123 protein-coding genes, 1 pseudogene and 1 riboswitch (2 of these 125 only partly in view) are annotated in these 115343 nt (G+C 39.4%); of the genes and pseudogenes, 105 read left to right on the forward strand and 19 right to left on the reverse strand.

Annotated features, from left to right (window positions below; translation table 11 throughout):
• From ACQKL5_RS02285 to ACQKL5_RS02325, 9 genes are all read left to right on the forward strand, one after another.
• A protein-coding gene (locus ACQKL5_RS02285) for a methylmalonyl-CoA mutase family protein (protein WP_427606400.1) crosses the window boundary here: on the forward strand, window positions 1-397 show its final stretch. The gene continues 1481 nt to the left of window position 1, outside the view; the window shows 397 of its 1878 coding nt (coding positions 1482-1878); its start codon lies beyond the left edge, outside the window; its stop codon occupies window positions 395-397.
• 2 nt (window positions 398-399) lie between these two features.
• Window positions 400-2592, forward strand: a complete 2193-nt coding sequence (gene scpA / locus ACQKL5_RS02290) for a methylmalonyl-CoA mutase (RefSeq protein WP_427606401.1) — start codon at window positions 400-402, stop codon at window positions 2590-2592.
• Window positions 2592-3719 (forward strand): methylmalonyl Co-A mutase-associated GTPase MeaB, encoded by a 1128-nt coding sequence (meaB, locus tag ACQKL5_RS02295; RefSeq protein WP_427606402.1) that lies wholly within the window; start codon window positions 2592-2594, stop codon window positions 3717-3719. The genes scpA and meaB overlap by 1 nt, the downstream gene beginning before the upstream one ends.
• A 162-nt stretch (window positions 3720-3881) precedes the next feature.
• Complete coding sequence (locus ACQKL5_RS02300) at window positions 3882-4319, forward strand: BrxA/BrxB family bacilliredoxin (protein WP_427606403.1); 438 nt, start codon at window positions 3882-3884, stop codon at window positions 4317-4319.
• 327 nt (window positions 4320-4646) lie between these two features.
• On the forward strand, window positions 4647-5450 hold the full coding sequence (locus ACQKL5_RS02305) for a transporter substrate-binding domain-containing protein (RefSeq protein WP_427606601.1): 804 nt from the start codon (window positions 4647-4649) through the stop codon (window positions 5448-5450).
• A gap of 125 nt (window positions 5451-5575) precedes the next feature.
• Complete coding sequence (locus ACQKL5_RS02310; RefSeq protein WP_427606602.1) at window positions 5576-6235, forward strand: amino acid ABC transporter permease; 660 nt, start codon at window positions 5576-5578, stop codon at window positions 6233-6235.
• Window positions 6228-6950, forward strand: coding sequence for an amino acid ABC transporter ATP-binding protein (locus tag ACQKL5_RS02315; RefSeq protein WP_427606404.1), 723 nt, complete (start codon window positions 6228-6230; stop codon window positions 6948-6950). Before ACQKL5_RS02310 ends, ACQKL5_RS02315 begins: the two co-directional genes overlap by 8 nt.
• A 189-nt stretch (window positions 6951-7139) precedes the next feature.
• On the forward strand, window positions 7140-8129 hold the full coding sequence (locus ACQKL5_RS02320; RefSeq protein WP_427606405.1) for an aromatic acid exporter family protein: 990 nt from the start codon (window positions 7140-7142) through the stop codon (window positions 8127-8129).
• Between the two features lie 31 nt (window positions 8130-8160).
• Window positions 8161-8676 carry a L,D-transpeptidase gene (locus ACQKL5_RS02325; RefSeq protein WP_427606603.1) on the forward strand — a complete coding sequence of 172 codons (516 nt, stop codon included), beginning with the start codon at window positions 8161-8163 and terminating at the stop codon, window positions 8674-8676.
• Window positions 8677-8713: 37 nt separating this feature from the next.
• Here ACQKL5_RS02325 and prli42 read toward each other — a convergent pair whose 3' ends face one another.
• Window positions 8714-8809, reverse strand: a complete 96-nt coding sequence (prli42, locus tag ACQKL5_RS02330; protein ID WP_427606406.1) for a stressosome-associated protein Prli42 — start codon at window positions 8807-8809, stop codon at window positions 8714-8716.
• A 168-nt stretch (window positions 8810-8977) separates the two neighbouring features.
• Between prli42 and mce the strand changes: the two genes are divergently transcribed.
• From mce to gndA, 5 genes are all read left to right on the forward strand, one after another.
• Window positions 8978-9400, forward strand: coding sequence for a methylmalonyl-CoA epimerase (mce, locus tag ACQKL5_RS02335; protein WP_427606407.1), 423 nt, complete (start codon window positions 8978-8980; stop codon window positions 9398-9400).
• Complete coding sequence (locus ACQKL5_RS02340; protein ID WP_427606408.1) at window positions 9400-10947, forward strand: acyl-CoA carboxylase subunit beta; 1548 nt, start codon at window positions 9400-9402, stop codon at window positions 10945-10947. The genes mce and ACQKL5_RS02340 overlap by 1 nt, the downstream gene beginning before the upstream one ends.
• A gap of 209 nt (window positions 10948-11156) precedes the next feature.
• On the forward strand, window positions 11157-12278 hold the full coding sequence (locus ACQKL5_RS02345; RefSeq protein ID WP_427606409.1) for a tripeptidase T: 1122 nt from the start codon (window positions 11157-11159) through the stop codon (window positions 12276-12278).
• 369 nt (window positions 12279-12647) lie between these two features.
• Window positions 12648-13904 (forward strand): DNA polymerase IV, encoded by a 1257-nt coding sequence (locus ACQKL5_RS02350; protein ID WP_427606410.1) that lies wholly within the window; start codon window positions 12648-12650, stop codon window positions 13902-13904.
• Window positions 13905-13932: 28 nt separating this feature from the next.
• Window positions 13933-15342 carry an NADP-dependent phosphogluconate dehydrogenase gene (gene gndA / locus ACQKL5_RS02355; RefSeq protein WP_427606411.1) on the forward strand — a complete coding sequence of 470 codons (1410 nt, stop codon included), beginning with the start codon at window positions 13933-13935 and terminating at the stop codon, window positions 15340-15342.
• Between the two features lie 85 nt (window positions 15343-15427).
• Here gndA and ACQKL5_RS02360 read toward each other — a convergent pair whose 3' ends face one another.
• Window positions 15428-15601, reverse strand: coding sequence for an asparagine synthase (locus tag ACQKL5_RS02360; protein ID WP_402956599.1), 174 nt, complete (start codon window positions 15599-15601; stop codon window positions 15428-15430).
• A 272-nt stretch (window positions 15602-15873) separates the two neighbouring features.
• On the opposite strand from ACQKL5_RS02360, the gene ACQKL5_RS02365 reads away from it, so the two are divergent.
• Entirely contained in the window at window positions 15874-16026 is a 153-nt protein-coding gene (locus tag ACQKL5_RS02365) for a hypothetical protein (protein WP_427606412.1), read from the forward strand.
• Window positions 16027-16066: 40 nt separating this feature from the next.
• On the opposite strand, the gene zwf is transcribed toward ACQKL5_RS02365, so the two are convergent.
• Entirely contained in the window at window positions 16067-17563 is a 1497-nt protein-coding gene (zwf, locus tag ACQKL5_RS02370; RefSeq protein ID WP_427606413.1) for a glucose-6-phosphate dehydrogenase, read from the reverse strand.
• Window positions 17564-17783: 220 nt separating this feature from the next.
• Here zwf and rnz point away from each other — a divergent pair, with 220 nt between their 5' ends.
• The 5 genes from rnz to ACQKL5_RS02395 all read left to right on the forward strand — a co-directional run bounded on the left by rnz (window position 17784) and on the right by ACQKL5_RS02395 (window position 22633).
• Window positions 17784-18716 carry a ribonuclease Z gene (gene rnz / locus ACQKL5_RS02375; protein WP_427606414.1) on the forward strand — a complete coding sequence of 311 codons (933 nt, stop codon included), beginning with the start codon at window positions 17784-17786 and terminating at the stop codon, window positions 18714-18716.
• A gap of 64 nt (window positions 18717-18780) precedes the next feature.
• Window positions 18781-19599 carry a squalene/phytoene synthase family protein gene (locus ACQKL5_RS02380; RefSeq protein ID WP_427606415.1) on the forward strand — a complete coding sequence of 273 codons (819 nt, stop codon included), beginning with the start codon at window positions 18781-18783 and terminating at the stop codon, window positions 19597-19599.
• 205 nt (window positions 19600-19804) lie between these two features.
• Entirely contained in the window at window positions 19805-20800 is a 996-nt protein-coding gene (locus tag ACQKL5_RS02385; protein ID WP_427606416.1) for an ABC transporter substrate-binding protein, read from the forward strand.
• Between the two features lie 32 nt (window positions 20801-20832).
• Complete coding sequence (locus ACQKL5_RS02390; RefSeq protein ID WP_427606417.1) at window positions 20833-21864, forward strand: ABC transporter permease; 1032 nt, start codon at window positions 20833-20835, stop codon at window positions 21862-21864.
• Window positions 21839-22633 carry an ABC transporter ATP-binding protein gene (locus ACQKL5_RS02395; protein ID WP_427606418.1) on the forward strand — a complete coding sequence of 265 codons (795 nt, stop codon included), beginning with the start codon at window positions 21839-21841 and terminating at the stop codon, window positions 22631-22633. Before ACQKL5_RS02390 ends, ACQKL5_RS02395 begins: the two co-directional genes overlap by 26 nt.
• Before the next feature lie 186 nt (window positions 22634-22819).
• Here ACQKL5_RS02395 and ACQKL5_RS02400 read toward each other — a convergent pair whose 3' ends face one another.
• Window positions 22820-23374 (reverse strand): MerR family transcriptional regulator, encoded by a 555-nt coding sequence (locus ACQKL5_RS02400; RefSeq protein ID WP_427606419.1) that lies wholly within the window; start codon window positions 23372-23374, stop codon window positions 22820-22822.
• Between the two features lie 264 nt (window positions 23375-23638).
• Here ACQKL5_RS02400 and ACQKL5_RS02405 point away from each other — a divergent pair, with 264 nt between their 5' ends.
• Window positions 23639-24070, forward strand: coding sequence for a VOC family protein (locus tag ACQKL5_RS02405; protein ID WP_427606420.1), 432 nt, complete (start codon window positions 23639-23641; stop codon window positions 24068-24070).
• Between the two features lie 159 nt (window positions 24071-24229).
• Here ACQKL5_RS02405 and proC read toward each other — a convergent pair whose 3' ends face one another.
• Window positions 24230-25075 carry a pyrroline-5-carboxylate reductase gene (gene proC, locus ACQKL5_RS02410; protein WP_427606421.1) on the reverse strand — a complete coding sequence of 282 codons (846 nt, stop codon included), beginning with the start codon at window positions 25073-25075 and terminating at the stop codon, window positions 24230-24232.
• A gap of 522 nt (window positions 25076-25597) precedes the next feature.
• On the opposite strand from proC, the gene ACQKL5_RS02415 reads away from it, so the two are divergent.
• The 3 genes from ACQKL5_RS02415 to ACQKL5_RS02425 all read left to right on the forward strand — a co-directional run bounded on the left by ACQKL5_RS02415 (window position 25598) and on the right by ACQKL5_RS02425 (window position 28088).
• Window positions 25598-26593 carry an MBL fold metallo-hydrolase gene (locus ACQKL5_RS02415; RefSeq protein ID WP_427606422.1) on the forward strand — a complete coding sequence of 332 codons (996 nt, stop codon included), beginning with the start codon at window positions 25598-25600 and terminating at the stop codon, window positions 26591-26593.
• Window positions 26590-27381 (forward strand): SDR family NAD(P)-dependent oxidoreductase, encoded by a 792-nt coding sequence (locus ACQKL5_RS02420; RefSeq protein WP_427606423.1) that lies wholly within the window; start codon window positions 26590-26592, stop codon window positions 27379-27381. Before ACQKL5_RS02415 ends, ACQKL5_RS02420 begins: the two co-directional genes overlap by 4 nt.
• A gap of 173 nt (window positions 27382-27554) precedes the next feature.
• Window positions 27555-28088 (forward strand): DUF3221 domain-containing protein, encoded by a 534-nt coding sequence (locus tag ACQKL5_RS02425; RefSeq protein WP_427606424.1) that lies wholly within the window; start codon window positions 27555-27557, stop codon window positions 28086-28088.
• 60 nt (window positions 28089-28148) lie between these two features.
• Here the strand turns inward: ACQKL5_RS02425 and ACQKL5_RS02430 are convergent, their stop codons facing one another.
• The gene (locus ACQKL5_RS02430) at window positions 28149-28808 is read right to left on the reverse strand and encodes a C40 family peptidase (protein ID WP_427606425.1); all 660 of its coding nucleotides are present in this window, start codon (window positions 28806-28808) and stop codon (window positions 28149-28151) included.
• Between the two features lie 401 nt (window positions 28809-29209).
• Here ACQKL5_RS02430 and ACQKL5_RS02435 point away from each other — a divergent pair, with 401 nt between their 5' ends.
• From ACQKL5_RS02435 to ACQKL5_RS02445, 3 genes are all read left to right on the forward strand, one after another.
• Window positions 29210-30469, forward strand: a complete 1260-nt coding sequence (locus ACQKL5_RS02435) for a DNA polymerase thumb domain-containing protein (protein WP_427606426.1) — start codon at window positions 29210-29212, stop codon at window positions 30467-30469.
• A gap of 25 nt (window positions 30470-30494) precedes the next feature.
• On the forward strand, window positions 30495-30824 hold the full coding sequence (locus ACQKL5_RS02440) for a YolD-like family protein (RefSeq protein ID WP_427606427.1): 330 nt from the start codon (window positions 30495-30497) through the stop codon (window positions 30822-30824).
• A gap of 107 nt (window positions 30825-30931) precedes the next feature.
• Window positions 30932-31255: an iron-sulfur cluster biosynthesis family protein gene (locus ACQKL5_RS02445; RefSeq protein WP_427606428.1), complete on the forward strand. Its 324-nt coding sequence runs from the start codon at window positions 30932-30934 to the stop codon at window positions 31253-31255.
• A 48-nt stretch (window positions 31256-31303) separates the two neighbouring features.
• Here the strand turns inward: ACQKL5_RS02445 and ACQKL5_RS02450 are convergent, their stop codons facing one another.
• On the reverse strand, window positions 31304-32215 hold the full coding sequence (locus ACQKL5_RS02450) for an alpha/beta hydrolase (protein WP_427606429.1): 912 nt from the start codon (window positions 32213-32215) through the stop codon (window positions 31304-31306).
• A 126-nt stretch (window positions 32216-32341) separates the two neighbouring features.
• On the opposite strand from ACQKL5_RS02450, the gene ACQKL5_RS02455 reads away from it, so the two are divergent.
• Entirely contained in the window at window positions 32342-32605 is a 264-nt protein-coding gene (locus tag ACQKL5_RS02455; RefSeq protein WP_427606430.1) for a YqkE family protein, read from the forward strand.
• A 237-nt stretch (window positions 32606-32842) separates the two neighbouring features.
• Complete coding sequence (locus ACQKL5_RS02460) at window positions 32843-33280, forward strand: MarR family winged helix-turn-helix transcriptional regulator (RefSeq protein ID WP_427606604.1); 438 nt, start codon at window positions 32843-32845, stop codon at window positions 33278-33280.
• Window positions 33281-33334: 54 nt separating this feature from the next.
• Here the strand turns inward: ACQKL5_RS02460 and ACQKL5_RS02465 are convergent, their stop codons facing one another.
• The 3 genes from ACQKL5_RS02465 to mciZ form a co-directional block, all read right to left on the reverse strand.
• A complete protein-coding gene (locus tag ACQKL5_RS02465) occupies window positions 33335-33760 on the reverse strand; it encodes an Ohr family peroxiredoxin (protein ID WP_427606431.1) in 426 nt (141 codons plus the stop codon).
• A 200-nt stretch (window positions 33761-33960) separates the two neighbouring features.
• The gene (locus ACQKL5_RS02470) at window positions 33961-34872 is read right to left on the reverse strand and encodes an aldo/keto reductase (RefSeq protein WP_427606432.1); all 912 of its coding nucleotides are present in this window, start codon (window positions 34870-34872) and stop codon (window positions 33961-33963) included.
• Between the two features lie 64 nt (window positions 34873-34936).
• Complete coding sequence (gene mciZ / locus ACQKL5_RS02475; RefSeq protein WP_427606433.1) at window positions 34937-35095, reverse strand: Z-ring formation inhibitor MciZ; 159 nt, start codon at window positions 35093-35095, stop codon at window positions 34937-34939.
• 75 nt (window positions 35096-35170) lie between these two features.
• Between mciZ and ACQKL5_RS02480 the strand changes: the two genes are divergently transcribed.
• The 23 genes from ACQKL5_RS02480 to lysA all read left to right on the forward strand — a co-directional run bounded on the left by ACQKL5_RS02480 (window position 35171) and on the right by lysA (window position 58299).
• Window positions 35171-35722 carry an NUDIX hydrolase gene (locus ACQKL5_RS02480; protein ID WP_427606434.1) on the forward strand — a complete coding sequence of 184 codons (552 nt, stop codon included), beginning with the start codon at window positions 35171-35173 and terminating at the stop codon, window positions 35720-35722.
• Complete coding sequence (locus tag ACQKL5_RS02485) at window positions 35723-36895, forward strand: endonuclease Q family protein (protein WP_427606435.1); 1173 nt, start codon at window positions 35723-35725, stop codon at window positions 36893-36895.
• A 324-nt stretch (window positions 36896-37219) separates the two neighbouring features.
• Complete coding sequence (locus ACQKL5_RS02490) at window positions 37220-38740, forward strand: CoA-acylating methylmalonate-semialdehyde dehydrogenase (RefSeq protein ID WP_427606436.1); 1521 nt, start codon at window positions 37220-37222, stop codon at window positions 38738-38740.
• A 118-nt stretch (window positions 38741-38858) separates the two neighbouring features.
• Complete coding sequence (locus tag ACQKL5_RS02495; RefSeq protein WP_427606437.1) at window positions 38859-40475, forward strand: amidohydrolase; 1617 nt, start codon at window positions 38859-38861, stop codon at window positions 40473-40475.
• Between the two features lie 63 nt (window positions 40476-40538).
• Window positions 40539-40751, forward strand: a complete 213-nt coding sequence (locus ACQKL5_RS02500) for a DUF3311 domain-containing protein (RefSeq protein ID WP_427606438.1) — start codon at window positions 40539-40541, stop codon at window positions 40749-40751.
• A complete protein-coding gene (locus ACQKL5_RS02505) occupies window positions 40748-42241 on the forward strand; it encodes a sodium:solute symporter family protein (RefSeq protein ID WP_427606439.1) in 1494 nt (497 codons plus the stop codon). The genes ACQKL5_RS02500 and ACQKL5_RS02505 overlap by 4 nt, the downstream gene beginning before the upstream one ends.
• A gap of 331 nt (window positions 42242-42572) precedes the next feature.
• Window positions 42573-43220, forward strand: coding sequence for a stage II sporulation protein M (spoIIM, locus tag ACQKL5_RS02510; RefSeq protein ID WP_427606440.1), 648 nt, complete (start codon window positions 42573-42575; stop codon window positions 43218-43220).
• A gap of 119 nt (window positions 43221-43339) precedes the next feature.
• Window positions 43340-43798: a Fur family transcriptional regulator gene (locus tag ACQKL5_RS02515; RefSeq protein ID WP_402869878.1), complete on the forward strand. Its 459-nt coding sequence runs from the start codon at window positions 43340-43342 to the stop codon at window positions 43796-43798.
• Between the two features lie 205 nt (window positions 43799-44003).
• Window positions 44004-44231 carry a YqzK family protein gene (locus ACQKL5_RS02520; RefSeq protein ID WP_427606441.1) on the forward strand — a complete coding sequence of 76 codons (228 nt, stop codon included), beginning with the start codon at window positions 44004-44006 and terminating at the stop codon, window positions 44229-44231.
• A 5-nt stretch (window positions 44232-44236) separates the two neighbouring features.
• On the forward strand, window positions 44237-45130 hold the full coding sequence (gene xerD, locus ACQKL5_RS02525; RefSeq protein ID WP_427606442.1) for a site-specific tyrosine recombinase XerD: 894 nt from the start codon (window positions 44237-44239) through the stop codon (window positions 45128-45130).
• A 275-nt stretch (window positions 45131-45405) separates the two neighbouring features.
• A complete protein-coding gene (gene deoB, locus ACQKL5_RS02530; protein WP_427606443.1) occupies window positions 45406-46593 on the forward strand; it encodes a phosphopentomutase in 1188 nt (395 codons plus the stop codon).
• 12 nt (window positions 46594-46605) lie between these two features.
• Window positions 46606-47418 (forward strand): purine-nucleoside phosphorylase, encoded by an 813-nt coding sequence (locus ACQKL5_RS02535; RefSeq protein WP_427606444.1) that lies wholly within the window; start codon window positions 46606-46608, stop codon window positions 47416-47418.
• A 61-nt stretch (window positions 47419-47479) separates the two neighbouring features.
• On the forward strand, window positions 47480-48784 hold the full coding sequence (locus ACQKL5_RS02540; protein ID WP_427606445.1) for a pyrimidine-nucleoside phosphorylase: 1305 nt from the start codon (window positions 47480-47482) through the stop codon (window positions 48782-48784).
• Between the two features lie 199 nt (window positions 48785-48983).
• On the forward strand, window positions 48984-50150 hold the full coding sequence (locus ACQKL5_RS02545) for a D-alanyl-D-alanine carboxypeptidase family protein (protein WP_427606446.1): 1167 nt from the start codon (window positions 48984-48986) through the stop codon (window positions 50148-50150).
• Window positions 50151-50280: 130 nt separating this feature from the next.
• Window positions 50281-50631, forward strand: coding sequence for an anti-sigma F factor antagonist (gene spoIIAA, locus ACQKL5_RS02550; RefSeq protein ID WP_427606447.1), 351 nt, complete (start codon window positions 50281-50283; stop codon window positions 50629-50631).
• Between the two features lies 1 nt (window position 50632).
• On the forward strand, window positions 50633-51073 hold the full coding sequence (gene spoIIAB / locus ACQKL5_RS02555) for an anti-sigma F factor (RefSeq protein ID WP_427606448.1): 441 nt from the start codon (window positions 50633-50635) through the stop codon (window positions 51071-51073).
• A 13-nt stretch (window positions 51074-51086) separates the two neighbouring features.
• On the forward strand, window positions 51087-51854 hold the full coding sequence (gene sigF, locus ACQKL5_RS02560; RefSeq protein WP_427606449.1) for an RNA polymerase sporulation sigma factor SigF: 768 nt from the start codon (window positions 51087-51089) through the stop codon (window positions 51852-51854).
• A 283-nt stretch (window positions 51855-52137) separates the two neighbouring features.
• A complete protein-coding gene (locus ACQKL5_RS02565; protein WP_427606450.1) occupies window positions 52138-53433 on the forward strand; it encodes an NCS2 family permease in 1296 nt (431 codons plus the stop codon).
• 162 nt (window positions 53434-53595) lie between these two features.
• Complete coding sequence (locus ACQKL5_RS02570; protein ID WP_427606605.1) at window positions 53596-54216, forward strand: stage V sporulation protein AA; 621 nt, start codon at window positions 53596-53598, stop codon at window positions 54214-54216.
• Window positions 54206-54628 (forward strand): stage V sporulation protein AB, encoded by a 423-nt coding sequence (locus tag ACQKL5_RS02575; protein WP_427606451.1) that lies wholly within the window; start codon window positions 54206-54208, stop codon window positions 54626-54628. The genes ACQKL5_RS02570 and ACQKL5_RS02575 overlap by 11 nt, the downstream gene beginning before the upstream one ends.
• 30 nt (window positions 54629-54658) lie before the next feature.
• The gene (locus ACQKL5_RS02580) at window positions 54659-55237 is read left to right on the forward strand and encodes a stage V sporulation protein AE (RefSeq protein WP_427606452.1); all 579 of its coding nucleotides are present in this window, start codon (window positions 54659-54661) and stop codon (window positions 55235-55237) included.
• Window positions 55221-56705 carry a spore germination protein gene (locus tag ACQKL5_RS02585; protein WP_427606453.1) on the forward strand — a complete coding sequence of 495 codons (1485 nt, stop codon included), beginning with the start codon at window positions 55221-55223 and terminating at the stop codon, window positions 56703-56705. Before ACQKL5_RS02580 ends, ACQKL5_RS02585 begins: the two co-directional genes overlap by 17 nt.
• Window positions 56706-56970: 265 nt before the next feature.
• On the forward strand, window positions 56971-58299 hold the full coding sequence (lysA, locus tag ACQKL5_RS02590; protein ID WP_427606454.1) for a diaminopimelate decarboxylase: 1329 nt from the start codon (window positions 56971-56973) through the stop codon (window positions 58297-58299).
• An 87-nt stretch (window positions 58300-58386) separates the two neighbouring features.
• On the opposite strand, the gene ACQKL5_RS02595 is transcribed toward lysA, so the two are convergent.
• Window positions 58387-59256 (reverse strand): DUF1002 domain-containing protein, encoded by an 870-nt coding sequence (locus ACQKL5_RS02595; RefSeq protein WP_427606455.1) that lies wholly within the window; start codon window positions 59254-59256, stop codon window positions 58387-58389.
• Window positions 59257-59821: 565 nt separating this feature from the next.
• Between ACQKL5_RS02595 and ACQKL5_RS02600 the strand changes: the two genes are divergently transcribed.
• Window positions 59822-60157, forward strand: coding sequence for a GNAT family N-acetyltransferase (locus ACQKL5_RS02600; RefSeq protein ID WP_427606456.1), 336 nt, complete (start codon window positions 59822-59824; stop codon window positions 60155-60157).
• A 41-nt stretch (window positions 60158-60198) separates the two neighbouring features.
• Here ACQKL5_RS02600 and ACQKL5_RS02605 read toward each other — a convergent pair whose 3' ends face one another.
• Together ACQKL5_RS02605 and ACQKL5_RS02610 are read right to left on the reverse strand one after the other, a co-directional pair.
• Complete coding sequence (locus ACQKL5_RS02605) at window positions 60199-60735, reverse strand: DUF309 domain-containing protein (RefSeq protein ID WP_427606457.1); 537 nt, start codon at window positions 60733-60735, stop codon at window positions 60199-60201.
• Between the two features lie 157 nt (window positions 60736-60892).
• Window positions 60893-60985 (reverse strand): YjcZ family sporulation protein, encoded by a 93-nt coding sequence (locus ACQKL5_RS02610; protein ID WP_402869262.1) that lies wholly within the window; start codon window positions 60983-60985, stop codon window positions 60893-60895.
• A 218-nt stretch (window positions 60986-61203) separates the two neighbouring features.
• Between ACQKL5_RS02610 and ACQKL5_RS02615 the strand changes: the two genes are divergently transcribed.
• The 16 genes from ACQKL5_RS02615 to ACQKL5_RS02690 all read left to right on the forward strand — a co-directional run bounded on the left by ACQKL5_RS02615 (window position 61204) and on the right by ACQKL5_RS02690 (window position 77189).
• The gene (locus ACQKL5_RS02615; RefSeq protein ID WP_427606458.1) at window positions 61204-61971 is read left to right on the forward strand and encodes a segregation/condensation protein A; all 768 of its coding nucleotides are present in this window, start codon (window positions 61204-61206) and stop codon (window positions 61969-61971) included.
• Entirely contained in the window at window positions 61958-62539 is a 582-nt protein-coding gene (scpB, locus tag ACQKL5_RS02620) for an SMC-Scp complex subunit ScpB (protein ID WP_427606459.1), read from the forward strand. Before ACQKL5_RS02615 ends, scpB begins: the two co-directional genes overlap by 14 nt.
• A 56-nt stretch (window positions 62540-62595) precedes the next feature.
• A complete protein-coding gene (locus ACQKL5_RS02625; protein WP_427606460.1) occupies window positions 62596-63009 on the forward strand; it encodes a hypothetical protein in 414 nt (137 codons plus the stop codon).
• A 22-nt stretch (window positions 63010-63031) separates the two neighbouring features.
• Window positions 63032-63520 (forward strand): YpuI family protein, encoded by a 489-nt coding sequence (locus tag ACQKL5_RS02630; RefSeq protein ID WP_427606461.1) that lies wholly within the window; start codon window positions 63032-63034, stop codon window positions 63518-63520.
• A gap of 113 nt (window positions 63521-63633) precedes the next feature.
• A complete protein-coding gene (locus ACQKL5_RS02635) occupies window positions 63634-64512 on the forward strand; it encodes a superoxide dismutase (RefSeq protein ID WP_427606462.1) in 879 nt (292 codons plus the stop codon).
• Window positions 64513-64907: 395 nt separating this feature from the next.
• The gene (gene ahpC / locus ACQKL5_RS02640) at window positions 64908-65471 is read left to right on the forward strand and encodes an alkyl hydroperoxide reductase subunit C (protein ID WP_427591728.1); all 564 of its coding nucleotides are present in this window, start codon (window positions 64908-64910) and stop codon (window positions 65469-65471) included.
• 179 nt (window positions 65472-65650) lie between these two features.
• Complete coding sequence (locus ACQKL5_RS02645; RefSeq protein ID WP_427606463.1) at window positions 65651-67300, forward strand: FAD-dependent oxidoreductase; 1650 nt, start codon at window positions 65651-65653, stop codon at window positions 67298-67300.
• Window positions 67301-67523: 223 nt separating this feature from the next.
• A complete protein-coding gene (locus ACQKL5_RS02650; RefSeq protein WP_427606464.1) occupies window positions 67524-68684 on the forward strand; it encodes a D-alanyl-D-alanine carboxypeptidase family protein in 1161 nt (386 codons plus the stop codon).
• A complete protein-coding gene (locus ACQKL5_RS02655; protein WP_427606465.1) occupies window positions 68677-69270 on the forward strand; it encodes a nucleoside recognition domain-containing protein in 594 nt (197 codons plus the stop codon). Before ACQKL5_RS02650 ends, ACQKL5_RS02655 begins: the two co-directional genes overlap by 8 nt.
• Window positions 69267-69812, forward strand: a complete 546-nt coding sequence (locus ACQKL5_RS02660) for a spore maturation protein (protein ID WP_427606606.1) — start codon at window positions 69267-69269, stop codon at window positions 69810-69812. Before ACQKL5_RS02655 ends, ACQKL5_RS02660 begins: the two co-directional genes overlap by 4 nt.
• 292 nt (window positions 69813-70104) lie before the next feature.
• A complete protein-coding gene (locus tag ACQKL5_RS02665; protein WP_427606466.1) occupies window positions 70105-70845 on the forward strand; it encodes a pseudouridine synthase in 741 nt (246 codons plus the stop codon).
• 200 nt (window positions 70846-71045) lie between these two features.
• On the forward strand, window positions 71046-71576 hold the full coding sequence (resA, locus tag ACQKL5_RS02670; RefSeq protein WP_427606467.1) for a thiol-disulfide oxidoreductase ResA: 531 nt from the start codon (window positions 71046-71048) through the stop codon (window positions 71574-71576).
• Between the two features lie 18 nt (window positions 71577-71594).
• The gene (gene resB / locus ACQKL5_RS02675) at window positions 71595-73244 is read left to right on the forward strand and encodes a cytochrome c biogenesis protein ResB (RefSeq protein ID WP_427606468.1); all 1650 of its coding nucleotides are present in this window, start codon (window positions 71595-71597) and stop codon (window positions 73242-73244) included.
• Window positions 73237-74415: a c-type cytochrome biogenesis protein CcsB gene (gene ccsB, locus ACQKL5_RS02680; RefSeq protein WP_427606469.1), complete on the forward strand. Its 1179-nt coding sequence runs from the start codon at window positions 73237-73239 to the stop codon at window positions 74413-74415. Before resB ends, ccsB begins: the two co-directional genes overlap by 8 nt.
• A 267-nt stretch (window positions 74416-74682) precedes the next feature.
• A complete protein-coding gene (locus ACQKL5_RS02685; RefSeq protein ID WP_427606470.1) occupies window positions 74683-75399 on the forward strand; it encodes a response regulator in 717 nt (238 codons plus the stop codon).
• Window positions 75396-77189: an ATP-binding protein gene (locus tag ACQKL5_RS02690; protein ID WP_427606607.1), complete on the forward strand. Its 1794-nt coding sequence runs from the start codon at window positions 75396-75398 to the stop codon at window positions 77187-77189. The genes ACQKL5_RS02685 and ACQKL5_RS02690 overlap by 4 nt, the downstream gene beginning before the upstream one ends.
• 196 nt (window positions 77190-77385) lie before the next feature.
• Here ACQKL5_RS02690 and ACQKL5_RS02695 read toward each other — a convergent pair whose 3' ends face one another.
• The 4 genes and pseudogenes from ACQKL5_RS02695 to serA form a co-directional block, all read right to left on the reverse strand.
• Window positions 77386-77610, reverse strand: coding sequence for a hypothetical protein (locus ACQKL5_RS02695; RefSeq protein WP_427606471.1), 225 nt, complete (start codon window positions 77608-77610; stop codon window positions 77386-77388).
• A 145-nt stretch (window positions 77611-77755) separates the two neighbouring features.
• Entirely contained in the window at window positions 77756-78223 is a 468-nt protein-coding gene (locus tag ACQKL5_RS02700; protein WP_427606472.1) for a hypothetical protein, read from the reverse strand.
• Between the two features lie 56 nt (window positions 78224-78279).
• Window positions 78280-79330, reverse strand: a pseudogene (locus ACQKL5_RS02705) (IS1595 family transposase).
• A 128-nt stretch (window positions 79331-79458) separates the two neighbouring features.
• Window positions 79459-81033 (reverse strand): phosphoglycerate dehydrogenase, encoded by a 1575-nt coding sequence (gene serA, locus ACQKL5_RS02710; RefSeq protein WP_427606473.1) that lies wholly within the window; start codon window positions 81031-81033, stop codon window positions 79459-79461.
• Window positions 81034-81372: 339 nt separating this feature from the next.
• Window positions 81373-81507: riboswitch (FMN riboswitch) on the forward strand.
• A 169-nt stretch (window positions 81508-81676) separates the two neighbouring features.
• On the opposite strand from serA, the gene ACQKL5_RS02715 reads away from it, so the two are divergent.
• On the forward strand, window positions 81677-82258 hold the full coding sequence (locus tag ACQKL5_RS02715; RefSeq protein WP_427606474.1) for an ECF transporter S component: 582 nt from the start codon (window positions 81677-81679) through the stop codon (window positions 82256-82258).
• Between the two features lie 107 nt (window positions 82259-82365).
• On the opposite strand, the gene ACQKL5_RS02720 is transcribed toward ACQKL5_RS02715, so the two are convergent.
• Window positions 82366-82614 carry a ferredoxin gene (locus tag ACQKL5_RS02720; RefSeq protein ID WP_402869232.1) on the reverse strand — a complete coding sequence of 83 codons (249 nt, stop codon included), beginning with the start codon at window positions 82612-82614 and terminating at the stop codon, window positions 82366-82368.
• 286 nt (window positions 82615-82900) lie between these two features.
• Between ACQKL5_RS02720 and ACQKL5_RS02725 the strand changes: the two genes are divergently transcribed.
• The 20 genes from ACQKL5_RS02725 (at window position 82901) to fni (ending at window position 101692) form a co-directional block, all read left to right on the forward strand.
• Window positions 82901-83968, forward strand: coding sequence for a helix-turn-helix domain-containing protein (locus tag ACQKL5_RS02725; protein ID WP_427606475.1), 1068 nt, complete (start codon window positions 82901-82903; stop codon window positions 83966-83968).
• Window positions 83965-85473, forward strand: coding sequence for a RecQ family ATP-dependent DNA helicase (locus ACQKL5_RS02730; RefSeq protein WP_427606476.1), 1509 nt, complete (start codon window positions 83965-83967; stop codon window positions 85471-85473). Before ACQKL5_RS02725 ends, ACQKL5_RS02730 begins: the two co-directional genes overlap by 4 nt.
• Window positions 85463-86047: a CPBP family intramembrane glutamic endopeptidase gene (locus tag ACQKL5_RS02735; protein WP_427606477.1), complete on the forward strand. Its 585-nt coding sequence runs from the start codon at window positions 85463-85465 to the stop codon at window positions 86045-86047. Before ACQKL5_RS02730 ends, ACQKL5_RS02735 begins: the two co-directional genes overlap by 11 nt.
• A gap of 21 nt (window positions 86048-86068) precedes the next feature.
• Window positions 86069-86872, forward strand: a complete 804-nt coding sequence (locus ACQKL5_RS02740) for a LysM peptidoglycan-binding domain-containing protein (RefSeq protein ID WP_427606478.1) — start codon at window positions 86069-86071, stop codon at window positions 86870-86872.
• A gap of 152 nt (window positions 86873-87024) precedes the next feature.
• Window positions 87025-87483 carry a YpbF family protein gene (locus tag ACQKL5_RS02745; RefSeq protein ID WP_427606479.1) on the forward strand — a complete coding sequence of 153 codons (459 nt, stop codon included), beginning with the start codon at window positions 87025-87027 and terminating at the stop codon, window positions 87481-87483.
• Window positions 87484-87618: 135 nt separating this feature from the next.
• A complete protein-coding gene (locus tag ACQKL5_RS02750) occupies window positions 87619-88383 on the forward strand; it encodes a metallophosphoesterase (protein WP_427606480.1) in 765 nt (254 codons plus the stop codon).
• Window positions 88384-88482: 99 nt separating this feature from the next.
• On the forward strand, window positions 88483-89376 hold the full coding sequence (locus tag ACQKL5_RS02755) for a MerR family transcriptional regulator (protein WP_427606481.1): 894 nt from the start codon (window positions 88483-88485) through the stop codon (window positions 89374-89376).
• 83 nt (window positions 89377-89459) lie between these two features.
• On the forward strand, window positions 89460-90032 hold the full coding sequence (locus ACQKL5_RS02760; protein WP_427606482.1) for a genetic competence negative regulator: 573 nt from the start codon (window positions 89460-89462) through the stop codon (window positions 90030-90032).
• Between the two features lie 263 nt (window positions 90033-90295).
• Window positions 90296-91573 carry a Glu/Leu/Phe/Val family dehydrogenase gene (locus ACQKL5_RS02765; RefSeq protein ID WP_427606483.1) on the forward strand — a complete coding sequence of 426 codons (1278 nt, stop codon included), beginning with the start codon at window positions 90296-90298 and terminating at the stop codon, window positions 91571-91573.
• A 152-nt stretch (window positions 91574-91725) separates the two neighbouring features.
• The gene (locus tag ACQKL5_RS02770; RefSeq protein WP_427606484.1) at window positions 91726-92694 is read left to right on the forward strand and encodes a YpdA family putative bacillithiol disulfide reductase; all 969 of its coding nucleotides are present in this window, start codon (window positions 91726-91728) and stop codon (window positions 92692-92694) included.
• A gap of 20 nt (window positions 92695-92714) precedes the next feature.
• On the forward strand, window positions 92715-93680 hold the full coding sequence (locus ACQKL5_RS02775) for an asparaginase (RefSeq protein ID WP_427606485.1): 966 nt from the start codon (window positions 92715-92717) through the stop codon (window positions 93678-93680).
• Between the two features lie 88 nt (window positions 93681-93768).
• Window positions 93769-94455, forward strand: coding sequence for a glutamic-type intramembrane protease PrsW (gene prsW / locus ACQKL5_RS02780; protein ID WP_427606486.1), 687 nt, complete (start codon window positions 93769-93771; stop codon window positions 94453-94455).
• A 123-nt stretch (window positions 94456-94578) separates the two neighbouring features.
• Window positions 94579-95424 (forward strand): spore cortex-lytic enzyme, encoded by an 846-nt coding sequence (sleB, locus tag ACQKL5_RS02785; protein WP_427606487.1) that lies wholly within the window; start codon window positions 94579-94581, stop codon window positions 95422-95424.
• Window positions 95425-95438: 14 nt separating this feature from the next.
• Entirely contained in the window at window positions 95439-96794 is a 1356-nt protein-coding gene (gene ypeB, locus ACQKL5_RS02790; RefSeq protein ID WP_427606488.1) for a germination protein YpeB, read from the forward strand.
• A 117-nt stretch (window positions 96795-96911) separates the two neighbouring features.
• Window positions 96912-97580, forward strand: a complete 669-nt coding sequence (locus ACQKL5_RS02795) for a flagellar brake protein (RefSeq protein WP_427606489.1) — start codon at window positions 96912-96914, stop codon at window positions 97578-97580.
• Window positions 97581-97644: 64 nt separating this feature from the next.
• Window positions 97645-97830 (forward strand): YpfB family protein, encoded by a 186-nt coding sequence (locus tag ACQKL5_RS02800; RefSeq protein ID WP_427606490.1) that lies wholly within the window; start codon window positions 97645-97647, stop codon window positions 97828-97830.
• A 192-nt stretch (window positions 97831-98022) separates the two neighbouring features.
• The gene (gene cmk / locus ACQKL5_RS02805) at window positions 98023-98697 is read left to right on the forward strand and encodes a (d)CMP kinase (protein WP_427606491.1); all 675 of its coding nucleotides are present in this window, start codon (window positions 98023-98025) and stop codon (window positions 98695-98697) included.
• Window positions 98694-99281 (forward strand): lysophospholipid acyltransferase family protein, encoded by a 588-nt coding sequence (locus ACQKL5_RS02810; RefSeq protein ID WP_427606492.1) that lies wholly within the window; start codon window positions 98694-98696, stop codon window positions 99279-99281. Before cmk ends, ACQKL5_RS02810 begins: the two co-directional genes overlap by 4 nt.
• A gap of 207 nt (window positions 99282-99488) precedes the next feature.
• Window positions 99489-100625 carry a 30S ribosomal protein S1 gene (gene rpsA / locus ACQKL5_RS02815; protein ID WP_427606493.1) on the forward strand — a complete coding sequence of 379 codons (1137 nt, stop codon included), beginning with the start codon at window positions 99489-99491 and terminating at the stop codon, window positions 100623-100625.
• 20 nt (window positions 100626-100645) lie between these two features.
• A complete protein-coding gene (gene fni / locus ACQKL5_RS02820; RefSeq protein ID WP_427606494.1) occupies window positions 100646-101692 on the forward strand; it encodes a type 2 isopentenyl-diphosphate Delta-isomerase in 1047 nt (348 codons plus the stop codon).
• Window positions 101693-101742: 50 nt separating this feature from the next.
• Here the strand turns inward: fni and ACQKL5_RS02825 are convergent, their stop codons facing one another.
• Entirely contained in the window at window positions 101743-101877 is a 135-nt protein-coding gene (locus ACQKL5_RS02825) for a YpzI family protein (RefSeq protein ID WP_427606495.1), read from the reverse strand.
• Window positions 101878-101994: 117 nt separating this feature from the next.
• On the opposite strand from ACQKL5_RS02825, the gene ACQKL5_RS02830 reads away from it, so the two are divergent.
• The 15 genes from ACQKL5_RS02830 to aroC all read left to right on the forward strand — a co-directional run.
• A complete protein-coding gene (locus ACQKL5_RS02830) occupies window positions 101995-102609 on the forward strand; it encodes a YphA family membrane protein (protein WP_427606496.1) in 615 nt (204 codons plus the stop codon).
• A gap of 475 nt (window positions 102610-103084) precedes the next feature.
• Window positions 103085-104395: a ribosome biogenesis GTPase Der gene (gene der / locus ACQKL5_RS02835; RefSeq protein ID WP_427606497.1), complete on the forward strand. Its 1311-nt coding sequence runs from the start codon at window positions 103085-103087 to the stop codon at window positions 104393-104395.
• A 16-nt stretch (window positions 104396-104411) separates the two neighbouring features.
• On the forward strand, window positions 104412-105458 hold the full coding sequence (locus tag ACQKL5_RS02840; RefSeq protein WP_427606498.1) for an NAD(P)H-dependent glycerol-3-phosphate dehydrogenase: 1047 nt from the start codon (window positions 104412-104414) through the stop codon (window positions 105456-105458).
• Between the two features lie 383 nt (window positions 105459-105841).
• On the forward strand, window positions 105842-106039 hold the full coding sequence (locus ACQKL5_RS02845; RefSeq protein WP_402869182.1) for a DUF2768 domain-containing protein: 198 nt from the start codon (window positions 105842-105844) through the stop codon (window positions 106037-106039).
• Window positions 106040-106055: 16 nt separating this feature from the next.
• A complete protein-coding gene (locus ACQKL5_RS02850; protein WP_427606499.1) occupies window positions 106056-106778 on the forward strand; it encodes a hypothetical protein in 723 nt (240 codons plus the stop codon).
• Window positions 106779-107011: 233 nt separating this feature from the next.
• Window positions 107012-108490, forward strand: a complete 1479-nt coding sequence (gene spoIVA / locus ACQKL5_RS02855; RefSeq protein WP_427606500.1) for a stage IV sporulation protein A — start codon at window positions 107012-107014, stop codon at window positions 108488-108490.
• A gap of 500 nt (window positions 108491-108990) precedes the next feature.
• Entirely contained in the window at window positions 108991-109263 is a 273-nt protein-coding gene (locus tag ACQKL5_RS02860) for an HU family DNA-binding protein (protein WP_318683240.1), read from the forward strand.
• Window positions 109264-109544: 281 nt separating this feature from the next.
• The gene (gene folE, locus ACQKL5_RS02865) at window positions 109545-110111 is read left to right on the forward strand and encodes a GTP cyclohydrolase I FolE (protein ID WP_402965312.1); all 567 of its coding nucleotides are present in this window, start codon (window positions 109545-109547) and stop codon (window positions 110109-110111) included.
• Window positions 110112-110131: 20 nt separating this feature from the next.
• A complete protein-coding gene (gene mtrB / locus ACQKL5_RS02870; RefSeq protein ID WP_427606501.1) occupies window positions 110132-110377 on the forward strand; it encodes a trp RNA-binding attenuation protein MtrB in 246 nt (81 codons plus the stop codon).
• A gap of 247 nt (window positions 110378-110624) precedes the next feature.
• Window positions 110625-111452: a heptaprenyl diphosphate synthase component 1 gene (locus ACQKL5_RS02875; protein WP_427606502.1), complete on the forward strand. Its 828-nt coding sequence runs from the start codon at window positions 110625-110627 to the stop codon at window positions 111450-111452.
• 3 nt (window positions 111453-111455) lie between these two features.
• Window positions 111456-112172 (forward strand): demethylmenaquinone methyltransferase, encoded by a 717-nt coding sequence (locus tag ACQKL5_RS02880; RefSeq protein ID WP_427606503.1) that lies wholly within the window; start codon window positions 111456-111458, stop codon window positions 112170-112172.
• 28 nt (window positions 112173-112200) lie between these two features.
• Window positions 112201-113163, forward strand: a complete 963-nt coding sequence (hepT, locus tag ACQKL5_RS02885) for a heptaprenyl diphosphate synthase component II (protein ID WP_427606504.1) — start codon at window positions 112201-112203, stop codon at window positions 113161-113163.
• A gap of 96 nt (window positions 113164-113259) precedes the next feature.
• On the forward strand, window positions 113260-113706 hold the full coding sequence (gene ndk / locus ACQKL5_RS02890; RefSeq protein WP_402869169.1) for a nucleoside-diphosphate kinase: 447 nt from the start codon (window positions 113260-113262) through the stop codon (window positions 113704-113706).
• A 189-nt stretch (window positions 113707-113895) separates the two neighbouring features.
• Window positions 113896-114666 carry a CheR family methyltransferase gene (locus ACQKL5_RS02895; RefSeq protein WP_427606505.1) on the forward strand — a complete coding sequence of 257 codons (771 nt, stop codon included), beginning with the start codon at window positions 113896-113898 and terminating at the stop codon, window positions 114664-114666.
• A 277-nt stretch (window positions 114667-114943) separates the two neighbouring features.
• Window positions 114944-115343, forward strand: partial view of a chorismate synthase gene (gene aroC / locus ACQKL5_RS02900; protein ID WP_427606506.1) — the 5' portion only. 773 nt of this gene lie beyond the right edge of the window; only the first 400 of its 1173 coding nucleotides appear in the window; the start codon lies at window positions 114944-114946; its stop codon lies beyond the right edge, outside the window.

The following is a 115343-nucleotide window of genomic DNA, read 5'->3' on the forward strand; positions in this document are numbered from 1 at the left end:
CGGGAATGCGCCAAAAATTGGTCTGATTAATTTAAATGAACTTAAATCTTATAAGCCTCGCGCTGACTTTATCAAAGGCCTTGTTGCAGCTGGCGGAATAGAAACGGTTGAAAGTAGGGGTTGCCAAACTAGTCAGGAAGCGGTCGATTACATAACTGATACCCAACTTTCCATCTATTGCATATGTGGAAGCGATTTAGATTATTCGGATAAGGCGGAAGCTACCATCAAGGAAATCAAACGGCAATTCCCACATCTCAAATTATATGTTGCAGGCAAGCAGCAAGAGGAATTAGAGAGCCTTTTGCTAGAAGCTGGAGTGGATAACTTTATCCATGTCAAAACGAATGTTGTGGAGATCTTGACTGATCTACTACAAGAGCTAGGGGTGAACTAACGATGAAAAAACCAAATTTCTCTACCATAAATCCTGCTAAGGCTGAGTCTAAAGGAACCTTTGAAGTGTGGAAAAAAGAAGCAGAAGCGGCAGTTGAACAAAATATTGATGACCTTCTATTTGAAACGAATGAACAAATAAAGGTTAAGCCGCTTTATTTGAAAGAAGACAATCAAAACCTGGAGCATATGGACAGTGTACCAGGAATTGCTCCGTATACAAGGGGACCTTATCCATCTATGTACGTTAACCGGCCGTGGACGGTCCGTCAATATGCAGGATTCTCTACTGCTGAAGAATCTAACGCGTTTTACCGTCGGAATTTGGCAATGGGTCAAAAGGGTCTCTCGGTGGCTTTCGATTTAGCGACACACCGTGGCTACGATTCAGATCACCCGCGTGTTGTGGGGGATGTTGGTAAAGCCGGGGTAGCGATAGACTCTATACTAGATATGAAAATCTTATTTGATGGAATCCCACTGGATCAAATGTCGGTATCGATGACTATGAATGGAGCGGTCTTGCCTATTCTAGCTTTTTATATCGTTACAGCCGAAGAGCAGGGGGTCACTCAGGATAAGCTTTCTGGAACCATTCAAAATGATATTTTAAAGGAATATATGGTTCGAAATACGTATATCTATCCGCCCGAGATGTCGATGAAGATCATAGCTGATATATTTGAGTATACGTCCAAGTATATGCCTAAATTCAATTCCATCTCCATTTCTGGTTATCACCTCCAGGAAGCAGGGGCGCCAGCTGACATTGAGCTTGCTTATACGTTGGCCGATGGTCTTGAGTATGCAAGAACAGGAATGAAAGCCGGGATTGATATTGATAAATTTGCCCCACGTTTGTCATTCTTCTGGGCTGTCGGCATGAATTACTTTATGGAAGTGGCAAAAATGAGAGCGGGTCGGTTCATCTGGTCAAAACTCATGAAACAATTCGAACCGAAGAATAAGAAAGCGATGGCCTTAAGAACTCACTCCCAAACATCGGGATGGAGCCTTTCTGAACAAGACCCCTTTAATAATGTGGCACGTACTTTGATCGAGGCCCATGCGGCTGCACTTGGCCATACACAATCGTTGCATACGAACGCCTTGGATGAGGCGATTGCCCTTCCAACAGATTTCTCCGCGCGTATTGCTCGCAATACACAGTTATATCTTCAGGAGGAGACGGGTATTACAAAGGTCATTGATCCATGGGCAGGTTCATATTACGTCGAATCGTTAACAAATGAACTGATTAATCGGGCTTGGGCTCATATTGAGGAGATTGAAGGGCTCGGAGGCATGGCGAAAGCGATTGAAACAGGCCTTCCAAAAATGAGAATCGAAGAAGCTGCAGCAAAACGTCAGGCAAAAATCGATTCTCAAGATGAAACAATCGTCGGCGTGAATAAATACCGTCTGAAAAAGGAAGATGCAATCGAAATCTTGGAAATTGATAACTCCGCCGTTCGTGAAAGTCAACTCAAGCGTCTGAGCGTCCTTAAAGAAAAAAGAGATCAAGAGAAAGTTGATGAAGCTCTCCAGACATTGACACAAGCTGCAAGATCGGGGGAAGGGAACTTGCTAGAATTGGCTGTACAGGCAGCTCGAGCCCGTGCATCACTGGGGGAAATTTCGGATGCCATTGAAGAGGTAGCTGGACGACATAAAGCCACAATTCGCTCTATCAGCGGTGTTTATAGTTCAGCTTACTCAAAAGAAGCGGAAATTGAGGAAGTTATCGCGATGACTGATGAATTCCTTGAAAATGAAGGCAGACGACCTCGTTTATTGATGGCTAAGATGGGTCAGGATGGCCATGACCGTGGATCTAAAGTGGTAGGTACCGGATTTGCTGACTTAGGCTATGATGTTGATATCGGACCGCTATTCCAAACACCAGAGGAAACCGCTCTTCAGGCAGTCGAAAACGATGTGCATGTAGTAGGTATGAGTTCGCTCGCTGCAGGTCACAAAACATTACTGCCCCAGTTGATGGCAGAACTGAAAAAATTGGGTAGGGAAGATATCATCGTCATTGTCGGTGGGGTTATCCCGGCACAAGATTATGATTATTTAATGGAAAATGGCGCGTCTGCGATTTTCGGACCCGGAACCGTTATTCCACAGGCAGCCAAAAAAGTACTTCAGGAAATATACCACCGCCTCGGTTATGAGGAAGTGGCGCAGTAATGACAGAAGATAAGAAGCCGGCATGGGTGGATCTTAATAATCAGGATGGTTTTGCTTCTTCGTTAAAACCAGGTGTGGAATTAGAGTCCGGCCACAATAAAGCTTCCAAAAGTAGATTTGTCAAAAAGCAAAATGTGAGTATTTCCATTCCTGAACTGAAAGATGGAATCTTAACAGGACAGAGGGCTAAGCTTGCTAAAGGAATTACATTAGTTGAAAGCAATGCCGAACATCATTTCGAATTGGCTCAAGAACTTTTGCATTCTATCCTTCCTCACACAGGATCTTCGCTCCGCATCGGCATCTCTGGTGTTCCTGGAGCGGGGAAAAGTACGTTTATTGAAACGTTTGGAACCTACTTGTGTAATAAGGGATATAAGGTAGCGGTCCTTGCAGTCGACCCTAGTTCCTCCATCAATGGAGGGAGCATACTCGGGGATAAGACAAGGATGGAGGAATTGGCACGGAATCCCCAAGCTTTTATCCGTCCTTCCCCATCGGAAGGAACTTTAGGTGGCGTGCATCGTAAAACGAGGGAAACGATGTTACTTTGTGAGGCTGCCGGTTTTGATGTGATCTTGATTGAAACGGTGGGTGTAGGTCAGAGTGAAGCAATTGTCCGAAGTATGGTCGATTTTTTCATGTTGCTGGTCCTTACAGGAGCCGGGGATGAATTGCAGGGGATGAAAAAAGGAATCATGGAACTTGTGGATAGTATAGTGGTCAATAAAGCAGACGGTGAAAACATCCCGCTTGCGATGAGGACCAGATCGGAATACAGTCGAATTCTTCATTTCCTTCAACCTGCGACCAAGGGTTGGGCTGGAAAAGCGTATACGTGTTCGTCTGTTACTGGAAAGGGAATCCCTGATATCTGGGATGTATTACAGGAGTTTTCTTCAACAACAAAGCAATCTGGAGTCTTTCAAGAACGGAGAAGGATGCAATCCATAGAATGGCTTCATTCTTTAATAGATCATCAGCTTAAAAAGATGTTCTATAAAAATGAAACGGTCAAAGGCTTACTTCCCAAGCTTGAAAATGAAGTGATGTCCGGTAATAAGACAGTCACAAAGGCTGTCCAACAAGCATTCCAATCTTTTTCGAATTCCTTTAAGCCGGATTGAAGATGGCACTGGAGAAAGTGAACACGCATAGAGCCTTCTTATTTATATCCGTTGATTGGAAGTTTGGTGGTTTCTGTTCATTGCCAGTTAAATTTATTGAATCAGGCTTCATGAATTGATATGATAGGTGTGAAGAGAAAAACCTGGAAGGAGCTCTATATTATGAATATGGATTTCAATTTTTTAATGAATGACGTGGTCAAACAAGCTCGCGATGAGATTAAGACTGCTGGATATACAGAACTGACGACTGCCGAGGAAGTGGAAAACGTACTTGCTCAAAAAGGTACGACACTTGTTATGGTCAATTCCGTTTGTGGATGTGCTGGGGGAATAGCAAGACCGGCTGCAGCACACGCCATTCATAATGATAAACGTCCTGATCAGCTTGTTACTGTTTTTGCTGGTCAAGATAAAGAAGCGACTGCGATGGCGCGTGATTATTTCGAAGGATATCCGCCTTCCTCTCCATCATTTGCACTTCTTAAAGATGGAAAGATCATCACCATGATCGAACGACATGAAATTGAGGGACATCATCCAATGTCTGTAGTTGAAAAACTGCAATCATACTTTGATGAATATTGTGAAGAAGTGTAACCCACTTTTATACATTAAGTTATATAGAAATACGAAAAAACCCGCCAAATGGCGGGTTTTTTTATTCGTGATTTTGCATAAAAGCCAAGTGGTAGGGGTGGTGGAATACTTTCTTAAGGAGAATTCCTTCATATAGACAGATTATTATATTTTAATTTGGTTAAAATAATATTCTAAAAAATAATTTGTTTGTTGAATAATTATAAGAATGTGTTAAAATACACTTGGGTGCATGAATATTAGTTCATTACACGAGTATATGTTTAACGTAATTAAGCTTTGGCTCATAAAAGATGGAAAAACTACCTTGGAGGAATAATGATGAAATTGAAAAAACGAGTAGCATTGTTGCTTACTTCTGTTTTACTAGTAGGTATTTTAGCAGCATGTGGAACCTCAGAGAAAAAAGAAGAGAATACATCAGGTAATGAAGATAAAAAAGTGCTAGTCATGGGAACATCTGCGGATTATCCACCGTTTGAATATGTTGAAACATCCAAAAGCGATGAAATCAAAGGTTTTGACGTGGATATTGCTAAGGCAATCGGTAAGAAATTAGGATATGAAGTCCAAGTGAAGGACATTGACTTTAACAGTCTTGTTCCATCCCTTGAAAATAAATCAGTTGATTTTGTTATCTCAGGAATGACTCCCACACCAAAACGTGAGAAATCAGTTGATTTTAGCGATATTTATTATACAGCTAAAAATATGATAATTACGACAAAAGGCAGTAACATTAAAACGGTTGAAGATTTAAAAGGGAAAACGGTTGGTGTACAGCTTGCTTCTATCCAAGAGACATTGGCGACTGACCTAAATAAAAGTAAGGATATCGGTATGAAGGTCGAAAAACGCAATCGTATTCCAGAAATCGTCCAGGAACTGGTTTCTAAACGTTTTGATGGGGTAATTATTGAAGGGAAAGTTGCTGAAGGATATCTAAAAGACAATCCGGATTTAGTGGGATATGAGATCGAAACTGGGGAAAAAGACGCTGGTCTCGCTATAGCATTCCAAAAGGGCAGTGATTTAAAGGAAGATTTCAATACTGAACTAAACAATATGATGGATAATGGTGAAATGGAAAAATTAATTCTAAAATGGTTAGGTAACGGTGAAACTAAATAATACAGAGAAAAGGGAAAACGTTCAGAAGAGTTAAATATGCCTTCTGAGCGTTTTTCCACGCTTTATTGAGTATAAAGTGAATAAGGAAGGCCTTTAATAGGTCTTTATAAGAGAGGATGAATGGAGTGAATTTGGATTTTGAAAGGATTATGCCTTCCCTTCCATATATCATGGAGGGAATACCGACTACATTAAAAGTTGTAGCGGTTGCGGCTGTAATCGGTTTTGTTTTGGGGATAATTTTATCCATACTGAAAATTAGCAGAATCAAGCCATTGAATTGGCTTGCTGACTTTTATACATCGATATTCCGTGGTACACCATTAGTTTTACAATTGATGCTTATTTATTTTGGATCTCCACAAATTTTAGGCATACAAATAGAAGCGTTTCAGGCAGCTTTCTTGGCTTTCGGTTTAAACTCTGCAGCATATATTTCGGAAATCATCAGGGGAGGTATATTAGCGGTCGATAAAGGTCAACGTGAAGCCGCGCTTGCTCTCGGTGTCCCTTATTCAAGTATGATGTTGAATATCATCTTGCCGCAGGCCATCAAGAATATTCTTCCATCTTTAGTGAATGAATTGATTTCCCTAACAAAGGAATCGGCTGTTGTAACAATTATTGGATTAGGCGACATCATGCGCCGTTCTTATATTGTCGGCGGTGAAACATATAAATTCTTCGAGCCGATATTATTTGCCGGTCTCATTTATTATGTGATGGTCATGATTCTCACCATCTTGGGCAAAGTGATTGAAAGGAGAATGAGACGCAGTGATTAAAATAGATAAACTTCAAAAAAATTATGGCAAACTTAAGGTCCTAAAAGGAATCAGTACTGAAATTGGGCAGGGTGAAGTTTTGGCAATAATCGGGCCTTCTGGCTCGGGTAAATCGACTTTTCTTCGTTGTATAAACATGCTTGAAACACCTACAGATGGTCAAATCTGGTTCAAGGATCAAAACATTACGGAAAAAAAGACTAATATTATGAAAGTGCGTGAGAATGTGGGGATGGTATTCCAGCATTTTCATTTATTTCCCCATAAAACAGTGCTGGAGAACTTGACGTATGCCCCTATGAAGGTGAAGAAGCTATCAAAAGCTGAAGCTGTAAAACAGGCACGTGAGCTTTTGAATAAAGTTGGACTGGCTGATAAGGAAACAACTTATCCTAACCGTCTTTCTGGTGGGCAAAAACAAAGGGTGGCTATCGCACGTGCATTGGCCATGAATCCGGAAGTCATCCTTTTTGATGAACCGACTTCAGCTCTTGACCCGGAAATGGTAAAAGAAGTATTGGATGTTATGAAGTCGCTTGCCAATACAGGTATGACTATGTTAATAGTGACGCATGAAATGGGATTTGCTAAAGAAGTGGCCGATCGAGTGCTATTCTTGGATGGCGGCTTACTTGTTGAAGAAAGCGCACCTGAAGAATTCTTTTCCAATCCGAAAAGCCAGCGTGCCAAAGATTTTCTTCAAAAAGTGCTATAGAACGAAATGATAGCAACCGTGGTTTGAAAAAGGTAACTTTTGTTACCTTTTTTATTTTATCCAAATAATGTATTATGGGTATAACGAATTATTAATTATTTAGAATTTTCCTTCATAAAGGACTGTGAAATTATCAGGATAGCTGATAGGATTATAAATAGAAGTGAAAGAAGCTAGGTGATACATAACATGTTCAAAATCGGGTACAGAACCATTAAAACGGCTTTGGGTACGTCCATAGCGATTATTATTGCACAACTACTTGGTTTGGATAATTTCTCTTCTGCAGGAATCATAACAATTTTATGTATACAGGTTACAAAAAAGAAATCGGTTTATGCCTCCTGGCATCGGTTTTTAGCGTGTATAATCGCTATGGTCTATTCTACTTTGCTGTTTCAGTTTATTGCTTTCCATCCTCTTGTGATCGGCCTTATCCTTCTTATATTCATACCCACTACGGTTGCCCTGAATGTTAACGAAGGAATAGTCACAAGCAGTGTCATCATCTTGCATCTTTATGGATCGGGGAAGATCACCCTTTCTCTACTGTTGAATGAAACGATTTTGATTGCGGTTGGAGTGGGAGTGGCACTTATCATGAATCTATACATGCCTAGTGTTGAAAAGAAATTATTCGCTTACCAAGATGAAATAGAGACTAATTTTAGTGCCATTTTAATGGCCGTCGTTCGCTACTTACGGAATAATGACCACTCATGGGATGGGAAGGAAATCACGAAAACGGCGAGCCTTCTTAATGAAGCCAAAAGTCTTGCTTTCAAGGATGTGGAAAATCATTTTCTTCGTGAAGAAGATCTCCATTATCATTATTTTAAAATGAGGGAAAAGCAATTTGAAATAATTGAAAGAATTCTTCCTTTAGTCACCAATATTCCTCTTGTTGTTAAGCAAAGTGGCATATTGGCAGATTTTATAGAGGATTTGGCAGAGAATGTTCACCCTCAAAATACGGCTATCCTTTATCTGAAGAAACTTGAAGAACTGGAGGAATTTTTTAAGGGGATGGAACTTCCGCAAACCCGGGAAGAGTTTGAATCAAGGGCGGCTTTATTACAACTTATGAAGGAAATGGAACGTTATTTATGGCTTAAGCATTCTTTCAAAGGATTGCCCAAGGAGAGTAATAATCGCATGAAAAAGCTACCGTTGGCTTAAACTAAGCAAAAAAGTAAAGGGAATGGTGGAAATGAAACGAGTCCTTTCTTTATTGTTATTGCTTATCTTGTCAATGTGGCCGTCTCAGGTCAATGGCCAAACTGTCAATTACGGAGATCCTTTTATTATCATTAATAAAGCCAATAATAAATTGGCTTTTATTGACGACAACGTGGTCCAAGAGATTTTACCGGTCGGAACAGGCAAGAGTCAGGATTTGACGCCTGAAGGGTTATTTACCGTCAAAGTAAAAGCGGTTAACCCTTACTACCGAAAAAAAAATATTCCTGGTGGAGATCCCAGAAATCCACTTGGGTCAAGATGGATTGGTATTGATGCCAGGAATACAGATGGCAGGATTTATGGGATTCATGGAACCAATCAACCATCCTCAATCGGGAAATACATTTCAAATGGCTGTGTGAGGATGCATAAACCGGATGTAGAGAGGCTATATGAAAAGGTCCCGATTGGAACAAAGGTTTTAATAACTCTATCGAATGAAAGTTTCAAAACCATAGCCAAAAATATAGGAGCTATTAAATAGAAAAGAGGGAAGCAGATAGCTCCCCTCCTAAAACCTATTACAATAAAAAGGCGATTCCCGATAGTAAGGTCATCAATAACATCGAGATAAGCATGAGATAGACAACAACTTTTCTTACTTTTTTATTTTTCATTATGCTCTCTCCTCAAAACAGTATGATTAATTTCATTTTAACTTGAATATATAGGAGAAACAAGCAAAAGTGAAATGTTCTCATTATCCAAAATTTAAATGGCTACGTGATAAATTGATAGAAAATTCAATAGAATGAAAATAGTACATAGTATGGGGGAAAAAATAAATGATTAAAAATATTGATCATATCGGCATAGCTGTTAAATCATTAGAGGAAGCCTTGCCACTTTATACCGAAACATTGAAATTGCAACTTGAAGGAATTGAAACGGTTGAAAGCCAAGGTGTTAAAGTGGCATTCATCCTTGCTGGAAATACTCGTTTAGAATTGTTGGAAGCGCTGTCTCCCGAAAGTGCCATCGCTAAATTCATCGAAAAAAGAGGAGAGGGCATTCACCATGTGGCTTTGGGTGTGGAGCAAATAGAAGATCGGATTAAGGAGATAAAAGAATCCGGTCTTCGGATGATTGATGAGAAATCAAGAAAGGGAGCACACCACGCGGATGTCGCTTTCATTCATCCAAAATCAACAGCTGGTGTACTATATGAACTTTGTGAAAGAACTGTATCAAAGGAGGAGGAAAACTAATGGATATCTATGAAACTATTAATGATTTATACGATCGACGTCGCAAGGTAGAAATGGGCGGTGGGGAAGATAGAATCGAAAAGCAACATGAAAAAGGAAAACTAACGGCGAGGGAAAGAATCGATCTTCTTGTGGATGAGGGTACATTCGTCGAACTGAATCCCTTTATCAAACACCGTAATACCAATTTTGGTATGGAAAAGGCAGAAGGACCAGGTGAAGGCGTAGTAACGGGTTATGGGAAGGTTAATGGCCGTGATATTTATTTGTTCTCACAGGATTTTACCGTTTTCGGTGGTGCACTCGGTGAAATGCATGCCCTGAAAATTGCGAATGTTATGGATTTAGCTGCAGAAAATGGTGCTCCATTCATCGGGTTGAATGATTCCGGCGGAGCGCGTATTCAGGAAGGAGTAGTGTCCCTTGATGGGTATGGACAAATTTTCTACCGTAATTCGATATACTCTGGTGTAATTCCACAAATTTCAGTCATTTTAGGACCTTGTGCGGGTGGCGCGGTTTATTCTCCAGCCATTACGGATTTTGTATTCATGGTCGAAAAATCTAGCCAAATGTTCATTACAGGACCGAAAGTCATTGAAACGGTGACAGGGGAAAAAATATCATCTGAAGGGCTAGGTGGAGCAAAGGTACATAATACAGTTAGCGGTAATGCCCATTTCATGGGAGCTTCTGAGGAAGAGGTTTTAGCCGATGTTAAACGTCTTCTAAGTTATCTGCCACAAAATAACCAAGAAAAGCCACCGGTTCTAGAAGCGACAGATGAGGATGACTATCGTCCGGACTTAACGGATATAGTTCCGTATGAAGGCATCCGGCCATACGATGTACGAAAAGTGGTCGATCAAATTGTTGATGAGAATTCTTTCATGGAAGTACAAGCAGGGTTCGCAAAGAATATAGTGGTCGGCTTAGCACGCATTAAAGGGAAATCAGTGGGTCTTATTTGTAACCAGCCAAAAGTGTTGGCTGGTGGACTGGATATTGATTCGTCTGATAAAGCTGCTCGTTTCATACGATTCTGTGACTCATTTAATATTCCATTGATTACATTTGAGGATGTTTCCGGATTCTTCCCGGGTGTTAAACAAGAACATGGAGGGATTATCCGTCATGGGGCCAAACTTCTATATGCATATTCCGAAGCCACCGTGCCAAAATTAACGGTCATTCTTCGTAAAGCCTATGGTGGTGCTTACGTGGCTCTCAATAGTAAATCGATTGGTGCGGATCTTACGTTTGCCTGGCCAAATGCGGAGATTGCGGTTATGGGTTCAGCGGGTGCTGCAAACATCATCTTTGCTCGCGAAATTGCAAATAGTGAAGATCCAGAAGCAACACGGGCAGAGAAAATAGAAGAATACCGTGAGAAGTTCGCAAATCCATATGTGGCCGCAAGTCTTGGAATGGTCGATGACGTTATTGACCCTCGTGAAACTAGGATCAAGATCATTCAATCGCTTGAAATGTTACGTAACAAAAAAGAAACACGCCCGTGGAAAAAACACGGAAATATTCCGTTGTAATAACCATTATTATGGAAGGAGTTTGGAATCTATCCGATTTCATGCTCCTTTTTTCGAGACGAGAAGTTTGATTCTTTAGGCTTTTCCATTTTGCAACCTCCCAAACTTATTGCCTTTTTTAAAATAAGAATCCTTTTCTTCAGATTATTTGCCGGGTAACAGCTTTAGAAGTATACTTATAGAGGAAAACTTTTTTGGAGGTTTTAATGATGATTAATGAAGAACGGTTAGTTAGTGAATTCTTTGAATTGGTGCAAATTGATTCAGAAACTAAAAATGAAGCAGCAATTGCAAAAGTGTTAAAAGAAAAATTCATGGCACTTGGCGTGAATGTTTTTGAAGATGATACAATGTCTGTTACGGGTCATGGGGCTGGTAATTTGATTTGTACGCTGAAAGGTACGAAACCAGGCGTAGATACCATTTATTTTACCTCCCATATGGATACGGTCGTACCTGGTAATGGTATCAAGCCGTCTATAAAAGATGGATACATAGTGTCAGATGGAACGACCATTCTAGGGGCAGATGACAAAGCAGGTTTATCGGTTATGCTAGAAACCCTTAAAGTAATTAAAGAACAGAATATTGAACACGGTACTATCGAATTCATTATTACCGTTGGTGAAGAGTCAGGGTTGGTAGGAGCAAAAGCTCTAGATCGTTCTCTTGTCACTGCAAAATTCGGTTTTGCTCTTGATAGCGACGGAAAAGTCGGCAATATCGTTGTTGCAGCCCCTACTCAGGCAAAGGTAGCTGCCACGATCATAGGCAAGACGGCTCATGCTGGAGTGGCTCCTGAAAAAGGTGTTTCTGCGATTACGATTGCTGCAAAAGCCATTTCAAGAATGCCTTTAGGTCGCATTGATGATGAAACGACAGCCAATATCGGACGTTTCCAAGGTGGACAACAAACGAATATCGTTTGTGATCATGTTGAAATTTTATCGGAAGCAAGATCATTGGTTCCTGAAAAAATGGAAAAACAAGTAGCAAGAATGAAAGAAGCTTTCGAGACTGCTGCCATTGAAATGGGCGGACGGGCTGAAGTGAAAGTCAATGTCATGTATCCAGGCTTTAAATATGGAGCAGGTGACCATGTGGTCGAAGTTGCTAGAAAAGCGGCAGAGAAAATTGGTCGTCCATGCGAATTAGTGAAAAGCGGTGGCGGTAGTGACGCAAATGTAATTGCTGGATTTGGCATTCCTACGGTTAATCTAGCAGTCGGCTATGAAGACATTCATACAACGAATGAAAGAATTCCAGTGGAAGAATTGACAAAGTTGGCTGAAATGGTTATTAGTATCATTCAGGAAGTTGCTGGAGAGTAATTAACGGAAAATCATTTCTGACCGATTGAAACTGTACTTTCCATCGTGAAACTTGTTGCGGTTACTGTCATTCCCCATAGTTTGTTTGCAGACTGGGTAAAAACAGGATATATGCAAGGTGTAGCGAAAATAGGAAAATATTTAAAAATAATCACTGATTCGAAAGTTCATTTTAACTTTATAAGGCATAATAGAGTTACAGGAATATATCTACAGTCATCAATAAAATGATGACTGTTTTCTTAGATTAGAATGGAAGCAATGCTCAATGGTTATCAAGGTTAGATTGGGGTACCTTAATAGGAGATTTAATTTTAATGGACCCACTTTCGTGAGAGTTGTACTAGTTAGCAAGGATGTGACAATCACATGAAGGATATGTACCCTAGAAATGGAAAGGTCATTCTCCATGTAGACATGAATAGTTTCTACGCCTCAGTGGAAATGTCCTATGATGAATCATTGAAGGGGAAGCCACTAGCCATTGCCGGTAATGTCGAGGAAAGAAGGGGAATCATCGTTACCTGTAGTTACGAAGCGAGAAAGTTTGGCGTGAAAACGACTATGCCCATTTGGCAGGCCAAAAAGCTTTGTCCCCAATTAATCATTCAAAAGCCAAATTTTGAGCGATACCGAAAAGCATCCTTGGCCATATTCGAAGTATTGCGTCAGTATACAGAAATAGTTGAGCCTGTTTCCATTGATGAAGGGTATATGGATATTAGTGAATGTGCAGAATTGGGATCCCCATTGGAAATCGCTAAAAGTATTCAAGAGCGTATCCACAATACGATGGATCTCCCTTGTAGCATCGGTATCGCTCCTAATAAGTTCTTGGCTAAAACGGCATCCGACATGAAAAAGCCGATGGGCATTACGGTTTTAAGAAAAAGAGATGTATCCAGGATCCTCTGGCCTCTACTGGTGGGTGAGATGCATGGGATTGGCGGTAAAACATCTGAAAAACTCCTGACGATCGGTATCAAGACGATTGGAGACCTGGCCAACGCTCACGAAATCCAATTAAAACAGTTATTAGGGATTAATGGCATCCGTTTGAAGGAACGGGCTAATGGAATAGACACGCGAGTCGTTGATCCAGAAGCCATATTCGATCATAAAAGCATAGGGAACTCGACAACCCTTCCACATGATTCAACCAATCAAAGAGAGCTGGTTGGAGTATTGGGGAAGCTTTCGGGAAAAGTTGCAGCACGTTTGAAAAATAAACGTTTGCTCGGCCAGAAAATAGGTATAACGATCCGCTATAAAGACAGAAGGACCATTACGAGAAGCAAAATGGTTTCTAATCCGTTTTTTGAAAAAGAGGATATTTTGAATTGGGCTACTGACCTGTTTTTGAAAAATTGGAATGGGGAGGCCATACGGCTACTAGGCGTGACGGCTTATGATGTTATTGAAAAAGAAGCGGCGTTCAAACAACTCGATATCTTTTCCTTTCAAAAAGACGCTGAAAAAGAACCTTTATATGATGCGATGGAACACTTGCAAAATAAGTATGGAGAAAATATTATTAAAAAGGGTCTTGCTTTGAAAGAACGTTCGATTGGAACGGATACGAGTTTCAGCAAAGATTTTTTTGAGCAATCCAGAAGTAAAAAATAGCATACACCCAAAAGAAGGGAAGGTAATCATGACAAAACAACAAATTGGCGTTATCGGACTTGCGGTAATGGGGAAGAACCTTGCATTTAATATCGAAAGCAGAGGGTATTCAATTTCCGTGTATAATCGTTCAGCTGCAAAAACGGACGAGATGATGGAAGAAGCGGAAGGCAAAAATGTAGTACCGGCATACACTCTTCCGGAATTCGTAAACTCGCTTCAAAAGCCTAGGAAAATTCTATTGATGGTTAAAGCGGGTGCGGCTACGGACGCAACCATTGAACAACTTAAGCCACTTCTTGAAAAAGGGGATATCGTCATAGATGGCGGAAATACGTTCTATAAGGACACTCAGCGCCGTAATGAGGAATTAAGCGAACTTGGTATTCATTTCATCGGCACAGGTGTTTCTGGTGGGGAAGAGGGAGCTCTTACTGGACCTTCCATCATGCCGAGCGGACAAAAAGAAGCATATGACTTAGTAGCTCCGATCTTGAAGGATATATCTGCTAAGGTTGATGGAGATGCATGTTGTACATATATTGGACCAGATGGTGCGGGACATTATGTGAAGATGGTGCATAATGGAATAGAATATGGTGATATGCAACTGATCTCCGAATCATATTTCCTTTTGAAAAATCTACTTGGCCTGTCTGCTGAAGAATTCCATGATGTATTCACAGATTGGAATAAGGGTGAGTTGGATAGCTACCTTATTGAAATCACTGCTGACATTTTCAAACGATATGATGAAGAAACAGGTAAGCCGATGGTCGATATCATTTTAGATAAAGCAGGCCAAAAAGGTACGGGTAAATGGACTAGCCAAAGTGCGCTCGACCTTGGTGTGCCGCTTCCAATCATAACGGAATCTGTTTTTGCACGATACATTTCAGCGATAAAAGAAGAGCGGGTAGAAGCAAGCAAAATCCTGCGTGGTCCTAAAGCCGAGTTTACGGGAGATAAAAAAGCCTTGATTGAAAGCATCCGTAAAGCATTGTATATGAGTAAGATTTGTTCATATGCACAAGGTTTCGCTCAAATGAAGGCTGCTTCTGAAGAAAATAACTGGAACCTGCAATACGGGGATATCGCAATGATATTCCGTGGAGGATGCATCATCCGTGCTCAGTTCCTACAAAAAATCAAAGATGCATATGACCGTGAGGCAAACTTGAATAACCTGCTTCTCGATCCTTATTTCCAAGGAATCGTCGAAAACTATCAAGGTGCTTTGCGTGAAGTGGTCTCTATCGCGGTGATGAACGGTATCCCGGTTCCTTGCCTATCTTCAGCGCTTGCTTATTTCGATAGCTATCGTACAGAAACACTTCCAGCTAATTTGATACAAGCACAACGTGATTACTTTGGTGCCCATACGTATGAACGTATTGATAAAGAAGGCACGTTCCATACGGAATGGATGGAAAAATAATAAAAAAACTGGTTGAAATCTTTCTATTTCAACCAGTTTTTTTTGTTGAAATTAAAAAGAAGGGAGCACTGGCCCCCTTCTCCTACTAACGTCGATGCTCAACAAGGTCTATGACCCCTAACACGACATGTGCCAAACCAAAACCGAAGACCGTATTAGCGACCATTTTGTTTGAGCCACGGTTCTGCTTCATCGCATAACCTGCTGCTGTTACGGCAGTTCCTAAAGCTGTTGGAATTAATCCTTCACGGACATCCATCGTAAATCCCTCCGCCTCCGTTAGTAGTGGTATCCAGATAAAGAACACCATTTGTATTGTTGCCTTGCCATGACTTTATCATTCGGTTTTCTAATAAAAAGAAGAGGGCAGGATAGTTAAATAGCTCATGATAAATGGGTACTTAGTACATTTCTTTTTTATCGTCGGAGTAGTAATATTATACCATCCATATTTTTTAGATGTTATAACTGCGTTAAAGAGGAATGGATTGCTTAACGTATAAGTGAAGCAAGAAAAGGAGTGGTTAAATGATGCACTTCATCTGGATGATCGTAGCATTGATTTTATTTTTTATTGTCTTTGAATCAAGTGTGACATTTTGGCTTAATTCAGGAACCAATTCAGAATCGAAGGATTTTATCCATGCTATACGAGAAAAAATCAACAAAAAGAGTGCTTCATAAAATAGAGAAGAGGATGCAGATCACTGCATCCTCTTATTAGTTACCCGTTATTTTTTTGTACTTTTTCGATTTGCCACCAAACATGCCCATCTTCGGCTAAAAGTTCATCGGATGCAACCGGTCCTGTTGAACCCGCTTCATAATTGGGGAAGGTAGCATCTTTTGTATTTTCCCATGCATTTGAAATGGTATCAACGAACTTCCATGAAAGTGCCACTTCGTCCCAGTGGGTAAAGTTCGTAGCATCGCCACGCATACTATCGAATAAAAGCTTTTCGTACGCTTCAGGTGAGTTGATATGTTCGATTCCTTTATTGGAGACCGTCAACTTAACTGGCTTCGTATTCATCGTTGTTCCAGATTTCTTCACATTTAGGTAGAGAGAAATACCCTCTTCAGGTTGGATATGGATGACTAGAAGGTTCGGTTGCAAAGTTTCTTCGGTTTTGTAATATAGATTCATCGGAATGTCCTTAAATTGAACAACAATCTTGGTTGATTTTACATCCATTCTTTTACCCGTACGGATGTAAAAAGGAACACCCGCCCAGCGGAAGTTATCAATCATCAATTTACCCGCAACATAGGTTTCTGTATTAGATTCAGGATCGACATTCAATTCATCACGGTAAGCAGGGAGTGTTTGTTCCCCTACCGTACCTGAGCCATATTGACCACGGACGAAATATTCTTTGACTTCATCCACTTTCATTGGCCGAAGTGAACGCAATGCCCGAACCTTTTCACTGCGGACTTCTTCTGTTGTTAAGGCAATTGGCGGTTCCATGGCAAGAAGGGCGACCATTTGTAATAAATGGTTTTGCACCATATCCCGAAGGGCACCACTTGTTTCGTAATAACGTCCCCGTTCCTCTACACCTAAAGTTTCACTTGAGGTAACTTGAATGTTGGAAATATAACGGTTATTCCAAAGTGGCTCGAAAAGGGCATTGGAAAAACGAATCACTTCTATATTTTGAACCATTTCTTTGCCTAGATAATGATCGATTCGGTAAATCTCATCTTCAGAAAAAGCCGTGCGTATCTGTTCATTCAAGATTTTTGCTGTTTCAAAACTGTGACCAAAAGGCTTTTCGATGACAAGGCGTTTGTACCCGTTTGTATCGGTCAATCCCTGTGCTTTCACCTGTTCGGCGATGGTTCCGAAGAATTCCGGTGCCATGGCTAAATAAAAGATGCGATTACCTTCTAAAACATACTGATTGTCTAACTTCTCAGCCATCTCTTTTAACTGCAAATATGACTCTGAACTAGTTACATCATGTGAATGATAGTGGAAGTGGGAAACGAATTCGTCCACCTTTTCTTTCGCATGCCCAAACGTAAGGATCGAGTCTTTGACACTTGCTTGGAACTCCGCATCGGTCAAAGCCCTTCTTGCAACTCCGACGACGGCGAATTTGTCAATTTTCTCTTTTTGAAATAGTCGATATATGGAAGGAAACAGTTTTCGTTTCGCTAAATCTCCGGTCGCGCCAAAAATCATGATTAATGCTGTAGGTTTATTTTCTGTCATGTTAGAGCCCTCAACTTTCCGTGAATTCTGTCTTGAAGTTGGATATGTACCAATTCTTAATTTTACGGTTAGCTTTCCCTCAAAGCAATCTATTTGCGCATTTTTTCGTAATTTCATTAAAATCTGTATGGTGAGCAACTTTTTAAAAAGTTGAAAAATGAAAGAGGGCCTCGGTTATGCTATAGTAATGATATAAAGTTTTTGCAACGGAGGTAGGAATGTGGATTTTGTTTTATTGGGAACGGGCGCGGGTGTTCCGGCAAAGGCTCGCAATGTGACGGCGATTGCTCTTCAATTATTGGAGGAGCGTGGAAAAGTGTGGCTTTTCGATTGCGGAGAGGCGACACAGCACCAAATTTTAAAAACAGCGGTTAAACCACGTAAAATAGAAAAGATTTTCATAACACACTTACATGGTGATCATATCTTCGGCCTTCCTGGTCTTTTAAGCAGCAGGTCTTTTCAGGGTGGTGTCGAAAAGTTAACGGTGTACGGCCCAAAAGGGATTGATGCTTTTATCACGACGAGTTTACAAGTGAGTGGTACACATCTGAAATATCCATTAGAAATCGTTGAAATCGAGGAAGGCGTGGTCTTTGAAGACGATCAGTTTACTGTGACCGCCCTGCAGCTGGATCATGGCATATATAGTGTCGGTTACCGAATTGTGGAGAAAGATCGTCCGGGAAGTTTACTTGTTGATCAGCTTCGTAAAGAAGGAATTCAACCCGGCCCTAGTTATAAAGCATTGAAAAATGGTGAATCGATCCTCCTTGATGATGGTCGAACCATTGATGGGAAAGACTATGTGAGTGCACCGCAAAAGGGCCGGATTATCACCATCCTTGGTGATACGAGAGTATGCAACAATGCACTAATTCTTGCAGATTCCGCAGATTATCTCATCCATGAAGCGACTTTTTCCGCCGAAGAAGCGGAGATGGCAACGGCCTATTTCCATTCAACCACTGTACAAGCTGCTGAAACAGCAAATAAAGCACGAGTTAAACATCTTGTTTTAACACATATCAGTTCTCGCTATACTCTCGAGGATGCAGAACGGTTAAAAGAGGAAAGCAGTGCGATATTCGCCAATACAATCATGGCAGAAGATCTACTGATGATTAAAATTCCTTTATATGTACAAGAATAGGGTAATCACTACGATTATTTGGTATAATAGTTCAATTGTTTATTGGATATAAGGAGGGTAAAAAATGACTGAGCAAAATAAATTACATAATAAGGCGATGGATTTCCTTTTAAAAACAAGCCGTACTTTTTTTATCCCTATAAGTTACCTGCCATCAGGACTACAGGAGGCCATTGGCTCTGCCTACCTTTGCATGCGTGCCATTGATGAAATTGAAGACCACCCGAATCTTGGGGCTAAGGATAAGATTGCGCTATTGCAGGCGGTTAGCAGGCTACTGAAAACTGATTACCGTAAGGAGGACATTCAGGAAGTATTTGAACCATTCAGTGATGTTCTCCCTGAAGTGACTTTACTTCTTTCAGATTGGATAGAGTATTGTCCTCCAGGTGCGACTGCTAAAGTCCTCGAGTCCACTAAGGAAATGGCTGAGGGCATGGCAAAGTGGGTTTCGAAGGATTGGCAAATTCACGATAAAGAAGAGCTTGATGAATATACGTATTATGTTGCCGGTTTGGTTGGGGTCATGTTATCGGACATCTGGAAATGGTATGACGGAACGGAAACAGATCGTGAGCTGGCCATTGCATTCGGACGGGGTCTTCAAACGGTCAACATCCTGAGAAATCGTGAGGAAGATGCAGAACGCGGTGTCAATTTTTATCCAGATGGATGGGGATTCAATGAAATGCTTATCCACACGGAACATAATCTCGCCTTAGCTGATACTTATATCGAAAACATTGAGACGAAGGATATTGTCCATTTCTGCAAAATTCCTCTAGAATTGGCAAAAGCCACATTGAACGCATTAAAAGAAGGCAAAGAAAAGATCAATCGTTCAACGGTTACTACTATTGTTAATCAAGTCGTTGAAAATTAAGAAGAGCCAACTACTGTTTAAAGTTTATACAACTTTAAACAGTAGTTTTTTTATTGCTTCATACATGAAATTTTAAAATTCTAAAAATTTAAAAAATATATTGGAATAACGGAAGTAAACGATTATAATTTAGTACATAAAAGCGGAAAAGTTGACTTCGTTGGAGAGACAGAATTTTAAAAAAAGAGAAAAGCGGAGGAACATTATGAAAAAGAGATTATATTCAACGGCAGCCTTGACTTTGATTACTGGAATTTTACTTGCAGGGTGTGGGAATGAAAACGAGAAAGACTCGGCAAAAAATGAAAGTGATAAGGATACTTTCAAAATCGGAGTGACACAAATCGTTCAGCACGATTCTTTGGATCAAGCATATGAAGGGTTTCAGGCTGCATTAAAGGATAGTGACATTAAAGCAAAGTATGATCTTCAAATTGCTCAGGGAGATCAAAACAACAGCCAGACGATAGCGAATAACTTTGTTGGGGATAAAGTGGATTTGATTTTTGCAAATTCGACGCCAAGCGCTTTAAGTTCATTGAATGCGACTAAAGATATTCCTATCGTCTTTACTTCTGTAACTGATCCAGTAGCTGCAGAACTTGTTACGTCCATGGAGAAACCAGGTGGAAATGTGACGGGTACGACCGATTCTCATCCGGATGCCATCAAAAACTCCATGAAGTTCCTGGCCGAAGAGCTTGGAGCGAAAACAATCGGGACGGTTTACAATACTGGCGAACAAAATTCAGTCGTTCAAATTAAAAATGTGAAAGCCGAGGCAAAAAAAGCGGGTTTGAAGGTCGTGGAAGCATCCGTCTCGACTTCAGCCGAAGTTAAGCAGGCAACTGAATCATTGATTGGTAAAGCGGATGCTTTCTATATCATTACAGATAATACAGTAGTTTCAGCGTTAGAATCGGTGATTTCGGTAGCGAATGACCAGGATATTCCCTTATTTGTCGGGGAGCTTGATTCCGTGAATGCAGGCGGTTTCGCAGCATATGGCTTCAGTTACTATGATATTGGCTACGAAGCAGGCCAGAAAGCAGTAGAAATTCTAAAAGATGATAAAAAACCAGGTGATATCGCGGTCCAATATCCTCAAAAACTAAAATTAGTGATTAATGAAACGGCCGCAAAGGAAATGGGTGTTGAAATAAAAGAGGAATGGAAAGCAAATGCTGAGTTTGTCAAATAAGCTTTGCGTTATTCCAGGGAAGGAAGATAAAAATGCCAACAGCCATATTTAACTCTTTTGAATCTGGAATGATCTATGCGATCATGGCACTGGGAGTCTATTTAACATTCAGAATTCTTGATTTCCCGGATATGACCGTTGAAGGCAGTTTCGTGACAGGGGCTTCTGTGGCAGCTATTATGATTGTCAACGGTTTCTCACCGGTTTTGGCCACATTCTGCGCCATGATTGCTGGATTTGTTGCAGGGATAATGACTGGACTGCTTCATACAAAAGGGAAAATCAATCCGCTACTTGCGGGTATTTTAATGATGATCGCGCTCTTTTCTATTAACTTACGGATCATGGGGGCATCGAATATCCCCATGCTTTCCCAAACCACGATTATCACCAATATTGAGGAAACTTGGTCACGTACTGGTTTGGATCATATGTTTAATGGGATTTTTTCAATCTTTGGTCTCGGTGATAGTTTGCCAAAAACGTGGGGCATTTTAATTGTCATGCTTATTGTAGTGTTGATGATTCAAGTGGGGATGTCGGCCTTTTTAAAAACGGAAGTGGGTCTTGCCCTACGTGCAACTGGTGACAATGAAGCCATGGTCAAGAGTTTTTCTGCACATACAGGTAATATGAAGGTTTTAGGACTTGCAATTGGTAATGCCCTTGTTGCTTTTTCTGGCGCCTTAGTTGCCCAATATAATGGTTTCAGCGATATAGGGATGGGAATAGGAATTATTGTAATCGGTTTAGCCTCTGTCATTATCGGGGAAGCGTTATTTGGAGCAAAAACGATTGCACGGGCCACGCTAGCTGTTATTGGAGGAGCAATCATATACCGCATTGTCGTTACGCTGGCGTTACGTGTGAAATTCTTTGATACGGGTGATGTGAAGGTAATAACTGCACTTATTGTTATTGGTGCTCTAGTCATTCCGCAAATTTCGGAAAAACAAAAAGAAAAAAGCCGTAAGAAAAAAAGACTTAAAGAATTACAGATGCGTCATATTGAGGCATCATCAAAGGGGGAAAAAGAATTTGCTGCAGTTAAATCACATTTATAAGGTCTTTAACGAGGGAACTCCGGATGAGAAGCTGGCCCTCGGTAATCTTGATTTACAGCTGTCAAAGGGTGAATTTGTAACGGTCATCGGTAGTAATGGGGCTGGGAAATCCACATTGATGAACATGATTTCCGGTAAAATCCTTCCTGATGCTGGCGAAGTTATCATCGATGGGGTAAACGTATCTTCAATTGAAGAACATGCTCGTGCCAAAAGAATCGGCCGAGTTTTCCAGGATCCCATGCTTGGCACGGCCCCCCATATGACCATCGAAGAAAATATGGCCATCGCTTATGGCAGAACGAATCGACGGGGACTTGGTTTTGGGGTGACAAAAAGACGGAAAGAGCTATTTAAAGAAAGTTTGAGTACGCTACATTTGGGGTTGGAGAATCGGATGAGTGCAAAAGTCGGCTTATTATCGGGAGGGGAGCGTCAGGCATTATCATTATTAATGGCGACTTTCACCAATCCGAAAATTTTGCTCCTTGATGAACATACAGCTGCCCTCGACCCATCAAGGGCAGAGCTTGTAACCAGTTTGACGAAGGAAATCGTTGAAACGAGTCAATTAACTACATTGATGGTGACGCATAACATGCAACAGGCAATTGATCTTGGTAATTCTTTAATCATGATGGATAAAGGTCAAATTATTTTTGAGGCAAGAGGCTCTAAAAAACAGTCCTTGACAGTAGATACGCTCTTGAATGAATTCCAGCGTATCAAAGGCGAAAAAATGTTAAATGACCGTGCTGTGCTGATATGAAGTATAAGAGGCCTTGGCTTTAAGGTAAGGATTACCTTAAAGCCAAGGCCTCTTTCTTATGGCGAAAACAGAAGGAAATATCTAATCGGGAGCTTTGGATCTCACCGATGGAAGGTTAAGCTTACAGGTTGGCCGCAAGAGGATGGTGAACCTTCCTTGTAATAAGACTTGTAAGGTCCTACTCGCTTAATCGCTATCGACTGTGCTCAAGGATGAATGACCATTTTTTTTTGTGTTTCCGAAAAAGTTTTTCATGAAAGGTTTTTTCTTCGTCTTTTTAGCGGCGGCGGCTTCTTCGCTAGCTAAATAAAATTCTGCGGGTGGAACGTTGGCAGATTCTAATGCTTCAATCCGGGCTTCAAGTTTATCGACCAGCTTTTGCATGTCTTCCAATTCACTTCTATGTTGTAGAAGTTGATAGGAAACAACGTCATCTGCTTTTGTTTTCAGGCTCTTCTCAAGTCTGGAAATTCTTTCGATTAGATGATCTTGTCCTTTTTCCGGCTCAGTATGGTGTTTTACGTTGGCTTTCCTGATTTTCTTTTCCGAAATGGTCACTTTTTGCAAGACGACCCCTTCATTCAGCTGATCTTGAATCTTTCTTAATAAGTCAATATCATCATCGGTAAACTGATAGTGGCCTAGTTGATTTCGTTCTACCTCCATGTTCAATTGGGTAACCCAGCGTTGAATGGTACTATGAGAAACATTCAATAACTTGGCAACTGCACTTGTATTCATCCAGATCCCCCTCCTTTGGGTGTAGAATTCTAGATAAATGCAAGAATTCCTTTGCTGTTGACAAAACAAACACTGATTCGTCAAAGATAGTGGATATCTTCCTAGTTTCACAACCATGTCGATTATTTAATGGAAACGGTCGTTTTTCGTGAGGGCTTTCTCATTGGGTGTAACGTAATAAGCATATTAAATCTACAATTTTTCAAAGGGAAAAAACGGTACGTAACGAATAGGTAAGGGATAACTGGGAAGGGGGTTTTAAGTATGAATAGATTAAACCTTATAACTTTAGGTGTCCGTGATATAAATCATTCTTTAAGGTTTTATAGGGATGGGCTAGGGTTTCAAACATCTGTTAAAGAGGAGAGTCCTGGCATTGTTTTCTTTAATAATGCAGGAACAAAACTTGCTCTTTATCCTTTAGAAGAATTAGCAAATGACATTAATGACAAAGCTTCTCCTAAAGGAAAGGGGTTTTCAGGGTTCACTCTTGCCTATAATGCAAAATCAATGGAAGAAGTGGATGAGATTTTTAAAAAAGCGGAAAAAGCCGGGGGTATCATTGAAAAGGCACCACAACGTGTTTTTTGGGGAGGATACAGTGGGTATTTTTCAGATCCCGACGGTTTTTATTGGGAAGTAGCATATTCAGAGGAATGGGAATTCGATGAGCATGATATGTTGATCATTAAATAAGTAGTCACAAACCACTGTCTCTGACCTGATAGAAGTTGGTTGAACGTCATTTTTGCGTTTGTGATTTTTCATTATTCTTTAGTGATAGGTTAATGAAACTCTCCTAGGCTGTTGACTTCCTGGTCTTCATTAGGAAGTCAACAGCCTATTTAAGTAACGTTAATGAGGGACTACATATTTAGCGAGCTCTTTACCGATTTGATTACCCATCCGCTTTGATTGCGCGGTGGCTTCTTGAACACAGGAGATAAACGCTTCTTGTACCTGCTGGGCCTCAAGTGCTTTCAGACCGGCTTCTGTGGTTCCGCCTGGTGATGTTACTTCTTTTCGCAGTACTGCTGGCGTCTTCGGCGATTTCTGTAGCATCTCAGCTGCACCGGTAAGTGTCTGAAGGATTAATTGCTTTGCTGTTATGGCATCGAGGCCAATGGATTCCGCCGATTTTTCCAGAGCTTCGACCAAGTAATAAATATATGCAGGGCCACTTCCCGATAATCCTGTTACAGCATCAAGTTGTGTTTCTTCGACAATGGCGACCGAACCTACCGTTTCGAAAAGAGTGATTGCCGTCTTTAATTGTGAATCCGTTGTATGTGTATTAGCTGAGATGGCAGTGGCCGACTTCCCAACGGCTGCTGAAGTATTAGGCATAGCCCTGATGATGGCAACCTGTTTGGCCGCTATTCCTTCTAAGCTTGCCGTATGGACCCCTGCTACAACGGAAATAAACAGCATATCTTCACGGATATATTCCTTTATAGATTGCATTGTGGCTAGAATATCCTTCGGCTTTACTGCCAGTACTACTATATTTGCTCCTGATAGCAACTCTGGAAGAGAACGCGTAGTGGTAATTCCGTATTGATCCCTTAAATAAGTAAATCGTTCATCATTTGATTTATTGGTCACATAAATGTCAGCCGAGTTAATGACTTGCTGAGTGACCAAACCGGAAATGATCGCTTCAGCCATCGACCCAGCCCCGATACAAGCTATTTTTTTCATTTCACTCACTCCTTTAGTACATACTATTAATGGTCAGTTTCTCCAAAAAATAAAAAGACCCCTCATCCAATAAAGGACGAAAGGTCAACTTCCGTGGTACCACCTTTGTTCAACTTCCGCAATGAATAAAAAGGAAGCTGCACTTGAATCCGTTAACGTGGGAATACCGTCAGTTTTTACTGAAGGCTCATAAGGTAGGTTCAATAATAGAGAGGGCGGTGAAGCTTTTCAGCAGTATTAAGGGCTTCACTCTCTTTACGCCATCAATTATTTACTTGGCCTCAATCATAGCCGTGCCGTTTTTTAATTACTTGTGATTATGAGGGATGCATGAGTACTCTGTCAATATTAATATTTACGTAGTCTTTAAAAGCAATCATGAATTATGTGAAAATAATGACAACGTTTAGGATTACATGTAAAATAGTGATTACATATTCATTTTTTTGAAAAAGTAGCGAAATAATCAATTTTATGGATGTAAAAATTTATTTAAATATAATATATAAGGTGGAAACAAACATGGTGAATTGGAATGGAGACATCGCGAAGCTTTCTCTGCCGACGCCGTTTGCAGTGGGTGATGTAAATGTATACGTACTCAAAGGGGAGGCATTGACTCTAATTGATACGGGTGTTAAAACTGTACAATCAAGAGAGGCACTGGTTTACGGGCTTGAAGAATTAGGGCTGAAACTATCTGATATTGAACAAATTATCTTGACGCATCATCATCCCGATCATGCAGGTGCACTTGATTTCTTTGATAAGGAAGTTCCTGTATATGGACATCAAAACAATCAGCGGTGGCTGACTCTTAGTGATGAGTTCCTTGACATCCATAATGCTTTCTTTCTTGACTTTGCAGGGAAGTTGGGTGTTGAGGAAGAATTGAAACATAAATTGATACATGACCGAGAAGAAATCAAGTTTCTCAGTAAAAGGAAGCTGCAAGGTTATTTAGCGGAAGGGGACGAGCTCCCAGGACTTCCGGGTTGGCGGGTAATCGAGACCGCTGGACATGCACAAAGTCATGTATCCTTTTATCGGGAACGTGATGGCGTGATGATTGCGGGTGACCATTTACTTGCAAAAATTTCGCCTAATCCACTAATGGAACCGCCATTGCTTATGGATGGTGTTCGTCAACGGCCTTTGCTTCAATATAATGCTGCGCTTCAAAAACTCTTGGACTTTACGATTTCGAAAGTCTACTCCGGACATGGGGGAGAAATTGATGGAGACAAAGTGGCCGATCTGATTCGATATAGACTTGAGCGCCAGCATAATCGGGCCATGCAGGTGAAAAGCATGCTTCAAGAAAAACCTTTAACGGGATTTGAAGTGTGTCAGCAACTTTTCCCGAAAGTGTACCGTCAGGAAGTCGATTTGACACTCTCGGAAACGGTAGGTCAGTTGGATTATTTAGAAGATTTGGGTGAAATCGTAACGGAAATGAATTCAGGTGTCGTTCTGTATTCAAGTGCGACAACGGTTTCGAAGGGGATAATTTATTGAGTAAATTGCGAGGGAAAGTCATTGTCATTACAGGGGCTTCTGGAGGAATCGGTAAGGAGATTGCCATTCATTCTGCACATCTTGGAGCCAGGCTTGTTCTTTTGGCAAGGAGCCTGGATAAATTACAAACACTGAAAGATACCCTGATTAACCAATTTGGTGTTGACGTTTTTGTATATAAGCTGGATGTTTCCGATACGGAGCAAGTGGAAAAGGTCTTTGCTGATATCCAAGCCCAAGTCGGTACCGTAGACGTTTTGGTCAATAATGCTGGGCACGGAACGTTTAAAGAAGTCCTAGATACGGACTTAGAAGAAAGCAAAGCGATGTTTGATGTCAATGTGATCGGAGTGATGGCCTGTACGAAGTTTGTACTTCCCAATATGAAGCGCAGACAAGCGGGCCACATCATCAATATTGCCTCACAGGCAGGGAAAATTGCAACGCCTAAGTCTACACTATACTCTGCCACCAAGTTTGCGGTGCTTGGCTATTCAAATGCTCTCCGTCTGGAATTGATGGCGGACCATATTCATGTGACTACTGTTAATCCAGGACCAATTGCAACGAATTTTTTTAATATAGCCGATGAATCCGGGACCTACGTGAAAAGTATCCAAAAATTCATGCTTAAGCCCGAGAATGTTGCAAAAAAAATCGTGGGCGCTATGTTAACAAATAAACGGGAAATTAACTTGCCTGGCTGGATGAATATGGCGGGTAAGTGGTATACGTTATTTCCAAAAATCACTGAGACCATTGGAAAAAAGGCATTTTTTAAAAAATAGCTTCTAAGTGCCCTCTCTATGTAAGTGAGAATAACCACTTAGAAGCATCATAAGAAACCAAGGGGAGTGTCACATGACATTCTCTTTTTATTTTGAAAATAATATGCATTTATATTCCATTATTTGTAACCCTTTTGTTGATGAATTCGTCTATTCTAGTAGGAGGGATTTTTATGAAGTTGGTAATGGGAATACCTTTTATCTGTTTATGCCTTTTTATTATTTTGGGGGGCTGTCACTCCTTCTCTGATGAAAAGTCTCAAAAGACCATTGGTAAGGGAGAAGAAGGCTTTATTACGGATTTGGATGATAAGCGAATTTTAATAAAAGACACGTATTACAAAGTGAACAACCATACAGATATACAAGATGAGGAAGGGAATAAGCTCAGTTATTCAGATTTGATGATAGGGATGAAAGTTAAACCATGGTACCAAGGAGAGATTGAAAATTCCTTCCCTTCGAAAGCGGAAGCGGAGTTGATAAGGGTTATACAAGATGAACAAAGCATTGAGGAGCAAAAGGCTGTGACTGCTGCACTTAAGCATGTGACTCAAGCGGTAAGTCAGCGCTTCATGGTTCTTAAAATCATTCATTTTCCTGCTGAGCATGTATATAATATTGAAATGATGAATCGCTCCAATTTAGATTCGTCCTTTACTGTGACCGTAGAAGATTCTACTGAAGAAATCTTATATATAAAATAATGACAGGGCAGAACCACTATGGATTCTGCCCTGTTTGTGTTGGTCGCCTACTCAATTTGTTTATAAAGTTTTTGCACCCAGGTATTTTGGAGCCCAATACGTGTTACTCATATCGGTAATGGTAATTCCTTTAGAAGATGATGCATGTATGAACTGATTGTTGCCAATATATATTCCTGCATGGGAAACACCCGTTTTTCCCGAAGACGTATCAAAGAATACAAGATCGCCTTTAGATGGCGAAGATACTTTTAATCCAGTATTGGCATAGAGCTCGGATGTTGTCCGTGGCAGAGTAATTCCCTGTGATTTTTGGAATACATAATATATGAACCCCGAACAGTCAAATCCTGCAGGTGTCGTTCCAGCCCATTTGTATGGTGACCCGATTAAGGTCTTTGCGTAATTAATCAGGCTTGTATTATTGACATTGTAAACGCCAAGCGCGTTAAATGTATTTCTACCTGCGATTCCATCGGCAGTCAATCCTTTAGCTTTTTGAAGCTTTTTTACTGCAGCTGTAGAATAGGAGCCGTAGTATGTAGTAGGTGAACCAGTGTATGTGAAGTAACCTTTAGTACTTAATAGTTGTTGTAGTTGTTTGACGTCACTATGTGTCATTCCGGGTCTGAGGGTTTGATCTCCAATATTTGCAAATGCTTGGAGCGGGTTCAGCATTAATGCAGAAGCCACAGCAGCTGAAGCAATCCATTTCTTCATGTTTCTCATTTCCTCTCTCTATCTCTCTCTTTATCTATCTTAACAATATTATCCTACAATACCAATGTGACATTTAACTCAGTTTTTGATTACAGTTTCATTACAAAATATAGGTACTATGAAGGTATAGAAATTGAATGAAATCCTTTATTCAACTGTGATAAAAGGTAAAAAGAATCAATTTTATATAATAGTCTAGATTCTAATAGACTATGTCCATGAAAAACAACTTGGATATAAAACATTATTTTAGTATTATAGTATTTTTATGGTAAATTAAAACGTTGAATAAAAAGGTGGAAATTTGTCATGAAACTTCCATTGAATGAGAACGTGTATTCGTTTAGAATTAGGGGTATAATACAAAAGCGAACATATATTCTATATAGGGTGAAGAAATAATGAATTATAGCATGATGCCGAAACAATCGATTATGTGTATAGATATGAAGAGTTTTTATGCTAGCTGCTCGGCGGTCATGCTTGGTTTAGATCCGCTCGACTGTTATTTAGCAGTGGTTGGCGACAAGAGTAGGGAGGGGAGCATTGTACTTGCGGCTTCCCCAAAGCTAAAGAAGGAATTTGGTATAAAAACAGGTTCTCGAAAGTTTGAGATCCCAAAAGATCCACGCATTATAGTCGTCGAGCCAAAAATGGCCACTTATTTGAGAATTTCGACAGAGATCACCCGCTTGTTTCATCGCTATGTTCCGAAAGAAGCGATTCATGTATACAGTGTGGATGAAAGTTTTTTGAAAGTCGATGGAGCAGTTTCCTTATGGGGAGATGCCTGGAATATTGCTGGGAAAATAAAAGATGACATAGAAAGGGAATTGCAGATTCCAAGTGCAATCGGAATTGGCCCGAACATGCTGATGGCGAAGCTTTGCCTCGATCTCGAGGCCAAACATATAGGAATAGCAGAGTGGACATATGAAGATGTACCCAACAAGCTTTGGCCGATCTCTCCACTTCGTGAAATGTGGGGGATAGGAAGGCGTGTAGAAAAAACCCTCCATGGAATGGGGATATTCACAGTCGGGCAGCTTGCCAATTATGATCTTGAATTGCTTGAAGCGAAGTTCGGGATTATGGGCAATCAACTTTATCATCATGCTTGGGGAATCGATTTGTCAGATTTAGGAGCACCGATTATAGAGGGGCAGGTCAGCTTTGGCAAAAGTCAGATTTTACTCCGTGATTACAAGGAAGAGCACGAAATTAAGCAGGTTATGCTAGAAATTTGTGAAGAAGTCGGAAGAAGGGCCCGCACCCACAGAAAGGCAGGAAGGACGATCAGTCTAAGCATTGGTTACAGTAAGGATGAGTTTGGCGGAGGTTTTCATCGTTCTCGTTCAATCGACGAACCGACGAACATCACGATGGATTTGTATAAAGTCTGTCTGGAGCTTTTTCATGAAAACTATCATAAGCAAAAAACCGTTCGCAGCATTTCGGTCACGCTCTCGAATATTGTGGAGGATAACGAAATGCAGTTGACTTTATTTGACGCTTCACGTTGGAAAAAGCGGGAGTTGAGCTATACGGTTGATCGTATTCGGCATAAATACGGTTCAAAATCGCTGTTGCGCGCGGTTTCGTATACGAAAGCGGGGACGGCGGTTTACAGAAGTGGGTTGCTTGGCGGGCATAAGGCTTGATGAGGTGAGTAGAGGAGGGAAAATAATGATTCGTGATCGGGGACGTATCAAGTGGACATCGATGATGCTACCGGAGCATGTGAAGATGCTCCGAGATTGGGTGGGAGAAGATGGCTATGAAAAAAAGCGTATTCTCGATGAACAGCAGTTTGAGGAAATGAATGCTGTGATGGGGGAAGCGATGGAAGAAGGTAAGGAAGTCTCGATTGCCTATTATGATAGAAATCGGTATCAGCTTTTAATTGGAAAGATTCATTATTATAATGAATCCTTGCAAAGACTTCATGTTATTGATCACTTTCAGCACCCACATTATATTCAACTTGCCAATATAGCTGATGTTAGGTTGATGTAATAGTTTTAGGTCAATGTGGTGGATACTAGAAGAGGTATGCCGGAAAAAGGACAGCCGCCCCTTTATCGTTTATAATTAGGGAATGGAACGAATAGGAGGCAAACGGCATGTATATTAAATGGACAGAAAAAGCAGCGGAAAAAATTTCCGATAAAATACAGGGAAAAGAAGGACAGTTACAGTTGAAATATGATACAGACGGCTGTGGATGTGTAGTAAGTGGTGTGACAGCACTATGGCTCGTCAAGGAGCTTGAAGAGGGGAACGAAAAAGTGGAGACTAATGGTATTCCTATTTATGTCGAAAGATCCAAGATGATCTTTCTAGATGAAGTCATGACAATAGACTTTGTGACTGAAGCAAACTGCTTTCAGTTGAAAAGCCCGAATCAAATCTTGAATCCGAGAATGAGTTACTTTACTAAATTCTAAAACAAAGGCAAAGGGAGAATCCCAATATTATTGGGATTCTCCCTTTGCCTATTTCAATAAGACTTGTTCGAGGAATTGATCAATCCGTTCCTCATACTCCTGTGAATTCTCATTATATGATTGTGCGTGAGCACCTTTTTTTGCGAGGTAAAGTTCCTTTGGTCCCTGTTTTGCTTCATACAATTCCAGTGTCATGGAAGCGGGAATGAACGTATCAGGTTCACTATGGATGAATAATATTGGTTTCTTGATGTTTTTGATGAAATGTATCGGTGACACTTCGTTGGTCCAATATCCGTCACGAATCTTAATGAACATACGGCCCAGGGGGAATACGGTCCAGGCTGGTAACGGGATGTCCATCATGCTGATTTGATGTTGAATCTGTTTCTCAAAATTAGAAAATGGACAATCGGCAATATAAAAATCCGCTCCATCTTCAAGCATTCCGGCATATAGAAGAAGGGTCACGGCCCCCATGGATTCACCATGAATGCCAAGGAAAAGGTCTGTACCTTTGCGTTTTTTTAATTCATCGATAACAGCCTTCAAATCGAATTTTTCATAATGTCCATAGCTACTCGTTTCCCCACCAGATTCTCCATGACGCCGGTGATCATATATAATCGCATTGAAGCCACGCTTGAGAAAAATGTTCATGTACTTGATCGAGTTCATTTTGTTCTCCGTCACACCGTGAGTAACAATGATCCACTTATTCGTCTGATGCGGTTCAATAAACAAACATTTCAAGGGATATCCAGATGGAGAAGGTACCCAAACTTCTGTTTTGGGAAGATTATCAAAGTCCGCTTGAATCAAGCGTTTAGCCAAGACTTCGCGATTTTGAATGAAATCATCTTCCTTCTTTTTCATGTACATGAGACGATTCGAAAAGTAAACGCCAATACCGATCATATACGTCAAAATGCCAGCTATCGCGAGACCCCATTTTTTCATAATGAACCTCCTCGTTTTTAGTTTATTTTACCATGTGGAAAAATAAAGAGAATACTGTTTGGAAATCGTAACGAGCGAAACCGTAGTCATGGTATAATAATGTCATAATGTCAGGGGGTTTTAAGGATGAAAAAGAAACAGCAGCGAAATCAAAACCAAAGTAGAAAACAAGATAAAGAATCATCGTCATCATTGAAACTTGGTGATATGCTCAATCAAGATATTATGTCCCAACTTCGTCAAAAGCAAAAAGAATTGAATGATGTGGAACAAGAGAAAAAAGCAATAGAAGAAGAGAAGAAACGTGAAGAAAGAAAACAGCGTGAGAAAAATAAATCATTCGAAGAGCTGCTGGGTGAAAGCAATCTTAATTGGAAGAACTATAAATAGTTTTAATAAGGAATGAGTTGTTTACGGCACGCTGACTCAAAAGACTAGTGGGAAACATCTTCGTTACAACTAACGGAGATGTTTTTTTGTAAGGATAAATACCTTTAAGGGAACCAAACCACTCCATCTTCTGTAGAACTGACCAAAGTCCTTTATTTTATAAGGCATAACGATTATATTAAAAGTAAGTTTGATATGTATGTTATATTGAATGGACTACTATTAGTTGGTGATAAAATGGAAAAAAGAATAGAATCTGTACTGGAAAATCAACTATGCTTCCTTCTTTATGCAAATTCGAGAGAAATGACCAAGAAGTATAAACCGTTGCTTACTAAACTTAACGTGACGTATCCTCAATATCTGGTTCTGCTTGTACTTTGGGAACAGGATGCACTTACAGTGAAGAAATTGGGAGAGTTGCTTGCTCTTGACTCGGGAACACTTACTCCGATGTTGAAACGAATGGAGCAAAACGAACTCATTGTTCGTGAACGATCCACAGAAGATGAAAGGTCTGTCATGATTCGACTGACGAAAAAGGGGCTTGATTTAAAAGAAGAAGCCTGTTTCATTCCCGAACGCATTTCAGATATTTCAGGTGAAGATAAGCAAGTAGTTGAGGATTTAAAAGTATCACTGCTTCAGCTATTAAAAACCTTGCAAGCATTGTAGGGACAGAAAAACGCCTGGGAAACCCAAGCGTTTTTTCGTTTGCAAATTATTGGTTCAATCTACTTCAACTTCAATGGTAACATCCACATTGCCATTGATTGCTTTTGAATAAGGGCACATTTGATGAGCTTTATGGACGAGAGTTTCGAATGAATCTTTATCGACTCCAGATCCTCTTACTACTAATGTTACAGCCAAGCTGTACTGATGCATATCACCCATCAATAAACTGACATTGGCCGTGACGTTTGAAGTGAAAGTAACTCCTTCAATCTTTCCAACCGATTGTAAGGCACTGTCAAAACAAGCCGCATAGCCAGCTGCAAAAAGCTGTTCGGGATTAGAAGCTTCAGGCATTTGTTTAGCTCTTGGCGTCCCAGGCATCGCAATATCAACCGTGAAGTTTCCATCAGCGGAAATGGCCGTTCCTTCTCTTCCACCATCAACCGTTACCGATGTCGTAAATAATGTTTTTGTCATTGTTTTTCTCCCCAATCTCTATATTAGATTGTGCACAATTGAATTGTATAATATCAATAAGGAAATAGCAACTAAAAAGACCTTGGTGAATTATAAGATTCTATTCATTTCCTCTATAGTGAAGAAAAATAGGCTACCCAACATAATAAAAAGAAAGGTAGCCTACTATTTCATAAATGTTTAATTCTAAATTGGTTTGGTTAGTATTCCCGATGACTTGTATATTTGCTTGCTTTAGTGAGTTTTTTCAAAACATCAAGTTCATCATGTGAAAGAGAAGAGCTGTTGGCAGCCTGACAGTTTTCACGTAGCTGCTGTACAGAGCTGGCTCCGGCTACGGCAGAAGCAACGCATTGGTTCGATAATACATATTGAAGAGCTGTAGCATTCATTTTTTCACCGGAGAACTTGTCTTTTAACTGTGGAAGCAAATCTTTGAGTTCGTTATAGCTATAGTCGAGATAGCCCTCCTCAGTAGCCTTTTCAAGCATTTTTTCGCTAAGGAGTCCTTTGGCAAGAGGCCCACGGGCTATGATGCTAATCTGTTTATCTTCCAAAAGTGACATCCACTCTTCTGGACGGCGGTCGAGAAGACTGTATTGCATCATCACGGAATCAAGCTCAGACTTTTTGACGAATTCCTTAATTACGTTGGGGCGAATCGAAGAAATTCCATAGTACCGAATCAAGCCTTCTTTTTTTAAGTCCTCAAAGGCCCCAATCGTTTCATCCAAGTTGTCTTCAATCGTACCCCCATGCAGTTGATAGAGATCGATATAGTCAGTACCCAGTCTCCTCAGACTATCTTTTACGGCCAACTTGATATAGTCGCCGGATGGATCCCAGCTCCAGCTATCTTTATTTTCTGTCCAGCGGTTTCCGACTTTCGTCGCGATGTATACTTGGTCGCGAAAGGGCTTAAGGTTCTCTCCCACGATTTCCTCATTCACTCCAAAATCGTATAAATCAGCAGTATCGAAATAATTGATGCCTTCATCCAAAGCTGACTTCACGATTTCCGATGCCTTTTTTTTATCGGTACCCAAAGACATACAGCCGAGTCCAATTTCAGACACGAGCAAATCCGAGTTTCCTAATCTACGTTTTTTCAATGCTATCATCCCCTTTACCTTTATACCTTTATTGTAAAGGAGGAAACACTTTCACTCAAAGATTTCACTTGATCCTTTTTAAAGGGTGTGCTTCCTGCTGACGGATATCTGCAATCCAATCACTGATATAAACATAGTTACTTTGAAGGTTTTTGAGCTTTTGAATAATCTCCCGACTCTTTCCGGAGAATACCATGCTATTTTCGGATACATGAATTTTCATAAAATCGCCCTCCATCTCCAGTATGGTAAAATGTATGAAGCATCATGCTGCAATTAGAACAGAGGAGTGGACAAGTTGAAAAAATTCGAAGAAAAAACGTTAGCTACAAAAAAAATATTCAAGGGTAAAGTCATTGATTTACAAGTGGATGAAGTGGAGCTTCCAGATGGGAAAACAAGTAAACGCGAAATAATCAAGCATCCAGGCGCAGTAGCAATCATTGCTGTTACAGCTGAAGAAAAAATTATCATGGTAGAACAGTACCGTAAAGCGTTGGAGAGAAGCTTGGTGGAGATTCCAGCGGGGAAACTCGAAAAAGGGGAAGAGCCCATTCGGTCAGCTGAACGTGAACTTGAAGAAGAGACAGGCTATGAATGTGAAAGAATGGAGCATATCATCTCTTTTTATACGTCTCCCGGCTTCGCCGATGAGTTAGTCCATCTCTATCTGGCGCATAATTTGAAAAAGAAAAAAGATGCGGCACCGTTGGATGAAGATGAGTTTGTCGAGGTGATCGAGCTGACACTTAAGGAAGCTCAAAACTATTTGGATGAAGGGAAAATCCAAGATGCCAAAACGGCATACGCTGTCCAATATTTGCAGTTGCAAAAGGCGATGCAAGAATAAATGAGAGAGTACTATGCGGATTTGCATATTCATATTGGCAGGACGAGAAGTGGGAAGGCCGTTAAAATCACCGGAGCTAAAACTTTGACCTTCAGTAATATAATCGAGGTGGCAAGCGAACGTAAGGGGCTTGATTTGATTGGAATTATAGATTGCCATTCTCCTGAGGTCATTGAAGAGATAGAAGAGGGAATTAGGGTTGGTGAAATAACGGAAATGGAAGGTGGCGGGCTTCATTATCGAAACATGTCCATCATCCCGGGGTCGGAAATCGAGATATATGACCAGAATTGCCATGGACCGATTCATGTTCTAGCTTATTTCCCAAACATGGAAGCGATGAAGAGCTTTTCAGCATGGATGAGTAATCATGTCAAAAATATCACGTTGAGTTCCCAGAGGATTTATTGTGAAGGAAGAACGCTGCAAGAAAAGGTGAAGTCGTTGGGAGGATTGTTCATCCCTGCCCATGTGTTCACGCCCTTTAAAAGCTTGTACGGAAAAGGTGTACAGAAAAGTCTGGCTGAAGTATTCGATCCGAAGCTAATCGATGCCGTCGAACTTGGCTTAAGTTCGGATACCTATTTAGTCGAAGATATAAACGAACTAAAGTCTTATACCTTCCTGACGAATTCCGATGCCCACTCGCTCGGAAAGATAGCCCGTGAATATCAAAAACTCTTGCTTAGAGAACCGAGCTTTACAGAGCTGGAAAAAGCCCTCAAAGAAAAAGAAGGGCGTAAAGTTACCGCTAATTATGGTTTGAACCCCTTGTTGGGTAAATATTATCAAACCGTTTGCGGGGCTTGCCTTCATAAAAAATCCGGGATAGGTGAAACGTGCAGTGAATGCGGAGGCAGGACGATTATTAAAGGAGTCTCCACCCGTATAGCAGAATTATCCGATTCCAGGACAGATGAGAAAAAGAGAGCGCGGCCCCCATATATCCACCAAGTCCCGCTGGATTTCATTCCGGGGCTTGGTCCGAAGTCCATGGAGAGACTGCTACAGGCATTTGAAACTGAGATGAATATCCTTCATGAGGTCACTCTCGAACAGCTTTCGGAAGTCGTACCGTTAAAAATGGCCCACTATATAGATTCTGCAAGAAGAGGGATACTCGATTTCGATGCAGGTGGAGGGGGGAAGTATGGAAAAGTTAAGAAGAGATGATAGATATTTGCTTTCCCGATATAAACGAGCAAAAGGTACTTCCTCATGGGCGTACCTTTTGCTCGTTTAGCCTTTATGTGAAATAGAATAGGGATTCATTTAACATTTTGTATAATGACTAAGTAGCCGCGAAGTATCACAATAAGGATAGGATATAAAAATAATAAAGGAAGTGAAACGATTATAAAGTGATAGGTGATCGACTCCAAGGAACTTCCGGAAAAATTTTCTGAGTATTTAGTGAATGGCGGATTCTAAAATACGGTTATCCCATCCGCATATAAATCTTTGTAAAAAAAAACGAATGATCAGGAGGAATTATAAATGACTGAAACAATAAAAATAAAGGAATTATCCCACTTTATAGGTGGTGAAATGATTGCAGGACAAAACGGGAGGTTTTCGGATGTATTCAACCCGTCGAGTGGAGAAGTCATTGCAAAAGTACCGTTAGCTTCGATTGAAGAGGTGAAAGGTGCCATTGATAAAGCGAAAGCTGCCTTTCCTGCATGGCGTGACCTGTCGGTTGCAAGGCGTGCGGACATTGTAATCAAATTTCGTAACTTACTTACGGAAAATATGGACGCCCTGATTGACCTGATATGTACAGAAAGCGGTAAAACGGCAGAAGATGCCAAAGGAGAGATTACACGCGGAATAGAATCTGTGGACCTGGCCATCGGAGCCCCACATTTAGTGAAGGGTGAGTATTCCGTCAATGTCGGCGGTCAAATCAATGTGTATTCAGCGAAATATCCACTTGGTGTCGTTGCAGCCATTTCACCATTCAACTTCCCAATCATGGTACCGCTGGCCCAAACCAGCATGGCGATTGCGGTAGGTAATGCCGTCATTTTGAAAGCTTCCGAACGGGTACCGATGACAGCTTTATTCGTGAGCGAATTATGGAAGAAGGCGGGGTTGCCGGACGGTATCTGGACCGTAATCAATGGTGATAAGGACGCGGTCAATGAATTATTAAGAAATCCTGAAGTGCAGGCAATTTCCTTTGTGGGTTCTACGCCGGTAGCTCAATATATTTATGAGACGGGGGCGAAATATGGTAAACGTGTGACAGCCCTTGGAGGCGGGAAAAATAACATGGTCGTCATGCCGGATGCGGATTTAGAACAGGTAGCAAATTCTTTTATCGGAGCTGCATATGGAGCTGCCTCCCAACGTTGCATGGCTATTTCCACCCTTATGCCGGTCGGTGAAGAAACGGCGGATCGTTTGATAATGATCCTAAAAGAAAAAATCAACGCATTGAAAGTAGGGGCTTATACAGATGAAGAAGTGGACTTCGGACCTGTGATATCCCAACAATCAAAAGAGTCTGTCATTGCTGCAATCGACAAGAGCGTTGAAGAAGGCGCAACGGTAGTTTGCGATGGTCGGGAACTGGAAATCGTCAAAGAATCCAATGGTTTCTTTGTAGGGCCGACATTAATTGATCATGTAAAGCCTGGAATGGATATATACGAACAGGAAGTGTTCGGACCTGCTCGTAACATTGTTCGTGTCCCTTCCCTGGAAGAAGCAATCAAGTTGATCAATGAACATGAATTAGGGAATGGCGTTACCATCTTCACGAATGATGGAGCGGCAGCGCGAAAATTCACAACGGAAATTGATGTCGGTATGGTCGGAGTTAACGTCCCGATTCCAATTCCAGTAGGCTACCATAATTTCGCCGGATTTAAAGGGTCTAGATTTGGTGAAGGTCATATGTTCGGGCCAGATCAAGCCCGTTTCTTTACCAAAACAAAGACTGTCTCAGAACGATGGTTGACATCATCAGCCAATACGGGATCGACATTCGCCTTCCCAAGCAATAATGATTGAAACCTGAAATACAAAGAATCCCTGATACCATTTCAGGGATTCTTTAAATCCATTTGATTTAATAATTACCTGATATCGTATCTTAATCAATTGTGAGTCAATTCGTAGGGGGGAACAAATGGAAGCGACGAATGTATTTTTAAATGGGGAAGTAATAACAGTTGATGAAAAAAATTCCACCAAACAAGCTGTTGCCATTGCAGGCAATAAAATTATTGCAGTGGGTTCAAATAGTGAAATTGAAGAATTTATTGGACCTGCAACCAAGGTGCTGGATCTGGAGGGGAAATCATTAATACCAGGACTAATAGATGCACATTTGCATTTTGTTATGTATGGTGTATTTCAACTTCAAGTAAGTTGTAAAGATCCTACAATCGAAACAATTGAAAATCTGTTAGAAGCACTTAGAGTAAAAGCTAAAAAAACACCAAAGGGTAATTGGATTAGGGGTTGGGGTTTCAACGAAAAAAAAATTAAAGAGCAACGCTACCCAACATTGGAGGAACTTGATTCTATATCAAGAGAGCATCCTATCTCGATTACCCGTACTTGTGGTCATATAGGGGTAGTTAATAGTCTGGCTCTAAAAATCGCAAAAATAGATGAACATACACTTAATCCGCAAGGGGGCATCATAGAAAGAGATTCATTAGGAAAATTAAACGGACGTTTAATAGAAACAGCATATATGCAATTTAATGATATCGCTGGTTATGCATCTGATGAATTAGAACAAGGGATGCAGATCGCTCAACAACATTTTATCGAGAAAGGAATTACGAGTATTCATGAGGCAGGTACATTTAATCAAGAAAGCTTTCGTTTATTGCAGCTCGCCTCCAATCGTAGAGCGATAAAAATACGAATATATGCAATGATTAGTACGTTAAGTGACTGTACCCAGTTTACCATCAATATGTTAAAAACGGGGGTTGTGACAGGTACAGGTAACGATTTCTTTAAAATTGGTCCAGCTAAAATGTTCACAGATGGGAGTAGTACTGGTCCAACTATTGCAACTCGAGAAGGCTATACAAGCGACCCTAATTATTCGGGTATTTTATATTATTCTGAAGATGAAATATATGAAGTATTAGGTGAGGCTCACAAACGAGGATACCAAATTACCGTACATGCACAAGGTGATAAAGCAATTGAAATTTATCTTAATGTTGTGGAACGTGCTTTAAAAGAACACCCACGCGAAAATCATAGACACCGTATTGAACATGCAGGGATTTCTACACCGGATTTACAAAAACGTATTAAGGATCTTCATATGATTCCTGTGCCAAACCCTCCGTTTCCTTATGAGTTTGGAGAAAGCTATCTTCAAAATTATGGTGAAAGAACAAACTATATGTATCCTGCTCGTAATTTTATTGACCAGGGAATAATTTGTGCAGTCGGATCAGACGCACCAATCACTACATACAATCCTTTTATTGGGATACACACAGCTGTTAACAGAGAAGTTAATTCAGGAGCCCCTTTTGGACAGCGTCAGAGTATTTCTACTTATGAAGCAATAAGGCTGTACACTTATAATGCAGCATATGCAAGTTTTGATGAACATTTAAAAGGAAGTATTGAAGTTGGAAAAGTAGCAGATTTAGCGATTTTGGATCGTGGCATACTCACTACTGAAAAAAGGTTTCTTAAAGATACTAAAGTTAATATGACCATGATCGATGGAGAAATAGTGTATCAAAGGTCGAATTCATTTGTCTGAGGGAATAACAGATAGAAACTCACTATCTTACTATATGATTTTTAAATGGAATGGAGGGCCTAAATGAAATATATTAAACTTTTGCTTTTTGTACCGTTCATCGGGATGGCTTTCTGTATGCCATTTGCAAATCGTGTTGAGCCTTATGTATTAGGTTTACCTTTCATCTTGTTTTGGATTGCTTTATGGATGGTCTTATCTTCTTTTATATTGTTCGTTGTTTATAAACTTGATCCTGACAATCAAGAAGGGAAAAAGGAGGGGTCAAAACAATGAACATTGCGTTAGTGATTATATTCTTTTTCGCGGTAGCTGCCTTGTTTCTTGGAATTCGTGCAACAAAAGGTAAGCAAATGAATGTAGATGAATTCGCGGTGGGAAATAAGGGCTTTGGTGCCCTATTTATTTTTTTGCTAATTGCGGGCGAGGTATACACGACATTTACCTTTTTAGGTGGAAGTGGTTGGGCGTACTCGAAAGGAGCAGCAGCCTTTTACGTACCTGCTTATATTTGTTTGGCTTATGTACTATCTTATTGGATGGTTCCAAAGATTTGGAGATTTGCCAAAGAGAATAACATTATTTCTCAACCAAGCTATTTTTCTGCAAAATATAAAAGCCCAGTTTTGGGCATCGTCGTCGCCTTACTTGGAACAATCGCATTAATTCCGTATATTGTCATTCAATTAAAAGGCTTGGGGATCATAGTATCAGAAGCTTCGTATGGTGCAATCAATTCAATTACTGCAAGTGCAATTGGCGCTCTGATTATTACTATTTATGTAATTATTTCTGGTATTCATGGTTCAGCGTGGACAGCTGTTTTGAAAGATATTTTGATTTTATTCGTTATAGCCTTCTTAGGAATCTATATACCATATCATTACTTTGGTGGTATCCAGCCATTATTTGAAGCAGTTCAGGCTGTAAAACCAGAAAGTCTAACATTGGCAAGCGAAGGATTAAGTGTAGTTTGGTTTATATCTACCATTATTTTAAATGCATTTGGATTTTACTTATTGCCTCAGTCCTTTTCTGTAATCTTATCTGCTGATGGTGAGAAGGTTTTAAAGAAAAATGCAATAACACTACCACTTTATACTTTGTTATTATTATTTGCATTTTTTATAGGTTTTGCTGCCATTATTCAGGTTCCAGGCTTAGAGGGTTCAGATGGGGACTTGTCGCTATTGCGTTTAACGATGCAAACATTCGATCCTTGGTTTGTAGGGGTTGTGGGGGCGGCAGGTTTATTAACAGCATTAGTACCAGCTTCTGTCATGTTAATGTCTGCTTCCATAGGTTTAATGACGGGCATTTATCGATTGACAAGACCGAATGCAACCGATCGGCAACAACTGGTCGTCTCTAAAATTCTTGTATTTATAATCATCTTGATTGCATTTATATTTACTATTACTGGAGGAGAGGCACTTGCTATATTAAATATAATGTCATATAGCTTAATTACACAGCTTGTTCCAGCATTATTATTTGGTTTCTTTGATACCAAGTTGATGAATAAATTTGGAGCGATGGCAGGTATAGTTGTGGGTGTTTCAATAGTATTATATAACGCCATAACAGATGTTAAACTAATGGATATCTTCCCTAATATTCCAAGTTATCTTAATGATTTGAATACGGGTATGATAGCCTTAATCGCAAACTTTATTATAGGCATTACAATAAGTTTAGTGACGAATACTAACATAACTCCCAATGAGCGTATAGTTACTCAAAACAAAAAAGGGGCAGTACATTAATCAGCTAAAGTCTAGTGAGCCTTGGAATATTGCCTACATGCCTATCAAACTAAATAATATGTAAAGAAAAGACATTCGAAAAAAGATACTAAGAAACTTCAAAAAGATGACTATACATTCAGAGAGGACATCTTTTTGCGTAATGGTATTTATAGACGGTAAGTCGGTCATCTAGAATAATGGGACGTCTTCTTTCCTATAAATAAGGAGTCCACTATCAAAGTCGGTTTATTTAAATCTTTTTTCTTTATCTTCTCCTGTTTTTCTTTGTCATAAATAAAAGAGGAAAAACATAGATTCTAGTAAGTGGAGTTGGGAGGATAGATAAAAGATGAAAAATAGATCTGCCATACAAAATGTAGTAAGGAAACATATTAAGGAGCATTCCTCATTATACGTCTTCATCACCGTACTCTTTTTAATGGGCGTCATTTTTGGTGCTGTTCTCGTAAACAGCTTAAGCTTCACTCAAAAGGAAGATTTGTTCTACTATTTGTCACAATTCTTTGGACAAGTTTCCAAAGGAGAATTTGCGTCTTCACATGACATGTTCAGTCAAAGTATTATGCATAACCTTAAATATATTGGGGTCATCTGGATTCTTGGGGTTTCGGTAATCGGTTTGCCAGTGATTTTAGTACTGCTATTCGTAAAAGGGATGGTCGTGGGATTTACAGTCGGATTTCTAGTCAATCAAATGGGCTGGAGCGGGTTTCTCTTATCATTTGTAGCGATCCTGCCGCAAAATATATTCATTGTACCAATCTTTATCGTGATCACGGTTCTCGCCGTCTCGCTATCCATGAAGATGATCAGCCGCATTTTTCTCAAACAAGTACGGGATCCTTTAAAGCCGATTATTTCCCGCTATATTTTTTCACTTATCCTGTCAGGGGTTTTCTTAATTGCGGCAGCTGCATTTGAAGCATATTTATCCCCTTCCTTAATGAAAAATGTCGTAAGCTTCTTGGGACAATGAAGGTATATGCCATTCCTCTTGATTTTTTTTGCTATTAATAATGAAATCTATTTTGACAGTTTTCCCTCATTTGATATAATGTATAGGATAGCGGCGCGGGAGGGAATAAAGGTATGGAAATAGAAAATAGAATAGATAGAATAAAAAAGCAGTTGCACTCGTCCAGCTACAAATTAACGCCTCAGCGAGAAGCGACCGTCCGCGTTTTACTTGAGCACGAAGAGGACCATTTAAGCGCAGAAGACGTTTACCTCCTTGTCAAAGAAAAGTCGCCGGAAATTGGATTAGCAACGGTATACCGTACGCTAGAGTTGCTGACTGAATTGAAAATAGTAGATAAAATTAACTTTGGAGACGGAGTTTCCCGTTATGATTTAAGACAAGAAGGCGCTGCGCATTTCCATCATCATCTTGTTTGCGTGGAATGTGGAGCAGTAGATGAGATTCAACAAGACTTACTTGAAGACGTGGAAGCCATTGTCGAGCGTGACTGGAACTTCAAGATAAAAGACCATAGATTAACCTTTCACGGCATTTGTCATCGATGCCATGACAAAGTCGAAGATAAAGATGAATAAAGTCGGACCTTCTCCCGTATATGGAGAAGGTTTTCTGGTTTTGTAAAGAGAAAACCATTCTTTGTTTTTTTCTAGGATTGGCAAAACCTATTCGCACAGTTTTTAAAAGCAAAGCTGTTTTTTAACTTTCTCCCACTGAAAGATGTATAAAACTTGTCCTCTTGGGCATAGATTGATACAAAGTGATCGGTTAGGGGGGGAAAGGATGAAAACGTCTTTAAGGATAGTTTTACATACAGCAAAAGTGATGATACTCTTCGTCAGCTTCACTGTTCTTTTTTATATAGGAATGGTATGGTTAAATCAGGAATATCAAAGCTATCATCGATATGATGAACCGAAAGGGACAGCTGTCAAAGTGTCGAAGGCGGTTGATACGGGCGATGATGCATGGTTTGAACGCTTAATGTTGTTTTATTTAAACGGGGAGTAATGAATATGGAGAATCAAGTTAGAGATTTCATTCATTTTTTGACAATCGAAAAGGGACTTGCAAAGAACACACTTGTTTCCTATGAACGTGATTTGAGGTCATATTGGGCGTATTTAAAGAATGTAGAATCGATTACCGATTGGAATGATTCACGTCGAGCGAGCATCTTACATTTTCTTGCTCATTTAAAAGACCAAGGAAAGTCATCGAAAACAATTGCACGTCATATTGCTTCCATCCGATCGTTCCATCAATTCCTCCTTCGTGAAAAAGTGACCGACCAAGATCCAGCTTTACATATAGAAACTCCAAAACCTGAGAGAAGCCTTCCAAAAGTGTTGAGTATGGAGGAAGTTGAAGCTTTATTAGAAGCCCCGAAAGTAATGAACGAATATGGATTGCGTGATAAAGCGATGCTCGAACTGATGTATGCGACAGGGATGCGTGTCAGTGAATTGATTTCAATGGATGTGAGCGATGTACACGCGACAATGGGTTTTATCCGTTGTGTCGGAAAAGGGGATAAAGAGAGAATCATCCCTATCGGGCAAACAGCACTGGCGGCTATCGGAGCGTATTTGGAAAGGTCGCGTGGGATATTTGCGAGTCCGAAGCATCGAACGGATTCACTTTTTTTGAATCATCATGGAAATAGGCTGACGAGACAAGGATTTTGGAAGATTTTGAAAAAGCTAGTGAAAGAGGCGCGAATCGAGAAGGAAATCACACCGCATACCCTAAGACATTCTTTTGCGACACATCTTTTAATGAATGGAGCAGATTTACGAGCCGTTCAGGAGATGTTGGGACATGCAGATATATCGACGACCCAAATCTATACACATATTACAAACGTTCGAATAAAAGATGTTTATACTAAATTCCATCCAAGAGCTTAGGATTTTAGTAGATTGATAGAGGGGACGGTCCCTACGATTGAATCAATCGATAGGTACCGTTATAATCAGGAATGGAGAGGTTCCTTTAGAAAATCATGAGTCTGATTGACTTGATGAGATAAAGGTACATAAATCTTGTCTAAAGCGAATGGTATCGTTTACAATATAAAGGTCAGACTTCTGACGTTTCCATCCTTTGTAGGTTATTGAAGGTTAAATAGACAATATCAGGGGAATATAAAAGGGTATAAGACTATTTATTGGAGGGAATTAGCATGGAAAAAAATTCAGCATTTAAACGCATTTTTGTAGTCGTAATGGACTCAGTTGGGATCGGCGAAGCACCGGATGCTGATTTATTCGGCGATAAAGGAGCAGATACACTGGGCCATATCGCGGAGAGAATGAATGGATTGAACATGCCGAATCTTTCGAAAATGGGATTAGGTAACATCCGCGATATCAAAGGGATTGAAAAATCTGAGCAACCGATTGCTTATTATACGAAAATGAAGGAAGCCTCAACAGGAAAAGACACAATGACGGGTCACTGGGAGATAATGGGACTTAATATTTCAACACCATTCCAAGTATTCCCGAACGGTTTCCCTGAATTATTAATCAATGAACTTCAAGCGAAGACAGGTCGTTCCATCATTGGGAATATTCCAGCAAGCGGAACCGAAATTATGGAAAGACTTGGCGAAGATCATATGAAAACGGGTGCATTAATTGTATATACATCTGCTGATTCTGTTTTACAGATTGCAGCTCATGAGGATGTCGTGCCGTTAGAGGAGCTATACAAGATCTGTGAAATTGCCCGTGAGTTAACGATGGCTGATGAATTTAAAGTAGGACGCGTTATCGCAAGGCCTTTCGTTGGTGAACCAGGTAATTTCAAAAGAACACCTAACCGTCACGATTATGCCTTAAAGCCATTTAACAGAACGGTAATGGATGAAATGAAAGATGCCGGGCTGGATGTATTGGCAATCGGGAAAATTTCAGATATCTTTGATGGAGAAGGGGTCACTGAATCATTACGTACTGTCTCCAATATGGACGGAATGGATAAATTGATCCAAACCATCGATCAGGATTTCAAGGGATTAAGCTTTTTGAATCTAGTGGACTTCGATGCTTTATATGGTCATCGACGTGATCCGGAAGGTTACGGAAAGGCATTGGAAGAATTTGATGCAAGAATGCCTGAAGTATTAGAGAAGTTAACGGAAGATGACTTGCTGATTATCACAGCCGATCACGGAAATGACCCAATTCATGAAGGTACGGACCATACCCGTGAATATGTTCCTTTATTAGTATACTCGAAACGGTACACTAAAGGTACAGAGCTACCAGTAAGAGATACATTTGCTGATATCGGAGCAACAGTAGCGGCTAATTTTGATGTGAAAATGCCTACCTACGGGAAAAATATTTTGGGTGATTTGAAATAAGGGAGTGTATCTATGTTTGATAAAATCGAAACAGCCGCTGAATTTATAAAAGGTAAGATAGATGGAACTCCGGACATAGGCTTGATTCTTGGATCCGGTCTTGGGGTATTGGCAGATGAAATTGAGAATCCAATTATCATCCCTTATCAAGATATCCCGGAATTTCCTGTCTCTACTGTAGAAGGGCACGCAGGTCAGCTTATCATTGGAAATCTTAGTGGCAAAAAGGTTGTCGCCATGCAAGGACGTTTCCATTTTTATGAAGGATACTCGATGGGGAAAGTCACATTTCCAGTGCGTGTCATGAAACTACTTGGTGTTGAGCAATTGATTGTTACCAATGCTGCTGGAAGTGTAAATGAAAGCTATGCACCGGGAGACTTGATGATCATAACGGATCATATCAATTTAATGGGAGATAACCCGTTAATCGGCGCAAATGAAGAGCGTTTTGGACCTAGGTTCCCTGATATGTCAGAAGCGTATAATAAAGAACTGCGAGAGAAAGCTAAAACAATTGCATCAACCCTTGGCCTGGATGTAAAAGAAGGCGTATATATAGGAAATACTGGACCGACCTATGAAACACCCGCGGAAGTTAGAATGGCAAGAGTTCTTGGAGGGGATGCAGTTGGGATGTCCACTGTTCCCGAAGTTATCGTGGCTAGACATTGCGGAATGAAAGTACTCGGTATTTCTTGCCTGACAAACATGGCTGCGGGCATATTGGACCAGCCTCTGTCCCACTTGGAAGTTATTGAAACGACAGAAAAAGTGAAAAGTGGTTTCTTGGAATTTGTAAAGTCCATAGTCGAAGATTTATAAAATGAACTTAAAATATATGTACAGTGAAAACTAGCACTGTAAAGAATGGGGAATAACCTATATGAGAATGGTTGATTTAATTGCAAAAAAACGTGATGGAAAGACACTGTCAACTGAAGAAATAAAGTTTATTGTTGAAGGGTTTACCAATGGTACTATTCCTGATTACCAAATGAGTGCATGGGCAATGGCAATCTATTTTCAGGAGTTAAACGAACAGGAACGTGCTGATCTAACTATGGCAATGGTTGAATCAGGAGATCAAATTGATTTATCGATGATAGAAGGAATTAAGGTCGACAAACATTCTACAGGCGGTGTTGGTGATACGACAACACTAGTTCTTGGACCGTTAGTAGCTGCTGTTGGCGTACCTGTTGCAAAAATGTCAGGACGGGGTCTAGGCCACACAGGTGGAACCATCGATAAATTGGAGTCCGTTAAAGGATTTCATGTGGAAATTGAAAACGACGAGTTCATTGAACTTGTGAATAAGAATAAAATAGCGGTTATTGGTCAAAGTGGAAACTTGACTCCGGCAGATAAAAAACTTTATGCATTACGTGATGTTACCGCTACCGTCAATAGCATTGGTTTAATTGCTGGTTCAATCATGAGTAAGAAAATAGCTGCTGGTGCCGATGCTATTGTTCTTGATGTAAAAACTGGTGCAGGCGCATTCATGAAGACACTTGAAGATTCCGAGAAATTGGCACATGCTATGGTGAGCATCGGGAATAATGTTGGCCGTAATACGATGGCCGTCATTTCAGACATGAGCCAGCCGCTAGGTTACGCGATTGGAAATGCTTTAGAAGTTAAAGAAGCTATCGATACGCTTAAAGGGGAAGGTCCGGAAGATTTAACGGAACTATCTTTAACACTTGGAAGTCATATGGTGTACCTTGCTAAAAAGGCAAGCACACTTGCAGAGGCGAGAACCCTGCTTGAAAATGCAATAAAAGATGGTTCTGCGCTCCGTTCATTCAAGATTTTCTTGGAGGCACAAGGAGGAGATGGCTCAGTTGTAGAACAGCCAGAAAAACTTCCACAAGCTTCTTACACTTTTGAGCTTGAAGCCAAAGAAGATGGATATGTCTCGGAAATAGTTGCTGATGAAATTGGGACGGCTGCGATGCTTCTAGGAGCTGGACGAGCTACTAAAGAATCAGAAATTGATTTGGCTGTAGGTCTTATGCTACGTAAGAAAATCGGGGAAGCTGTGACAAAAGGTGAGTCACTTGTCACAATCTACAGTAATTTTGAAGATGTTTCGAAAGTAAAAGAAAAATTGTATGAAAATATCACTGTTTCGAAAGAAAAAGTCGAAAAACCTACATTAATCTATAAAGAAATCATGGAATGATTTCACTTTAAGCAGGCCACCCTTTTAAAGGGTGGCCTTTTAATATTTTCCCCGGAAGGAGAGGGTGTAATATATCCTCTCCTTTTATAATTCCTCGTTAACCTAGTATTTCGCCTACCGTAAATAATTCTGCCTGATTATTTGTATAAAAATGGGTTATATGGAAAAAATAAAAATATAAAGATTGGAGGCTATGGAGATGAAGCGGATTCTTTCTCTATTTTTAATCGTGTTAATGGCAACGGGCACTAGCATCCCGCATACTCAAGCATCAGAAAAAAAAGGTGTGGACCTAGCGGCAAATGCAAAATCTGCGATATTAATTGAACGGGATACAGGAACTGTTTTATATGATAAAAATGCAGATGAACGTCTTTCGCCTGCTAGTATGACAAAAATCATGACGATGCTACTTATTATGGAAGCAATCGATAAGGGCGAACTCAGCATGAAGGAAAAAATCAGAACGAGTGAGTATGCGGCATCGATGGGTGGTTCTCAAATCTTTCTGGAAGTTGGAGAAGAGATGACGACTGAACAAATGCTTAAGGGTATTTCAATTGGTTCTGCAAATGATGCATCAGTTGCTATGGCAGAACATCTTGCTGGATCTGAAGAAGAGTTCGTCAAGAAAATGAATAAGAAAGCAAAAGACCTCGGATTAAAAAATACGAAGTTTCAAAATGCAACAGGCTTACCAGTCAAGGACCATTACAGTTCAGCACATGATATGTCTATCATGGCTAAGGAATTGTTGAAGTATGACATGATCACAAGATTCACGGGTACATACGAAGATTATCTTCGTGAAAATACAGATAAGAAATTCTGGCTTGTTAATACGAACCGACTTGTAAAATTCTATCCGGGAGTGGATGGATTAAAAACTGGATTTACAAATGAAGCGAAGTATTGTCTGACGGCTACGGCGAAAAAGGGAAATATGCGGGTAATTGCTGTAGTATTCGGAGCGAATAATCCGAAGGAAAGAAATGCCCAGGTAACAAAAATGTTGGATTATGCCTTTTCTCAATATATCACCTATCCAATTTACAAAAGAGGGGAAGTTTTGGGAGAATCGAGGGTGAGCAAAGGTAGTAAGAAAATGGCAGTAGGTGTGACAAGCGAACCTATATCTGTTTTGACTGCCAAGAGTGGAGCCGCAAAAGACTTCACAAAAAAAGTGATTTTAGAAAAAAATCTTAAAGCTCCAATCAAAAAAGGGGATCAAATTGGTACGCTCCAGTTGATAAAAAATGGAAAGGTGTATGTCGAATCACCGATTGTTTCGAAGGAAACTGTTGAAAAGGCCAGCTGGTGGCAACTATATAAACGGGCATTCGGCATGTTTACACAAACAAAATAATTAAATTGTCGCATAGTCTTGTAATTAAACTATTTTAGGCGAATGGACACTAGTTTTGCCATGAAGAAGGAATCTGCAGATTAGACATAGAATTTGACTCATTATAAGACAGTGAAGGAGGCTGTATATAGTGAGTCTTTCAATTGATATGGAAGCGAAAAGTAGAATCTTATGCATTCGTCTCAAAGGTGATTTAGATCATCATACAGCAGAAAAGTTAAAAGCACAGGCTGAGGCGGCCATTCAAAAGCATGATATCCAGCACATTATCCTGAACTTAGATGAATTGCATTTCATGGACAGTTCCGGGCTGGGGGTTATTATAGGGCGTTATAAACAGGTACACCAGAAACAAGGTGAGATGGTCGTCTGTGCAATCTCTCCAGCGGTAAAGCGGTTATTTGAGATGTCAGGTTTGTTTAAAATTGTTAAACTAGAACTATCCGAACAAAACGCTTTGCAAAGACTGGGGGTTGCCTAACATGAAAAATAAGATGGAAACGAAATTTTCTGCACTTAGCCAAAACGAATCATTTGCCAGGGTGACGGTTGCGGCATTCATAGCCCAATTAGATCCCACGATGGATGAATTGACAGAGATTAAGACGGTCGTTTCGGAAGCTGTCACGAATTCGATTATCCATGGATATGAAAACGATCCGGAAGGGTGGGTGTACATATCTGTGGTCATTGAAGACGACATGGTCGAAGTGACGATTCGTGATGAAGGGCTGGGCATTGAAGATGTCGAGGAGGCTAAACAGCCTCTATTTACGACTAAACCCGAGCTTGAACGTTCCGGTATGGGATTTACCATCATGGAGAACTTCATGGATGAAATTCATATCATTTCTCATAAAGGCGAAGGAACGATTATTCGATTAAAAAAGCACTTAACTACAAGCAGAGCTTTGTGCAATTAAGGGAGACTTGCATATGGATGTGGAGGTTAAATACGAGAAGAGCAAGAAAGGCCAGACCCATTTAAAAGATGAGGAATTGCGGAGGCTGATTAAACTCAGCCAGAGTGGAGACCAGGATGCAAGGAATTTAATTGTCAACAGCAATTTAAGGCTTGTATGGTCCGTCGTCCAAAGATTTCTCAATCGTGGATATGAACCGGATGACTTATATCAGATTGGCTGTATCGGGTTATTAAAATCAGTTGATAAATTTGACTTGACGTTTGAAGTGAAGTTCTCTACCTATGCTGTCCCCATGATTATCGGGGAAATTCAACGGTTTATCCGTGATGATGGTACGGTGAAAGTGAGCCGTTCCTTAAAGGAAATGGCAAATAAGATCCGTAGGGCCAGAGAGGAACTTTCAAAAACGTATGGCCGTGTTCCGACTGTAAATGAATTGGCAGAGCATCTTGAACTATCACCTGAAGAAATTATTATGGCCCAGGAAGCTAGCCGTACTCCTTCTTCCATTCATGAAACTGTTTATGAAAATGATGGAGACCCCATTACTCTTCTCGACCAGATTGCCGACCATAATGATACTACATGGTTCGATCAAATCGCCTTAAAAGAAGCCATCCAAGAATTGAATGAACGTGAAAGGTTAATTGTGTTTCTCAGGTATTATAAAGACCAGACTCAATCTGAAGTAGCTGTAAGGCTTGGTATATCTCAAGTTCAAGTGTCTCGCCTGGAGAAAAAAATCCTTCAGCAAATGAAAGACCACATGAATCGTTGATTCATGTGGTCTTTCATTTGCTGGGAGAAAAAGTTGGTTTTTGGAAATAGTAAGGAAGTAAAGTAGAGGGTAGACATGAATTTTTATAAAAAATGAAGGGAAATCAAATTTTATAGTTGAATTCAGTGGTAAAAACGAATATTATAGTAAAGGTCGCCGGTTTCATTCGGATTTAAATCTATTTCCTCAAGGTTTTTTTCAATCTGGAATACGGAACTAATTTAAGGTCCCCTTTGTGCAAACGATTGAAATGGGTGTTTCCTTTAATATGGAGGTCAGAAATATGTTTTTAGAAAAGTTTTTTTCCTTAAAAGCAAATGGGACGAATGTTCGCACTGAGGTTATGGCAGGTGTTACGACATTTTTCACCATGGTTTATATTATTATAGTGAATCCAGCTTTATTATCTTCGATTGGAATTCCTTTTGAACAGGTGTTTATGGCTACGGTCATATCTGCTGTACTGGGTACCCTTATTATGGGATTGTTAGCGAAATATCCGATTGCAGTCGCACCGGGTATGGGACTCAATGCTTATTTCGCCAGTGTGGTCGGAGCACAAGGTCTTTCTTATCAAACCGTATTCGGAACAGTTTTCATTGCAGGGCTATTATTCATTTTGGTGAGTGTGACGAGCTTGCGCAAAATGATTATAGAGGCCATTCCAAATTCGTTGAAATATGGAATTACATCTGGAATAGGTTTATTTATCGCATTTATGGGCTTGAAGAATGCAGGAATTGTCGTACCAAATGAAGCAACGATGGTTACACTTGGGGATTTACATCAACCAGGCACCGTTCTGGCACTTATTGGTCTATTATTTACATTAATTTTGATGGCAAGAAATGTTAAAGGAGCAATCTTCATTGGCATGATCGTTACAGCCATCATAGGTTATTTTATGGGATTGCTGAAATTTGATGGTGTATTATCGACACCACCTGCACCGGTGTTTTTTGATATTGATATTGCTGGAGTATTTAGTAATTCTCTATATACAGTCGTTTTTGCCTTTTTACTTGTGACGATCTTTGATACAACGGGAACGTTAATTGGAGTAACGGAACAGGCAGGATTGACGAGGGATGGGAAAATCCCAAGAGCCAAAAAAGCATTTTTGGGAGATGCGATTGCAACGACAGTCGGCTCTATGTTTGGAACAAGCCCGTCAACTGCTTATGTTGAATCGAGTACAGGGGTAGCAGCTGGAGGCCGTACAGGCTTAACGGCAACAGTCGTGGCCATCTTATTCGCGCTTTCAGTGTTCTTTTCGCCATTAATTTCGGCTATTTCTTCCGTTTCGGCCATTACTGCACCTGTCTTGATCATTGTGGGTTGCTTTATGATGGAAGGCTTAGCTAAAGTAAATTGGAAGGTTTTCGATGAAGCTTTTCCCGCATTTGCAATCATCTTGACTATGCCGCTTACTTCAAGCATATCCACAGGGATTGCAATGGGTTTCATCACTTATCCTTTGATGAAATTGTTTAGCGGAAATGGAAAATCGGTTCATCCGCTTATTTATATTTTTGGGGTAATTTTCTTAATTCAAATGATCTTTTTCCCAACCCATTAATTGAATGACATCTAACAAAAGACATGCTGACATCCAGCATGTCTTTTTACTTTTTCCTATTTATGAAATTAGTAATATTTGGACATCGTTTTCTTCCTGCATTTTCAATCTGTTTCCAATCCATACTACTATTATAAGGAAATTAAAGGTCGGGATGTGAAAGTGATGGCAGTCATATACACAAGGATGAGGAATCGAGTACATGTCAAGATAGATCAAAAGGTAAAGATAAAGGATGTTGCAAAAATAATCGGTCCAGAAGAATTAATTGCGAGAATCGAAGAAGCTCTCTTATTAACGGTGGATCATGAAGATAAAAATATCATCATCATCGATTTGGCCCAGCTTATCATGGCCATACAGGCAATCGATCCACATATTGAAGTGGAGACATTTGGGCCATCTCAGACAATCATTGAAGTTATTTATTCAAAAAAGAAAATGTCTTTCATTACTTTTGCGGTTATTTGGTTTCTCTTATTTATTGGAGGGGGAATCACCATTATGAATTTCCATGTAGATGTCAGTATGGCGGAAGTCCATCAAAAACTCTTTACGCTAATAACAGGAAGGGTAGATGATAAGCCTCTATTGATTCAAATACCCTATAGTTTTGGACTTGGCATTGGAATGATTTTATTTTTTAATCACTTCTTTAAGAAACGCTTTAATGAAGAACCCAGCCCGCTCGAGGTAGAAATGTTCAATTACCAGCAAGATTTAGACCGTTACGTCATTATGAATGAAAATAATGAGAGCGTGCGACATCTAGATGACAGGTAATATCATCTTCGGGATTTTTGTAGGGCTAGCCGGCGGTATTGCTACAGGAGCTGGTTTTGTAGCGTTTCTGACTGTGCTTGGTGTGATACCAAGACTGACACAGCTTACGAAAACGTTAAAAATGGTTCGATCTTATGAAGCGGCCATTATTTTAGGAGTGGTCGGGGGAACATGGTTTGGCCTACAGGGGACTACCTTTTCTCTTCCTACCATTTTATTGATTCCCATTGGTCTTGCAGACGGGATTTTTAACGGTATGCTCGCAGCCGCATTGACCGAGGTATTGAATGTTTTTCCAATCCTTTCTAAACGGATTGGGATACAAGATAAGATTATTTACCTCCTTATGGCACTTGTTTTAGGTAAAATAGTTGGTTCGCTTTTTCAATGGATTTATTTTGTCGATTTATAAGCGTACCTGATGATGAAAGGAAGGCTCCAGATGGTGACCAAACGGAAAGTGATATTGATAACGGATGGAGATGTATATGCTAATCGCGCAGTGGAGCTGGTGGCTAGGGAAATCGGAGGACGCTGTATTTCTATGTCACAAGGTAATCCGTCCCGATTTACGGGGTTGGAGGTAGTGGAGCTCATAAAGAAAGCGAAGAATGATCCCGTCTTGGTCATGTTCGATGATAGTGGCTTCATCGGTGAGGGATTTGGTGAAACGGCGATGAGGGTGGTTGCAAACCACCCAGACATCCATGTCCTGGGCATCATAGCCGTTGCTTCGAAAACTAGGAGGGAAGAATGGACCAAGGTCGATGTTTGTATAGACAGGGACGGCCAACTGACGGAGAATGGGGTCGATAAATTCGGAGCCCAGGAATTCGAAATCGGAAAAATAACGGGCGATACGGTTTATTGCATTGATGAATTAAAAGCTCCTATCGTTGTAGGGATTGGGGATATTGGGAAAATGTCACACCAGGATGACTTTAAAAAAGGAGCACCAATCACAAAACTTGCCGTGCAGATAATACTGGAAAGGAGTGGACTTGATGGCATCGGAGGATAAACAAAATATGAAGCCCATTCCGACTAACGTGGTGGAAGTAGATACTTACATGGAAAAGAGGGTTGGCCTTGGTGTCAGCTTTGATTTAGGCGTAAGGAAAATAAATGTTTTAAGAAAAGATGTTCATCTTTATTATGTGAATGGACTTACTGACACGGAATTCATCATTGAACTTCTTAACTCCATGATCCATTCTCAAAATACTGAAATAAAAACGACAAAAGTATTTGATTTCATGAAAAATTTACTCGTTCACCAATCCGTGGAAGAAATACGTACGATGGATGAGTTGGTTGACCAAGTCCTTTCCGGTTTAATCGTCATTGTAATCGATGGATACGATATAGGGCTGGTTATTGATGTCAGGAGTTACCCGGGACGACAGCCTGAAGAACCCGATACAGAAAAAGTCGTACGTGGATCGAGAGATGGTTTTGTTGAAAATATCATCGTCAATACTGCAATCACCAGACGGAGGATTCGGGATGAAAGATTACGTTTCGAAATAATGAAGGTCGGCGAACGCTCTAAAACGGATATAGCGATAGGTTATATTAAAGATATAGCGGACCCGGGATTAATTGAAAATGTTCGCAGGAAATTGGAAGACATAAAAATAGATGGAATAACAATGGCGGATAAAACCGTAGAAGAGTTTATCGTTAAGCAAGGATATAACCCATATCCGCTTGTCAGATACACTGAGAGGGCTGATGTGGCGGCAACGCACTTGCTAGAGGGGCATGTGCTAGTTTATGTGGATACTTCACCTAGCGTCATTATCACACCTTCTACCTTATTCCATCATATGCAGCATGCTGAAGAATACAGACAATCTCCTGCCGTCGGCACCATGGTAAGGTGGACTAGATTTCTTGGGATAGCGGCCTCACTATTTTTGCTTCCCTTATGGTTATTGTTTTGTTTAGAGCCTAATTTCCTTCCTGATAAGCTGGAATTTATCGGGCCAAGTGAAAAAACGCACATTCCAATTGTTGTCCAAATTTTCATATCTGATATCGGAATTGAATTTCTTCGGATGGCGGCCATTCATACTCCGACTCCGCTCTCCACTGCAATGGGCTTAATTGCTGCAGTCTTGATTGGACAGATTGCCATTGATGTAGGATTATTTGTTCCGGAAGTCGTTCTATATGCGTCCGTAGCGACCATCGGAACGTTCGTTACTCCAAGTTTGGAATTGGGTGTCGCCAATAAACTGGCTCGATTGGCCTTGATCGTTTTGGTGGCTCTATTTAAATTACCTGGCTTAATCATAGGGATAACGCTTTATATCATATTATTAACGAGCATAAAAGCATTGAATACTCCCTATTTATGGCCATTAATTCCATTTCAACCGAGAGCCTTGTCTCATATTATATTAAGAAGACCTTTCCCGGGCTCTAGAGAACGACCAAGTATCGTCCATCCTCTGGACAAATATAGACAGCCTAAGAAATCTTAAGGTTGATGTTGTCGAAAAGTTGTGTTAATTTAATTTTATTCGAATAAAGCAGTAAAGTGGCTTTACAAAGAGTTTAGAACTCTTTGAAGTTAAACCAATCTGACTTCGAACTAACCGTAATTATATTGATGGGATTGTATTAAACAGGTAGATAGGATGAATTAAATAGGATCAGTTCAAAGGGGCTAAACTTTTTTTTGCGGAAAAGACCCCTGAGTTCCTCCTATCTCAACTGTAAGTTTTAGGTCAGGAAGGTGAAACTAGTATGCATATGTATGGTACGAGTCAAGTGAATAATCAAGGACATCTCGAAATTGGCGGAGTGGACACAGTTGAATTGACTGAAAGGTTCGGAACGCCGTTATACGTTTATGATGTGGAATTGATACGTGAGCGGGCAAGAGGTTTTAAACGGACATTTGAAGAATTGGGAATTCCGGCACAGGTGGCTTATGCGAGTAAGGCTTTTTCCTCAATTGCCATGATTCAATTGGCCGAACAAGAGGGATTATCTCTCGATGTCGTCTCAGCAGGGGAGTTATATACGGCGATTAAGGCCGGTTTTCCAACTGAACGCATTCATTTCCATGGAAATAATAAAAGTATAGAAGAGTTACACATGGCACTGGATAATCAAATAGGGTGCATTGTTGTGGACAACTTTTCTGAATTGACGCTACTGGAAGAGATATGTTCAAATCGTGAAGAAAAAGTCCACATTCTTTTACGTGTGACACCGGGCATTGAAGCTCATACACATGATTATATTTTAACAGGGCAGGAAGACTCAAAGTTCGGTTTCGATCTTATTAATGGACAGGCTGAAAATGCCTTGAACCAAGCGATAAAAAGCAACTGGCTTGAAGTTCTCGGATTGCACTGTCATATAGGTTCACAAATTTTTCAAACAACAGGGTTCCTTCTGGCTGCTCAAAAAATCATTGGCAAGCTTAAAGAGTGGCATAAATCATTAGGTTTTCAGCCGAAGGTGTTGAATCTTGGTGGCGGATTCGGTATCCGTTATACAGAGGAAGACGATCCGCTTCCAGCTTCTCAATATGTAGAGGAAATTGTGAGGGAAGTGCAAAAACAGATTGCCCATTCAGATTTAGAAATGCCGGAGATTTGGATAGAACCTGGGCGCTCGTTAGTCGGGGATGCAGGCCTAACCTTATACAAAGTCGGTTCAGAAAAGGAAGTTCCGGACGTTCGAAAATATTTAGCCGTTGATGGGGGCATGAGCGATAATATTCGTCCTGCTTTATATGAAGCTAAGTATGATGCCGTTCTTGCCAATCGCCCACTTGATCCTGTTGAGGAAACGGTGGCCATTGCCGGGAAATGCTGCGAAAGCGGAGATATGTTAATTTGGGATTTGCCCTTGCCAAAAGCTGGACGCGGAGATATTTTAGCTGTTTTTTGTACCGGTGCTTATGGGTATTCCATGTCTAACAATTATAACCGGATTCCTAGGCCAGCTGTGGTTTTCGTTGAAAATGGGGAAGCTCGTTTAGTCATCAAGCGTGAAACATTCGATGATCTTATCCGTCAGGATTTAGCTTTCCACGAAGCAGTAAGCTTTAATAAAGAATAATTCATGTCAATCAATATAAAAAAGGCAGAAATGTTGATAACTAACGTTTCTGCCTTTTACTATATATTCGGTTACGTTCAATCTGAATCAGCTAAAAAATGACTTAATGGCATCTATTAAACTTTCGAAAACACCCTTTAATTTATCCAGAAAAGATTGTCCTTCTTCAGATTCAAGGAAGTTGGACAATTTATCCTTAGCTTCCGTCAATTGATCTCCAACGGCGGTCCAATCAATGTTCAATTCTTTTAATTTATTAAATAAATCAATTAGGCTTTGAATTTGACCCTCATTTAAGACGAGGCCAAGGTCTTTAGCTGCGGATTCCACAATCTTACGGACATCCTCTGTTGAAGCGGGAGGATTTTCTGCCATTTTCTCTTTTATTTTCGTCACTAGTGCAGAAGCTTCTTCTGTACCAATTTCATCTCCCAACTCAGCAGTGGTTACCATTTCTTCATTAGCTGCTTGTTTAACATCTTCAGAGATTACTTTATCAGAAGAAAGCTCATATGCTTTAATGACTCCTGTTAGTGCAGCTGTACCGGAAACAGGGATTGGCGCAGTAACATAGACGGTGGCATCCTTAACCCCAGCGGTCGCAAGTGCATTGATATACATTTCATCCGTAACCCAGTTAATGTTTTTCGACTCCAATTTAAGCCCTGTACCTTTTTCCTCTAATGTAATGGCAGAGGATGATATAGCCTTTGTACCTATTAATCTGCTAGCAATGTAATCTCCTAAATATTCATGTTCTTCTGCATTGGTGACAGTTAGGACTTCCACATCAGCAGGCGCCTTCATCTCCGAAAGAAGCATGCTTTTTTGTTCTTTAGACAAATTTTCTCCAAGTGTAACAATCATATCGCCAACGGCAGCATCCGCAAATGCCTTATAAGGCAACAACAAACACAATAAAACGGTCAAAATGACCCATTTCTTCATACTTTTCATGATTTTCCTCCTTAACTTTTCCTCTAAAATTGGATTTTTTTAAAGGAATTTAGCCTACTTATAGGGTTATATTAGAATTGACGAAACCAAGGGAAAAAAACATACAGTTTTTCCTTAACTTTTTATTCTGAATTAAATATGCCGCAAAAGTAACACCTCTTTATCATTTGTATCGAAGAGGACACGCTATGAAATCATTATATCCTTTATCAATGTAGTAAAAACAGCGTAAGATTGCAAGAGTATTTGTAAAAATGTGCTAAGTTATAGTAGAATGAATTCGATATTTAAATAGTTAATTATAAAAATAAAGGGAGTATGGGATGAGAAAAAGCAATAAAACACTTTTACTTATGATGCTTGTTGTTGCTTTGATATGGGGAATTATCTACTGGGCATTCATCGCATAGCACTAGAAGATCGATAAATCAAGTGCTGAAAGTGATGTTGAAACGATTAAAGTTTTTATGTATGATGTAAATGTCATAAGTGAGAGTACATCAAAGCGGATTAACTAGATAAACAAGTAATTAATAAAAAACGTTATTTAGTAACGAGGGATATTATGTTGATTAAGTATAAGAAAAGTTATGAGAAATTTGCCATGGGGTTATTATCTTTCATGCCAAACGAAAAAGAGATAAAAGTGCTTCGGAATACCATGAAGAATTATGAAACGGATGAAAACTTGCAGTTGTTTTTATGGAAAGATGAAGAAATCATAGGCCTGATTGGAATACAGATAAGTCCCGATTTCATCGAGATTCAACACGTATCTGTAAATCCTTCTTTCCGTAAGCAAGGCATTGGCAAAGAAATGGTTAAGTCAGTGAAAGAACAATACCCTGACAAAGAATTAAAGGCCAACGAACATACGGAAAGTTTTATTGAAAAGTGTTGAGAAACTTAATCTAATAATTTAACTAAAAATAGAGGATCCTCTCATGAGTGATCCTCTATTTTTAGTTTCCTATGAGAAAGTTGCCTGTTTCTTTCTAAAATGACTTCAGAACGATCGCGTGTTAAATGCCTGTTGACCAATTCTAAATTCGTACAATCACTTTCAATGCCCCAAGTATATCCTTCTTGATTACATAAGGATTGACAATTTGCAAGTAAATCAGGGTCCTTGATGGGTAGATTGATACTTTTATATGGCTCATTAAGCAACATTCGTTCATGTGTGTGCTGAAGCAAATTAATCAGGGCTTCTGAATCAAGGCCCAATTGCTGTAGCTCATCTTCTTTTAAACGAAGGTTGGAGATGGCCTTGGCAAGCGTTCTGGAAGCTCCTGGGTTGTTGCCCCTCCGATCATGATAGAGAGCAACGGCGATTTGAATCAGTCCGACCCAATGCGAATCACGTTCTTTAGGAGCAGTTTCTTTCCAATATTCTTCAAGTATTTCGTGACACTCAAAATAATCTCTCGTTCCGTGAAAATGGACGAGAAATGAGAGATATTCTTCAGGTAAATGCAATAGTAGTCCCTCCTTTGGTTGATGTTCCTTTCGATAAGACAGTTCTTAGACATCTACCCACTTTCTCGGTATAAACACCATAGTATCATAAAAAAATGTCCTGAAAAAATAAGGAAAGCTGATTGCTATGCAATCAGCTTGTGTCGTCAGTATTCGATTATAACCAAGAAGCACCGACGATAACTAATAAAATGAATAATACTACAATAAACGCAAATCCGCCGCCAAAACCTCCTGCATTGCCACCCATAATAAGTACCTCCTTTGTTCTGCTTATCTTACATTCTTAGACTATGTTCATTTTACAAATATGATTGGGCAACGACCCATTTAAAAAAATCCTTAACGAGAAACTTTTAAATCACGTGCTCCTTTATTTGTAATGGATAAAGAGCCGACAATCCACTATACTTGAAATGAAGAAATAGGCCTAATAAAAGGCCAATTAGATTTAAATGGGGTATTTTGATGGGTTATAATATTAAGATTGATGCATTCGAAGGACCGATGGATTTACTCCTTCATTTGATTAACCGTCTAGAAATAGACATTTATGATATTCCTATGGCTGACATTACCGAACAATACTTAGGTTACATCCATACCATGCAACATCTTGAATTGGATGTGGCAAGTGAATACTTAGTTATGGCTGCAACTTTATTAGCAATCAAAAGTAAAATGCTGTTGCCTAAGCATGAAGATGAGCTATTGGTCGATGAGGATGGAGAAATATTCGAAGAAGATCCACGTGACGAACTTGTGGAGAAACTATTGGAATATAAAAAGTATAAATCTGCCGCAGAAGAATTCAAAGGCCTTGAAGAAGAACGAAACTTGATATTCACTAAACCGCCAAGCGATTTGTCCGAATATGTAAAAGAAACGGAAAGTGAATTACAGGAGTTGAATGTTAGCCTTTACGATATGTTGGGTGCCTTGCAAAAGCTACTTCGCCGGCAGAAGATTCAAAAGCCTCTCTATACAAAAGTGACGAAACAAGAAATTTCCATTGAAAAACGGATGGAAGAAATCTTGATGGACCTCCAAACCTTTAAAGGGAAGAAAAGCTTCTTTGACCTTTTCCCGGAGCCAGTCAAGGAACATATAGTCATTACATTTTTAGCGGTGTTGGAATTGATGAAATTAAATGAGATTAAAGTAGAACAAGAAGATAATTTCTCGGAAATTATGATTGTAGCTAAGGAAGGTGTAGAACCAGTTGGAAGTTATTAATTGGAAAGGGATACTCGAGGCCTTATTGTTTGCATCAGGAGATGAAGGGCTTTCCGTCAAGCAAATTGCCTCTGTCCTTGAAATTACGGAATATCAAGCAACAGACATCATCGAGAGCTTAAAGGAAGACTATCTCTCGGACTTACGTGGCATACAAATTATTGAAATAGCCGGTGTTTTCCAGTTGGCAACAAAGAAAGAGCACTCTGATTATTTGAAAAAACTTGTGGAAACATCAAGTTCACAAGGGTTGACTCAGGCAGCTTTGGAAACATTGGCGATAATCGCCTATAAGCAGCCGATTACAAGAGCTGAAATAGATGAAATTCGCGGTGTCAAAACAGATCGGCCGATTCATACTCTTGTTACGAAAGTTTTGATTAAAGAGGTGGGTCGGGCTGAAGGTTCAGGCCGAGCTTATTTATATGGTACAACGAAAGAGTTCTTAGACTACTTCGGGCTGAATTCAATTAAAGAGTTGCCGCCCCTTGCCGATAATACTGAAGAAAACTTCGAAAACGGAGAAGCTGATCTGTTTTTCGAGAATTTCCAAAAAACAATCGAATAACATATTTTTATAATTTGTGATAATATAGAAAAAAATGGATGTTTGGAGGGGTGCAGTTGCACATTCTAGCATGCAAAGGATTTGAACTTGAAAAAGGAAAACCAAATTCACCAGAGGATTTCTTTAACCGTTCCACTGTTAAATACATAAAGGACGGCGAGGAAAAGAGTTTGAATGTAGTATATCTTCGTTATTTCGATGAGAGGATTACCCAATGGACTCCCTATCCCAAAGATCCCATTTTCAAAAGCCATTCTAGAGATATTTATATGGCTGATATTATTGCTTTGATTTGTTTAATCAAAGAACCAAGTTTGTCCAGCCGAAAGCGAGTCTATATAAATTCTGAAAAAGATTTAGCAAGTTACTTCCTGAATCTGAATTTTAACAAATTAGAGGAAGTGTTTAGATCGATTGAACAAGCTAAACCATATGATATTAATACAAATTTAGATTTTTATTTATCATAATTATTATGAGGAGGGTTTACGGTTGGGGAATACATTGGTGAAATCACAGCTCGAGGATGTAAAAAGCTTTTTAGAAACGACAGTGGCTCAGTTAGAGGAATACTTGAATGAAACCACCTATTCTAAGATGCAACAAGAAAAGAATGGTGAGGAAACTTACTATAAAGGAATACTCTCCAGTTTAAGAAGAATGCTTGTAAGTTGTGAGGAAGGCTTGGAAGCTTGTCAAATCGTTCTTAAAAATGAGGTTTTCAATAAAGCAGCTGCCGAAAAAACGCTATATAGAGTGTATCATCAATGTATAGAAGAGTACTTTTCACCGAAATCGGACCGTTGGTTTGAAGACAGCCGATCTGCTTATACGGGAAAGAACTCCATTAAGTTTCATCAAGTAGTGCCAGATAGTATTATCACAATCTTAAAAACGGTAGAGAGTGGCTTTCAGAACATGAGAGAAGAACTTGAATTCTATGAAACGGATTATCGGACTAAGATGTTACAGTCTAGATAAGAGAACAGCAGGGTTAAATACCTTGCTGTTTTTTTATTTTTACGGTATTTCCGCTTGTGCTGAAACATAAAATACGCCGATGCCTTATTTTGAAATTTTTCGGGGGTGGCTTATTGGATATAAGACAATATGCTTCAGAGGTTAATGATTGGATAGAGGAAATGAAGAAATACATGGATAACGTTGATATTAAGGAATCGCAACTGATAACAAATATAGAAAGGCTTTCACATTCGGTTCAGACATTAGGGACAGAGGATAGAGAAAACGAAGAAATAGAAATTATCGAAAAAGAAATCAACAGGATTTATAAAGAAATTGAAGAAAGGGCGAAAGGGTTAAATACTCAATATGAGAAAGTGCAATCTGTTGGGATTGGAAAACATACGCTACCGCCCTTGCCTTACCCATATGATGCCCTTGAACCGATAATTTCGGCTGAAATTATGCGATTGCATCATGACAAGCATCATCAAACATATGTGGACGGCTTAAATAAAGCGGAGTTAATGATGAAAAAAGCTAGAGAAACGAATGATTTTTCACTTTTGAAACATTGGGAAAGGGAGGCTGCTTTTCATGGTTCGGGACACTACCTGCACACACTATTTTGGGAAGGGATGATGCCAGCAGGAGGTGGTCAGCCGAAGGGAGAGTTATATAAACAAATTGAAGGGGATTTTGGGAGTTTCGAGGCTTTTAAAAGTCATTTCAGTGAAGCAGCCAAGCAGGTGGAAGGGGTTGGTTGGGCAATCTTAGTCTGGGTTCCACGAGCACGTAGATTAGAAATCCTTCAATCCGAAAGACATATGATTTTGACGCAATGGGATACTATACCGATCCTGGCCTTAGATGTCTGGGAACATGCCTATTACCTACAATACAAGAATAATAGGGCAGCATATGTGAAGAAATGGTGGAACGTAGTAAATTGGCCGCAAACTACCTTGCGTTTTAATAAGGCAAAAAAGTTAACTTGGAAACCACAGTAAACAAGTTAAGGAGAGTTTACGAAAAGACAGGGAGATGGGACCATAGGGTCCTGTCTTTTTTTGTTTTCAATGGATACAAGTATAATGAATTCTTCGTCCCTGGATAAAAATGGTTTTACTCTCATTCTCAGTTGTTAATTTTTGTTATTAAGGAAAGGCGATATTTTTTTATTGAAATAATTTTAAACATTGTTATATTTGCTCTTAATATAATAATAATGGTATATTAAATAGGATAGTCAAGGGTATTTTAACTGGTTTTTAGTTATTTTAGTATAAAAATGCGTCAAAAATGTGAACAAAATAATTATTAGGGTATATTTATTGACTAATTACTAAATAATAATTAGTATAAACAGTAATCACTAAAATATTTCATTTGGAGGAATAATATTATGTCATTAATCAATAAACAAGTTGAAGACTTTAAAGTGCAAGCATATCAAGCAGGAGAGTTCAAAGAAGTTACACTAGAAGACGTAAAAGGAAAATGGGCTGTATTCTTTTTCTATCCAGCAGACTTTTCATTTGTATGTCCAACAGAATTAGCTGATCTTCAAGATAACTACGAAACTTTTAAAGAAATCGGTTGCGAAGTGTACTCCGTTTCCACTGATTCTCATTTCAGCCATAAAGGATGGGCAGACGCTACTGATACAATCGGTAAAATCCAATACCCAATGTTAGCTGACCCAGCTCTAGCTCTATCTCGTCAATTTGGAGTATTAGTTGAAGAAGATGGCGTGGCACTTCGTGGTACTTTCATCGTAAATCCAGAAGGCCAAATCAAATCATATGAAGTAAATGACATGGGAATCGGCCGTAATGCTGAAGAACTTATCAGAAAAGTTCAAGCTGCACAATTCGTAGCAGAACATGGCGATAAAGTTTGCCCTGCTAAATGGACTCCAGGTGAAGATACATTAGAGCCAAGCTTTGACCTAGTAGGAAAACTTTAATAGTAGGAAATATCTTCCTTTGTATATATCAGACAATATAAATGAAGTATCGTTTAGTCGAAAGCTATTTTGATCTGAACAGATTTCATCAACAAAAGGCACTTACTTCAAATAAGTGCCTTTTGTCCTTCAAAATTAACTTTTAAACAGCAACTTTTAAAACAGCAAGGAGAACAACTATGGAAAAAATATATGATTTATTGATTATCGGTGGAGGTCCAGCCGGTCTTTCAGCGGGGGTTTATGCCGGACGAGCGAAATTAAAAACGATCATCCTGGAAAAAGGGACAGGCGGAGGACAAGCTGCTACAACTTCAGAAATAGCAAACTATCCAGGTATCCGTAATATTTCCGGTCCAAAGTTGGTGGAGGAAATGAAACTTCAAAACGAAGATTTTGGTGTGGAGTTCGCTAAAGTAGATGTAACAGGCGTAGATTTCTCAGGTGAGGTAAAAGTCGTTAAAACACTTAGTGGAGATTATCATGCACGTGCAGTAATCATTGCAACGGGTGCCACTCCAAGAAAACTTGGCTTCCCGGGAGAAGAAGAATTTACAGGTCGTGGTGTAGCGTATTGTTCAACTTGTGATGGAGAATTCTTTGAGGGATTGGAAGTTTTCGTCATCGGAGCAGGATATGCAGCGGCTGAAGAAGCCATCTTCCTTACGCGCTTTGCAACAAAAGTCACCATTATCGCCCGCGAATCTGCCTTCTCTTGTGCCCCTTCTATTGTAGATAAAGTAATGGCCAATGAGAAAATTGAGGTTGAATTTAATACAGAGATTCTTGGAGCCTATGGAGATGGCATGATTCAACGTGCCCGTTTCATCAATAACGTGACAAAAGAAGAATGGGAATATGAAGCGAAGGAAGAAGACAGCACGTTTGGTATTTTCGTATTCATCGGTTATCAACCACAAACAGCCATTTTCCAAGGCCATATTGAGATGGACCGAGCAGGCTATATTCTTACAGACGATGATATGAACACAAATGTAAAAGGTGTGTACGCAGCTGGCGACTTGAGACCAAAGTCCTTGCGTCAGATCATAACAGCCGTATCTGATGGAGCGATAGCTGCAACAGACGCAGGTAAATACATCGCTGAAGAAAAAGACCGCTTAGGCATTAAAGATGAGCCGGTAGTGGAAGAAAAGCAACAAGAAAAGAAAAAAGCTGCTGCACCAGCAGGTAAGAGTTCCTTATTGAGCGATACGTTAAGAGGCCAACTAAAAGGAATCTTCGATAAGATGGAAAATGACGTGACCTTAGTATCAATCGTGGATGAAAGCCTACCCAAATCGGTGGAATTACGTGACTTCTTATTAGATGTTGCAGAATTAGGGGACAAGCTTCATCTTGAGCTATATACTAAAGGCGAAAATAAACAGATGGAAGAAAAAGTGAATGCCGATAAATTCCCTGTAGTCTCCCTTTTAAATTCGAATGGGGAATATAGTGGTGTCAAATACCATGGTGTACCAGGCGGGCATGAGCTTAATTCCTTCATTTTAGCCATCTATAATCTTGCCGGTCCGGGTCAAGCATTGGATTCAGCTGTGCGGGATTCAATCAAATCAATCAGCAAAAAGACAAATATTAAAGTAATGGTTTCTTTGGCTTGCCACTTCTGCCCTGATGTTGTGGTCGGAGCGCAACGAATCGCTATAGAAAACCCGAATGTTGAGGCTGAAATGGTCGACATCAGTAATTTCCAAGACATTAAGAAAAAGTATAAAGTCATGAGTGTACCGGCTATGATCATCAATGATGAGGAAGTAGTGTTCGGTGCTAAGAAGATTGATGAAATCGCGGCTTTATTAGTTTAATAGGATGCAAAAACCGATGGATGGACATGTTACAGTGTCTGTTTATCGGTTTTTTTTTATGGCTTTTATTATGTCTACCTTTAAGTTTTTCATTTTGCATCTGCCCATCTGATATGTTTCGGAATGTTTGGGGAACTTTAGGGGGATCCGATTATTTTAATCATAACCCTTGTCCATTCGCATAAACTTGTACAAAAACAAGTAAAGAACCGGGAGGGCACTCATGCGTTTTCTATATAAAGAAATACCTAAATTATGTATGGTCATTCTCATTTTTTCTTTTTTAGCACCGGTACAGAACGCCAGTGCAACCGTTGGGGTCAGTGCCCATAGTGCCATTTTAATGGACGAGGAAAGCGGAAGGGTCATTTATGAAGTGAACGCTCATGAAAAGAATCGCATCGCAAGCATCACAAAAATCATGACGGCTATCTTGGCAATAGAATCGGGAGAGATGGATGAAACCGTCACGATCAGTGGGAATGCGTTTGGAACGGAGGGATCTTCTCTTTATTTAAAAGAAGGTGAAAAGATTAAGCTTGAAGATTTGGTATATGGGTTGATGCTCCGGTCGGGGAATGATGCGGCTGTTGCGATAAGTGAAAAGGTGGGGGGGAGCCTGGATGGTTTCATCTGGATGATGAATCAAAAGGCAGAAGAAATCGGGATGAAGAATTCCCATTTTACGAACCCTCATGGATTGGATAATACCAAGAATCATTATTCAACGGCATATGATATGGCTTTACTGACTCGTTATGCCATGAAGAATGAGACATATGCCAAGATTGCTGGAACTAAAGTACATCGGGCCACTAACTCTACGGAAGATTGGGATTACGTTTGGAAGAACAAAAATCGGCTTTTGACGCAGTTATATGAGTATTGTACGGGAGGAAAGACCGGCTATACTAAACTGGCAAAGCGGACATTGGTTAGTACAGCCACAAAAAACAACCATAACCTTATCGCTGTCACACTGAATGGGCCAGATGATTGGAATGATCATATCAATATGTATGAAGCTGCTTTCAAGAATTATAGTTTGACTAAAATTCTACCTGAAGGTGCCATAAAAGATATAAAAAATACAACGTATAAAGGACATGTATACTTTAAAAATGATTTTTCCTATCCACTTTCTAAAGATGAAAGAGAATTAATAAAAGTCAAAATGAAATTTCTTAAGCCTGAGAGCAAATGGAAAGATAAACGAAATATCCCTGAAGTCGTGGGTAAGGCTTATGTCTATTTCAATGGAAAACAGGTCGGTAGTAGGTCTATCTTTTATGGAGAAGCATTAGAAAGCTTCAATCAGCAATCGTTTAAATCTTCGTGGGCGTCCTTATTCGAATCAGTATTGGGAATTGAACGTAATGGTTAATTATATATGGGTTGGAATGACTGTAATTGGTATAGTGTTTGCCATGATTAACGGAACCATGAATCAAGTGAATGAGGCACTTTTCGTGAGTGCCAAGGAAGCGGTCACACTATCACTAGGGTTGATGAGCATCTTGGTTTTCTGGCTGGGTTTGATGAAAATTGCTGAAGAATCGGGCCTGCTCGAAAAACTATCCAGTTTGTTTAGGCCTTTGATGAGATGGCTATTTCCCGAAGTCCCTCCCAACCATCCTGCAATGGGCTATATCTTATCGAATATGATGGCGAACACTTTTGGCTTGGGAAATGCTGCGACGCCCTTAGGAATTAAAGCAATGGAACAGTTAAAGAAGTTAAATGGAAATAAAGTAACGGTCAGCCGTTCCATGGTTACATTTTTAGCGATAAATACTTCAAGTGTCACGTTAATCCCAACGACTGTCATTGCCATCCGGATGAATTACGATGCAGTTTCTCCGACTGACATCGTCTTTCCTACTATTGTGGCTACAGCCATCTCGGCAATTGGGGGAATAGCAATAGATCGCTACTTCTATTACAGGAGAAAACGGAACGGGAGGGAATAGGGATGTTACATTGGATGACGTCCATATCGATATGGCTGATACCACTTTTGATTCTCTCAATTTTAGTATACGGAACGGTTAAAAGGGTACCCACTTATGAAACCTTTGTAGAAGGTGGAAAGGAAGGAATTAATATGTCCTTCTCCCTAATCCCCTTTTTGGTGGGTATGCTGGTCGCCATTTCGGTGTTTAGGGCTTCAGGGGCTCTTGATTCATTTGTACAAGTAATAAAGCCACTACTTACCTTTCTCCACTTTCCGGCAGAAATTTTCCCTCTGGCGATAATCCGGCCGATATCGGGAACTGCTGCCTTGGGGATGACGAGCGATTTGATTTCTGTGTATGGTCCGGATTCCTTTGTTGGTCGCTTGGCTGCTACAATACAGGGAAGTACAGACACGACATTCTATGTCTTGACCGTTTATTTTGGGGCCGTGGGTATTAAAAAAATGGGGGACGCACTCAAGGTCGGCCTGTTGGCAGATTTAGTGGGTATTGTAGCGGCGGTTGTGGTCGTCACACTTGTTTTTGGAACAAAATAAAACCAATGGAAATGGTTAAATCCATTTCCTTTTTTTATTGATAAGCTTTTTACGGCATCGGTATTTGACGATACAAAGAAATTAATACATTTTTTTGCCATGGAAAAATAAGCTATGTTACACTCATTATGGAAACCAACCTATATAACCGATCCTAAATAGATGAAATAATAAAAGAAACGGCCATATTGACGAAAAACCTTTTGTTTTTGCCTCGCTATATGTAATAATTGTATGATTGTGTATGTACAGACAATAACAAACGAATGATTATACTATGAGGTGAAGATAGATGGAAAGATTACAAAAGGTCATAGCACACGCAGGATTAGCATCGCGTCGTAAGGCAGAAGAGTTAATATTAGAAGGTAAGGTCAAAGTGAATGGAAAAGTAGTAAAAGAATTAGGCGTAAAGGTTGGGCCAAATGACAAGGTACAGGTAAATGAAATCCCACTTGAGAAAGAACCGCCTGTTTATTTCGTATTCTACAAACCGCGCGGTGTCATTTCAGCTGTTTCGGATGATAAGAAAAGAAAAGTCGTAACGGATTATTTTCCTTTCGTTCAAGAGCGGATTTACCCTGTGGGACGTCTGGATTATGATACTTCGGGATTATTAGTGTTAACGAATGATGGAGATTTTGCCAATACACTAATGCATCCGAAACATGAAGTAGACAAAGTGTATGTGGCTAAAGTGAAAGGGATTCCTTTACGTGAGAGTTTAAGAAAGTTAGAAAAAGGAATTGTGCTCGAAGATGGCAAGACAGCTCCAGCCAAAACTAGAGTTCTGACGACTGATAAGAAAAAGGAAACGGCAATTATCGAAATCACGATCCATGAAGGAAGAAATCGTCAGGTCCGTCGGATGTTCGAAGCGATCGGACATCCTGTTATTAAGTTAAAACGAGAACAATATGGTTTCTTGACATTAGATGGTTTAACCGCTGGGGATTCCCGTGAGTTAACGCCACATGAAGTTAAATTAATGAGGACGATGGCATCTACTGATCCGAAACAGCGGAGAATGTAAAATAAGGCTTACTTCAATATTAACAGGCTGAAACCACTACCCCATTCATCTCAGTAGTTGAATGGGTGGTGGAAAACAGCCTGTAAATTCCTTTTCTTTCATGACGCGAAAAAGTTGTCAACGAATCTTTAAAAATATGGTCATCGTGTTAAAAGGTATATTGGTTTGGTGAAATTTAGAGCTGTCTTAGGAGGATTTCTATGGATAGAAAAAAGCGACGCCTAGTAGTCAGGACCATCATTCTACTGGTATTAGGTGCAGCTTTAGTGTTTGCCCTTTATACGAACTTCACTAAAGATAAGAATGACAGTCTTCAAAAGGGGAATGAAGCACCCAACTTTGTTTTGACTGATATGGAGGGAAAAGAGCATAAATTATCGGACTATAAAGGACAGGGTGTTTTCCTGAACTTCTGGGGTACATATTGTAAGCCTTGTGAATATGAAATGCCGTATATGGAAAGTCAATATCAAACATACAAAGACAAAGGCGTGGAGATATTAGCGGTCAATGTAGGAGAATCTGAATATTCGGTTAATCAATATGCGGCAAAACATAATCTTACCTTCCCAATCATGATAGACAAAGGCAGGGAAGTCGAGAATGCCTATCGCGTAGATATTTTACCGGTTACCTTTTTAATAGATAAAGAAGGAACAGTGGTAGATATCATTACCGGAGCCTTGACAGAAGAGACCATCCAAAAGCATATGGAGAGAATTAAACCATAATACTGGGGAGTTTTTGACATGAAAGAAGTAAAGTGTGACTGTGGGCATGTAAATCCGTTCGGAACGAAGATTTGTGAAGTTTGCGGCAGCATCCTAGACAATAAAGAAGATAAAAAGTTAATTGATATGCGATATGAGGGCAGTGCGAGACGTTCACAAACTTATAATAAGACGGTAATCGATAAAATATGGAACTTTTTCTCCTCCGTGAAGGTAGGAGTTACTCTTATTGTCTTGGCTCTGGTGGCTTCCGCAATAGGAACGATATTCCCGCAGGAAATGTATATTCCTTCCACTTTAACACCTGCTGAGCATTATGAATCAGAGTATGGAAAACTAGGTAAGTTGTATTACGAACTTGGATTTCATAATTTATACAGTTCGTGGTGGTATTTAATCATCATTGCGATGTTGGGCATATCTCTTCTGATTGCTAGTATTGATCGCTTTTTTCCTTTATATCGATCCTTAAAGAAACAAGGGGTCACTCGTCACGACGGATTCATGAAGCGACAAAGGGTATCGGGAGTGACGAAACTCAATGGTCAAGATGTGAATATGGAAGAAGTAAAAGAGAGTCTGCATAAGCAACACTATCATGTACGTGAGGAAAACGGGAATATCCTTGCCGAAAAAGGACGTTTTTCAAGGTGGGGACCGTATGTCAATCATATCGGACTTATCATTTTTTTAATTGGGGCATTGCTACGCTCCGTCCCTGGTATGTATATTGATAAAGTGCTTTGGCTACGAGAAGGCGAAACAAAAGAGATTCCTGGGACACACGGGGAATATTATCTCAAGAATAATGAGTTTAAATTAGAAGTGTATGATAAAGAGAATGAAGAAGACGAGCAATTTAGTGCAGCGATAGATAAATCTGGTACGATAGCTAAAACCTTTGAAGCGTATGTAACATTATTCGAGCGTCGAAAAGAAGTGTTGCCAGGTGAGAAAGTGGAGCTCGATAAAATCAAAGATTTTAAAATAAAAGTGAACGAGCCTTTGAAACATGATCATTTTGCTTACTATCAAGTAGATTATAAATTGGACGAACTTAGTACCATGTCTTTTCATTTAATTGATAAAAAAACAAAAGAGAAATTTGGAAATATGACTGTGGATTTAAATAACCCGCAAAAGACCTATCAATTGAATAAGGGGTATTCAGTCGAATTAATGAGTTATTTCCCCGATTTCGAATTTGATGAAGACGGGAAACCTATCACCATATCGAAAGTTCCGAATAATCCAGCATTTATATTTAAAATGAAGACGCCAGATAAACCAAATGGGGAAATCAGTTTTGTAGCCATCAAAGAGACGGTGGAACCAGTGGGGGAAAATACATATAAACTGGCTTTTGCCGGAGTGGAGACGAAAGACGTTACCGGTTTAACTGTTAGAAAAGATTTAACATTATGGATTCTTTTCACCGGTGGGATCATCTTCATGATAGGTGTCATCCAAGGTTCATACTGGAATCATCGTCGTATATGGATTAAACGGAATGAGAGTGAGATAATGATCGCCGGCCATACAAACAAAAACTGGCATGGTCTCAAGAAAGACATAACAAAAGCGATAGAATCAACACCACTTTGTGAACCAACAGATTTACTAGAAGAGGAGAAATCTTCTAATAAGGGGGAAGTTTTAAATGGCTGATTTGAGTGGGAATTTATTATATACAGCCTTCTTTTTATATCTGATTGCGACCTTTATATTTGGTGGGTCTATAAAGGATAAAAGAGGAGCAGAGGAAAAGAAACAAAACAATTGGGCAAAATTAGGTATCACCCTGACGATTTTAGGTTTTGCGGCACAGATAGGCTATTTTATTACAAGATGGATTGCTGCGGGACATGCCCCTGTAAGTAATTTGTTTGAATTCACCACCTTTTTCGGCATGATGTTAGTCGGTGCATTCATCTTGATCTATTTTCTTTATAAAACGCCCGTACTTGGATTGTTTGCTTTACCTATTGCTTTATTAATCATTGCCTATGCAAGTTTATTCCCTACAGAAATTTCGCCACTCATACCTGCCTTACAGAGTCATTGGCTCCATATTCATGTAACAACTGCTGCTGCGGGACAATCTATTCTTGCCATTAGCTTTATCGCCGCCATCATTTATCTAGTGAAGAATGTGGATCAAACAAAAAAAAGCAAACGGACTTTTTATCTTGAAATCATTATGTATACTTTAGTCAGTACGCTTGCACTTGTCATCGTATCTTCCACTTTCTCGATGATGGATTATAAAGCTAGCTTCGATTGGGTCGATAAAAAAGACATGGCAGCCAAACAGGAATATACACTTCCTGCATTGGTGGCTCCTCATGAAGGGGTTATGATTGAAAAAGATCGTTTCCAACCGTTGGTGGAGATGCCTGCAATCATTAATGCCAAAAAAATGAACACAGTCATTTGGTCGATAGGAGCAGGCCTTATCTTATATGGTTTAATAAGGTTAATTGCTCGAAGAAGAGTGGCCGCTCTAATTAAACCGCTTGTTAAAAATGTTAATTTGAACTTATTGGATGAAATCAGTTACCGTTCCGTTCTTATTGGATTTCCAGTCTTTACACTTGGGGCACTTATATTTGCGATGATTTGGGCCCAAATTGCGTGGACTCGATTCTGGGGCTGGGACCCTAAGGAAGTATGGGCGCTTATAACCTGGTTGTTTTATGCAGCGTTCTTACATTTGCGAATGTCTAAAGGTTGGCAGGGAGAAAAATCAGCGTGGCTTGCCGTTATCGGTTTCGCCATAATGATATTCAACTTGATATTTGTCAATTTGGTAATTGCCGGATTGCATTCTTATGCCTAATTAACTATAAAGGGGGTCTTTTGTTAGCGATGTCGAAAAATGATTTATCGATATCGTCTACAACGGATCTCTTTTTTTCAATTTCTACAATAATAGTATTCAAGCATTAAGCGGGCATTACCAGCTATGTTGGAATCATTGTGACAATATAGTGAAAAGTTAATGAAAGGGGAACAGATTTAGCTATTTATCTGCATTTGCTAAGAAATAATATTAGGCATACAAGCATTCATTTTGTAAAATAAACGATAGGAGGCTGGTTACTAAATGTATAATGCAATTAAAATTCTCGTGGTGGATGATGAGGAAAGAATCCGCCGCTTGCTAAAAATGTATTTAGAAAGAGAAGAATATATAATCGATGAAGCAGAAAATGGAGAGGTTGCTTTAACAAAAGCTCTCGAAAATGATTATGATTTAATCTTATTGGATATTATGATGCCAGGTAAAGATGGGATTGAAGTATGTCGTGAATTAAGAGAGAAAAAAACGACACCTATCATCATGCTGACCGCTAAAGGGGAAGAAGTCAATCGAGTGCAAGGGTTCGAAGTGGGGACAGATGATTACATAGTCAAACCATTCAGTCCACGTGAAGTAGTATTGAGGGTTAAAGCATTATTGCGTCGTTCTTCCAACGCAAATTACATGCAGACTGAAACATCAGCGAAAGATGTGATTGTCTTTTCCCATCTAACGATTGATAATGATGCCCATCGTGTTCTTGCGGATGGGAAGGATGTTTCACTTACGCCCAAAGAATATGAATTATTATATTTCCTGGCGAAATCACCTGATAAAGTTTTTGATCGAGAGCAGTTGTTAAAAGAAGTGTGGCATTATGAATTCTTTGGAGACCTTCGAACTGTGGACACGCATGTAAAACGCCTGCGTGAAAAGTTAAACCGTATATCCGAAAATGCTGCCAAGATGATTGTCACTGTTTGGGGCGTCGGTTACAAGTTCGAAGTAATAAACGACTGATGTTGTGGGGCAGTGTTGTTGGTAAACTTTGGGCAACGATTCTTCTGCTTGTCTCTTTTGTGTTGATGGTTTTAACTGTGCTTCTAGTTGAATTCTTTGATAACTTTCAGATAGAAAGTGTCGAGAATGATTTGACTAAAATGGCACAGCAAATCATCGCGGTCACGAATGAACATGGAGGCACTGGGGACGACGTTCTGCAAATAGCTTCTGAGTTAATAGGTGATGAAACAAAAGTCATTATCTTGAATGATGACAAGATGGTCTTTTCATCGGATGATGAGAATGGCATTAACATAACTCCTGAATTCTTTAAAGATGATCCAGAATTAATCAAGGTGTTTACAGAGGGAAAAACGATAAAAAAAGAAATGACGCTTCAATCAGAAGGCAAAGGCAATGATACATTGTCAGCATTTGTAGTGGGAGTCCCTCTTGAGTTAAAAGGGCAGCAAGATGAATTCTTTTTGATCCAGTCATTGGAATCGATGCAAGAAACAACTAAGTCAACTACCCAATTCATACTCTTAGCAGCGGGAATCGCCATCATATTGACGACAATTTTCGCTTTCTTCTTATCAACAAGAATCAACGCACCACTTGTTAAGATGAGAGAAGCTGCGTTGGCGATAGCTCGGGGGAAATTCGACACCAAGGTACCCATTCTCACTCAGGATGAGATTGGCGAATTGGCCATTGCATTTAACCAGATGAGAAAACAGTTGAAATTCAACATGAATGCTCTCAGCCAGGAAAAGGAGCATCTTGCGAGCATTTTGAGCAGTATGGCAGATGGGGTAATTACATTCAATAAAGATGGCACGATTTTAGAAGCGAATCCCCCGGCTGAACGGTTCTTGCAAGCCTGGTACTTTGAGAAAGGTTACAACCGGGAAGACAATATGAGTGTACCATCCGTGCTGATGAATCTATTTGATGAATCTGAGTCTCTCGATAAGGAACAAGTTGGCGAAATCACTATACAAGGAAGAAATTGGGGGATGATAGTCAGTCCTTTATATTCAAATGCGGATAATATTCGCGGAGCTGTAGCCATCATTCGTGATATGAGTGATGAAAGGCGCATGGATAAACTCAGGACGGACTTCATCGCTAATGTGTCCCATGAGTTGAGAACTCCGATATCGATGCTTCAAGGGTATAGTGAAGCGATTGTAGATGACATAGCAGGCAGTGAAGAAGAAAAAATGGAAATGGCTCAGATAATTTATGATGAATCATTAAGGATGGGACGCTTAGTTAATGACTTATTAGATTTGGCCAGATTGGAATCAGGGAAAATGAACCTTAGTTATGACTTGATTTCTGTTTCCCCTTATTTAAAAAGGATTACAAGTAAGTTTCAAGGACTGGCTAGAGATAAAGGGATAACGATTACGACACATTTACAGGACGAGGGAATCACATGGAATTTTGATCCTGATAGAATTGAGCAGGTCTTGACGAATCTCATTGATAATGCAATTCGACATACGCCTGCAGGCGGGAAAATCGATGTCCTGCAAAAAATGAGTGATCGAAGAGGGTTGATTATAGATGTGACGGATTCAGGTTCAGGGATTCCGGAAGAAGATTTGCCATTCGTCTTCGAAAGATTTTATAAAGCAGATAAGGCACGAACCCGTGGCCGTTCCGGTACAGGATTAGGCCTGGCCATCGTTAAAAATATCATTGATGCACATGAAGGATATATTTCGGTGAACAGCCTACCAGAAAAGGGAACAACATTCAGCTTTATTCTACCTCGAATGATGGAAAATCCTGAGTGAATGTCAGGTAGATTGGCAAAAAATCTTGTTACATGGGAAACGGAGTGGGCAAAGGCAATTGGATTTCAACATTGCCTTTGCCCCTTTTTATTATAAGAAAGATAATAACTTCATACGATTCCTCTTTTGGCAGCTCTCGCCTCCTTATTCATAATGATGAGCATTGCATGTGCATGGATGACTGGGGACCTGTTGTTCATGGCAACCGAAAATTGGCCTTTTCGGAAATCGAAACCATAATGGATGAACAATGCCGGCATGTTGTCAAAACAATTGAAGAAAGGGATGGATAATAGATATTTTCAGTCGTATCTGGATCAAAAACTGATTCAATCATTTTGATGAAGCGTGTCCGTTGATGCAGGTAATGCAAAATAAGGAAGTCTAAGGCCTGTCTGATTAGTTCCCTCTCATTTTTCATGGTTCATGCCCCTTAATAAAAAGGCTCTGTTAAAGCTTATTGTGTAAAAAGAGATGAAAAAATCAGAACTTCCAGTTAGGGGTTCTGATTTTTTATTATGTCTTATTCAACAAAAGCTACCCGTTAGTAAAAATATGGTATTACTTTATGGTTTTATTCTTATAACGGATAGGATGCCGATGATGACAGCAATGATATGCGTCAGTAAAAAAGTGTAAACATTAAAATATATACTATTTGTGTATTGATTAAACCAACCAAAGCGATAAATTTTAGAGTCAGGGTCAGAAGGTGTGCCACCTAACGCAATTATCAACTCACTTGTATAATTGACGATTGGGAGTATCAATAATGTGCAGGAGATTAGGGCTAAGGTTAATATGACTACACTTATTTTTCTTTTCAATTTGTTGTATGATATTTCCCTAGACATTTTATAAGTTAAAAAATAACTCAAAATAAAAATAGGTGAGAAGAGCAACATAATCAAAATACCAAAATTTCCATTGCCTGACCATACATCAGGATTAATCGTAAACATATTTTCTATGAGATAGAAACCAAGAAAAGAAAGCAGAATACTTATGAAACAAAAAAAATATATTTTTTTCAATAAACCACCTCTTTTAAGTTAAACTAAACTCCTTTAGTTGAATAGGCCATCAGTGTTTATATGACAAATTTAGATAACCTAAGCGTATCATAAGTTTTCATATTTTGTATTAAATTCCCTCTAATAATCAATTCTTTCATCGTAACTTCATTTCTTTGATGTTGAATGCTTTATAATACTTGGAACCAAGCAAGGTAATTGTTTAAATATTTGGTGGCAACACCGTTAAAACGTTGCATCCACCCTTTAAGTCTGCGGTGGTAATTATTAACATTTTGAATGTGATAAAGTCCCTTTGTACGAACTTTACCATCGGACTTGAATTGATATATATCCACACCCTTTTCATCGGCATATGTTTTGAATGCACGCCAAGAATCTGTGCATAATACATTTCCATTCGAAAGTTTATGCCCAATAGCTTTGTCTAATTGGTTGGTTTTTCGTTATTCTACCCATTCCTAAAATCTCTGAAAAAGTGGTCCTATCTCGGTCCCTCGCAACCAATAATTATTCATTGCTTATTCCACACTTCTTTGCAGAACCTCCACGCTTACGAGGTTTCCGCCCATCAATTTTCCTTTGTCCTTTTTCTGAGTACAGGAAATAGGTCTCGTCCATTTCAACGATACCTTCAAAGTTTGATATTTCAATTTGTTTTAATGAGGATAGTAGTATGTGTCTCCAATAAAATAGTGTGACGTGAGTTATGTTCCCAACTAAATCAGCAGACTTACGAAGGGAGTAACCTTCTATCATACATTCAACAAATTTAATCCACTGATTAAGATGACGAGTTCGATAAAGCACCGTATTTGTAAGGTCAGTAAATGTTTTTTTACAAGCCTTACAACGATATCGTTGTTTTTTAACTTCTTCGCCATCAACGATTGTTGTGTAATTACCGAAACGTACAATATGTTCCGATTCACAGTCTGGACATTGATAACCATTCTTATTTTTACGTTCAGATATTTCGTGAAGAACCGTTCCGGTCGAACTTGATGCAGTCAATGCATTGATTAAATATTCACATAATCGATGTTTCTCTGCTGGATTTAGTTTTTGAATAGTAGCTTTAAGGATTTCAGTCGCTCTCACAATCATCACCAACTCTAATATAGTTAACTTAATTAGAGAACGTTTGTTCCTGAAATTCAATTTTCAATAACTAACTTTAACAGAGCCAATAAAAAAAGAGGGTGCACCCAATTGAAGGGGTGCACCCTAAAACCTTATAATGAAATACGGGCCATGAAAGTAATTTCTTGAGTTTCCTCTAAGAATTGTTTCATATTATCCTCTAATGGTTTATCAAAGCTTAAAACCATGATGGCTTCTCCGCCGGCTTCTTTTCGACCTACCTGCATAGTCGCAATATTTACTGAATGATCACCAAGGATCTTACCAACGTTACCGATCACTCCTGGTTTATCGGTATGTTGGATATAAAGTAAATTAGCTTCAGGATGGAAATCGATTTTGAAACCGTTCAAATTGACAATCCGGGAACCGTAATTTTCGATGTGAGTTCCACTAATCGTTAGTTCGCGAGTGTCACCTTTGACTTTTAAACTAATCAGGTTTGAATATCCTAGGGAATCGGTAGAAACCTTTTCTCCAATGGTAATGCCTCTTTCTTTGGCAACCAATAGCGCGTTCACCTCATTGACTGAAGCATCGACTCTCGATTTAAAGAAACCTGATATTAGACTTTTAGTTAAGATGGCTGTATCAAAGTCCAAAGAGTCTCCCGCGTAAGTAACGGAAATCTCTTGTATGCCTTCTTTCATGCATTGAGAGGCAATGGAGCCCATTTGTTGGACGAGTTGATAAAAAGGCTGCACCTTTTCAAAGACTTCTTTAGATATGGCTGGAAGGTTAATGGAACTAGATACTGGATTACCTTCAAAGTAGGTTAATACTTCTTGTGCAACTTGGACGGCCACATTTAACTGGGCTTCTTTCGTCGAAGCTCCCAAATGGGGAGTAGCAATGACGTTATCAAGTTCAAGTAGTTTGTTGCCAAGTGGTGGTTCCTCAACGAATACGTCCATCGCAGCTCCAGCTACATGTCCTTCGACAATCATCTCATATAAATCATCTTCATCAAGAATTCCACCGCGAGCACAGTTTAATACGTACACGCCTTTTTTACAGGTAAGAAGTTTATCTTTATTGATTAACCCTCTAGTTTCGTTCGTCAGAGGTGTATGTACAGTGATTATATCTGCTTTTGGAAGTAACTCATCTAAAGGCAAGGGGGTTACAGACATCTTTTTTGCGCGATCAGCAGTTAGGAATGGATCGAAAACGATGACTTCCATGCCAAAAACCTTTGCGCGTTTGGCAAGTTCCCCACCAATACGTCCAAAGCCTATAATACCTAGGGTTTTACCACGAAGTTCAGTTCCCGTATAAGAGGAGCGTTTCCATTCTCCATTTTTTAGGGAAGCATAAGCTTGAGGAATATGACGCATCAAGGAGGCCATCATGGCAAAAGTATGTTCAGCTGTGGAAATAGTATTGCCATCAGGTGCGTTCACCACGACAATGCCTCGTTTAGTGGCAGCTGGGATGTCGATGTTATCGACGCCAACACCTGCACGTGCAATGATTTTTAATTTGGGCATGCGGTTCATTAAATCTTCAGTAACTTTTGTTGCACTTCTTACTAGTATCGCATCAATTTGATCAAGTTCGTTTGCTGCTTCTTCTACGGTCTTTTGAATAAGAAGAATATTGGATGCCTCTGTAAGCGGTCCGAGTCCTTCTGGTTTAATGGCATCTGCTACTAAAATCTGATACACGTGTAAACACCTTCCTAGAAAAAATTCTCTTAAATTTCAGTTAATTTTACAATTGAAGTAGCAAAATTGTCAATTTAACATTATGCTTTGTAAGCGCTTTAAAAAACATAGCCTTGTAATTTATCCGGTAGAATCCGCAATGGCAGGGGCTTTTACACGTTAATTGTCTAAAAGAAAAATTATTTTTGGATGTGCAGAACAATATTGGGAAAATGCCTTTTAGTCTAAAAAGATTGTTAATGTAATTCACTAGGGTAGATTAAACTTAATGTGAGGTAAAAATACTATTCAAAAAAAGAATAATCATATATAATGAAAAATGTAAAAGAAATTTTATAGGTCTATCTTCGGGGCGGGGCGTAATTCCCCACCGGCGGTAATGAAGAAAAATTCTTCTAAGCCCGCGAGCCTTTAGGGGCAGGATTTGGTGAGATTCCAAAGCCGACAGTATAGTCTGGATGGGAGAAGATGGAGGTTCCTGATTGCGTTCAAACAGTTAAATGCTGAACGTTTGTTTGATGAAACCTTTAATTTATCCCTTTAATTCTGTCGGAATTAAAGGGTTTTTTATTGAACATCAACATGATGAAGGATCCCTTACCTCTTTTTCACGGTAGATCAAGAAAAAGAAGGAGAGAGAGCTATGAAATCGAACAATATTAAAAAAATGGTCACCCTTGCAATGTTTGGAAGTCTTTCGTACTTACTTATGCTTTTGAATTTCCCTTTTCCAGGATTTCCACCTTTTCTGAACATCGATTTTAGTGACATACCAGCGCTTATGGCCGCATTGATTTATGGACCGCTGGCAGGGATTTTGGTTGAATTCCTGAAGAATCTGCTGGATATGGTCATGACAGGAACCGAAACGGGGGTACCAGTTGGACATATCTCCAACTTTATAGCGGGAGTATTATTCATCTTGCCAACTTACTATGTATACAAAAATATCAGCTCTAAAAAAGGTATGACGTTTGCTTTGCTAGCCGGGACAGTTTCCATGGCGATAGTTATGAGTGTCCTAAATTATTATGTCTTTTTACCGGCATATACGTTCTTTATGGGATGGGATGCAATGACGGCACCAGAATCCAGGAAATTAGTAACAGCGGCAATACTTCCGTTTAACATAATCAAAGGATTACTTATTACTTCTGTTTTCATGCTATTATTTGTTAAGCTTCAAGCATGGATTAATAAACAAGTTTTATATAAAAGTGCATAATAAAAAGAGGTGGAAAAAATTAGAAATCTGTTTTTTTCACCTCTTTTATGTATAGGTCTAAACTTCAAAGAAAAAAGCCATTCTCAAAATGAGAATGGCTTTTTAACCTATTCGAATTTAAGGGCGTCGCCTTCAAATGATTCATCCGCGACTTTAATAGAATCTGTTGGACAGCCTTCAAATGCATCCATCATGTCATCTATAAGAACATCTGGGATTTCAACGATTCCTTCGTTATCGTCTAACGTAACAAATGCAATTCCTTCATCATCATAATCGTAGATATCTGGTGCTGCCGCTCCACAAGCTCCACAAGCGATACAGGTTTCTTTATCAACAATAGTAAATTTAGCCATGATTAAAACCCCTCCTAAGTTGATATACAACTCATAACCTTTTTTATTATAGATTATTATCTCTTTCTTATTGTAAGACCGAATGCCGAACTTATCAATAGAAAATGTAACGATAATACCGCATTACATGGAATGTCAACAAAAATTATTGGAAGAATTTCATTATAATGAGTACTTATATGATATTTATACACAAATATCGATACGATTTTGACATAAAAAACGGCGGTATTTGAAGATTTTTGTTACAATATAATTGGATAAATGGAACAAGGATGTGAGCTTCATGAACAATTATCTTCAAGCAATCATTTTATATGCGATAGAAAAATTTCAAGGTGAGCGTTCCATCTTCGCTATTTATCATATGCTGCAGGGTAAAAAATCGTCCCAGACAATTCAGGATGCACATTTATTTGGATTAACGAATGTTTTTGGGACTGTCCCTCGTTTTACCCGTGATCAATTGAATCAAAACATAAGATTATTCATTGAAATGAAATTAATCGACTCAACGGGAAAAGACGATGTTTATATGATTAGTGAACAAGGAAGGGGGGCATTGACCGCCTTTTTCATAAAATGCCCACTTCCTTCTTCCATGAATGGGTGGAACTATCAAAGCATCACTCAAGATTTTTGGAGAAGACTTACTTTACTTATTCAAACTATATCCCATATTGTCCACAATGAAAGGTCATTCTATCCGATACAACAAAATCAACAAATACAGGAATTCGTTAAGTTTTTTTTATCTACCAATCGACAAAACCGAGAGTTACTTGCCCAACATCTTTATGATGAGCTTGTAACACTTTTAGAGTTACAAAGTGATTTGAGCCGTGATATTTTTGTTTTGAAAATTACGGGAGTCAATCGGGTGGGACTTACGTTTGAACAAATTGGAAAAAGGAAAGAGATTGATGAGTGGTATGTGCAGTTCGTTTTTCTCGGCTCACTGCATCATATTCTCGCAGAAATATCAACGGAAAGTGATTACCCTCTCTTGGCCTCTCTGATCAATGATTGGAAAAATGGTGGAAATCTTCATATGACACAATCCACCCAAACGACACTGCATTATATTCATGCAGGGAAAACGATACCTGAAATTGCAGAAATCCGTCGTTTAAAAGGGAATACAATAGAGGATCACCTAGTTGAAATCGTCCTATCGGATAAAAGCTTTTCGATACAGGATTATGTTTCAAACGAAGATGAGAACCAAATCATTACGGTCATTAAAGACCTTAAGACAAGAAAGCTGAAGGCTATCAAGGAAGCGGTTGATAATGACCAAATCAGTTTTTTTCAAATTAGGCTTGTACTTGCGAAAATAGGTGATAGAGGATGAATGTGAATTCAGTCTTGAAAGAAAAATTTGGATTTGACAATTTCCGTCCTGGACAGCAAGAAGTGATACAATCATTGCTTGAAGGAAACCACACTTTGGCAATGCTTCCCACGGGATCAGGTAAATCATTATGTTATCAGCTTCCTGCCTACCTCTTCAATAAGACGGTTATCATTGTTTCGCCTTTGTTGTCTTTGATGCAGGACCAGGCAGATCAGCTTAAAATGAGAGGGGAAAAAAGTGTATTGACCCTCAACTCTTTTCTGAACCCGTATCAAAAAAAACAGGCTTTTGAACGTTTGCATACGTATCGGTTTATTTTCTTATCTCCCGAAATGCTCGGGCTAGAAAATGTGATTCAGTCCTTGAAAGCCATCGATATTGGTTTGTTCGTCATTGATGAGGCTCACTGCATTTCCCAGTGGGGATATGATTTTCGTCCGGATTATTTGAATTTGGGAGAAGTGAGACATAAGTTGGATAACCCCTTAACATTAGCATTGACGGCAACCGCAACTAAAGACGTGCGCCAAGACATTATCGGGAAATTGAATATCACTTATGCCAAAGAAATCGTTTCATCCGTGGATCGAGAAAATATCTCCATACTTGTAGAAAATTTAGCGGATTATCAAGAAAAGCTTTTCCGTGTGCTTTCCTTGGTCAGGGAATTTCCAGGAAGCGGGATTATTTATTTTTCTTCGAAAAAAGTAGCTGAATCCGTTGCGGAATTTTTACAGGAAAATGGGGTCAGTAGCGTCAATTATTATCACGGTGGTATGGAACAGGAACAAAGAATGCTTATTCAGCAGCAATTCATCTTAGGACAATTAAAAATTATTTGTGCGACCAGTGCTTTTGGAATGGGAGTCAATAAAGCGGATGTTAGGTTTGTCATTCATTTTCATATGCCATCCACGATGGAATCCTACCTTCAAGAAATAGGTAGAGCGGGGCGTGACCAAAAACAAAGTGTTGCGGTATTATTATACTGTGAAGGGGACGAAGGGCTTCCCTTGCATTTGTTGGAACAACAGCTGCCCACCGATAGCCAAATCGAAGCGGTTTGTTCTTATTTAGATGATTCGAAAAGGTTCGTAGGGGATTTGCCCCTTTCTGAAAAAGAACAGCTTTACCAACGTTTTTCCTTAACTGATATACAATTTCGCTTCTTTGCACAATTTCTGACGAATAACGATCCACTATCGCAGATGACAGAGATGAAAGAGTACTGTCTGACTAGAAGAATGCAGAACCAAGCTAAATTGAATGTGTTTCTAAAGTGGATTCATACGAAGGGGTGTAGGCGTTTAGGTATTTTGCATTATTTTGAGGAAGAGCAGCAAAAAGTGAATCCCATCTGTTGCGATTGCTGTGGGATAGATGTAAAGAATATTCTAGATGTATGGCCTGCAGTAAAGGTACAACAGGTAAATTCATATTCCACATGGAAACAGGAATTAGCTTATCTTTTATTGAGTAAGGACATTAGGAATGAAAAATAAACAGGCCGAATTAATTAAACAGCTTACAGATAAACAGCTACTATATAATTTGTTCTTGACCCAAATGGTTATCTTAGCGATAGCTTTATTTTTAGGTTTCATCTTATTTGAAGATTTGTCTGATTTTCTTAACATATTTAGTTTCAATGACATGAATATTTTGTTAGTGGGCGTACCTGCAGGGATATTAGTAGTTATTTTTGATGTGAGTATGATGAAATTGACTCCAGCTTCCTATCATGATGATGGTGGAGTCAATGAACGAATCTTCAGTAGTTTACCTTATTTTATGATTTTCATTGTTGCCTTAGTGGTAGCGGTTAGTGAGGAATTATTATTTCGTGGGGTTATTCAGTCCCATATTGGACTTCTATGGACGAGCATCATCTTTGCGGCCGTACATTATCGTTATTTATTTAATTGGTTTTTATTTTTGAGTGTCCTAGTTCTTAGTTTTTTTATTGGGTTTCTGTTTGAATGGACTCAAAATGTTTTAGTGACAATAACAGCCCATTTTTTAATAGATTTTATCCTCGGGATATTAATAAGGCGTAAGTATCGAAACGGACAGTAACTGAAGAAGGTGGTGACTTAGATGAGTCGTGTAAAAGAGAGTGAAAAAGATCAGGCAGGAGAACTTCGTACGCGAGTCGATCGTCAAAAGGCGAAGTCATCTCTACCAAAGAGAAGCGAAATTCATCAAAGTAAAAAGAAAAAAAGCAAAGTGAAGATAAAGTTTCCGATGATCAAATTATTATCGCTATTTTTCATTTTGCTTCCCATAGGGTTTTATAGTCTTTATACATATCTTCAAGATAGACCTGAGAAGGATACAAAGAGTAGTGAAGTGGTGAATTTTGGTGATGGAGGGGAAACTATAGAAGAGACCGTGCCGACCACTGCAACGGCAGGAGATGTAAAGGAAAAGAAAGATAAAGACTCTGCTAAGCATAAAGAAGAAAAGTTGGAAGCGGAACAGGCCTCAGAAGAGAAAGCGAAGAAAGAGGCACAAGCTAATGAAAAAGCTAAGGCAAAAGCGAAAAAAGAGGCAGAAGCGAAGAAAGAGGCAGAAGCTAAACAAGAAGCGGAAGCAAAGGCCAAGCAAGAAGCGGAAATGAAAGCCAAAGAGGAAGCAGAAGCAAGGGCCAAACAGGAAGCAGAAGCCAAGGCTAAACGGGAAGCGGAGGCTAAAAAAACTTCTGACAATGCAACTTCCCAATCAGATAGTGACAGCTATAAAGTTGTATATCATACGGTTCAGGGAAATGAAACGCTATTCCGAATTGCCATGAACTACTACAAGTCGCAAGAAGGAATCGCGTTAATTCAGGAATGGAATGGTCTGAATGGCAATGAGATTTCCAAAGGACAAGTGTTAAAGATCCCTTTGAAAAAATAAATGAATGAGCGCTCTGTCTATAAAGTTGACAGAGCGCTTTGCTTTGCAAAGGTTTGGGATTATTTAATAGTAGAAAGGCCGTTCCATTTATCATTTTTTTCTAGACAACCTCATATCATGACTTGAGGGATACGAAAGAGGGGGAAGAAAGAATGGAACCGGCAATCATTTTACTGGATGATAAAACCGACCAGGCAGCAAAACAAATGTTACAGAACGTTGTAGTCCGCAAAAAAAAATTCGAGGCTCTTAAAAAGAAGCACCTTCATAGTTTATGGGCAACAATGATTATTGCTGCTCTTTTTTTAATTTATCTTTATTTATATATAGTTGTTCCGTATTCATATTCCTTTTTCAAAATGTTTAGTATCTTTGTTGACGATTTTAAACATTATCTATTTTTGACTGCAACCGCAGGAATTTATGGTTATATGATGATAGTCAAAAAGAAGATGGATAAAGCAGAAAAGGAATTTCAATTGCTTCGTTGTGAAATCATCAACAAAAGCAAACAATTATGGGAAAAAGAAGATGAATGGAAAAGTCGCCATAAAGTTTTTGACATGATGAAGAAGAATTATGATATTAACTTATTTCATGAAAATAAATAAAATTAGTTAAGAATATTTAATTGTGGGTAATATGGATTTATAATTGAGTGATATTTGCAATCGAAGAGAAAGAGGGTTTAGTGGAAGATGGTTTTGGCATATGGATTGTTAGGGGTGATACTACTTCTGTTTTTTTTGGTTGTTTATATGTGGCGCATGGCTAATCAGAATAGGTTGATTGTTCAAGATTTGTATTTTAACGATTTTCCGGAAGGATTTGGAGAAATACGGATTTTTTTCATATCCGATATACATCGGAGAATCATTTCGGAACAATTAATTAAAGATGTCGGAGGTAAAGTGGATTTAGTGATTATGGGAGGGGACATCCGGGAAAGTGGAGTTCCTTTAGATCGGGTCGAAAAAAATATCTTGAGTTTGAAGGAACTTGGTCCTTTATATTTTGTGTGGGGAAACAATGATTACGAAGGTGACTTTCACGAATTGGATGCGTCTCTCTTGAAGCACGGGGTCAAGATTCTGGATAATACATCCGTTTCGTTTGAGTCGGATGAAGGAGAGCATATCGCCCTCTTAGGTATAGATGATATATCTGTTGAAAGGGACAGGCTAGACCTTGCCCTATCGGATTGTGGGAATGAGAACTTCCGGATATTGATCAGTCATAACCCGCTTGTGAAAAATCAAATAAAGTCAGAACATCATATTAATCTCGTTCTATCGGGTCATACACATGGGGGACAGATTCGTATATTTGGATTTGGTCCATATTGTTTGGGTGGCATCACCACAGAAGGGGAATGTATGTACATAACGAGTAACGGATATGGGACAAGTACGGTGCCTTTGAGACTTGAAGCGAAGCCGGAAACCCATTTGTTTACAATAAAAAAAGGGAAAAGAACAGGATACGGCGACGCATTAGAGAAGGTTTATTAGGCTGATATCTTAAATGAGCATATTTGAATTTTACAGAGTGGAGATAATCCACTATAATTTCAACAAATGATGTTCTGTTATTGGAGGCCTTGTAAAATTATGCAAGAAGGTAAATATAATATAAAGGCGGTTTCTAAACTGCTGGGTATCCAGCCTGGTACTTTAAGGGCATGGGAAAGGCGATATCAATTCATTGAACCCATCAGGAATGATTCAGGTCATAGATTGTATACGGAAAAGCATCTCAAAATCTTAAAATGGCTAATCAATAAAACGGATCAAGGGTTTACGATCAGTCAAGCTGTATCACTGCTTGAGAGCTCTGAAAAGATAGAGGGAGAAGCAGTTGAAACAAAGCAAAATAACGACCAAACGGTTAAATTGACGAATGAGTTGCTTGATGCGCTCTTAGATTTTGATGAAAATAAGGCACAAACGATTATTAGTCAGGCTTTCAGTATGTATACGATTGAACATACGGTAGTTGAGATACTAGGAGGCATCCTTGTCCAAATCGGTAATAAATGGGAGAATGGGGAAATTACGTCGGCTCATGAACATTTTGCTTCTTCTATCCTCAAGGCTAGAATCAGCTCCATCATGCATACCATTCCGACAAGCGGATTGTTACCAAAAGCATTAACGGTGTGTGCACCAGGGGAAAAGCATGAATTCGGCTTGTTGATTTTTACAATCTTCCTAAAAAGAAAAGGATACGAAACGATTTATTTAGGAGAATCGATTGCAGACGATGATCTCTTTATCGTATTGAATATAATCAAACCAGCTTTTCTCTTCATGTCTTGCTCGCTTTCTGAAAATCTCCCTGGTACTTTAGAGTTGATAGATGAGCTTTGGCGAGAGTTCCCTGACCTGAAGGTTGGTCTTGGGGGAGAAGCGCTTAATCATATGTCAGAGGATAACCGAACAAAGTTCAATCATGTCTTAATCGGCGGCATCCAATCTGATTGGACTAAATGGTTGAAGTCTTGATTTTTCTTAAAAATAATGGATATGCACCTTGAGACCAAGTCTTCATATGATGTATGAAGATGGAAACCAGGGGGCATTTTTTTATGAAGTTGGAGCGATTAACGAATAATAAAATCAAGATATTCCTGACCCTTGATGATTTAATTGATAGAGGCATTACAAAAGAAGATATCTTAGGGAACTCCTTGAAAGTGCACAAATTGTTTCAAGATATGGTCGAGGAAGCATGTGAAGAACTCAGTTTTAAAATGAGTGGTTCTATTGCCATTGAGATTTTTTCTTTGCCTGCTCAGGGGTTGATCATCATCGTAACGAAAGATGAAGAAGAATTATTTAATGAAGAAGAATTCCTTGATTTACAGGTTAAAATCGATGAATCGCCCCATATCCTTTATGTTTTTCATGATTTTGAAGATGTAATCCAATTGTGTCACCGTTTGACTTTTCAAGGCATGTTAAATAGCTCTCTTTATTTTTATGAGGGTAAATATTATTTGTTGATTGAAGACGTGAAGGACGCTACTTATGAAACGGTTATCTCCTTAGCGGCTGAGTATGGTCATGCTTCGACGCTGACAATATACCGCATTAATGAATATGGAACCCGTTTAATCGCAAAGGAAGCTATACATGCTGTAAGTACACATTTCATTTAATCTTAAAGGGGAGACGAGGCAGACACTTCTAATATAGCTAAACCCAGTTTGCCTGAAGAACCTCATCGCTTTCGGTTTTAGTCTTAGAGGTTAGGGGAATAAAAAGTAAAACGGAATGATAGCGTTTTCATTTTTTGAATATTTCTAAATTTAAAATTCACATTTTTACTCTTTGCTTTAATATTGCGAAGGTGTATACTAGCACTGAAGAGCACTAATCGCAAATTATAATATATGGACGAGATTATATAGGGGGTACTATAATGGAATCGGCAAAAGGGAATAGCCACGTGAACGAGGAAGAAAAACATGATGTGCTAAAGTCTACGCAGACTGTAATACATAAAGCACTAGATAAACTGGGGTATCCTGAAGAAGTGTTTGAACTGTTAAAAGAGCCTTTACGACTATTAACAGTAAAAATGCCAATTCGTATGGATGATGGGTCTGTTAAAATATTCACAGGGTATAGGGCACAGCATAACGACTCTGTTGGTCCAACAAAAGGTGGCATTCGTTTTCATCCAGATGTGACAGAACGTGAAGTGAAAGCGTTATCCATCTGGATGAGTTTGAAATGCGGGATCGTTGATCTTCCTTATGGCGGAGGTAAGGGCGGAATAGTTTGTGATCCTCGTAATATGTCCTTCCGGGAGTTGGAAAGACTTAGCCGAGGCTATGTCCGTGCAATCAGCCAAATTGTGGGGCCTACTAAGGATATTCCTGCACCCGATGTATTTACTAATTCACAAATCATGGCGTGGATGATGGATGAATATAGCCGTATAGATGAATACAATTCGCCTGGTTTCATTACTGGTAAACCCCTTGTGCTAGGTGGTTCTCATGGACGTGAATCTGCGACTGCTAAAGGTGTGACTATTTGTATTAATGAAGCTGCTAAGAAACGCGGGATTGATATCAAAGGGGCACGCGTTATCATTCAAGGTTTTGGGAACGCAGGTAGCTTCTTAGCGAAGTTCATGCATGATGCCGGTGCCAAAGTAATCGGGATATCTGACGCTTATGGTGCGCTACACGATCCGGATGGTTTGGATATCGATTATCTGCTAGACCGTAGAGATAGTTTTGGAACTGTTACTAAATTATTTAAAACGACGATAACCAATCAAGAACTTCTTGAATTGGATTGCGATATTTTAGTTCCAGCTGCCATTGAAAATCAAATAACGGAAGATAATGCTGCGAACATTAAAGCTTCTATCGTGGTGGAAGCAGCCAACGGACCTACAACAATAGAAGCAACACAAATCTTAACAGATCGTGGCATTTTGTTGGTTCCTGATGTTTTGGCTTCGGCTGGTGGCGTTACTGTATCATACTTCGAGTGGGTTCAAAACAATCAAGGGTATTACTGGTCCGAAGAAGAAGTTGACGAAAAACTTGAAAAAATACTAGTCAAGTCATTCAATAATATATATGATCTTTCTCAATCCAGACGAGTTGATATGCGATTAGCAGCTTATATGGTCGGAGTTAGGAAAATGGCGGAAGCATCCCGCTTCCGTGGATGGATTTAATACTTATATAATGTATGCTTAATTTGTAAATGCTATTGGATACAAGCATTATCATTGAAAAGATTTGTAAAAAATCCTATCATTTAATGATAGGATTTTTTACGTAGAATGATTTACTTTATATTATGGACAGAAAGGCAGTGGCATGAAAAATGAATAATGAAGAAGTTATTATTATCGGAGGGGGTCCATGTGGACTGGCAGCTGCTATAGCACTAAAAGAAGTGGGAATTGGTGCCCTTGTTATAGAAAAAGGCAATGTTGTCGATTCCATTTATCGATATCCCACACATCAGACCTTTTTTAGTTCCAGTGAAAAGTTGGAAATAGGTGATACGGCATTCATTATTGAGAACCGAAAACCTGTCCGTAATCAGGCACTGGCATATTACAGGGAAGTTGTCAGAAGAAAAGATTTGCGAGTACATAAGTTCGAGAAAGTTGAAAATGTTGAAAAACAGGAGGATGGACGCTTTCTTGTGAAAACATCTAAAGGGAATTATACAGCGTTGCGTGTAATTGTCGCTACAGGTTATTATGATCATCCTAATTATATGTGCATTCCAGGTGAAGAGCTCCCTAAGGTGCTTCATTATTTCAAGGAGGGACATCCTTACTTTAACTGTGATGTTACAGTTATTGGAGGCAAGAATTCAAGTGTGGATGCAGCATTGGAATTGGTGAAGTCCGGGGCAAGGGTAACAGTACTTTATAGAGGATCCGAGTTTTCAACAAGCATTAAACCATGGATTCTCCCTGAGTTCGAGTCATTGGTCCGCAATGGGACAGTTGTGATGGAATTCAACGCCACTGTAGATGAAATCACTGAAGATAGTGTGATATATCATGTTGGTGACGTGCAAAAGGTAATTAAAAACGATTTTGTTTTTGCCATGACGGGTTACCATCCCGATCATTCATTTTTAGCAGCCATGGGCATTTCGATTGATCAGGAAACAGGAAGACCTACTTATGATGAAAAGACGATGGAGACAAATGTTGAAGGCCTATATATCGCGGGTGTCCTGGCAGCAGGGAATAATGCCAACGAAATATTTATCGAAAACGGCAGATTCCATGGTGAACTCATTGCCCATCATTTAGCTTCAAATGAAAAGTAAATAAAGGAGCTGAATATGAAATGCGGAAAATATCTCTAATTACGACTGGTGGAACGATTGCAAGTAAAGAAACCACGGATGGCATGTTGTCATCAGGAGCTTTAAGTGGAAAAGAGTTGGCATCTCTTTGCGAGCTGCCAAAGGAAATTGACGTTAAACTTGTAGATCTTTTTCAAATACCGAGCATGTCCATGGATTTTGATAGAATGGATGAACTAAAACTGGCCGTCCAAAAAGAATTGAAAGATCCGGATGTTGCTGGAATAGTTGTAACCCATGGTACAGATACACTGGAAGAAACGGCTTTTTTTCTTGATCTCACCACCAATGATCAACGTCCGATTGTAGTAACTGGTTCGCAACGCTCTCCACAAGAGGTTGGAACGGATGTGTATTCCAATTTAAGGAATTCCATTTTGACAGCTGCAAGTACCCTTCTTGAGAATGTAGGTGTAGTTGTTGTTTTTAACGAAAGAATATATTCAGCTAAGTATGTAAAAAAAGTGCATGCTTCCAATTTACAAGGATTTGAATCCTATGGGTACGGATATTTAGGAATCATTGACAACGAAGTCGTCAGCCTATATCAGAAACCAATATACCGGGAGAGTTTTGATATACAAGGTACGATTCCGAGAGTTGATATCATCAAGTGCCATACAGGAGCTGATGGTATCTATATTGAAGCCTCTGTTAACAATGGGGCTAAAGGAATAATACTCGAGGGCGTTGGCAGGGGTCAGGTAACACCCCGAATGGTGCCGGCCATTCAAGACGCAATCGATAACGGGATTGCTATCGTCATGACAACAGCTGCGGAAGAGGGAAAGGTATACCCCGCCTATGACTATGTCGGGAGTGCTGCGGACTTAAAACAAAGAGGCGTGATTTTAGGCGCGGATTATGACAGTAAAAAAGCACGCATAAAGTTAGCTGTCATACTGGCAAGTGAAGCGATGTTAGAAGAGGCCCATTTTAAATACTGACAAGTAAAAAAATAGGAAGACTTTCATTACAGGATTTAATTTTTTTGGTTTCCGTGGTACGATTAAGGAAAAGAAATGAGGTCAGCTCATGCTGGTCATTTTGTCAGCGGCTATTGCACCAGGGTTGGCGTTGCTTAGCTATTTTTACTTGAAGGATCAATATGATACCGAGCCTATTACTGTGGTCATCAAAACTTTTTTATTCGGTGTCTTCCTTGTTCTCCCAATTATGTTTATACAATATGTGCTCGAAACGGAACACATTTTAGATACGGATTTTGCCAACGCATTTTTATGGGCTGCTTTGCTTGAAGAATTCTTTAAGTGGTTCATTCTTATCTATGTCATCTACCAGCATATTGCCTTCGATGAGCCATATGATGGGATTGTATATGGAGCAGGTGTTTCTTTAGGTTTCGCCACAATGGAAAATACGTTATATTTGCTTGCCAATGGTGTAGAACATGCTTTTAGTAGAGCAATTCTACCAGTATCGAGCCATGCCTTGTTTGGAGTAATCATGGGGTATTATTTAGGTAAAGCTAAATTTTCTTCTAAAAATAACAGATTCTATTTACTCCTGGCTCTTGTCGTTCCCATTATGTTGCATGGAATTTATGATTATATCTTGATCTCTCGAAAATTTTGGATGCATTTAATTATGCCATTCATGATATACCTTTGGTGGCTGGGAATGAAAAAGGTAAAAAAGGCTCGATTACTATCTAAGTCTCATGCGGAAAAACTTTCTCAAAATCATTATCTTAGTAAATAATATTATATCTGATTCGGAGTGTTGGCATATATTGCCCACTCCGTTTTTTTATTGCCATAGAATAAAACTACCACTTAAGAAGAAAATAGAATAACGCTAATTTAAATGAAGAGGAGTGTTTTGATGAAAGGGATTTCGTCAACATGGAAATGGTTCCTGCTGTTTTCATGCATTACGATTTGTTTCGGAATTTTCCCGGAAACAAGAACAGATGCCTTTTCGAGTCAAGTAATTCAAAGGGGCGCAAGCGGCGATGATGTAATAGAATTACAGGCACGCTTACAGAACATCGGGTATTATCAAGGGAAAATTGATGGGGCTTATGGGTGGGGTACTTATTGGGCACTTCGAAATTTCCAGAGTGATTTCGGTCTGCCCATCGATGGATTGGCAGGAGAAACGACAAAAAAGAAGCTTGTAAATGCTTCTAATTTCAACAAGGAATTTGTTCATGACCAGATTAATAAAGGAAATGAGTTTACCTACTATGGGGGAGTTGACATTGATAAGCAAGTTAAAGTTAAAGATAGTGCCCCAAAAGGTAATACAAATAATTCAGCATCGGAGAACTCTTCGTCAAGTGCAGCTACTTCTGCCAATCTTCCAGGAGGATATTCACAGAATGATATCCAACTAATGGCGAATGCGGTATATGGAGAATCACGAGGTGAACCTTATACCGGGCAGGTTGCAGTTGCAGCGGTCATTTTGAATAGAGTAGAAAGTGCGTCATTTCCCAATACCATTTCAGGGGTGATTTTTGAGCCCCGTGCATTCACGGCAGTGGCTGATGGGCAAATTTGGCTAACCCCAAATGAAACGGCGAAAGAAGCCGTACTGGATGCCATTAACGGTTGGGACCCAAGCGGTAATGCGGAATATTATTTTAATCCCGATACAGCAACAAGTAAGTGGATATGGTCTAGGCCACAAATAAAAAAAATCGGAAAACACATTTTCTGTAAGTAAAGAGGTGAAGAAAAATGGTTAGGAATATAGTAATTGTCCTACTTGTTATAGTCGTTGGCGGGACTGCATTTTGGGGGTACCAGGAACATAAAGAAAAGAATGCCGTACTTATCAATGCTGAAAACACATATCAGCGGGCCTTTCATGATTTAAGCTATCAAGTGGACCTATTGCATGACAAAATCGGGAGTACACTCGCGATGAATTCACAACATTCTTTGAGTCCTGCCCTGACCGATGTTTGGCGGATCACTTCCGAGGCGCAAAGTGATGTCGGTCAACTACCGTTGACATTGCTTCCTTTTAATAAAACGGAAGAGTTTTTATCGAAAATTGCAGATTTCAGTTATCAAACGGCAGTTCGTGATTTAGAAAAAGAGCCTTTAAATGATAAAGAATATTCGAAACTGAATTCTTTATATACTCAAGCGGGAGACATACAAGGTGAACTGAGAAAGGTACAATATCTTGTACTGAAGAATAATTTACGATGGATGGATGTCGAGTTAGCTCTAGCGACTGGTAAAGAGAATCAAGATAACACTATCATCGATGGGTTTAAAACGGTTGAGAAAAAAGTTGCAGGGTACGGCGAAACAAATGAGATGAATCCAACTTTTACTTCTGCAGAGCAGAAAGATGAAACCTATCAGAATTTAAAGGGAAAAGTACTAACAAAAAAAGAGGCTGCTTCAGCTGCACAAGATTATGCGAATATCAAAAATGGCAACTTGAAAGTAAATGTTGAGGAAAATGGAAAAGGCTCCGATTATGGATTTTATAGCGTAAGCTTACTAGATAAGAATACGGATACCGAAGTGAATATGGACATGACAAAAAAAGGTGGATATCCAATCTGGTATATCAATAACCGTGATGTGAAGAAAACGAATATCGATTTAAATCAAGCTAATAATAAAGCATCGGAATTTCTTAAGAAGCATGATTTCAAATCGCTTGAACTATTCGAAAGTGCCCAATACGGTCATATTGGACTTTTTAATTTTGTAGGGTCAGTCAATGGGGTAAGAATATATCCTGATTCGGTAAAGGTAAAAGTTGCATTGGACGATGGATCAATCATCGGATTTTCGGCAGATGAATTTTTAAAAGCTAATAAGATAAGGGAAATTGAAAACGCAAAAATTACTGAAAAAGACGCTAGAGAAAAAATTAATTCAAATGTAAAAATCATGGAACAGGGCAAAGCACTAATTCTCAATGATCTTGGTGAAGAGGTACTTTGTTACGAGTTTCTTGGAACGATCAAGGACGACACATACAGAATATTCATTAATGCTGACGATGGCAGAGAAGAAAAAGTGGAAAAATTGAAAAATGCAGAACCAGTATATGAAAAGTTAATCTGAGGATTTTTAAAAAAATGGAATTAATAATATGGAAAAGTACCTAGGTGCTTTTCCTTTTTTTAATTCCATGACATAATAAAATAGGATTTTTATGGATTATGAGGGATGTGAAGAACAATGTTTAAAATTGGTGATATCTTAATGCTAGAACAAAAATATTCTTCTCAAAAAGAAAAGTTTAAATGTATGGTCGTTGAAATAGAACCTGACTCTGGTTATTTTTATATAGATTATCCCATAAGTATTGAGACAGGGAAAATCGTATTTCTTGTGGATGGAACCCAACTGAGTATTTCCTTCTCAGATGAGGAACAAGCCGTATATGTCTTTGATTCTGAAGTGTTAGGAAAAGTAAAAGGGCAGATACCGATGATTCAATTATTGTTACCTAATGAAGAAACGTTTGTGAAAATACAACGGAGAAAGTATGTCCGTCTTGATGTAACCTTAGATACCGCATTGCATCCGGTGAATAATGAGTTTCTTCCTTTTCGGGCGTTGACTGAGGACATCAGTGCAGGTGGAGCTTCTATAAGGCTTTTAAAAGGGGTGGATATCAATTCTTCCTCTCAATTATACCTATGGATGGCCCTTACCTTAAAGTCAGGGGAGATTCAATATTTACGCTTAAGAAGTAAAGTGATCAGGGTAACCGAGGAGAATCAGGGTAATAGGTTGCTACACATTCAATTTATAGACCCGCCAAGAAATGATGTTCAAACATTGATGAGGTTTATCTTTGAAAAGCAGGTGGATATGAAGAAAAAAGGACTGTATTATAAATGAAGTGAATGAGAAGACAGAATTCTTTCCATACTGATTGTATGACAATGTGAGGAAAGGGAAAGTTATGAAAACATTCGAAAGGCTGTTAATCAAAGTGATTATGATCCAACTAATCTGTTTACTCTTTTTTCAACTTCTCTTAAGTAGGGAAGATCGTATCTTTGAACTGACAAAGCTCTCGAAGTATGAGGGAGTTAACACCAATAACTATACAAAGATTATCGAGACCTTTAATGGTACGAAAAAATAAAAGCGTAGGATTCTCGTGTTTATTTCTGAATATTTCATTAAGAAGTAAAAAATATTGATGGATATCATAGGCTTTCTTTTACTGATGTGATTTTCACTTCGCTCACCCTTTTATTAATCTTTTCTTGCTAATTGTGATAAAATGAAAGGGCAGTAAACTATCATCATGATCGTAGGATTCTTGGGAGGATTTATGAATAAAAAATTATCAGTTGCAATCGATGGGCCAGCCGCTGCTGGAAAAAGTACGGTTGCCAAAATTGTTGCAGAAAAGTTTAATTACATATATGTAGATACAGGTGCAATGTACCGTGCACTAACTTATAAAGCGTTGAATCACGGGGTTCCCCTGAATGATGAGAACGCTTTATTCAATATCCTGATCCATACCGATATCGCTTTAAAACCAAGTGAGACGGGACAAATGGTGTTTGTGGATAATGAAGATGTTACTACTCAAATTAGGAACAATGAAGTAACTAAGTCTGTCTCAGAAGTAGCAAAGCACCGAAGCATTCGCGAAGAGATGGTGAAAAGGCAACAAATGTTTGGAGAAAATGGCGGAGTTGTCATGGATGGCAGAGATATAGGTACCCATGTGCTGCCAAATGCTGAAGTTAAGGTATTCCTCATTGCTTCTGTGGATGAAAGAGCTCACCGAAGACATCAGGAAAATATTCTAAAAGGTTTTCCTTCTGACATTGAAGTATTAAAAGAGGAAATTGCTACGAGGGACAAGCTCGATTCCGAGAGAGAAGTTTCCCCTTTGAAAAAGGCAAAGGATGCTGTAGAGATTGATACGACTTCATTATCAATCCAAGAAGTAGCAGAGAGCATCATGTCATTGATAGAAGAAAGGAAAAGATGACCTTGGATTTTTATACTTTTGGCAAAAACGTCGTAAAAGGCGTTTTAACACCCGCTTACAGGGTTAAAACGTTAGGGAAGGAAAATATACCAAAAGAGGGAGGCGTTCTGATTTGTGCCAATCACATTGATAATTTGGATCCGCCCGTCGTTGGAATGACGTCTCCTAGGGACATTCACTTCATGGCGAAGGAAGAATTGTTTCATGCCCCCCTATTAAAGGGTATATTACCTAGGGTAAACGCTTTTCCCGTAAAGCGGGGCAACAGCGACCGGGAATCACTTAGAAAAGGTCTGAAACTTTTAAAAGAAGGCAAAGTGCTTGGGCTATTTCCCGAAGGTACAAGAAGTAAAACAGGTGAATTGCAAGAAGGATTAGCTGGAGCCGGTTTTTTTGCATTGCGATCTGAAGCTGCAATCGTTCCTTGTGCAATAATAGGACCATATAGATTTTTACGCCCTTTAAAGGTCGTTTATGGACCACCTATTGATTTTAAAGAATATCGAGAGAATAGGATTTCAGCTGATGAAGCTACCAAGATAGTGATGCACCACATCGGAAAATTGATTTCTGAGCATAAATAATCCTTTACGCTTGACAATTCACTGAATTTGTTAGAATTTATAAAATAGGGGTAATATTCCTTTAAAGGAATAAAAAAGGGAATTGTACCTTGCTACTCTAAAAAGAGGCTGTTTTATCTTTATAGAAAGTGTTTTTTTAAATCACTTTAAATAAAATATGTGGCCGATGAATTTGCAGATCAGTCATGGGTTAAGGAGGAGTTAGTAATGACAGAAGAGATGAATCAAGTAGAAGTGAACAACTATAATGTTGGGGATCATGTAAAAGCATCCGTTTCAAAGGTAGAAGAAAAACAGGTTATTGTCGATGTGGAAAACAGCAAGTCCGATGGGATCATTCCTATCAGCGAGTTGTCTAGCCTTCATGTCGAAAAAGCGTCTGATGCCGTCTCAGAGGGAGACATCTTAGAACTTGAAGTTATCAAAGTTGAGGAAGAAGCTCTTATTCTATCAAAACGTAAAATTGATGCACTTAAAGCTTGGGATGACCTAGAAGAAAAATTTGAAAGTGGAGTCGTTTTTGAAGCAGAAATAAAAGATGTTGTCAAAGGCGGACTTGTTGTAGATCTAGGCGTACGTGGTTTTGTTCCCGCTTCTCTAGTAGAAGACTATTTTGTTGAAGACTTTTCTGATTACAAAAACCGAACTTTAACATTCAAGATTGTAGAGCTTGAGAAAGATAAGAACCGTTTGATTCTTTCACATCGAGCGGTCGTCCAGGAACAAAAGGAAAAACAGAAAGCAAGTGTTCTTGATACGATAGAAAGTGGCCAAGTGATTGAAGGGACAGTTCAAAGACTAACCGATTTTGGAGCTTTCGTTGATATTGGTGGTGTGGACGGACTTGTTCACATTTCGCAACTTTCTCACCAACATGTCGATAAAGCATCTGACGTCGTTACGGAAGGCGATAAAGTACAGGTGAAAGTTCTTTCTATTGATCGCGATAATGAGAGGATTTCACTGTCCATAAAGGATACGTTACCCGGTCCTTGGGTGGATGTCGCTGATAAAGCAGCAAAGGGATCTATACAAGAGGGCATCGTTAAACGCCTCGTTTCCTTTGGAGCCTTTGTCGAGATATTCCCGGGAGTGGAAGGTCTGGTCCATATCTCACAGATATCTCACAAACATATAGCAACGCCGCAAGAAGTCCTACAAGAGGGCCAGTCGGTTAAAGTGAAGATTCTGGATGTCAATGAAGCGGAACAACGGTTGTCATTAAGCATAAAAGAACTAGAAGACCCACAATCAGATTACTCGTCCGATTATGAAGTTCCTGCGGAAACGAAAGGTTTTCAGCTGGGAGAAATGATTGGTGATCAATTAAAAAAACTAAAATAAGATGATAATTGGAGAGAGCCTTGCAGAGAGCACAACGAAAATTAGAACATATAAACATTGCATTGAAAACAGGTCAGCAGCGTAAATCCGGGTTAGAAGATGTTTCGTTTGTTCACCAAAGCTTACCAGAGATTTCATTGGATAATGTGGATCTTACAACGGAAATTGGCGGACTTACACTAAGTTCGCCAATTTTTATAAATGCGATGACCGGTGGTGGCGGAGTTGAAACTGAAAAACTAAATAGGGAACTGGCTATTGCTGCAAGGGAAACTGGAATGGCAATGGCTGTTGGTTCACAAATGGGAGCTATTAAAGATCCTAGTCAGATAGCTTCATATAAAGTGGCAAGACAGGAAAACCCCAATGGAATCTTAATTGGAAACCTTGGTGGTGAAGCTACTGTTGAACAGGTAAAGCGGGCAAGCGATATGATTGAGGCTAATGCCTTTCAAATTCATGTCAATGTCATTCAAGAGTTGACGATGCCTGAAGGAGATAGAAACTTTGCAGGTATACTGTCTAGGATAGAAGAAATTAATAAAAGCTTAGCTGTTCCGCTTATAGTAAAGGAAGTAGGCTTTGGAATGAGCAAGGAAGCCGTAGAACAATTGCGTTCTGTCGGTGTTTCGATCATTGATGTGGGTGGATACGGAGGGACGAATTTCGCTCGGATTGAAAATGAAAGACGCTCTCAAATACTCGATTACTTCAACGATTGGGGTATTCCAACAGCTGGATCCATAATAGAGGCAGTCAATGTTTCTTCCGAGTTGTCCATTATTGGTTCTGGAGGTATTCAAAATCCTTTGGAAATGGCAAAGAGTCTAGCTCTAGGAGCGAAAGGGATAGGGGTAGCCGGTCATTTTTTAAAGTTGCATAAAGAAAGAGGCTTGGATGAGTTAATTAAAGAAGTAAATTACATACATGAAGATTTAAAATTCATTATGACGGCACTTGGCGCCATCAATCTGCCCCAGCTTAGAAAGACCAAGATGGTCATTGCCGGCGATACCTTTCACTGGCTAACTCAAAGAGGCATAGATTGTTCTGTCTATGCCAGATAAATGAAAGAAGCACCTACTATCTTAATAAATAGAGGTGCTTCTTTTTGTTCTTAAGTACGGTTCCTTTTTCTAGCCTCTTCAGGACTTTCTAATTTCGTTGCACCTTTGTGTTCCAGAGACTGGTCTCGATCTGATTCCACACGTTTACTTTCTCTCAATTTCTTTTCTTGACGGTCTTTTCCCAATGGATTCCACCTCCTTTACTTTTCGTGAATGAATTGCATTTTTGACACATGTCAAAAAAACATGTTTATTCCTAACGTAAATAACCCATAATGTTTCTTAAAAAGGGGGGAACTGTTATGGATGGGGTATTCTTTTATTGGGTTTCATGGTTAGTGTGGATTAGCATCATGTTTTTTATTCCCAATACCGTTGCCTATCGCTTTGATTATCTTTTTCACCTGTTAGCCACGATGGTCCTTGTTGGTTATACCCTTGAGATATCCCCTTTAACTATACATTTAAGCGGTATCTATCTTTTCTTCATCCTTTGTATCTATATGCGAAAACTATCCCTCATGAAGACGATAGAGGTTGTCATAGGTAGCTTGATAATAGCTCTTGCCTACGCAAGTTTTCAGTTATTCTCTTTACTTGATCCGATTTGGCTTATCTTGAAGGCACCCTATCTTCTTTGTATCCTCCTGAATTATGTAATACTCATGCTTTTTAAAGACTGGAAACGAAGAATGTCTGTCCTGTTAATAGGTATGATCCTTGGAGATATTGTGTATACTTCCCTCCTTCAATTTCATTCATTTAATTATGTGGCCCTTTCCTATGCATGGCATGATCAGGCAGTCTTGGTCCTAGCTGCAAACGCGCTATGGAGAGCGCTCGAGCTATTAAGCGGATATTTTTTATCACAGACAAGATTTTTGTCGAAGGAGAGAAAGGAGCACTACACTCAATAGATAAGTCTGCTTTTTTTTTATGCAAAATCCTTTAATGCTTTAGTATTATTAGGGGAATATTGTAAGATAGAGGCTTTTATGCATACAAACATTGTTGATTAGTGAGAAATTTGTTACTATAGGATAGTTAGAGGTTTGTAGATAAATCGTAAAGTGCTCTAATTAAATGGAAGCTGAATGCCGTAGGCTTTTTGGCTGTCTTCATTTTAATTATGTTTAGCAAGTGGTTGATAAGGTTTATGTCACCTTAGGGACAAGGGAGTAAGCAGACATATGCCTTTCAATGCATGATACGTATAACTTGCCAACAGTATAAAATTTTTGTACTGTGGAAGTTTTCTTTATATGATGATGAATACAGCCTTTTCCTTAAAAGGAAATAATGAAAATCACAGTGCAGATGAAATTTGAAGAGAATGCACCCAAGAGTTTCGTGACTTTGACAGAGATATAGTAGCAGAAAGGGTGAATAGCAATGCCAAAACCGGTAATTGCGATCGTTGGTCGGCCAAATGTTGGTAAATCAACAATCTTTAATAGAATAGTGGGAGAACGTGTTTCAATCGTTGAGGACGTTCCAGGAGTAACAAGAGACAGAATTTATAGTTCAGGTGAATGGTTAACGCATGACTTTAACATCATAGATACAGGTGGAATCGATATTGGTGACGAGCCATTCCTGGAACAAATCCGTTCTCAGGCTGAGATCGCCATTGATGAAGCAGATGTTATTATCTTTATGACGAATGGACGCGAAGGCGTAACTCCAGCTGATGAAGAGGTAGCTAAGATTCTCTATAGGTCCAAAAAGCCCGTCGTACTGGCTGTCAATAAAGTTGATAATCCGGAAATGAGAGATCAGATTTATGATTTCTATGCGTTAGGTTTTGGGGAACCATTCCCAATTTCAGGTTCGCATGGATTGGGGCTAGGTGACCTCTTAGATGAAGCCGCAAAACATTTCCCTAACTATGGTGGACAGGACTATGCGGACGATGTAATTAAATTCAGTTTGATCGGTCGCCCGAATGTCGGTAAATCATCGCTGGTTAATGCCTTATTAGGTGAAGAGCGTGTCATCGTAAGTGATATCGAAGGAACGACCCGTGACGCAATTGACTCACCGTATAAATATAATGGCAAGGAATATGTGATCATTGATACGGCAGGAATGCGAAAAAAAGGGAAAGTGTATGAAAGTACAGAAAAATATAGCGTACTTCGTGCTTTAAGGGCTATAGAACGATCAGATGTTGTTCTAGTTGTCCTCAATGCAGAGGAAGGTATCCGTGAACAGGATAAAAAAATTGCTGGATATGCACATGAAGCTGGCAGAGCAGTAATCATCGTAGTCAATAAGTGGGATGCCATCGAGAAAGATGAAAAGACCATGAAGGATTTCGAAGAGAAGATTCGTGCTCATTTCCAATTTTTGGATTATGCACCAATCATTTATTTATCAGCGTTAACTAAAAAACGTACACATACTTTGTTGCCGGTCATTGATCGGGCTAGTGAAAACCATGCTATTCGTGTTCAAACAAATATATTGAATGAAGTGGTTATGGATGCAGTAGCTATGAATCCAACACCAACTCATAATGGTAACCGTTTGAAAATTTACTATACGACTCAGGTAGCAATCAAGCCACCTACTTTCGTTGTATTCGTTAATGATCCAGAGTTAATGCATTTCTCATATGAGAGATTTTTAGAAAATCGTATTCGGGATGCTTTTGGATTCGAAGGAACACCGATACGTATTTTTGGACGCCAAAGAAAATAGAAAGGCGGTATGTACAATGGTGAAAGTAAAGGAAAGTATCGCAGTTATTGGTGCAGGGAGCTGGGGAACCGCTTTAGCCATGGTTTTAGCTGATAACCATCATGATGTAAGATTATGGGGGCATAATGAGAAGCAGATTGATGAGATAAATCTAGAACATACTAATAATAAATATTTGCCAGGGATTGAGTTGCCTAAAGGGATTAAAGGATATTCCTCCATGGAAGAGGCTTTAATTGGCATTGAAACGATCATTTTGGCTGTTCCGACGAAAGCTTATCGGGAAGTCCTTGGCAAAATTGAAGCGGTTCATGAAAATCCTCTTACGATTGTACATGTGAGTAAAGGGATTGAACCAGATTCCCTTCTACGCATATCTGAGATGATAGAGGAAGTTTCTTCGCCAGAATGGCTTAAAGATATAGTCGTACTTTCAGGACCAAGCCATGCCGAAGAGGTCAGTAAACGTCATCCAACTACAGTTGCCGTTTCATCAAAAAATATGAAAGCGGCAGAAAAGGTTCAGGATCTTTTTATCAATCATTCATTCCGTGTATATACTAATCCGGATATAGTTGGTGTAGAAATCGGGGGAGCCTTAAAGAACATAATTGCTTTAGCTGCTGGTATAACAGACGGGCTAGGCTATGGGGACAATGCGAAGGCTGCATTGATCACGCGTGGTCTTGCAGAAATTTCTCGTCTCGGTGTTGCAATGGGAGCCAACCCTCTTACGTTTTCAGGATTAGCGGGTATCGGTGATTTGATCGTAACCTGTACAAGCGTGCACTCACGTAACTGGAGAGCAGGAAATTTGCTGGGTAAAGGTCAAAATCTAGAAGAAGTTTTAGATAATATGGGTATGGTCGTTGAAGGGGTCAGAACGACTAAAGCGGCCTACCAGCTAGCACATAAGTACGATGTAAACATGCCAATCACTGAAGCATTATACCGTGTGTTGTTTAATGGGGAAGAAGTGAAAAAGGCTGTTGATCTCTTGATGAATCGTTCAAAAACGAATGAAATGGAAGAGCTTTTTAACATATTGGATAGCAGGCAGTAAAATTGACTCCATAAAATATTTCGTTAAAATGGGCATTTGAGGATGCCCCTTACCAGGTATCAGCATACAATGCAACGAAAGTAAACTAGTAATTTGACCTCGGCACGGGGGATTTAGTCAAATGGCAGAAGATATTTAATTATCTTCTGCTTTTTTTTTATGTAGAAAACTGTTTATGTAATGAAAGTGTAAAGTTAGATGTGTCTAATGTGGATTTCATTTCTGTTCTGTTGTACGGAGAAGTGTTCCCGCCCTTAATAATCATCCTTTTAACAATCAAAAACAATTATTAAGGAATAATTTAAATTGTTGGACAACTATTTAATACCTTTAACGTATTTTGGTATGTTATAATAATTTCTGGAAAAAGGAGTGATGATGATTTGACACCAGCTCTACAAAAAATGTGGATATCCTTCATAGCTATGGGCTTTATGGTTATCTCTATCTTACTTATTTACGGAAGTCGTTATAAACTTAAAGGAATATGGAAAGGCTTAACTGCAATTATTGCATACATACTTATGCTTCTAGCCGGTTTGATCATCCTTATCGTTGTTCTGAGCGGCCCAACCACTTAAAAGGTGAGGAGAAATGATGAAAAATTCTTTCAAAATATTATGTTTATTATGCATCTTTGGATTATTGACAGGATGTCTGTATCCTCAGAAGCAAAAAGTTCAAAATCAATTACCATACAAAGAGCAAATGCAATCCGTTCAAAGTGCTGTGGATCAATTTAAAGAAGACGAGGGCGGCATTCTGCCTATTGTCACGAAGGAAGCTGAAACGCCGATTTATCAAAAGTACGTAATCAAATTCACTAAGATATCACCGAGGTATATGGCGGAGCCGCCTGATAATGCTTATGAATCAGGAGGAGTTTTTCAATACGTCTTAGTGAATGTGGAAGATGATCCGACAGTCAAGCTTTTGGATGTCCGGATGGCTCAGAAAATTCAAGAAGTTTCTTTAAGGTTGAAGTCATATCAGCAAAGCAATGGTTATCCCCCTTTTAAAGAGAGGGTGGCGGGAAATGTCTTTACGCTTGATTATAAAAAGATGGGCCTGAAGGAAGCGCCAACGGTTACGAGCCCTTATTCACAAAAGGATCTCTATTTAGTGGTGGACGGGGATGGGAATCTCTTTGTTGATTACACTCCAGATTTGTATGATGTACTGCAGGAGTATGATGGAAAAATCAAGCCCGGCAAAGATATTCGTGAACTTCTGGTGGAAAAATCGGAATTTGTACCAGCTTACTCGTTGCCATATACGATAGATGAAAAAAACAAAAGCCCAATATTTCTCACAAAATAGTCATAACCCTTCTTCTACAAAATATATTGTAGGGGAAGGGTTATTTCTTTATCTTCATTTTATCTTACTTTTAAAATAACAACCCTTATATAAAATCTGTTGGTGGAGGAAGGTATTGGTAAGAAGGGAATAATCGGAATGGATTTTTCGGACAACATCATAGACATATAGTGTCCTAAACATGAGCAAATGGATAATCGTGATCCCAAAACGCTAATTCGGGAGGGGATACCTTGGAAAAGGTAGATATTTTTAAAGATATAGCTGAAAGAACTGGTGGAGACATATATTTAGGTGTAGTCGGTGCTGTCAGAACAGGGAAATCTACATTTATAAAAAAATTCATGGAGCTTGTCGTGATTCCGAATATACCGTCTGAAGCTGACCGTGCAAGGGCTCAAGATGAATTACCACAAAGTGCAGCCGGAAGAACGATCATGACGACTGAACCTAAATTTGTCCCGAATCAAGCAGCTTCCATTCAGGTGGCAGAAGGTCTAGAAGTGAACATTCGCTTGGTTGATTGTGTAGGGTATACAATACCTGGGGCCAAAGGATATGAAGACGAAAATGGACCCCGTATGATTCATACTCCATGGTATGAAGAACCGATTCCTTTCAATGAAGCAGCTGAAATTGGCACACGAAAGGTAATCCAAGATCACTCCACTTTAGGAATCGTGGTCACAACGGATGGAACAATTGGAGAGATTCCCCGCAGTGATTATTTAGAGGCGGAGGAAAGGGTCATTGAGGAATTGAAAGAGGTTGGTAAGCCGTTTATCATGGTTATTAATTCCGTGCAACCACATCACCCTAACACAGTCGCGCTGAAAGAATCATTGCAAGAAAAGTACGATATCCCGGTATTGGCGATGAGTGTTGAAGGGATGAGAGAATCGGATGTATATAGTGTGCTTCGTGAAGCTCTTTATGAATTTCCGGTTCTTGAAGTCAATGTTAATCTTCCGAGCTGGGTAATGGTCCTTCGTGAGGATCATTGGTTACGAGAAAGCTATCAGGAAGCGGTTAAAGAGACCGTAAAGGACATTAAGCGTCTAAGAGATGTCGATCGTGTAGTGGGCCATTTCAATGAGTTTGAGTTTATTGATCATGCCGCACTCGCCGGGATTGAGATGGGGCAGGGTGTAGCGGAAATCGATTTGTACGCTCCAGATGAACTATATGATGATATTTTAAAGGAAATCGTCGGGGTTGAGATACGAGGAAAGGACCATCTGTTATCTCTGATGCAGGATTTCGCGTATGCCAAAGCGGAATATGATCAAGTAGCAGATGCTTTGAGAATGGTTAAACAAACCGGATATGGTGTAGCGGCTCCATCTCTTAATGATATGAGCCTAGATGAGCCGGAAATCATCCGTCAGGGAGCCAGGTTCGGAGTAAGATTAAAAGCCGTCGCACCGTCTATCCATATGATAAAGGTTGATGTGGAATCAGAATTTTCACCTATCATTGGCACAGAGAAGCAAAGCGAAGAGTTAGTGCGGTATTTAATGCAGGATTTCGAAGACAATCCACTATCCATTTGGAATTCAGATATCTTCGGTCGAAGCCTAAGTTCGTATGTTAGAGAAGGCATTCAGGTGAAATTAGCCATGATGCCGGATAATGCACGCTATAAGTTGAAAGAGACCCTCGAAAGAATCATCAATGAAGGTAGTGGAGGATTAATAGCGATCATTTTATAAGTAAAATATTGGCTGGACCAACTCCTTCATGGGATTGGTCTTTTTGTTTTGGAGGATATTCCTTCCCCACTAGGTAAAAGAACTGAAAAAAGAGCTAATCAATAAAATATTGTGCCCAAAGTGGATGATTTTTCAGTAGATACTCTAAAAACCCTATTGTTATGCGATTTTGAGTAGTAGTGGAAGTTTAATTTCTATAAAATAGGGAAATGATGATTAGTGGGAGACAAAATTTATAAATTATACAATTTTTTATGAAAAGATTCCCATTATTTTTTGAATTCCCTTGCTAAGCGAATAGGATTTGTGATAATCTACATACAGAAAACGCGTTATAACAGCGATTTCAACCTATTTTTTAACTTTGTTGATGTGTTCCTTTTCTAGGCAACACATGATTGGCAGGTGCGGAATTTCCCACTGAATTAAATATCAAATCACTATTATCGAATTGTAATAATGATTTTTTATAAAGATCCTTTTGGGAGGAGGTGAATGGCATGAACAAAACAGAATTGATTAATGAAGTTGTTACAGCAACTGAAATTTCTAAGAAAGACGCTACAAAAGCTGTTGATGCTGTTTTTGATACAATCTTAGAAGCTCTTAAATCTGGAGATAAAGTACAATTGATCGGTTTTGGAAACTTTGAAGTTCGTGAACGTGCGGCTCGTAAAGGTCGTAACCCACAAACTGGTGACGAAATCGAAATAGCAGCTAGCAAAGTGCCAGCTTTCAAACCTGGTAAAGCCCTGAAAGATGCAGTAAAGTAATTTTACCATTACATACGGGTGCTTAACCGAAAAAAGGACCGCGTGCATACGCGGTCTTTTTTTGCTTCTTAATTTCTATCTATGCTATTATAAAAGGCAGTGAATACTGTAAAAAAGTAATTAAGAAAAAAGAATCGTTGAATGAATTCGTTTTGTTAATTGGTCATCGGATCAAATGAAGAAAAACTAGTTTTTTTGATAATGGAACGTTAAATGCCAGGGTGTTTGCCTTGTGTTTTTACTCATACATATTTTTTGAAAATTAAATAGGAGGTAAGGGAATGGCAACTGTTGATCATGCAAAAATAGAAGAAGCGGTGAAAATGCTTCTTGAGGCTGTTGGGGAAGACCCTGAGAGAGAAGGGCTGCTGGATACTCCAGGGCGAGTGGCGAGGATGTATGAGGAAATATTTTCAGGGTTAAAACAGGATCCGAAAGAGTATTTTGATACCGTTTTTGGTGAAGATCATGAAGAGCTCGTTCTCGTAAAAGATATTCCATTTTACTCGGTATGCGAACATCATTTAGTCCCTTTTTATGGTAAAGCCCACGTCGCTTATATTCCTAAAAACGGAAAAGTAACAGGATTGAGTAAGTTAGCTCGTGCTGTTGAGGCGGTTTCAAAACGTCCTCAATTGCAAGAACGCATTACATCCACTGTAGCTAATGCCATTATGGAAAAACTTGAACCGCATGGTGTGATGGTGGTGGTAGAAGCTGAACATATGTGCATGACAATGCGGGGCGTGAAAAAACCCGGATCTAAAACTGTGACATCTGCAGTGAGGGGGTCGTTTGCAAAAGACCACCGCACAAGGGCTGAAGTATTGGCATTCATTAAAGATTAAGTAAAGAGGGGGAACAGAGAATGGATGAAAAATTTTCAAGTGATTTTGTTATCATTAAAGCCATAGAAGATAGCGTGAATGTCATTGGATTAACTAGAGGGACTGATACCAAATTCCACCACTCTGAAAAGCTTGATTCAGGAGAAGTGATGATAGCACAATTCACAGAACATACATCTGCCATAAAAATTAGAGGACATGCAAAGATTTATACGCCCTACGGAGAAATAGAAAGTGATTCCAAAAAGAATACAGCCATGAAGTAACTAGTTAACTGTTGTCATTTGCAGGGATATGCATATAGTTCCTCACCAATTCTGCTTTTAATTAAGTCAACTTCTGCATCCATCAGTTAAGAAAGAATAAAAGACGCCATATTAAAGGATGTTTCATTTTATAAACGTTGTTCATTTCAACTGATTGTTTTTATGGTATAATAATGTGTATTTTACACAGATAAAAAACCAACATGTATGAAAAAATTATCTTTCGGGGATGCAAAGGTGATCTCAATTGTTAAACATAACGAATGACATAAGACAATTAAAACAAACGATAGAAACAAAAGCACATCATCCATATTTACTTAAATATATCCAAAAGCCATTTGTTGATGAAAATAAACTAACATTACTTTGGGGCCTCTTTAATGAGTTGGACGTGCTAAACGAAGAACGGGATCAATACATTAAGTCGACTATGCTTGTTCAAATAGCCCTTGATACCCACGAAATCGTCTCTAATACGTTCGAAGGGGCGGAGGAAATGCCTGAAGTCTTGAAGAACCGGCAATTACAAGTCCTAGCAGGTGATTATTATAGCGGTTTATACTATCAAGGGCTTGCGAGTATCGGAAATATTGAAATGATTCGTGTTCTTTCAAGTGCGATTAAAAATATTAACGATAATAAAATTATCCTTTATCAAAAGAGTGTACGTGACATTCCTACACTTTTAAAAACGTTAAAGGCAATTGAAGCCTCGCTTGTTTATAATATGGCCGAGTTTTATAAACGACCAGACTGGATGGAGTTATCGGGAGACCTGCTTCTCCTGAATCGCCTGGTGGCTGAAAAGGCAAACTACTTGCGTACCGGCCAATCGGTTGTCATTGATAATATGAAGAACATAATTCTTGATAAGGATCAGAGTGAAGTTCATCCTTCAGAAAAGGAAGAACAAGTGCTGATGGAAATGGATAAGTGCCTAAGAGAAGTTAAAAAAGCCGTCATGCTTTCTTCTCAGAATTTAACAAAGAAAAATGAAGAAATCTTACAAAGAGTGAGCGAGATACTTAAGCAAACAAAAGATCAAGCGAATTCATGTGTGAAAGAAGGTTGAGCCATGGAACAGTCTAAAGAGCAAAAGGTTCATCATGTTTTTGAGAAGATATACGGTAATTATGACAAGATGAATTCCCTCATCAGCTTTAAACAGCATCTTAAATGGCGGAAGGCAACCATGGACATAATGAAAGTTCCAAAGGGCGCCCATGCGCTTGATGTTTGCTGTGGAACAGCGGATTGGACCATTGCGCTCGCTAATGAAGTGGGACCGGAAGGGAAAGTAATTGGTCTGGATTTCAGTAAGAACATGCTGAAAATCGGCGAACAAAAAGTTAAAGATCTTAAATTGGACCATGTTTCTCTTATGCATGGGAATGCAATGGAGCTCCCTTTTAATGATAATAGCTTTGATTACGTAACGATTGGTTTTGGACTTCGGAATGTCCCGGACTACATGCAAGTACTTAAAGAATTAAACCGTGTTGTCAAACCGGGAGGAATGGTCGTTTGTCTCGATACTTCTCAGCCAACGATGCTAGGTTTCAAACAGGGATATTATTTTTATTTCCGTTTTATCATGCCTGTATTCGGCAAGTTGTTCGCTAAAAGTTATAGCGAATATTCATGGCTTCAAGAATCAGCACGCGACTTCCCAGGTATGAAAAAACTTGAAAGTATGTTCAAGCAGGCAGGCATGGAAAAAGTGAGCTATAAAGCACATTTCGGTGGCGTTGCTGCAACACATTTCGGATATAAGCCTTCAAATAAAGCATAATAGCAATGGACAAAGCTGGGTGGAATTTATGAAATTTAGAATGATGTATTCCTTTTTGAATACAGATTTGCATTTAATTGAAAAAGAACTAGAAGCGGCTATAGTAGCGGATTCCACAGTTTTGAGGGAAGCTTCGCTACATTTACTGCAATCAGGAGGTAAACGAATTCGCCCGGTATTCGTCCTATTGGGGGCGAAGTTTGGCAATTATGATATCCATGTAGTAAAGCATGTTGCGGCGACTTTGGAGCTGATACACACTGCATCACTCGTACATGATGATGTTGTCGATGATGCAGATTTACGCCGAGGATCAGCAACGATTAAATCAAAATGGGACAATCGTGTTGCCATGTATACAGGCGACTTCATTTTTGCACGAGCGCTAGAAATGATGGCCGTGATTGAGGCTCCGCTTGCACATAAGATACTCGCAGACACCATGGTTGAATTGTGTCTAGGGGAAATTGAGCAAATTAAAGATAAATACAACTTCAATCAAAATTGGCGGATTTATCTGCGGAGAATAAAGAGAAAAACAGCGTTATTGATAGCTTCAAGCTGCCAGTTAGGGGCCATTGCAGCCGGCGTTGATGAGAAAATCCATCAAAAACTATTTAGGTTCGGATATTATGTGGGTATGTCCTATCAAATAACAGATGATATCCTGGACTTCACCGCATCTGAAGAAGAATTGGGTAAGCCTGCAGGCAGCGATTTGATCCAAGGGAATATTACCTTACCAGTCTTGATTGCTATGGAAAACCCAACATTAAAAAAGCTAATTGAAACGGTTAGGGAGGATACGTCTAAAGAAGACATGTCCAAAATCATCACTGCTATAAAATCTTCGGGTGCTATTGAACAGGCAGCGAAGATTAGTGATCTTTATTTAGAAAAGGCTTTCTACGAATTGAAGGGCCTTCCGGCAATAAAGGCTAGGAAGACTTTATCCGATATAGCTAAAAATATTGGTAAAAGAAAGTTTTAACTCTTGCAGTTGCGCAACTTGACAAACCATGGTAGTATTTTAAAAGGATTGCCTTATAAAGGCAAATAACAACGATACATATTAGGAGTGACATTTATGGAAAAAACGTTTTTAATGGTTAAGCCTGACGGCGTTCAACGTAATTTGATTGGTGAAATCGTTTCTCGTTTCGAAAAGAAAGGCTTTCTTTTAGCTGGAGCAAAGTTAATGGTCATTTCTCAGGAATTAGCTGAGCAACATTACGGAGAGCACAAAGAACGTCCATTCTTCGGCGAATTAGTGGACTTCATCACTTCAGGCCCTGTTTTCGCAATGGTTTGGGAAGGTGAAAACGTAATTGCAACTGCACGTCAAATGATGGGTGCAACTAATCCTAAAGATGCAGCAGCTGCTACTATCCGTGGTGATTTCGCAGTGACTGTAGGCAAAAATATTATTCACGGATCAGATTCAGCTGAAAGTGCTGCACGTGAAATCGGCTTATTCTTCAAAGAAGAAGAACTAGTTGAATACTCTAAAATTGCTAACGAATGGGTTTACTAATCAATAGCTAAATATGAGTAGGAAGCGGGTACTATCGTTATGAAGCGATAGTACCCGCTTTTTTGTGGTATCTTTTGGTTTTGAAAAAATATAGTCGTAAAGCACCATTTTTATTTAAAGAATGTTGAGTCCACTCCGATATAAAGAAAAGAACTACATAAATTGAAAATGTTCGGGGGAGTCACAGGTATGCCTCAATATGAAGAGTTCATTCAAAATATCAAAATGTTGACAGGCATCGATTTGTCTTCTTATAAAGAAGGTCAAATGAAACGTCGCCTTACTTCTCTTTATGAAAAAAGAGGGTATCAATCATTCCGTGAATATTATAAAGACATTCAAAAGGATTCAAAAGTCTTAAATGAGTTTTTAGACAGAATGACAATCAATGTTTCTGAGTTTTATCGAAATTCGAAGAGATGGGAAGTATTGGAGAAAAAAGTATTCCCTTCTTTATTAGAGAACAAAAGAAAATTGAAGATTTGGAGCGCTGCCTGTTCTACTGGGGAAGAGCCATATACAATCGCTATGATTTTATCGAATCTTGTTCCTTTAAACCAAATTGAAATATTGGCGACGGACTTAGATGAAAATGTACTCGCTCGAGCTAAAATGGGCATTTATCCTGAGCGATCCTTGAATGAAGTGCCAGAAGTCATGCTAAAGAAGTACTTTAAAAAAGAAGATGATTTTTACCGCGTCGAAGATGAAATCAAACGAACGGTAACGTTTAAGAAACATAATCTACTTGCGGATCGATTTGACCACGGTTTTGATTTAGTCGTTTGTCGAAATGTCTTGATTTACTTCACGGAGGATGCAAAATCTCTTTTATATGATAAATTCAGCGCATCTTTGAAAAGTGGTGGAGTATTTTTTGTCGGCAGTACAGAACAAATCTTCAATCCTGGAAAATATGAATTTGAAACAATTGACACATTCTTTTATAAGAAAAAGTAAATTTACTTTAGGTAAGGGGGCTGAATGTTACAATCAGCCCTTTTTCTTATCGTTACTAATGGACTATAGGGTGATTTGGGTACAGATATAGAGAGGAAAATGTTTGATTGGGAAAGATTAAACTATATCGAAATGGTTTGAGAAGTTGTAAAATAATAAAAGAAAAGTGTTAAAAACTAAGAAAAAATGATTTTACAATTAACTGTATTCCCACTTTTCTTAAAATTGTGTTATATTGATACATAAATCCTTTAAAGTGCTAAAAGGGGGCAGGGAAATGAGATATTTAACGGCTGGAGAATCACATGGTCCGCAGCTAACTACTATTATTGAAGGTTTACCGGCAGGTATGCCAATTACGAATGAAGATATAAACATAGATTTGGGTCGCCGACAAAAAGGTCATGGGCGAGGAAGAAGAATGCAGATTGAAAAGGATCAAGCTTTCATATCTTCTGGAATCAGACATGGCTACACGCTGGGGTCACCAGTTGCACTAGTGGTCGAGAATGATGATTGGAAACATTGGACCAAGATTATGGGAAGTGAAGGACTATCGGAGGAAGAAGCTGAAGAAATCAAACGTAAAATTACACGTCCTCGTCCAGGTCACGCCGACTTAAATGGGGGCATCAAATACGGGCATCGTGATCTACGGAACGTATTAGAGCGTTCAT

Origin of the sequence: Peribacillus sp. NPDC097675 (assembly GCF_050277655.1) — a bacterium.
Taxonomy (GTDB): Bacteria; Bacillota; Bacilli; order Bacillales; family DSM-1321; genus Peribacillus.

Excerpts from the sequence above, each read along its gene's own strand:
- ACQKL5_RS02400 (WP_427606419.1), bottom strand. The coding sequence starts at position 23,374 with ATGAATACAAGTGCAGTTGCCAAGTTATTGAATGTTTCTCATAGTACC.
- cmk (WP_427606491.1), top strand. The coding sequence starts at position 98,023 with ATGAATAAAAAATTATCAGTTGCAATCGATGGGCCAGCCGCTGCTGGA.
- ACQKL5_RS02765 (WP_427606483.1), top strand. The coding sequence starts at position 90,296 with ATGGAATCGGCAAAAGGGAATAGCCACGTGAACGAGGAAGAAAAACAT.
- spoIIM (WP_427606440.1), top strand. The coding sequence starts at position 42,573 with ATGAAAAATAGATCTGCCATACAAAATGTAGTAAGGAAACATATTAAG.
- hepT (WP_427606504.1), top strand. The coding sequence starts at position 112,201 with ATGAAATTTAGAATGATGTATTCCTTTTTGAATACAGATTTGCATTTA.
- ACQKL5_RS02755 (WP_427606481.1), top strand. The coding sequence starts at position 88,483 with ATGCAAGAAGGTAAATATAATATAAAGGCGGTTTCTAAACTGCTGGGT.
- gndA (WP_427606411.1), top strand. The coding sequence starts at position 13,933 with ATGACAAAACAACAAATTGGCGTTATCGGACTTGCGGTAATGGGGAAG.
- ACQKL5_RS02740 (WP_427606478.1), top strand. The coding sequence starts at position 86,069 with ATGAGTCGTGTAAAAGAGAGTGAAAAAGATCAGGCAGGAGAACTTCGT.
- deoB (WP_427606443.1), top strand. The coding sequence starts at position 45,406 with ATGGAAAAAAATTCAGCATTTAAACGCATTTTTGTAGTCGTAATGGAC.
- ACQKL5_RS02460 (WP_427606604.1), top strand. The coding sequence starts at position 32,843 with ATGGAAAAAAGAATAGAATCTGTACTGGAAAATCAACTATGCTTCCTT.
- ACQKL5_RS02770 (WP_427606484.1), top strand. The coding sequence starts at position 91,726 with ATGAATAATGAAGAAGTTATTATTATCGGAGGGGGTCCATGTGGACTG.
- mce (WP_427606407.1), top strand. The coding sequence starts at position 8,978 with ATGATTAAAAATATTGATCATATCGGCATAGCTGTTAAATCATTAGAG.
- ACQKL5_RS02655 (WP_427606465.1), top strand. The coding sequence starts at position 68,677 with ATGGTTAATTATATATGGGTTGGAATGACTGTAATTGGTATAGTGTTT.
- rpsA (WP_427606493.1), top strand. The coding sequence starts at position 99,489 with ATGACAGAAGAGATGAATCAAGTAGAAGTGAACAACTATAATGTTGGG.
- ACQKL5_RS02565 (WP_427606450.1), top strand. The coding sequence starts at position 52,138 with ATGTTTTTAGAAAAGTTTTTTTCCTTAAAAGCAAATGGGACGAATGTT.
- ypeB (WP_427606488.1), top strand. The coding sequence starts at position 95,439 with ATGGTTAGGAATATAGTAATTGTCCTACTTGTTATAGTCGTTGGCGGG.
- ACQKL5_RS02610 (WP_402869262.1), bottom strand. The coding sequence starts at position 60,985 with ATGGGTGGCAATGCAGGAGGTTTTGGCGGCGGATTTGCGTTTATTGTA.
- ACQKL5_RS02300 (WP_427606403.1), top strand. The coding sequence starts at position 3,882 with ATGAATATGGATTTCAATTTTTTAATGAATGACGTGGTCAAACAAGCT.
- ACQKL5_RS02650 (WP_427606464.1), top strand. The coding sequence starts at position 67,524 with ATGCGTTTTCTATATAAAGAAATACCTAAATTATGTATGGTCATTCTC.
- ACQKL5_RS02730 (WP_427606476.1), top strand. The coding sequence starts at position 83,965 with ATGAATGTGAATTCAGTCTTGAAAGAAAAATTTGGATTTGACAATTTC.
- ACQKL5_RS02745 (WP_427606479.1), top strand. The coding sequence starts at position 87,025 with ATGGAACCGGCAATCATTTTACTGGATGATAAAACCGACCAGGCAGCA.
- ACQKL5_RS02800 (WP_427606490.1), top strand. The coding sequence starts at position 97,645 with ATGAAAACATTCGAAAGGCTGTTAATCAAAGTGATTATGATCCAACTA.
- ACQKL5_RS02440 (WP_427606427.1), top strand. The coding sequence starts at position 30,495 with ATGATTCGTGATCGGGGACGTATCAAGTGGACATCGATGATGCTACCG.
- ACQKL5_RS02695 (WP_427606471.1), bottom strand. The coding sequence starts at position 77,610 with ATGAAAAATGAGAGGGAACTAATCAGACAGGCCTTAGACTTCCTTATT.
- ACQKL5_RS02645 (WP_427606463.1), top strand. The coding sequence starts at position 65,651 with ATGGAAAAAATATATGATTTATTGATTATCGGTGGAGGTCCAGCCGGT.
- ACQKL5_RS02365 (WP_427606412.1), top strand. The coding sequence starts at position 15,874 with ATGCACTTCATCTGGATGATCGTAGCATTGATTTTATTTTTTATTGTC.
- ACQKL5_RS02385 (WP_427606416.1), top strand. The coding sequence starts at position 19,805 with ATGAAAAAGAGATTATATTCAACGGCAGCCTTGACTTTGATTACTGGA.
- ACQKL5_RS02445 (WP_427606428.1), top strand. The coding sequence starts at position 30,932 with ATGTATATTAAATGGACAGAAAAAGCAGCGGAAAAAATTTCCGATAAA.
- ACQKL5_RS02720 (WP_402869232.1), bottom strand. The coding sequence starts at position 82,614 with ATGGCTAAATTTACTATTGTTGATAAAGAAACCTGTATCGCTTGTGGA.
- ACQKL5_RS02520 (WP_427606441.1), top strand. The coding sequence starts at position 44,004 with ATGAAAACGTCTTTAAGGATAGTTTTACATACAGCAAAAGTGATGATA.
- ACQKL5_RS02895 (WP_427606505.1), top strand. The coding sequence starts at position 113,896 with ATGCCTCAATATGAAGAGTTCATTCAAAATATCAAAATGTTGACAGGC.
- ACQKL5_RS02725 (WP_427606475.1), top strand. The coding sequence starts at position 82,901 with ATGAACAATTATCTTCAAGCAATCATTTTATATGCGATAGAAAAATTT.
- mciZ (WP_427606433.1), bottom strand. The coding sequence starts at position 35,095 with ATGAAAATTCATGTATCCGAAAATAGCATGGTATTCTCCGGAAAGAGT.
- ACQKL5_RS02485 (WP_427606435.1), top strand. The coding sequence starts at position 35,723 with ATGAGAGAGTACTATGCGGATTTGCATATTCATATTGGCAGGACGAGA.
- ACQKL5_RS02545 (WP_427606446.1), top strand. The coding sequence starts at position 48,984 with ATGAAGCGGATTCTTTCTCTATTTTTAATCGTGTTAATGGCAACGGGC.
- proC (WP_427606421.1), bottom strand. The coding sequence starts at position 25,075 with ATGAAAAAAATAGCTTGTATCGGGGCTGGGTCGATGGCTGAAGCGATC.
- meaB (WP_427606402.1), top strand. The coding sequence starts at position 2,592 with ATGACAGAAGATAAGAAGCCGGCATGGGTGGATCTTAATAATCAGGAT.
- ACQKL5_RS02465 (WP_427606431.1), bottom strand. The coding sequence starts at position 33,760 with ATGACAAAAACATTATTTACGACATCGGTAACGGTTGATGGTGGAAGA.
- prsW (WP_427606486.1), top strand. The coding sequence starts at position 93,769 with ATGCTGGTCATTTTGTCAGCGGCTATTGCACCAGGGTTGGCGTTGCTT.
- resB (WP_427606468.1), top strand. The coding sequence starts at position 71,595 with ATGAAAGAAGTAAAGTGTGACTGTGGGCATGTAAATCCGTTCGGAACG.
- prli42 (WP_427606406.1), bottom strand. The coding sequence starts at position 8,809 with ATGAAAAATAAAAAAGTAAGAAAAGTTGTTGTCTATCTCATGCTTATC.
- ACQKL5_RS02760 (WP_427606482.1), top strand. The coding sequence starts at position 89,460 with ATGAAGTTGGAGCGATTAACGAATAATAAAATCAAGATATTCCTGACC.
- ACQKL5_RS02430 (WP_427606425.1), bottom strand. The coding sequence starts at position 28,808 with ATGAAGAAATGGATTGCTTCAGCTGCTGTGGCTTCTGCATTAATGCTG.
- ahpC (WP_427591728.1), top strand. The coding sequence starts at position 64,908 with ATGTCATTAATCAATAAACAAGTTGAAGACTTTAAAGTGCAAGCATAT.
- ACQKL5_RS02585 (WP_427606453.1), top strand. The coding sequence starts at position 55,221 with ATGGCATCGGAGGATAAACAAAATATGAAGCCCATTCCGACTAACGTG.
- ACQKL5_RS02495 (WP_427606437.1), top strand. The coding sequence starts at position 38,859 with ATGGAAGCGACGAATGTATTTTTAAATGGGGAAGTAATAACAGTTGAT.
- ACQKL5_RS02685 (WP_427606470.1), top strand. The coding sequence starts at position 74,683 with ATGTATAATGCAATTAAAATTCTCGTGGTGGATGATGAGGAAAGAATC.
- ACQKL5_RS02455 (WP_427606430.1), top strand. The coding sequence starts at position 32,342 with ATGAAAAAGAAACAGCAGCGAAATCAAAACCAAAGTAGAAAACAAGAT.
- ACQKL5_RS02450 (WP_427606429.1), bottom strand. The coding sequence starts at position 32,215 with ATGAAAAAATGGGGTCTCGCGATAGCTGGCATTTTGACGTATATGATC.
- ACQKL5_RS02830 (WP_427606496.1), top strand. The coding sequence starts at position 101,995 with ATGGATGGGGTATTCTTTTATTGGGTTTCATGGTTAGTGTGGATTAGC.
- ccsB (WP_427606469.1), top strand. The coding sequence starts at position 73,237 with ATGGCTGATTTGAGTGGGAATTTATTATATACAGCCTTCTTTTTATAT.
- ACQKL5_RS02615 (WP_427606458.1), top strand. The coding sequence starts at position 61,204 with ATGGGTTATAATATTAAGATTGATGCATTCGAAGGACCGATGGATTTA.
- ACQKL5_RS02860 (WP_318683240.1), top strand. The coding sequence starts at position 108,991 with ATGAACAAAACAGAATTGATTAATGAAGTTGTTACAGCAACTGAAATT.
- resA (WP_427606467.1), top strand. The coding sequence starts at position 71,046 with ATGGATAGAAAAAAGCGACGCCTAGTAGTCAGGACCATCATTCTACTG.
- ACQKL5_RS02505 (WP_427606439.1), top strand. The coding sequence starts at position 40,748 with ATGAACATTGCGTTAGTGATTATATTCTTTTTCGCGGTAGCTGCCTTG.
- ACQKL5_RS02500 (WP_427606438.1), top strand. The coding sequence starts at position 40,539 with ATGAAATATATTAAACTTTTGCTTTTTGTACCGTTCATCGGGATGGCT.
- ACQKL5_RS02415 (WP_427606422.1), top strand. The coding sequence starts at position 25,598 with ATGGTGAATTGGAATGGAGACATCGCGAAGCTTTCTCTGCCGACGCCG.
- ACQKL5_RS02325 (WP_427606603.1), top strand. The coding sequence starts at position 8,161 with ATGAAACGAGTCCTTTCTTTATTGTTATTGCTTATCTTGTCAATGTGG.
- scpA (WP_427606401.1), top strand. The coding sequence starts at position 400 with ATGAAAAAACCAAATTTCTCTACCATAAATCCTGCTAAGGCTGAGTCT.
- ACQKL5_RS02580 (WP_427606452.1), top strand. The coding sequence starts at position 54,659 with ATGGTGACCAAACGGAAAGTGATATTGATAACGGATGGAGATGTATAT.
- ACQKL5_RS02320 (WP_427606405.1), top strand. The coding sequence starts at position 7,140 with ATGTTCAAAATCGGGTACAGAACCATTAAAACGGCTTTGGGTACGTCC.
- ACQKL5_RS02340 (WP_427606408.1), top strand. The coding sequence starts at position 9,400 with ATGGATATCTATGAAACTATTAATGATTTATACGATCGACGTCGCAAG.
- zwf (WP_427606413.1), bottom strand. The coding sequence starts at position 17,563 with ATGACAGAAAATAAACCTACAGCATTAATCATGATTTTTGGCGCGACC.
- folE (WP_402965312.1), top strand. The coding sequence starts at position 109,545 with ATGGCAACTGTTGATCATGCAAAAATAGAAGAAGCGGTGAAAATGCTT.
- ACQKL5_RS02595 (WP_427606455.1), bottom strand. The coding sequence starts at position 59,256 with ATGAAAAGTATGAAGAAATGGGTCATTTTGACCGTTTTATTGTGTTTG.
- sleB (WP_427606487.1), top strand. The coding sequence starts at position 94,579 with ATGAAAGGGATTTCGTCAACATGGAAATGGTTCCTGCTGTTTTCATGC.
- ACQKL5_RS02850 (WP_427606499.1), top strand. The coding sequence starts at position 106,056 with ATGAAAAATTCTTTCAAAATATTATGTTTATTATGCATCTTTGGATTA.
- ACQKL5_RS02575 (WP_427606451.1), top strand. The coding sequence starts at position 54,206 with ATGACAGGTAATATCATCTTCGGGATTTTTGTAGGGCTAGCCGGCGGT.
- ACQKL5_RS02390 (WP_427606417.1), top strand. The coding sequence starts at position 20,833 with ATGCCAACAGCCATATTTAACTCTTTTGAATCTGGAATGATCTATGCG.
- ACQKL5_RS02540 (WP_427606445.1), top strand. The coding sequence starts at position 47,480 with ATGAGAATGGTTGATTTAATTGCAAAAAAACGTGATGGAAAGACACTG.
- ndk (WP_402869169.1), top strand. The coding sequence starts at position 113,260 with ATGGAAAAAACGTTTTTAATGGTTAAGCCTGACGGCGTTCAACGTAAT.
- ACQKL5_RS02600 (WP_427606456.1), top strand. The coding sequence starts at position 59,822 with ATGTTGATTAAGTATAAGAAAAGTTATGAGAAATTTGCCATGGGGTTA.
- ACQKL5_RS02360 (WP_402956599.1), bottom strand. The coding sequence starts at position 15,601 with ATGGATGTCCGTGAAGGATTAATTCCAACAGCTTTAGGAACTGCCGTA.
- lysA (WP_427606454.1), top strand. The coding sequence starts at position 56,971 with ATGCATATGTATGGTACGAGTCAAGTGAATAATCAAGGACATCTCGAA.
- ACQKL5_RS02425 (WP_427606424.1), top strand. The coding sequence starts at position 27,555 with ATGAAGTTGGTAATGGGAATACCTTTTATCTGTTTATGCCTTTTTATT.
- ACQKL5_RS02350 (WP_427606410.1), top strand. The coding sequence starts at position 12,648 with ATGAAGGATATGTACCCTAGAAATGGAAAGGTCATTCTCCATGTAGAC.
- ACQKL5_RS02535 (WP_427606444.1), top strand. The coding sequence starts at position 46,606 with ATGTTTGATAAAATCGAAACAGCCGCTGAATTTATAAAAGGTAAGATA.
- ACQKL5_RS02810 (WP_427606492.1), top strand. The coding sequence starts at position 98,694 with ATGACCTTGGATTTTTATACTTTTGGCAAAAACGTCGTAAAAGGCGTT.
- ACQKL5_RS02715 (WP_427606474.1), top strand. The coding sequence starts at position 81,677 with ATGAAATCGAACAATATTAAAAAAATGGTCACCCTTGCAATGTTTGGA.
- xerD (WP_427606442.1), top strand. The coding sequence starts at position 44,237 with ATGGAGAATCAAGTTAGAGATTTCATTCATTTTTTGACAATCGAAAAG.
- ACQKL5_RS02665 (WP_427606466.1), top strand. The coding sequence starts at position 70,105 with ATGGAAAGATTACAAAAGGTCATAGCACACGCAGGATTAGCATCGCGT.
- ACQKL5_RS02795 (WP_427606489.1), top strand. The coding sequence starts at position 96,912 with ATGTTTAAAATTGGTGATATCTTAATGCTAGAACAAAAATATTCTTCT.
- ACQKL5_RS02345 (WP_427606409.1), top strand. The coding sequence starts at position 11,157 with ATGATTAATGAAGAACGGTTAGTTAGTGAATTCTTTGAATTGGTGCAA.
- ACQKL5_RS02490 (WP_427606436.1), top strand. The coding sequence starts at position 37,220 with ATGACTGAAACAATAAAAATAAAGGAATTATCCCACTTTATAGGTGGT.
- der (WP_427606497.1), top strand. The coding sequence starts at position 103,085 with ATGCCAAAACCGGTAATTGCGATCGTTGGTCGGCCAAATGTTGGTAAA.
- ACQKL5_RS02840 (WP_427606498.1), top strand. The coding sequence starts at position 104,412 with ATGGTGAAAGTAAAGGAAAGTATCGCAGTTATTGGTGCAGGGAGCTGG.
- spoIIAB (WP_427606448.1), top strand. The coding sequence starts at position 50,633 with ATGAAAAATAAGATGGAAACGAAATTTTCTGCACTTAGCCAAAACGAA.
- ACQKL5_RS02735 (WP_427606477.1), top strand. The coding sequence starts at position 85,463 with ATGAAAAATAAACAGGCCGAATTAATTAAACAGCTTACAGATAAACAG.
- ACQKL5_RS02775 (WP_427606485.1), top strand. The coding sequence starts at position 92,715 with ATGCGGAAAATATCTCTAATTACGACTGGTGGAACGATTGCAAGTAAA.
- ACQKL5_RS02435 (WP_427606426.1), top strand. The coding sequence starts at position 29,210 with ATGAATTATAGCATGATGCCGAAACAATCGATTATGTGTATAGATATG.
- ACQKL5_RS02380 (WP_427606415.1), top strand. The coding sequence starts at position 18,781 with ATGACTGAGCAAAATAAATTACATAATAAGGCGATGGATTTCCTTTTA.
- ACQKL5_RS02880 (WP_427606503.1), top strand. The coding sequence starts at position 111,456 with ATGGAACAGTCTAAAGAGCAAAAGGTTCATCATGTTTTTGAGAAGATA.
- sigF (WP_427606449.1), top strand. The coding sequence starts at position 51,087 with ATGGATGTGGAGGTTAAATACGAGAAGAGCAAGAAAGGCCAGACCCAT.
- mtrB (WP_427606501.1), top strand. The coding sequence starts at position 110,132 with ATGGATGAAAAATTTTCAAGTGATTTTGTTATCATTAAAGCCATAGAA.
- ACQKL5_RS02405 (WP_427606420.1), top strand. The coding sequence starts at position 23,639 with ATGAATAGATTAAACCTTATAACTTTAGGTGTCCGTGATATAAATCAT.